This window comes from Micromonospora sp. NBRC 107095 (assembly GCF_030269705.1).
In the GTDB taxonomy this organism is placed as follows: domain Bacteria; phylum Actinomycetota; class Actinomycetes; order Mycobacteriales; family Micromonosporaceae; genus Micromonospora; species Micromonospora parva.
Genome location: NZ_BSTU01000005.1, coordinates 344,033 through 457,188, shown reverse-complemented (window position 1 = coordinate 457,188; position 113,156 = coordinate 344,033). Strand labels below are relative to the sequence as shown.

At 71.5% G+C, this 113,156-nt stretch carries 108 protein-coding genes (2 of these 108 running past the window's edge); 66 read left to right on the top strand and 42 right to left on the bottom strand.

Features of this window, described 5'->3' with window-relative positions:
* The 5 genes in view from QSK15_RS24930 to QSK15_RS24910 are tightly spaced (at most 28 nt apart) and all read right to left on the bottom strand, a layout consistent with a single transcriptional unit that may run on beyond the window.
* On the bottom strand, window positions 1-923 hold the 5' portion of the coding sequence (locus QSK15_RS24930) for a quinone oxidoreductase family protein (RefSeq protein ID WP_285796570.1). 43 nt of this gene lie to the left of the window's left edge; only the first 923 of its 966 coding nucleotides appear in the window; it begins with the start codon at window positions 921-923; the stop codon falls past the left edge of the window.
* Window positions 920-1,282 carry a hypothetical protein gene (locus QSK15_RS24925; protein ID WP_030338325.1) on the bottom strand — a complete coding sequence of 121 codons (363 nt, stop codon included), beginning with the start codon at window positions 1,280-1,282 and terminating at the stop codon, window positions 920-922. Before QSK15_RS24925 ends, QSK15_RS24930 begins: the two co-directional genes overlap by 4 nt.
* Window positions 1,279-2,145, bottom strand: a complete 867-nt coding sequence (locus QSK15_RS24920) for a DODA-type extradiol aromatic ring-opening family dioxygenase (protein WP_285796569.1) — start codon at window positions 2,143-2,145, stop codon at window positions 1,279-1,281. The genes QSK15_RS24925 and QSK15_RS24920 overlap by 4 nt, the downstream gene beginning before the upstream one ends.
* 28 nt (window positions 2,146-2,173) lie before the next feature.
* On the bottom strand, window positions 2,174-2,944 hold the full coding sequence (locus QSK15_RS24915; protein WP_285796568.1) for a citryl-CoA lyase: 771 nt from the start codon (window positions 2,942-2,944) through the stop codon (window positions 2,174-2,176).
* Window positions 2,929-4,065, bottom strand: coding sequence for a CaiB/BaiF CoA transferase family protein (locus tag QSK15_RS24910; RefSeq protein ID WP_285796567.1), 1,137 nt, complete (start codon window positions 4,063-4,065; stop codon window positions 2,929-2,931). The genes QSK15_RS24915 and QSK15_RS24910 overlap by 16 nt, the downstream gene beginning before the upstream one ends.
* A gap of 197 nt (window positions 4,066-4,262) precedes the next feature.
* Between QSK15_RS24910 and QSK15_RS24905 the strand changes: the two genes are divergently transcribed.
* From QSK15_RS24905 to QSK15_RS24885, 5 genes are all read left to right on the top strand, one after another.
* Window positions 4,263-5,699 (top strand): amidohydrolase family protein, encoded by a 1,437-nt coding sequence (locus QSK15_RS24905; RefSeq protein ID WP_285796566.1) that lies wholly within the window; start codon window positions 4,263-4,265, stop codon window positions 5,697-5,699.
* A gap of 3 nt (window positions 5,700-5,702) precedes the next feature.
* Complete coding sequence (locus QSK15_RS24900) at window positions 5,703-6,506, top strand: IclR family transcriptional regulator domain-containing protein (protein WP_285796565.1); 804 nt, start codon at window positions 5,703-5,705, stop codon at window positions 6,504-6,506.
* 72 nt (window positions 6,507-6,578) lie between these two features.
* Window positions 6,579-7,154, top strand: coding sequence for a DinB family protein (locus QSK15_RS24895; RefSeq protein WP_285796564.1), 576 nt, complete (start codon window positions 6,579-6,581; stop codon window positions 7,152-7,154).
* A 75-nt stretch (window positions 7,155-7,229) separates the two neighbouring features.
* Window positions 7,230-7,739, top strand: coding sequence for a pyridoxamine 5'-phosphate oxidase family protein (locus tag QSK15_RS24890; RefSeq protein WP_285796563.1), 510 nt, complete (start codon window positions 7,230-7,232; stop codon window positions 7,737-7,739).
* A gap of 313 nt (window positions 7,740-8,052) precedes the next feature.
* Window positions 8,053-9,633, top strand: coding sequence for a DHA2 family efflux MFS transporter permease subunit (locus QSK15_RS24885; RefSeq protein ID WP_285796562.1), 1,581 nt, complete (start codon window positions 8,053-8,055; stop codon window positions 9,631-9,633).
* Window positions 9,634-9,687: 54 nt separating this feature from the next.
* Here the strand turns inward: QSK15_RS24885 and QSK15_RS24880 are convergent, their stop codons facing one another.
* The 4 genes from QSK15_RS24880 to QSK15_RS24865 all read right to left on the bottom strand — a co-directional run bounded on the left by QSK15_RS24880 (window position 9,688) and on the right by QSK15_RS24865 (window position 13,255).
* Window positions 9,688-10,149 (bottom strand): DUF5709 domain-containing protein, encoded by a 462-nt coding sequence (locus QSK15_RS24880; RefSeq protein WP_081883976.1) that lies wholly within the window; start codon window positions 10,147-10,149, stop codon window positions 9,688-9,690.
* Window positions 10,150-10,270: 121 nt separating this feature from the next.
* Window positions 10,271-11,155, bottom strand: coding sequence for an alpha/beta fold hydrolase (locus QSK15_RS24875; protein WP_285796561.1), 885 nt, complete (start codon window positions 11,153-11,155; stop codon window positions 10,271-10,273).
* A 113-nt stretch (window positions 11,156-11,268) separates the two neighbouring features.
* A complete protein-coding gene (locus QSK15_RS24870) occupies window positions 11,269-12,192 on the bottom strand; it encodes an RNA polymerase sigma factor (RefSeq protein WP_285796560.1) in 924 nt (307 codons plus the stop codon).
* Between the two features lie 94 nt (window positions 12,193-12,286).
* Window positions 12,287-13,255 (bottom strand): helix-turn-helix transcriptional regulator, encoded by a 969-nt coding sequence (locus tag QSK15_RS24865; RefSeq protein ID WP_285796559.1) that lies wholly within the window; start codon window positions 13,253-13,255, stop codon window positions 12,287-12,289.
* A 63-nt stretch (window positions 13,256-13,318) separates the two neighbouring features.
* Between QSK15_RS24865 and QSK15_RS24860 the strand changes: the two genes are divergently transcribed.
* From QSK15_RS24860 to QSK15_RS24850, 3 genes are read left to right on the top strand one after another with little or no spacing between them, the layout of a single operon-like run.
* Entirely contained in the window at window positions 13,319-14,452 is a 1,134-nt protein-coding gene (locus QSK15_RS24860) for an epoxide hydrolase family protein (RefSeq protein WP_285796558.1), read from the top strand.
* Window positions 14,449-15,606, top strand: coding sequence for a winged helix DNA-binding domain-containing protein (locus tag QSK15_RS24855; protein WP_285796557.1), 1,158 nt, complete (start codon window positions 14,449-14,451; stop codon window positions 15,604-15,606). Before QSK15_RS24860 ends, QSK15_RS24855 begins: the two co-directional genes overlap by 4 nt.
* Before the next feature lie 35 nt (window positions 15,607-15,641).
* Entirely contained in the window at window positions 15,642-16,406 is a 765-nt protein-coding gene (locus QSK15_RS24850; RefSeq protein WP_285796556.1) for a YqjF family protein, read from the top strand.
* Here QSK15_RS24850 and QSK15_RS24845 read toward each other — a convergent pair.
* Both QSK15_RS24845 and QSK15_RS24840 read right to left on the bottom strand, forming a co-directional pair.
* A complete protein-coding gene (locus QSK15_RS24845; RefSeq protein ID WP_285796555.1) occupies window positions 16,400-17,377 on the bottom strand; it encodes an aldo/keto reductase in 978 nt (325 codons plus the stop codon). The genes QSK15_RS24850 and QSK15_RS24845 overlap by 7 nt on opposite strands.
* 110 nt (window positions 17,378-17,487) lie before the next feature.
* Complete coding sequence (locus QSK15_RS24840; RefSeq protein WP_285796554.1) at window positions 17,488-17,898, bottom strand: VOC family protein; 411 nt, start codon at window positions 17,896-17,898, stop codon at window positions 17,488-17,490.
* Between the two features lie 151 nt (window positions 17,899-18,049).
* On the opposite strand from QSK15_RS24840, the gene QSK15_RS24835 reads away from it, so the two are divergent.
* From QSK15_RS24835 to QSK15_RS24810, 6 genes are all read left to right on the top strand, one after another.
* A complete protein-coding gene (locus QSK15_RS24835) occupies window positions 18,050-18,409 on the top strand; it encodes a hypothetical protein (protein WP_285796553.1) in 360 nt (119 codons plus the stop codon).
* A gap of 31 nt (window positions 18,410-18,440) precedes the next feature.
* Complete coding sequence (locus tag QSK15_RS24830) at window positions 18,441-19,001, top strand: carboxymuconolactone decarboxylase family protein (protein ID WP_285796552.1); 561 nt, start codon at window positions 18,441-18,443, stop codon at window positions 18,999-19,001.
* 4 nt (window positions 19,002-19,005) lie between these two features.
* The gene (locus QSK15_RS24825) at window positions 19,006-19,572 is read left to right on the top strand and encodes a TetR/AcrR family transcriptional regulator (protein WP_285796551.1); all 567 of its coding nucleotides are present in this window, start codon (window positions 19,006-19,008) and stop codon (window positions 19,570-19,572) included.
* A gap of 59 nt (window positions 19,573-19,631) precedes the next feature.
* On the top strand, window positions 19,632-19,976 hold the full coding sequence (locus tag QSK15_RS24820) for an ArsR/SmtB family transcription factor (protein WP_285796550.1): 345 nt from the start codon (window positions 19,632-19,634) through the stop codon (window positions 19,974-19,976).
* Window positions 19,973-20,455 carry an SRPBCC family protein gene (locus tag QSK15_RS24815; protein ID WP_285796549.1) on the top strand — a complete coding sequence of 161 codons (483 nt, stop codon included), beginning with the start codon at window positions 19,973-19,975 and terminating at the stop codon, window positions 20,453-20,455. The genes QSK15_RS24820 and QSK15_RS24815 overlap by 4 nt, the downstream gene beginning before the upstream one ends.
* A gap of 98 nt (window positions 20,456-20,553) precedes the next feature.
* Window positions 20,554-21,921, top strand: a complete 1,368-nt coding sequence (locus QSK15_RS24810) for a cellulase family glycosylhydrolase (RefSeq protein ID WP_285796548.1) — start codon at window positions 20,554-20,556, stop codon at window positions 21,919-21,921.
* Window positions 21,922-22,023: 102 nt separating this feature from the next.
* On the opposite strand, the gene QSK15_RS24805 is transcribed toward QSK15_RS24810, so the two are convergent.
* Window positions 22,024-22,968: a GlxA family transcriptional regulator gene (locus QSK15_RS24805; protein ID WP_285796547.1), complete on the bottom strand. Its 945-nt coding sequence runs from the start codon at window positions 22,966-22,968 to the stop codon at window positions 22,024-22,026.
* Window positions 22,969-23,021: 53 nt separating this feature from the next.
* Between QSK15_RS24805 and QSK15_RS24800 the strand changes: the two genes are divergently transcribed.
* From QSK15_RS24800 to QSK15_RS24775, 6 genes are all read left to right on the top strand, one after another.
* A complete protein-coding gene (locus QSK15_RS24800) occupies window positions 23,022-23,588 on the top strand; it encodes a DJ-1/PfpI family protein (protein ID WP_285796546.1) in 567 nt (188 codons plus the stop codon).
* A gap of 150 nt (window positions 23,589-23,738) precedes the next feature.
* Complete coding sequence (locus QSK15_RS24795; RefSeq protein ID WP_285796545.1) at window positions 23,739-26,405, top strand: carboxylate--amine ligase/circularly permuted type 2 ATP-grasp protein; 2,667 nt, start codon at window positions 23,739-23,741, stop codon at window positions 26,403-26,405.
* Between the two features lie 97 nt (window positions 26,406-26,502).
* Window positions 26,503-28,281, top strand: a complete 1,779-nt coding sequence (locus QSK15_RS24790; protein WP_285796544.1) for an N-acetylglutaminylglutamine amidotransferase — start codon at window positions 26,503-26,505, stop codon at window positions 28,279-28,281.
* Entirely contained in the window at window positions 28,282-30,114 is a 1,833-nt protein-coding gene (locus QSK15_RS24785) for a S9 family peptidase (protein WP_285796543.1), read from the top strand.
* Window positions 30,115-30,131: 17 nt separating this feature from the next.
* Window positions 30,132-30,698, top strand: coding sequence for a hypothetical protein (locus QSK15_RS24780; RefSeq protein ID WP_285796542.1), 567 nt, complete (start codon window positions 30,132-30,134; stop codon window positions 30,696-30,698).
* Window positions 30,699-30,771: 73 nt separating this feature from the next.
* Entirely contained in the window at window positions 30,772-31,326 is a 555-nt protein-coding gene (locus QSK15_RS24775; protein WP_285796541.1) for a dihydrofolate reductase family protein, read from the top strand.
* Window positions 31,327-31,341: 15 nt separating this feature from the next.
* On the opposite strand, the gene QSK15_RS24770 is transcribed toward QSK15_RS24775, so the two are convergent.
* Window positions 31,342-34,383, bottom strand: coding sequence for an AfsR/SARP family transcriptional regulator (locus tag QSK15_RS24770; protein ID WP_285796540.1), 3,042 nt, complete (start codon window positions 34,381-34,383; stop codon window positions 31,342-31,344).
* 66 nt (window positions 34,384-34,449) lie between these two features.
* Here QSK15_RS24770 and QSK15_RS24765 point away from each other — a divergent pair, with 66 nt between their 5' ends.
* Window positions 34,450-35,217, top strand: coding sequence for an alpha/beta fold hydrolase (locus QSK15_RS24765; protein ID WP_285796539.1), 768 nt, complete (start codon window positions 34,450-34,452; stop codon window positions 35,215-35,217).
* 87 nt (window positions 35,218-35,304) lie between these two features.
* Here the strand turns inward: QSK15_RS24765 and QSK15_RS24760 are convergent, their stop codons facing one another.
* Window positions 35,305-35,766 (bottom strand): hypothetical protein, encoded by a 462-nt coding sequence (locus QSK15_RS24760; protein ID WP_285796538.1) that lies wholly within the window; start codon window positions 35,764-35,766, stop codon window positions 35,305-35,307.
* Window positions 35,767-35,970: 204 nt separating this feature from the next.
* Here QSK15_RS24760 and QSK15_RS24755 point away from each other — a divergent pair, with 204 nt between their 5' ends.
* The 3 genes from QSK15_RS24755 to QSK15_RS24745 all read left to right on the top strand — a co-directional run bounded on the left by QSK15_RS24755 (window position 35,971) and on the right by QSK15_RS24745 (window position 41,640).
* Window positions 35,971-37,824: a pectate lyase-like domain-containing protein gene (locus tag QSK15_RS24755; RefSeq protein ID WP_285796537.1), complete on the top strand. Its 1,854-nt coding sequence runs from the start codon at window positions 35,971-35,973 to the stop codon at window positions 37,822-37,824.
* 262 nt (window positions 37,825-38,086) lie between these two features.
* Window positions 38,087-39,127: a GDP-mannose 4,6-dehydratase gene (locus tag QSK15_RS24750; RefSeq protein ID WP_285796536.1), complete on the top strand. Its 1,041-nt coding sequence runs from the start codon at window positions 38,087-38,089 to the stop codon at window positions 39,125-39,127.
* Window positions 39,128-39,252: 125 nt separating this feature from the next.
* Window positions 39,253-41,640 carry a galactose-binding domain-containing protein gene (locus QSK15_RS24745; RefSeq protein WP_502889650.1) on the top strand — a complete coding sequence of 796 codons (2,388 nt, stop codon included), beginning with the start codon at window positions 39,253-39,255 and terminating at the stop codon, window positions 41,638-41,640.
* A gap of 157 nt (window positions 41,641-41,797) precedes the next feature.
* Here the strand turns inward: QSK15_RS24745 and QSK15_RS24740 are convergent, their stop codons facing one another.
* A complete protein-coding gene (locus tag QSK15_RS24740) occupies window positions 41,798-42,295 on the bottom strand; it encodes an NUDIX domain-containing protein (RefSeq protein WP_285796534.1) in 498 nt (165 codons plus the stop codon).
* Between the two features lie 134 nt (window positions 42,296-42,429).
* Between QSK15_RS24740 and QSK15_RS24735 the strand changes: the two genes are divergently transcribed.
* The 3 genes from QSK15_RS24735 to QSK15_RS24725 all read left to right on the top strand — a co-directional run bounded on the left by QSK15_RS24735 (window position 42,430) and on the right by QSK15_RS24725 (window position 45,415).
* Window positions 42,430-43,869 carry a helix-turn-helix domain-containing protein gene (locus QSK15_RS24735; protein ID WP_285796533.1) on the top strand — a complete coding sequence of 480 codons (1,440 nt, stop codon included), beginning with the start codon at window positions 42,430-42,432 and terminating at the stop codon, window positions 43,867-43,869.
* Window positions 43,870-44,004: 135 nt separating this feature from the next.
* Complete coding sequence (locus QSK15_RS24730) at window positions 44,005-44,184, top strand: hypothetical protein (RefSeq protein WP_285796532.1); 180 nt, start codon at window positions 44,005-44,007, stop codon at window positions 44,182-44,184.
* Window positions 44,171-45,415, top strand: a complete 1,245-nt coding sequence (locus QSK15_RS24725) for a helix-turn-helix domain-containing protein (protein WP_285796531.1) — start codon at window positions 44,171-44,173, stop codon at window positions 45,413-45,415. Before QSK15_RS24730 ends, QSK15_RS24725 begins: the two co-directional genes overlap by 14 nt.
* A gap of 50 nt (window positions 45,416-45,465) precedes the next feature.
* Here the strand turns inward: QSK15_RS24725 and QSK15_RS24720 are convergent, their stop codons facing one another.
* Window positions 45,466-45,915 carry a hypothetical protein gene (locus tag QSK15_RS24720; RefSeq protein WP_285796530.1) on the bottom strand — a complete coding sequence of 150 codons (450 nt, stop codon included), beginning with the start codon at window positions 45,913-45,915 and terminating at the stop codon, window positions 45,466-45,468.
* A gap of 148 nt (window positions 45,916-46,063) precedes the next feature.
* Between QSK15_RS24720 and QSK15_RS24715 the strand changes: the two genes are divergently transcribed.
* Entirely contained in the window at window positions 46,064-47,260 is a 1,197-nt protein-coding gene (locus tag QSK15_RS24715; protein WP_285796529.1) for an epoxide hydrolase family protein, read from the top strand.
* 5 nt (window positions 47,261-47,265) lie between these two features.
* On the opposite strand, the gene QSK15_RS24710 is transcribed toward QSK15_RS24715, so the two are convergent.
* Window positions 47,266-48,132, bottom strand: a complete 867-nt coding sequence (locus tag QSK15_RS24710) for a metallophosphoesterase family protein (RefSeq protein WP_285796528.1) — start codon at window positions 48,130-48,132, stop codon at window positions 47,266-47,268.
* 140 nt (window positions 48,133-48,272) lie between these two features.
* Here QSK15_RS24710 and QSK15_RS24705 point away from each other — a divergent pair, with 140 nt between their 5' ends.
* Window positions 48,273-49,124 (top strand): alpha/beta fold hydrolase, encoded by an 852-nt coding sequence (locus QSK15_RS24705; RefSeq protein ID WP_285796527.1) that lies wholly within the window; start codon window positions 48,273-48,275, stop codon window positions 49,122-49,124.
* 89 nt (window positions 49,125-49,213) lie between these two features.
* On the opposite strand, the gene QSK15_RS24700 is transcribed toward QSK15_RS24705, so the two are convergent.
* Both QSK15_RS24700 and QSK15_RS24695 read right to left on the bottom strand, forming a co-directional pair.
* Window positions 49,214-50,230: a methyltransferase gene (locus tag QSK15_RS24700; RefSeq protein WP_285796526.1), complete on the bottom strand. Its 1,017-nt coding sequence runs from the start codon at window positions 50,228-50,230 to the stop codon at window positions 49,214-49,216.
* A 166-nt stretch (window positions 50,231-50,396) separates the two neighbouring features.
* A complete protein-coding gene (locus QSK15_RS24695) occupies window positions 50,397-50,804 on the bottom strand; it encodes a hypothetical protein (RefSeq protein ID WP_285796525.1) in 408 nt (135 codons plus the stop codon).
* A gap of 311 nt (window positions 50,805-51,115) precedes the next feature.
* Here QSK15_RS24695 and QSK15_RS24690 point away from each other — a divergent pair, with 311 nt between their 5' ends.
* Genes QSK15_RS24690 through QSK15_RS24665 form a run of 6 tightly spaced genes read left to right on the top strand, consistent with a single transcriptional unit; the run spans window position 51,116 to window position 55,675 of the window.
* On the top strand, window positions 51,116-51,418 hold the full coding sequence (locus QSK15_RS24690) for an urease subunit gamma (RefSeq protein WP_285796720.1): 303 nt from the start codon (window positions 51,116-51,118) through the stop codon (window positions 51,416-51,418).
* Window positions 51,415-51,750 carry an urease subunit beta gene (locus QSK15_RS24685; RefSeq protein WP_285796524.1) on the top strand — a complete coding sequence of 112 codons (336 nt, stop codon included), beginning with the start codon at window positions 51,415-51,417 and terminating at the stop codon, window positions 51,748-51,750. The genes QSK15_RS24690 and QSK15_RS24685 overlap by 4 nt, the downstream gene beginning before the upstream one ends.
* The gene (locus tag QSK15_RS24680) at window positions 51,747-53,450 is read left to right on the top strand and encodes an urease subunit alpha (protein ID WP_285796523.1); all 1,704 of its coding nucleotides are present in this window, start codon (window positions 51,747-51,749) and stop codon (window positions 53,448-53,450) included. Before QSK15_RS24685 ends, QSK15_RS24680 begins: the two co-directional genes overlap by 4 nt.
* The gene (locus tag QSK15_RS24675) at window positions 53,450-54,184 is read left to right on the top strand and encodes an urease accessory protein UreF (RefSeq protein WP_285796522.1); all 735 of its coding nucleotides are present in this window, start codon (window positions 53,450-53,452) and stop codon (window positions 54,182-54,184) included. The genes QSK15_RS24680 and QSK15_RS24675 overlap by 1 nt, the downstream gene beginning before the upstream one ends.
* Entirely contained in the window at window positions 54,174-54,959 is a 786-nt protein-coding gene (ureG, locus tag QSK15_RS24670) for an urease accessory protein UreG (protein ID WP_502889647.1), read from the top strand. Before QSK15_RS24675 ends, ureG begins: the two co-directional genes overlap by 11 nt.
* Complete coding sequence (locus QSK15_RS24665; protein ID WP_285796521.1) at window positions 54,959-55,675, top strand: urease accessory protein UreD; 717 nt, start codon at window positions 54,959-54,961, stop codon at window positions 55,673-55,675. Before ureG ends, QSK15_RS24665 begins: the two co-directional genes overlap by 1 nt.
* A gap of 473 nt (window positions 55,676-56,148) precedes the next feature.
* Here QSK15_RS24665 and QSK15_RS24660 read toward each other — a convergent pair whose 3' ends face one another.
* A complete protein-coding gene (locus QSK15_RS24660; RefSeq protein ID WP_285796520.1) occupies window positions 56,149-56,613 on the bottom strand; it encodes a MarR family winged helix-turn-helix transcriptional regulator in 465 nt (154 codons plus the stop codon).
* Window positions 56,614-56,709: 96 nt separating this feature from the next.
* On the opposite strand from QSK15_RS24660, the gene QSK15_RS24655 reads away from it, so the two are divergent.
* The 6 genes from QSK15_RS24655 to urtE all read left to right on the top strand — a co-directional run bounded on the left by QSK15_RS24655 (window position 56,710) and on the right by urtE (window position 63,125).
* Complete coding sequence (locus QSK15_RS24655; RefSeq protein WP_030335459.1) at window positions 56,710-57,792, top strand: substrate-binding domain-containing protein; 1,083 nt, start codon at window positions 56,710-56,712, stop codon at window positions 57,790-57,792.
* Window positions 57,793-58,211: 419 nt separating this feature from the next.
* Window positions 58,212-59,456, top strand: coding sequence for an urea ABC transporter substrate-binding protein (gene urtA, locus QSK15_RS24650; protein WP_285796519.1), 1,245 nt, complete (start codon window positions 58,212-58,214; stop codon window positions 59,454-59,456).
* A 75-nt stretch (window positions 59,457-59,531) separates the two neighbouring features.
* On the top strand, window positions 59,532-60,419 hold the full coding sequence (urtB, locus tag QSK15_RS24645) for an urea ABC transporter permease subunit UrtB (protein WP_238661160.1): 888 nt from the start codon (window positions 59,532-59,534) through the stop codon (window positions 60,417-60,419).
* Window positions 60,416-61,603 carry an urea ABC transporter permease subunit UrtC gene (urtC, locus tag QSK15_RS24640; protein ID WP_285796518.1) on the top strand — a complete coding sequence of 396 codons (1,188 nt, stop codon included), beginning with the start codon at window positions 60,416-60,418 and terminating at the stop codon, window positions 61,601-61,603. The genes urtB and urtC overlap by 4 nt, the downstream gene beginning before the upstream one ends.
* On the top strand, window positions 61,600-62,433 hold the full coding sequence (urtD, locus tag QSK15_RS24635; protein ID WP_285796517.1) for an urea ABC transporter ATP-binding protein UrtD: 834 nt from the start codon (window positions 61,600-61,602) through the stop codon (window positions 62,431-62,433). The genes urtC and urtD overlap by 4 nt, the downstream gene beginning before the upstream one ends.
* Window positions 62,433-63,125, top strand: coding sequence for an urea ABC transporter ATP-binding subunit UrtE (urtE, locus tag QSK15_RS24630; protein ID WP_112625517.1), 693 nt, complete (start codon window positions 62,433-62,435; stop codon window positions 63,123-63,125). Before urtD ends, urtE begins: the two co-directional genes overlap by 1 nt.
* A gap of 15 nt (window positions 63,126-63,140) precedes the next feature.
* On the opposite strand, the gene QSK15_RS24625 is transcribed toward urtE, so the two are convergent.
* Window positions 63,141-64,016 carry an alpha/beta fold hydrolase gene (locus tag QSK15_RS24625; protein ID WP_285796516.1) on the bottom strand — a complete coding sequence of 292 codons (876 nt, stop codon included), beginning with the start codon at window positions 64,014-64,016 and terminating at the stop codon, window positions 63,141-63,143.
* A 76-nt stretch (window positions 64,017-64,092) separates the two neighbouring features.
* A complete protein-coding gene (locus tag QSK15_RS24620; protein WP_285796515.1) occupies window positions 64,093-65,127 on the bottom strand; it encodes a LacI family DNA-binding transcriptional regulator in 1,035 nt (344 codons plus the stop codon).
* A 133-nt stretch (window positions 65,128-65,260) separates the two neighbouring features.
* Between QSK15_RS24620 and QSK15_RS24615 the strand changes: the two genes are divergently transcribed.
* A complete protein-coding gene (locus tag QSK15_RS24615) occupies window positions 65,261-67,396 on the top strand; it encodes a PQQ-dependent sugar dehydrogenase (RefSeq protein ID WP_285796514.1) in 2,136 nt (711 codons plus the stop codon).
* On the opposite strand, the gene QSK15_RS24610 is transcribed toward QSK15_RS24615, so the two are convergent.
* From QSK15_RS24610 to trpB, 3 genes are read right to left on the bottom strand one after another with little or no spacing between them, the layout of a single operon-like run.
* Entirely contained in the window at window positions 67,381-68,112 is a 732-nt protein-coding gene (locus QSK15_RS24610; protein WP_285796513.1) for a GntR family transcriptional regulator, read from the bottom strand. The two genes, QSK15_RS24615 and QSK15_RS24610, sit on opposite strands and share 16 nt — an antisense overlap.
* A gap of 57 nt (window positions 68,113-68,169) precedes the next feature.
* Window positions 68,170-68,892, bottom strand: a complete 723-nt coding sequence (gene trpA / locus QSK15_RS24605) for a tryptophan synthase subunit alpha (protein WP_285796512.1) — start codon at window positions 68,890-68,892, stop codon at window positions 68,170-68,172.
* Window positions 68,889-70,070 (bottom strand): tryptophan synthase subunit beta, encoded by a 1,182-nt coding sequence (gene trpB / locus QSK15_RS24600; protein WP_285796511.1) that lies wholly within the window; start codon window positions 70,068-70,070, stop codon window positions 68,889-68,891. Before trpB ends, trpA begins: the two co-directional genes overlap by 4 nt.
* Window positions 70,071-70,173: 103 nt before the next feature.
* Here trpB and QSK15_RS24595 point away from each other — a divergent pair, with 103 nt between their 5' ends.
* Together QSK15_RS24595 and QSK15_RS24590 are read left to right on the top strand one after the other, a co-directional pair.
* Complete coding sequence (locus tag QSK15_RS24595; RefSeq protein ID WP_030335483.1) at window positions 70,174-70,644, top strand: hypothetical protein; 471 nt, start codon at window positions 70,174-70,176, stop codon at window positions 70,642-70,644.
* Window positions 70,645-70,815: 171 nt separating this feature from the next.
* On the top strand, window positions 70,816-71,343 hold the full coding sequence (locus QSK15_RS24590) for an SUKH-4 family immunity protein (protein ID WP_285796510.1): 528 nt from the start codon (window positions 70,816-70,818) through the stop codon (window positions 71,341-71,343).
* Window position 71,344: 1 nt separating this feature from the next.
* On the opposite strand, the gene QSK15_RS24585 is transcribed toward QSK15_RS24590, so the two are convergent.
* The 3 genes from QSK15_RS24585 to QSK15_RS24575 form a co-directional block, all read right to left on the bottom strand.
* Window positions 71,345-71,722, bottom strand: a complete 378-nt coding sequence (locus QSK15_RS24585; RefSeq protein ID WP_285796509.1) for a nuclear transport factor 2 family protein — start codon at window positions 71,720-71,722, stop codon at window positions 71,345-71,347.
* A 106-nt stretch (window positions 71,723-71,828) separates the two neighbouring features.
* Window positions 71,829-72,248 carry an ATP-binding protein gene (locus QSK15_RS24580; RefSeq protein WP_285796508.1) on the bottom strand — a complete coding sequence of 140 codons (420 nt, stop codon included), beginning with the start codon at window positions 72,246-72,248 and terminating at the stop codon, window positions 71,829-71,831.
* 260 nt (window positions 72,249-72,508) lie between these two features.
* A complete protein-coding gene (locus QSK15_RS24575; RefSeq protein ID WP_285796507.1) occupies window positions 72,509-72,841 on the bottom strand; it encodes a nuclear transport factor 2 family protein in 333 nt (110 codons plus the stop codon).
* A gap of 177 nt (window positions 72,842-73,018) precedes the next feature.
* On the opposite strand from QSK15_RS24575, the gene QSK15_RS24570 reads away from it, so the two are divergent.
* Entirely contained in the window at window positions 73,019-73,405 is a 387-nt protein-coding gene (locus tag QSK15_RS24570) for a DUF2267 domain-containing protein (protein WP_285796506.1), read from the top strand.
* An 86-nt stretch (window positions 73,406-73,491) separates the two neighbouring features.
* On the opposite strand, the gene QSK15_RS24565 is transcribed toward QSK15_RS24570, so the two are convergent.
* Both QSK15_RS24565 and QSK15_RS24560 read right to left on the bottom strand, forming a co-directional pair.
* Window positions 73,492-75,897: an RICIN domain-containing protein gene (locus QSK15_RS24565; RefSeq protein ID WP_285796505.1), complete on the bottom strand. Its 2,406-nt coding sequence runs from the start codon at window positions 75,895-75,897 to the stop codon at window positions 73,492-73,494.
* Between the two features lie 248 nt (window positions 75,898-76,145).
* The gene (locus tag QSK15_RS24560) at window positions 76,146-77,012 is read right to left on the bottom strand and encodes a copper resistance CopC family protein (protein ID WP_285796504.1); all 867 of its coding nucleotides are present in this window, start codon (window positions 77,010-77,012) and stop codon (window positions 76,146-76,148) included.
* Window positions 77,013-77,115: 103 nt separating this feature from the next.
* Here QSK15_RS24560 and QSK15_RS24555 point away from each other — a divergent pair, with 103 nt between their 5' ends.
* The 3 genes from QSK15_RS24555 to QSK15_RS24545 are packed head-to-tail and all read left to right on the top strand — an operon-like array spanning window position 77,116 to window position 79,742.
* On the top strand, window positions 77,116-77,592 hold the full coding sequence (locus QSK15_RS24555; protein WP_285796503.1) for a cupredoxin domain-containing protein: 477 nt from the start codon (window positions 77,116-77,118) through the stop codon (window positions 77,590-77,592).
* Window positions 77,593-77,597: 5 nt separating this feature from the next.
* On the top strand, window positions 77,598-78,938 hold the full coding sequence (locus tag QSK15_RS24550) for a hypothetical protein (RefSeq protein WP_285796502.1): 1,341 nt from the start codon (window positions 77,598-77,600) through the stop codon (window positions 78,936-78,938).
* 36 nt (window positions 78,939-78,974) lie between these two features.
* The gene (locus tag QSK15_RS24545) at window positions 78,975-79,742 is read left to right on the top strand and encodes a nucleotidyltransferase domain-containing protein (protein ID WP_285796501.1); all 768 of its coding nucleotides are present in this window, start codon (window positions 78,975-78,977) and stop codon (window positions 79,740-79,742) included.
* Between the two features lie 23 nt (window positions 79,743-79,765).
* On the opposite strand, the gene QSK15_RS24540 is transcribed toward QSK15_RS24545, so the two are convergent.
* Complete coding sequence (locus QSK15_RS24540; RefSeq protein WP_285796500.1) at window positions 79,766-81,160, bottom strand: dihydrolipoyl dehydrogenase family protein; 1,395 nt, start codon at window positions 81,158-81,160, stop codon at window positions 79,766-79,768.
* A 172-nt stretch (window positions 81,161-81,332) separates the two neighbouring features.
* On the opposite strand from QSK15_RS24540, the gene QSK15_RS24535 reads away from it, so the two are divergent.
* Window positions 81,333-81,797 (top strand): hypothetical protein, encoded by a 465-nt coding sequence (locus tag QSK15_RS24535; protein WP_285796499.1) that lies wholly within the window; start codon window positions 81,333-81,335, stop codon window positions 81,795-81,797.
* An 84-nt stretch (window positions 81,798-81,881) separates the two neighbouring features.
* Here QSK15_RS24535 and QSK15_RS24530 read toward each other — a convergent pair whose 3' ends face one another.
* Window positions 81,882-83,543, bottom strand: coding sequence for a DivIVA domain-containing protein (locus QSK15_RS24530; protein WP_285796498.1), 1,662 nt, complete (start codon window positions 83,541-83,543; stop codon window positions 81,882-81,884).
* A gap of 267 nt (window positions 83,544-83,810) precedes the next feature.
* Complete coding sequence (locus QSK15_RS24525; RefSeq protein ID WP_285796497.1) at window positions 83,811-85,385, bottom strand: bifunctional NAD(P)/FAD-dependent oxidoreductase/class I SAM-dependent methyltransferase; 1,575 nt, start codon at window positions 85,383-85,385, stop codon at window positions 83,811-83,813.
* Window positions 85,386-85,464: 79 nt separating this feature from the next.
* Between QSK15_RS24525 and QSK15_RS24520 the strand changes: the two genes are divergently transcribed.
* The 3 genes from QSK15_RS24520 (at window position 85,465) to QSK15_RS24510 (ending at window position 87,962) form a co-directional block, all read left to right on the top strand.
* The gene (locus QSK15_RS24520) at window positions 85,465-86,061 is read left to right on the top strand and encodes a helix-turn-helix domain-containing protein (protein ID WP_030335512.1); all 597 of its coding nucleotides are present in this window, start codon (window positions 85,465-85,467) and stop codon (window positions 86,059-86,061) included.
* Between the two features lie 113 nt (window positions 86,062-86,174).
* Window positions 86,175-87,038, top strand: a complete 864-nt coding sequence (locus tag QSK15_RS24515; protein WP_285796496.1) for an alpha/beta hydrolase — start codon at window positions 86,175-86,177, stop codon at window positions 87,036-87,038.
* A gap of 9 nt (window positions 87,039-87,047) precedes the next feature.
* A complete protein-coding gene (locus tag QSK15_RS24510) occupies window positions 87,048-87,962 on the top strand; it encodes a hypothetical protein (protein WP_285796495.1) in 915 nt (304 codons plus the stop codon).
* A gap of 66 nt (window positions 87,963-88,028) precedes the next feature.
* On the opposite strand, the gene QSK15_RS24505 is transcribed toward QSK15_RS24510, so the two are convergent.
* The 6 genes from QSK15_RS24505 to QSK15_RS24480 all read right to left on the bottom strand — a co-directional run bounded on the left by QSK15_RS24505 (window position 88,029) and on the right by QSK15_RS24480 (window position 94,762).
* Window positions 88,029-90,020, bottom strand: coding sequence for a discoidin domain-containing protein (locus tag QSK15_RS24505; protein WP_285796494.1), 1,992 nt, complete (start codon window positions 90,018-90,020; stop codon window positions 88,029-88,031).
* Window positions 90,021-90,140: 120 nt separating this feature from the next.
* Entirely contained in the window at window positions 90,141-90,320 is a 180-nt protein-coding gene (locus tag QSK15_RS24500; RefSeq protein ID WP_285796493.1) for a DUF6903 family protein, read from the bottom strand.
* A gap of 19 nt (window positions 90,321-90,339) precedes the next feature.
* The gene (locus QSK15_RS24495; protein WP_285796492.1) at window positions 90,340-91,218 is read right to left on the bottom strand and encodes a carbohydrate ABC transporter permease; all 879 of its coding nucleotides are present in this window, start codon (window positions 91,216-91,218) and stop codon (window positions 90,340-90,342) included.
* Between the two features lie 11 nt (window positions 91,219-91,229).
* Window positions 91,230-92,204 (bottom strand): carbohydrate ABC transporter permease, encoded by a 975-nt coding sequence (locus tag QSK15_RS24490; protein WP_285796491.1) that lies wholly within the window; start codon window positions 92,202-92,204, stop codon window positions 91,230-91,232.
* Between the two features lie 68 nt (window positions 92,205-92,272).
* The gene (locus QSK15_RS24485; RefSeq protein ID WP_285796490.1) at window positions 92,273-93,595 is read right to left on the bottom strand and encodes a carbohydrate ABC transporter substrate-binding protein; all 1,323 of its coding nucleotides are present in this window, start codon (window positions 93,593-93,595) and stop codon (window positions 92,273-92,275) included.
* Between the two features lie 153 nt (window positions 93,596-93,748).
* On the bottom strand, window positions 93,749-94,762 hold the full coding sequence (locus QSK15_RS24480; RefSeq protein ID WP_285796489.1) for a LacI family DNA-binding transcriptional regulator: 1,014 nt from the start codon (window positions 94,760-94,762) through the stop codon (window positions 93,749-93,751).
* 82 nt (window positions 94,763-94,844) lie between these two features.
* Here QSK15_RS24480 and QSK15_RS24475 point away from each other — a divergent pair, with 82 nt between their 5' ends.
* Window positions 94,845-96,668 (top strand): glycoside hydrolase family 35 protein, encoded by a 1,824-nt coding sequence (locus QSK15_RS24475; protein ID WP_285796488.1) that lies wholly within the window; start codon window positions 94,845-94,847, stop codon window positions 96,666-96,668.
* A 53-nt stretch (window positions 96,669-96,721) separates the two neighbouring features.
* Here the strand turns inward: QSK15_RS24475 and QSK15_RS24470 are convergent, their stop codons facing one another.
* Window positions 96,722-98,053 carry a metallopeptidase domain-containing protein gene (locus tag QSK15_RS24470; RefSeq protein ID WP_285796487.1) on the bottom strand — a complete coding sequence of 444 codons (1,332 nt, stop codon included), beginning with the start codon at window positions 98,051-98,053 and terminating at the stop codon, window positions 96,722-96,724.
* 333 nt (window positions 98,054-98,386) lie between these two features.
* On the opposite strand from QSK15_RS24470, the gene QSK15_RS24465 reads away from it, so the two are divergent.
* From QSK15_RS24465 to QSK15_RS24405, 13 genes are all read left to right on the top strand, one after another.
* Window positions 98,387-99,367, top strand: a complete 981-nt coding sequence (locus QSK15_RS24465) for a DUF2804 domain-containing protein (RefSeq protein WP_285796486.1) — start codon at window positions 98,387-98,389, stop codon at window positions 99,365-99,367.
* Window positions 99,368-99,518: 151 nt separating this feature from the next.
* On the top strand, window positions 99,519-100,502 hold the full coding sequence (locus QSK15_RS24460) for a zinc-dependent alcohol dehydrogenase (RefSeq protein ID WP_285796485.1): 984 nt from the start codon (window positions 99,519-99,521) through the stop codon (window positions 100,500-100,502).
* A gap of 2 nt (window positions 100,503-100,504) precedes the next feature.
* Window positions 100,505-100,903 (top strand): 6-pyruvoyl trahydropterin synthase family protein, encoded by a 399-nt coding sequence (locus tag QSK15_RS24455; protein WP_285796484.1) that lies wholly within the window; start codon window positions 100,505-100,507, stop codon window positions 100,901-100,903.
* Entirely contained in the window at window positions 100,900-101,949 is a 1,050-nt protein-coding gene (locus tag QSK15_RS24450) for a glycosyltransferase family 4 protein (RefSeq protein WP_285796483.1), read from the top strand. The genes QSK15_RS24455 and QSK15_RS24450 overlap by 4 nt, the downstream gene beginning before the upstream one ends.
* A complete protein-coding gene (locus tag QSK15_RS24445) occupies window positions 101,946-102,764 on the top strand; it encodes a class I SAM-dependent methyltransferase (protein WP_285796482.1) in 819 nt (272 codons plus the stop codon). The genes QSK15_RS24450 and QSK15_RS24445 overlap by 4 nt, the downstream gene beginning before the upstream one ends.
* Before the next feature lie 66 nt (window positions 102,765-102,830).
* Complete coding sequence (locus QSK15_RS24440) at window positions 102,831-103,769, top strand: lysylphosphatidylglycerol synthase transmembrane domain-containing protein (protein WP_285796481.1); 939 nt, start codon at window positions 102,831-102,833, stop codon at window positions 103,767-103,769.
* Window positions 103,770-103,828: 59 nt separating this feature from the next.
* Window positions 103,829-104,506: a GTP cyclohydrolase II gene (locus tag QSK15_RS24435; protein WP_285796480.1), complete on the top strand. Its 678-nt coding sequence runs from the start codon at window positions 103,829-103,831 to the stop codon at window positions 104,504-104,506.
* On the top strand, window positions 104,503-105,210 hold the full coding sequence (locus QSK15_RS24430; RefSeq protein WP_285796479.1) for a RibD family protein: 708 nt from the start codon (window positions 104,503-104,505) through the stop codon (window positions 105,208-105,210). The genes QSK15_RS24435 and QSK15_RS24430 overlap by 4 nt, the downstream gene beginning before the upstream one ends.
* Window positions 105,211-105,304: 94 nt before the next feature.
* Window positions 105,305-105,865 carry a DinB family protein gene (locus tag QSK15_RS24425; protein ID WP_285796478.1) on the top strand — a complete coding sequence of 187 codons (561 nt, stop codon included), beginning with the start codon at window positions 105,305-105,307 and terminating at the stop codon, window positions 105,863-105,865.
* A gap of 93 nt (window positions 105,866-105,958) precedes the next feature.
* Window positions 105,959-106,411, top strand: coding sequence for a GNAT family N-acetyltransferase (locus tag QSK15_RS24420; protein ID WP_285796477.1), 453 nt, complete (start codon window positions 105,959-105,961; stop codon window positions 106,409-106,411).
* Window positions 106,412-106,564: 153 nt separating this feature from the next.
* Window positions 106,565-108,043, top strand: a complete 1,479-nt coding sequence (locus QSK15_RS24415; protein ID WP_285796476.1) for a right-handed parallel beta-helix repeat-containing protein — start codon at window positions 106,565-106,567, stop codon at window positions 108,041-108,043.
* A gap of 210 nt (window positions 108,044-108,253) precedes the next feature.
* Window positions 108,254-110,971 carry an Hsp70 family protein gene (locus QSK15_RS24410; protein ID WP_285796475.1) on the top strand — a complete coding sequence of 906 codons (2,718 nt, stop codon included), beginning with the start codon at window positions 108,254-108,256 and terminating at the stop codon, window positions 110,969-110,971.
* Between the two features lie 37 nt (window positions 110,972-111,008).
* On the top strand, window positions 111,009-111,581 hold the full coding sequence (locus QSK15_RS24405; protein ID WP_285796474.1) for a nucleosidase: 573 nt from the start codon (window positions 111,009-111,011) through the stop codon (window positions 111,579-111,581).
* A gap of 9 nt (window positions 111,582-111,590) precedes the next feature.
* On the opposite strand, the gene QSK15_RS24400 is transcribed toward QSK15_RS24405, so the two are convergent.
* Together QSK15_RS24400 and QSK15_RS24395 are read right to left on the bottom strand one after the other, a co-directional pair.
* A complete protein-coding gene (locus tag QSK15_RS24400) occupies window positions 111,591-112,769 on the bottom strand; it encodes a low temperature requirement protein A (protein ID WP_285796473.1) in 1,179 nt (392 codons plus the stop codon).
* 167 nt (window positions 112,770-112,936) lie between these two features.
* A protein-coding gene (locus tag QSK15_RS24395; RefSeq protein WP_285796472.1) for a low temperature requirement protein A crosses the window boundary here: on the bottom strand, window positions 112,937-113,156 show its end. It continues 962 nt past the right edge of the window; 220 of the gene's 1,182 nt are visible here — the last part of the coding sequence; the start codon falls outside the window, past its right edge; its stop codon occupies window positions 112,937-112,939.

Below are 113,156 nucleotides of genomic sequence, written 5' to 3'. Positions count from 1 at the left end.
TGCCGGGCCCAGGCGTCCGCCACGGCGTCGAAGGGCACGATCTCATGGTCGACGGTGAGCCGGCCGGTCGCCGCGTGAGCGGCCACCACGGTCAGCGCGGCGGCCCGCGCGGCGGTCGACAACCCGTTGTTGGTGTAACCGACGATCCGCAGTGCCCCGCTGCGCAGCACGGCGGACTCGATGGGGGCGGTGGCACCCGCCGCGCTGCCCAGGTTGACCAGTCGCCCACCGGGGCGCAGCACCCGCAGCGCCGCCGCGGCCGGGACACCGAAGACCGGGTCCAGGACGAGGTCGACCGGCCCGTCGGCGGCATGGCGCAGCCGGTCGGCCATCGACGCGACGTCGTCGTCGGGCAGCAGCGGGAGGGCGACGGCAGCGCCGAACTCCTCGGCCCGGGCCCGGGCCTCCGCCGAGCGGGCCACCGCGATGACGCGGCGGGCGCCGCCGAGCACGGCGAGCTGGACTGCGGCCTGGCCCACCACACCCCCGGCCCCCAGCACGACGACCTGGTCGCCGACCGACAGGCCGCCGGCGTCGGTCAGCGCCGCCTGCGCGGCGACCGCGGAGAGGCCCAGGGCCGCGAGCAGGCTCAGCGGTACGCCGTCGGGCAGCGCCACCACGTCGGCGGTGGGGACCACGACGGTCGTCGCCATGCTGCCGTCCACACCAGGGCGCATCCCGGCCGACGTGCCGAACCAGACCGCGGTGCCGTCGGCCAGCCGACCGACCCCCTGCACACCCGGCACGTACGGGGTGGTCGGCGGGCCGAAGTAGCTGGTGCCGCTGGCGCAGAGCAGGTCCAGCGGGGTGATCGGCACCGCCTCGACGGTGACCGCCACCTCGCCGTCGGCCGGCACGGGTGTCGGCCGCTCGGCGAGCGTCGGGGCGGCACCGCAGCGGGTGAGCACTGCCGCGCGGATCACGTCGCGATGTCCGGGTAGGGCATCGAGAAGTGGGCCAGCCGCGCGCCGTAGGACTTCTGGTACTCCAACGGCTCGGTGTTGTCCCGCTCGAAGAGGGCGATGAAGAGGGTCAGGGTGAGGAACGGGTGCGCGCCCAGCTCGAAGAGCTTCACGTGGTCGTGGGTGGCCAGCGCCTCGCGCTCCACGTCGTCGAAACGCAGCCAGGTGCTGGCCTCGCCGGTGTGGCAGTTCAGCACCGTGTTGGCGCACTCGGCCTCCCACCAGGCGACCAGCTCGCGCGGCTCGCTGCGGTAGCGCTCGACCAGCTCCGGGTCCCGGTCGACAGTGAAGAGGAACTTGTTCAGCAGGTATCTGCTCATGCCGTCGGCGCTCCGTTCGGGTACCAGGTGAAGTACGCCTCCATGGTGTGGAACAGATCGAGGGTGTCGACGTAGTCGGCCTTCACGCCGGCGCCGGCCACGCCCATCATGAGCATGAAGTCCATGAAGCCGTGGGTGGCGTTGCCCGGTGAGTGCAGGCTGTCCAGGGTGACCTCGCGCAGGCACTCGTCCAGGTCGCCGTTGGCGATCCACTCGACGGCCCGCTGATCGAACTCCGGGTCCGGGCCGTGCGGGCCGAACTGCCGGGGGCCGCCCAGCTCCAGCGAGAGGTGACCGGTGCCGATGACGGCCACCCGCAGGTGCGACGGCCACGACTCGACGATGTCGCGGATGCTCTGGCCGAGTTGGACGAAGCGCTTCGGCTGCGGCAGCGGCGGCGCGAAGATGTTCGTGTAGATCGGCACGATTGGCAGGTCGGCCTCGGGCCGCAGCGTGATGATCGGGCAGGTGATGCTGTGGTCGATGCGCAGCTCGTTGCTGAACGCGAGGTCGAACCCGGCGTCGAGCCCGGCCCGCAAAATGTGCGCGGACAGGTCCTCCTGGCCGGTGAGCAGCATCCGGGGCAGCCCGAACTCGCGCTCCTCGTTGTACCAGTTGGCGTCGTAGCGGGGCGCCTTGCCGACCAGGAACTGCGGCATGTTGTCCAGCCAGAGCTGGTGGAAGTGGTCGGAGCCGATCATCACCAGCACGTCGGGTCGGGCCCGGGTCAACGTCTCCCGGAACGCCAGGATCTTGCGGGTCCACTCGTCGGCGAACGGTGGTCGATCCTCGCCGGTGGCGGTGCTGGCCCGGTAGTAGAAGGGGTGGTGGGTGGAGGCGATGACCGCGACGATGGAGGCCATTCCCGCTCCTTTCGGGTGCGAGAGGGGGTCAGGGTTCGTAGACGGCGTTGCTGTCGACGGTGCGATAGATGTCCATGCCGAGCGGTCGTCGTCGCTCCTCGGCGAGATGCCCGAGAAGCCCCGCCGCGCGGGCCAGCAGGGCGAAGCCGCGCAGCATCTCGACGGGGAGCCCCAGGTCGGCCAGGGCCGCGCCGCAGACCCCGGCGCCGTTGAGCGGCAGGGTGCGGCCGAGCACCTGCGGGTGTACGCGTCCGATCGCCTCGAACAGCCGCAGGTGCGGGCCGTGCAGACCCTCCTCGGTGGCGATCCGGATCAGGACGGGGGTACGCGGGTCCTGCTCCTTGTGCACGGGGTGCCCGAGCCCGGGGACCAGCCGGCGTTCCTGCCTGGCCCGGGCGACCGCGTCCAGCGCCACGGCGTCGTAGTCGGTCACCTCACCGGCCTGGGCGAGCGTGTCGGCGAGGAAGCGTCCACAGTCCTCGGTGACGCCGAGGAAGCGGGAGCCGCCGCCGAGCAGACCGGCGGCGAGGGCGCCCTGCAACGACTCGGGCGCGGACAGGTACGTCAGCCGGGCCGCGATCGCCGTCGGGGTGAAGCCGTGGTCGGCGAGTGCCACCAGCACCGCCTCGAAGACCCGTACCTCGCCGGGGGAGGGGCGGTGGCCGGCGACCAGCCAGTACGCCAGCTCGCCAAAGCCCACCGTTCCCATCAGGTCGGCGGCCAGGTCCTGCCCGAGCAGGGAGATGGTGGTCGGGTCGGAGGTGCCGATCCCGGTCGGAAAGCTCAGTTCTTCAGCCACGCGCGGATCTCCTCGCCGTGTTCGTCGAGCCCGGGCGGCGGCAGCTCGTACCGGGCCGGGGTGTCGGAGAAGGTGATGGGGTTGCGCACGCCGGGCACGTCGCCGACGGTGACGACCGGGTCGAGCCCCAACTCCTCGGCGAGCGCCACACCGCCGTCGATGGTGTTGATCGGCGCGCACGGGACCCCGGCAGCCAGCAGGTCCCGGAACCACTCGTCCTTGGTCCGCTTGGCGAGTCGTTGCACCAGCAGTGGCCGCAACTGCTCGCGGTTGGCGGTGCGGTCCTGGTTGCGCCCGAACCGCGGGTCGTCCGGCAGGTCGGGCAGGTCGAGCACCTGGCAGAGCTTGCGGAACTGCCCGTCGTTTCCGGCGATGACGATCAGCTCCCCGTCGGCGGTGGGCAGTGGCTCGTACGGGAAGAGGCTGGGGTGGGCGTTGCCCATCCGGAACGGGACGGTGCCGCCGGCGACGTAGCCGCTGGAGTGGTTGACCAACCCGGACAGCGCCGAGCTGAGCAGGTTGACCTCGATGTGCTGGCCTCGTCCGGTCTCCCCGCGATGGTGCAGCGCGGCGAGGATTCCGATGTTCGCGTGCAGCCCGGCCATCACGTCGAAGACGGAGATCCCGGCCCGGTACGGCGAGCCGTCCGGGTCGCCGGTGAGGCTCATCAGGCCCGAGATGGCCTGCACCATCAGGTCGTAGCCGGGGAAGTCCCGACCGGCACCGGTGCCGAAGCCGCTGATGCTCGCGTACACGACCTTCTCGTTGGTCGCGGTGACCGTGTCGTAGTCGAGGCCGAACCGGGCGAGGCCACCGGGCCGGAAGTTCTCGATCAGCACGTCGGCGCGGCGGGCCAGCTCCTGCGCGGCGGCCAGGTCGTCGGGCTTCTTGAGGTCCAGGGCGATCGACCGCTTGTTGCGGTTGATGCCGAGGTAGTACGTCGAGACACCGTCGCGGGTGGGGGGCATCCAGGTGCGGGTGTCGTCGCCACCGGGGCTCTCCACTTTGATCACCTGTGCGCCGAGGTCGGCCAGGAGCATCGTCGCGTACGGCCCGGCGAGGATCCGGGAGAAGTCCGCGACGAGCAGGCCGGCCAGTGGACCCGTCGAATGCTGCACCATGTTTCCGCCCGTTCTGCGGACACCTGTCCGCCGAGACAGCTTGCGACACCGCAGGATCGCTGTCAACGGCGCGTTCACCGCGCGGAAACATGCCCTTGACACCAATCGTGACCGGGACCACACTTGCGCCACTCGGGCTGGCCGCACAGCGGACATCGGTCCGAATCCCCTCGTACCCCGGAAAGGAATGGGTGGCGATGAGCGCAACCGACCGGCCGGTGGTCTTCCGTAACGGCCTGGTTCTCACCATGGACGACGCGCACACGGTGCTGCCCGGCGCCGACGTGCTGGTCGTCGGCGACCGGATCGCGGAGGTCGGCGTCGGCCTCACCGCGCCCGACGACGCCCTGGAGATCGACGCCAGCGGCGGCATCCTCATGCCCGGCATGGTCGACACCCACCGGCACCTGTGGCAGACCGCGATGCGCGGGTACGGCGCCGACTGGACCCTGACCCAGTACTTCGTCTGGTACTACCTCGAGTCCGGCAAGCTGTTCCGGCCCGAGGACATTCACGCCGGCAACCTGCTCGGGGCGATCGAGGCGATCGACGCGGGCGTCACCACCACTGTCGACTGGTCGCACGGGTTGCAGACACCCGAGCACGCCGACGCCGCCGTGGACGCCCTGGAGGCGGTCGACGGGCGGTTCGTGCTCGCCTACGGCAACATCCAGCAGGGGCCCTGGGAGTGGGCCACCTCTCCGGAGTTCCGCGACTTCCACCGCCGCCGCATCGACGGCGGCAGGCTGGCCGGCTTCCAGATGGCGTTCGACGTCACCGGCGACCCCGCCTTCCCGGAACGCGCCGCGTTCGAGGTGGCCCGGGAACTGGGTGCCGCGGTGACCACCCACGCCGGCGTGTGGGGCGCCACCAACGACGACGGCATCCGACTGATGCACGAGAACGGGTTCATGACCCCGTCGACCGTCTACGTGCACGCGGCGACGCTCACCCACGACTCGTACAACCGGATCGCCGCGACCGGCGGCTCGGTCTCCGTCTCGACGGAGAGTGAACAGAGCGCCGGCCAGGGCTACCCACCCACCTGGCAACTGCGCCACCACGACATCCCGGTGTCACTGTCGATGGACACCAGCGTCTGGTGGAGCGGCGACCTTTTCTCCGCGATGCGGACCACCCTCGGCGCGGATCGCTCCCGCGAGCACCTGGAGGCGCACGCCAAGCAGGAGACCATCACCCACTGCCACCTGCGCGCCGAGCAGGTCGTCGAGTGGGCTACCCGGGGCGGCGCCCGCGCCCTCGGCATGGACTCCACGATCGGCGCCCTCACCCCGGGACGGCAGGCCGACGTCGTCCTGATCAAGAACGACGCCTCGCCGGTGATGTTCCCGATCCTGAACCCGCACGGTCACGTCGTCTTCCAGGCCCAGCGTGCCGACGTGCACACCGTGCTGGTCGGTGGGCGGGTCGTGAAGCGCGACGGCCGCCTCGTCGGCGTCGACCTCGCCGCCGCGCGGGCCCGGGTGGCGGCGACCATCGACCACCTGCGCGAGACGATGGGGGAGCAGGCGTGGCAGCGGGGCATGAACCCGGACATCCCCGAGACCGCGATCCTGGAGAACCCGTACCAGTACACCGAGTGGGACGCCGGGTCGGCGCAATGGAAGCATTAGGACATGAGTGACAACGGAAGGGGCGCCGGGCCCGACTTCATCGAGGCCCTCGCGCGTGGCCTCGACGTCCTGCGCTCCTTCCGTCCCGCCAGCCCGTCGATGACGCTCAGCGAGATCGCCGCCGCCACCGGCCTGGCCCGCCCCACCGTCCGGCGCATCCTCATCACGCTCGAATCGCTGGGCTACGTCCGCGCGGCGGGCCGCGGCCACACCCTCACCCCGCGCGTCCTCGAACTGGGGATGGCGTATGTCAACGCGCTGAACATGTGGGACGTGGCCCGCCCGCACATGGAGAAGCTGGTCGCGCAGACCAACGAGTCGACCTCGATGGCCCAGCTCGACGGCAGCGACATCGTCTACGTCGCCCGGGTGGCCGTCCCCAAGATCGTGACACTGGGCGTCACTATCGGCACCCGCTTCCCGGCGCCCGCGACGTCGATGGGCAAGGTGCTGCTCGCCGCGCTACCGCCGGACACGCTGGCCGCCGTCCTCGCCGAGCCCAGCCGCTCCGGCATCACCCCGCGCTGGCAGCCCACCCGGGGCGAGCTCGACGCCGTGCTGCGCGAGGTCCGGGCGAAGGGCTGGGCGCTCGCCGACCAGGACCTGGCCCCGGGGATCCGGTCCGTCGCCACCGGCGTCCGCGACGGCGACGGGCGGGTCGTCGCCGCCATCAACGTGACGGTGCACGCCGCCGAGACCTCGGTGGAGACCCTGCGCGAGGAGCACCTGCCGAGGCTGCTGCGCGCCGCCGCCGACATCGGGCACGACTGGGCGCTCACCGCCGCCGTGCCGGTGGTCACCGCCTAGGTTCTGCCGGTCACGAGCTTCGTTCATTGTCCGGGGCGGCGCCGACACCAGATCGGATGCCATAGTGCCGCGATGAAGGCAGACCTGCACAGTTACCTGAAGGGCGGCCGCGACACGCTGCTGTGGAAGCTCGACGGGCTCAGCGAATACGATGTTCGGCGTCCGTTGACCCGGACCGCGACCAACCTGCTGGGTCTGGTGAAGCACGCGGCGGCCATGGAGGTCCTCTACTTCGGCGTCGTGTTCGGCCGGCCGTTCCAGGAGGAACTGCCGTACGTCGGCGACGGGGCGGAGCCCAACGCCGACATGTGGGCGAGCGCGGACGAGACCCGCGAGGAAATCGTCGCACTGTACCGTCGCGCGATCGCCCACGCCGACACCACCATCGAAACCCTTGCGCTGGACGAGGTCGGCCGCGTTCCGTGGTGGGGCGATGCGGCGGTCACGTTGCACCACGTCCTGGTCCACGTCGTCGCGGAAACGCAACGGCACGCAGGCCACGCCGACATCGTGCGCGAACTCATCGACGGCGCGGTCGGGCTGCTGTCCCCCAACGACAACCTGCCCCCGGCCGACGAGTCATGGTGGCGGGAACACCGTCAGCGAGTGGAGCAGGCTGCCCTCGACGCCGGCAAACGCGGCAGCTAGGGCGTGTCCTGTCGATCTTGGTGGCCGTCGGGCAGACCGTATGGGTAGGGTGCTCGCCATGATCGAGGCCCCCGCATGCCGTTGACGAATCCCTGGCTGGCCGAGCCCACCCCGGCGAAGCGGCTCGATCGTGAACGACTTGAAGAGCGCATTCTCAACCTGCTGTCGTCGCAGAACATGTGCGTGCTCGCGAGCACGGGTCCGGACGGGCCGCTGGCCACCCCGGTGCGGTACTACCCGCTCGGCTTCACGGTGCTGTTCACGGCTTCGCCGCGTTCGCCGAAGATGCGCAACATCGCTGTCGATCCGCGGGTGTCCGTCGGGATCTTCGCACCGCTGGTCGGGCTGGCCAGCAGCCGCGGGGCCCAGCTGTTCGGAGCTGCCAGGGCGCTTGAACCGGGGCATCCGGACCGTGCGCACTATTGGGAAGCGTTCCGATGGGAGAACGAGCACGCCGAGCGAGGGCGATCGCTGTCCGAGCCGCCCGAGGACACCCTGGTGGTCGTTGAGGCGGAGCGGATTGTCTATACCGAACACTGGCTGCGACGTGAAGGGTTCGCACCCCGTCAGTTCTGGCGTCGCTGAAGTTGGCTCTTCCTGCCAACCAGATCATGCAAGCCGGATGGTGGCGGCGATGAGGCATCGCGGCCTGCGCCGACACGGCCATCTGGGCATTGTCCGAGGATGAGCTGATCGCCACCCCGACGAGTGGCTGAAGATGGACGGCCGTTCGGATACGCGGCCCGGTGGTCACGAAAACCGGGGGCGAATCGTCACAACCGGCAGTTAGTCTTCCTGCGCGCGTCGTCGTCCTGGCACGTCGCGCCCCGCGCCAGGTCGGCGCGGCATCGCCGCCACCGCCCACCATCGGCCGGCTCAATCGATTTCAGGAGAGTTAGTGACACAGCAATCCATCGCGACATCGGACAAACTCGACGGTGCGGTGCTCAAGGTGGCGGGCGTCGTCGTCCTTGGCGCGATCATGTCGATCCTCGACGTGACGGTGGTCAGTGTGGCGCTGCCCACATTCCAGAGCGAGTTCGACGCGTCCTACGCCCGCGTCGCCTGGACCATGACCGCCTACACCCTCGCGCTCGCCACCGTGATCCCGCTCAGCGGATGGGCGGCGGACCGGTTCGGCACCAAACGGCTCTACATGGTGGCGTTGGCTCTGTTCACGATCGGGTCGGGGCTCTGCGCCATGGCCGACACGATCGGCGAGCTGATCGGCTACCGGGTCCTGCAGGGCCTCGGCGGCGGCATGCTCATGCCGCTGGGCATGACCATCATGACCCGGGCGGCCGGGCCGCACCGGATCGGCCGGTTGATGGCCGTCCTCGGCATCCCGATGCTGCTGGGCCCGATCGGCGGCCCGATCCTCGGTGGCTGGCTGATCGACACCGCGAGCTGGCACTGGATCTTCCTGATCAACCTGCCGATCGGCCTGATCGCCCTGATCTACGCGCAGTTCGCGCTGCCGAAGGACGCGCCCGAGCCGTCCGAGTCGTTCGACTTCGTCGGCATGCTCATGCTCTCCCCGGGTCTGGCCCTCTTCCTCTACGGCGTCTCGTCCCTGCCGGAGGTGGGCACCTTCGCCGAGGCCAAGGTGTGGGCCCCGATGCTGGTCGGCGGGGCGCTGGTGGTGGCGTTCGTGCTCTACTCGTTCAGGCCCCGGCACCCGCTGCTCGACCTGCGGCTGTTCCGCAACCGCAGCCTGACCATCGCATCGGTGACGATGTTCGTGTTCATCATCGCGTTCATGGGCGCCGGGCTGCTGTTCCCGAGTTACTTCCTGCAGGTGCGCGGTGAGTCGACGCTGGCCGCCGGCCTGCTGATGGCCCCGCAGGGCATCGGCGCGATGATCACCATGCCGATCGCCGGCACGCTCGCCGACCGGGTGCCGATCGGGCGTACGGTCCCGTTCGCGTTGGGGCTCATCGTCATCGGGTTCTTCGGCTTCACCCAGGTCGACCCGCAGACCTCGTACTGGCTGCTCGGCGCGTCGCTGTTCGTGATGGGTCTGGGCATGGGCGGCACGATGATGCCGATCATGACGTCGGCGCTGCGGACGTTGCAGGCGCAGGAGGTGGCGCGCGGCTCGACGCTCGTCAACATCCTCCAGCAGATCGGCGGGTCGGTCGGTGCCGCCGTCATGTCGGTGATCCTCACCAACGAGCTGAACGGCTCCCGGCCGATCCCCGGCCTGGTGGACGAGAGCGGCAAGCCGGTCACCGAGGCGGGGCTGGCCATCGCCTCCCAGCAGCGGCCGGAGCTGCTTCAGCAGATGCCGGTTGACCCGTCGCTCATCGAGCGCGGGCTCGACTTCGCCGCCAAGTCGTTCGCCACCACGTTCTGGGTCGCGTTCGCGCTGGTCGTGCTCACCTTCATCCCGGCCGCCCTGCTGCCGCGCCGACGGCAGCCGGCGCAGCTCGACGACCCGCAGGGCGAGCAGGTCAAGACGCCCGTCGTCATCCACTGACCGACCCCGCCGCGCCCGGCACCCGGTGAGGTGCCGGGCGCGGCGGGTACGCCGTCAGCGCAACGGACCGTCGCCGGGCCCGTCCGGGTCCTCGACCACGTGGATCGCCGCTTCCTCAGCGCTGGCGGCACCCGCGTCGATGCCGGCGTCCCATGCCACCGCCTCGGCCTCGTCGTCCTCGCGGACGCCGTCGTCGTACGCGACGAGGCGGCCGGCGCGCGCCTCCGCCTCGTACCCCCGGCGGGTCAGCTCGTCCTCGTCGTCGCCACCCTCGGCGTACGGGTCGACATCCGGCACCTCCTGGGCGAGGTGCTGCTCCAGTGACTCGCCCGCCCGCTCCTCGGCGGGCGTGGTGCCGAACCGGTTGGCCGCCGTCCAGTGGTCCTCGGCGACGATGCCGGTGTCGAGGGGGTCGCCGACCAGGTCGTCGTCGAGGGTGTCGGAGGCGTCCAACACCCCGTCGTCCTCGGCTACGTTCCACTCGTCGACGGAATCCATCCGTTCGGTCTGGCTCACGGCGGTCTCCTCTGTGTCACGGTGCGGCAAAGTGCTCAGCCTATGACCGTGCAACGCGCCCGCGCCCCGAGGTCTGCCCGCTGTGACGAACGGACCTCGGGGCGCGCCGCACCGGGGCGAGTCAGCGCTTCAGCAGCTCCGCCACGGCGTCGGTGAACTCGGCCGGCTGCTCGATGTGCGCGAAGTGTCCGCTTCGCTGCAGGGTCACCAGCCGCGAGTCCGGAAGCCCGGCGTGCAACTGCTCGGCCCAGCGCGGGCCGCAGATGAAGTCGTACGCCCCGACGATCACCACGACGGGCACGGTGATCTCACCCAGGTTGTCCCGTACGTCGAAGGGCGTGGGGTCCTGTGCGCCGGCCGGCGTCGACCAGATCCGGACGGCCGCCTGAAACGGGGCGAACTCGTCCTGGCGGCCCCAGAAGTCCGCGAAGTACACCGGCAGGGCGGCGCGCAGCGCGGCCCCCAACGACTCGTCGTCCGTCGCGCCGCCGATCTGCGCGAAGGCGGCCGGGACCGCCGCCGCCTCCGGTCGGTCCGGGTGCCGCTGCGGGTAGGCGGCGAGGCCCGCCATGGCCTCGCCCCAGAACTCGGCGCCGGTGACGGGTGAGGTGTCGTACAGGGCGAGGCCGGCGATCCGGTCGGGGTGGGTGAGCGCGTACCGCTGGGCGACGAAACCGCCGTGCGAGTGCCCGAGCAGGTACACCCGGGGTTCGCCGAGGTGCTCGACGACGGCGTGCAGGAACCGGACATAGGTGTCCAGGCGGTAATCGTCCGGGTTGTCCAGCTGCCCGGACGCGCCGGTGCCCACCGGCTCGACGTAGACCATGGTGAAGTGCGTCTCAAGGCTGGGCGTGCGCAGGTACGCCCACTCGATGCCGGGCCCGCCGGAGTGCGCCACGCAGACCGGGCCGGTGCCGGCGACGTGGTAGACCTGCCGAACGCCGTCGACGGTGAAGGTGTGGGCACCGGGTGCGAGGGCGCTGACGTCGTGGCTGGTGGAACCCATGAACTATCTCCCGATCCGAGACCCGTGCGGCGTCCGCCGGCACGGCGACTGGTGCATGACGCGGACCAGATGCTCGGGTCGGGGGAAAAGTTCGCTCGGCCGGGAGGGGTTTTTCAGGCCAGCGCGGGGACCGGGTGGAAGAGGGTCAGTTGACGTACCCGCCCCTCGCGCAGCACCTGCAACCACAGCGCCGCGGGTGGGCAGTGCTCCGGGTCGTCGGGCGGGCTGATCAGGTCGGTCTCCCAGATCAGCACGTCGCCGCTGGCGGCCACGTTGCGCAGCCGCTGACGTACCCCGGCGGACAGGTCGCGGTTCATGCCGTTGATCGCCAGGTCACGACCGCCGCGCGGGCCGCCCGGCACGATCATTTCGGCGTTCGGCCACCAACTTTCGCGGACCACCCGCTCGAAGTCGCCGCGCATCGCGGTGGCGATCATGTCGTGGCCCTCGCGCCACCGGGCGTCGTTCGCGGCGGCGACGTCGGCGTGCGCCGTGGTCGCGGCCGTGCGCAGACCGCCGGCGAGCGCCCGGCGAGCGTGGTTGAGGCGGCTGCGGACGGTGCCGACCGGCACCCCACACACGGCGGCGATCTGCTCGTACGAGGACGCGTCGCTGAAGTACCGCAGCAGGGTGACCAGGCGGTCAGGCTCGGACAGTTGCCCGATGGAGTGCCACACCCAGTCGCGCATCGCGGCCCGGTCCAGCGCCTCCTCCGGGGTGGGGGTGTCGGCCGGGCCGGTGAACCACTCCGGTTCGGCGACCGGGAGGGCTCGGGGCTTGCGTAACGTCGTGCGGCTGGTGTTGCGGACGATGGCCCGCAACCAGGACCCGACGGCGTTCGGGTCGCGAACCTCGCCGATGCGACGCAGGGCGACGACCATGGTGTCCTGCACCGCGTCTTCGGCGTCCGGACCGTAACCGAGGACGCTCAGCGCGACGGCCCGCATCCCGGCCTCGTGCCGGGCCAGCAGCACACCAAGCGCCGCCGCGTCTCCCGCCTGCGCGAGAACCACCAGCTCCGCGTCGCTCTGCGTCACGTCCATTTCCTCCCGGAAAAGCCGTTCTTGCCGGCTTGTGCTCCATCAAGCGTACGGCGGGCCGGCGCGTCGATGCCCCGAGCGGACGGTCGTCCTACGCTGCGGGAGGGCTCGCGGCGCGGGTGGCCCGGGTGCCGATCTGCCGCAGGTGCGCGATCAACTCCGGCGGCTCGTGCACCTCCAGGTCGCAACCGAGGGTGAGCAGGCGCCACGCCAGCCACTCCAGCGTGTCGGCGTTGCTGCGCAGCCGGCACGAGGTCGCGTCGATCGGCTCCAGCTCGACGCCGGCGCCGCTGAGCGGGCCCGCCATCCGCTCGACCGGCGCGTGCAGCGTCACCACCGCCCGGTAGACGGGGGTCAGCTCAAGCAGCTTCTCCGTCATGAACGTAGCGGCGTCGGACGCCGGCAGTTGCCGGGCGGCGACCCGGTTCCGGGTGGGCCGCAGGTCGGTGATCCGATCGACCCGGAAGATCCGCCAGTCGTCGCGGTCGTTGTCGTAGCCCACCAGATACCAGCGCCGCCCCGCCGACACCAGCTTGTACGGCTCGACGAGCCGTTCGGCGTCCACGCCGTCGCGGCGGCGGTAGGTGAACCGTAGCCGCTCCCGGTTGTTGACGGCGGCGGCCAGCGCGCTCAGGCGCTCCGGGTCGACAGTCGGTTGCTCCCAGGTGAGCATCGGTTCGGTCGCCGCCCCCAGCGCGCTGACCCGGTGCCGCAGCCTCGACGGCAGCACCTGTTCGAGCTTCGCCAGCGCCCGCACCGAGGCCTCCTCGATGCCGGCCACCGCGTGACCGGCGGCGGTGCGCAGACCGACCGCGATCGCCACCGCCTCGTCGTCGTCGAGCAGCAGCGGGGGCATCGCCCTGCCGGCGACCAGACGGTATCCGCCGATCGCGCCCATCGTCGCCTGCACCGGGTAGCCGAGATCGCGCAGCCGCTCCACGTCGCGGCGGATGGTGCGCAGGCTGACCCCGAGCCGGGTGGCCAACTCACTGCCGGGCCACTCGCGGGGCGTCTGTAACAGCGACAGCAGGCTCAGCAGTCGGGCAGGGGTGTCGGACATGATTCCCAGAATGCCAGCGAAGTGTGCCAGAAGCTGTCCTATATGGGCCGTAGCGTTTCCGGCATGACACCCTTTCGCATCGACATCCGCCAGTCGGACCTCGACGACCTGCGTGACCGGCTCTCCCGTACCCGGTGGCCCCGCTCGTTGCCCGGCGCCGGCTGGAGCCGCGGGGTGCCGGTGGACTACCTGCGTGAGCTGACCGGGTACTGGGCGAATGACTACGACTGGCGGGCGCACGAGGCGCGTCTGAACGACTTTCCCCAACTCGTCACCCAGGTCGACGGCTTGGACGTGCACCTGCTGCACGTCCGCTCGCCGGAGCTGGACGCGCTGCCGTTGCTGCTCACGCACGGTTGGCCGAACTCCGTCGTCGAGTTCATCGAGCTGATCGGTCCACTGACCGACCCGCGCGCCCACGGCGGTGATCCCACCGAGGCGTTTCACGTGGTGGTCCCGTCGGTGCCCGGCTACGGTTTCTCGCAGGCGCCACCGGCCGGTTTCACGATCGACCGGCTCGCCCGGATGTGGGCCGAACTGATGGCCCGGCTCGGCTACCACCGCTACGGCACTCAGGGCGGCGACCTGGGCGCGTACGTCGCGCCGCGGGTGGCGGCGGTGGCGCCGGAGCGGGTGGTCGGTGTGCACATCGACGGCGGGTTCGGCTTCCCGACCGCCGCGGACGTGCCGGACATGAGCGTGGCAGAACGCGCCGAGTGGGAGCAGATGCAGCGGTGGATGAGCGGTGGCGTGGACCATCACGCGCTGTTGCGGGCGGCACCGCAGACCTTCTCGTACGCCTGGAACGACTCGCCGGTCGGGCTGCTGGCCTGGATGATGCAGAAGTTCAAGGAGTTCACCATGACGGTGCCCACGCCGGAGCAGGCCATCGACCGGGATCACCTGCTCACCAACGTCAGCCTCTACTGGTTCACCGGCACGTCGGGGACGTCGTCATGGCCGATGTACGAGCGGCTGACCGTTGCCGATGATGGCGCTTTCGCCTGGCCGGCGGGCCAACGGCGAGTGCCGTCCGGTGTGTACGGCGGTGGGTCCGCGTTGATGCGCCGCCTCGCAGAACGGGACAACACCATTGTGCACTGGCCGCAGGGCAACCCGGGCAGCCACTTCGTGGCGATGGACGAGCCGCTGGCGCACGCCGCGGACATCCGCGCGTTCTTCCGAGGGCTGCGATGACCGAGCTGACCTGGGCTCAGGTCTCCGCCCGACGTCTTCAGCGGCACGGGCTGCGCACCCCGGCGGCGGGCGCGGCACCGGACGCCGGGCGGGTCGCCGACGTGGTGTCGACGATGTGCGGCGCGCACGCCCAGATCGCGTCGGCCGCCGAGCTGTCCGTCGGCCTGCGGGTGCCGGGCGCGACCCGCTCCCTGGTACGTCGGGCACTGTGGACGGATCGCACCCTCGTCAAGACCCGGGGACCACGCGGCACCGTGCACCTGCTCGCCGCCGCGGACCTGCCGATGTGGGTCGGCGCGCTGACCTCGGTGCCGGCCCCGTCGTGGGAACGGAGCGTGGTCCTGCTGACGCCCCGGCAGACCGAGCAGGTCCTCGCGGCCATCGCCGACGCGGTCGCCGAGGCCGACCTGACCACCGCCGAGCTGACCGAGGAGATCGTCGCCCGTACCGGCGCGTGGGCGGGCGACCTGGTCATGGAGGCCTTTCAGGACAGATGGCCCCGGTGGGTCGCCGCGATGACCGCCGCCACCCGCAGCGGGGTGATCTGCTTCGGCCCGAACCGCGGTCGGGTCACCACGTACACCAGCCCGACCCGGTGGCTGCCCGACTTCGCGCCGATGCCCGGTCGCGCCGCACTGGCCGCACTCGTGCGCAGCTACCTGTACGCGTACGGCCCGGCCACCCCGGCGCAGTTCGCCAGGTGGCTGGCGGTCCCACCGGCGTGGGGGACATGGCTGTTCGACTCGCTCGACCTGACCGAGGTGACAGTGGAGGGCAGCCCGGCCTGGGTGGCCGCCGACGACACCGCCTTCCCCGACGACCGGCCGTCCGGATTACGGCTGCTGCCCTACTTCGACGCGTACGCGGTCGGCTGCCACCCCCGTGAGCGGCTCTTCCCCGGTGTCGCCGCCACCCGGGCGCTCGCCGGTGGCCAGGCCGGCAACTATCCGGTGCTGCTGGTGGACGGGGTGGTCGCCGGCGTGTGGCACCAACGCCGCTCCGGCCGGTCGATCCGCGTCACCGTCGAGCCGCTGCGCCCGCTCGACGCCGCCCGGCAACGGGCGCTGGCGCAGGAGGTCGACCGGGTCGGCGAGATCCTGGAGGGCCGGGCGTCGCTGACCGTGGGCACCGTCAGTGTCGGACCGCACGCCTGAGCACGCCGGCCGGCCCGCTGGGCGAGGATGAGAGGGTGCTCCCCGAACCGGTCGACCACGCGCCCCGGCAGGCGTTCCCCTGGGCGGTGCTGCGCCAGCGCTGGGAGGACCTCACGTTTCTGCACTGGGCGGTCGATCCGTCGCTCGTCGCGCCGTTGCTTCCCGTCGGGACCCGGCCGGACACGCTCCACGGGGTCAGCTACGTCGGCCTGATCGGTTTCCGGATGGTCGGGCTGGGCTTCGGCCGTGGCCCGGGGGTGCCCTACTTCGGCACCTTCTCAGAAACCAACGTCCGGCTCTACTCCGTCGACGACGACGGCCGACGAGCGGTGGTGTTCCGGTCGCTCGACGCGTCCCGCCTGGTGCCGGTGCTGGTGGCCCGGGCGACGCTGCGCCTGCCGTACCTCTGGTCGTCGATGCGGTTGGACCGCGACGGTGACCGCCGCACCTACCGGTGCCGGCGGCGCTGGCCGGGGCCGGCGGGCGCGACGAGCCGGATGGTGGTGCGGGTCGGCGAGCGGATCGTCGAGCCGACCCCGCTCGACCATTTCCTCACCGCCCGTTGGGGGCTGCACACCCGGGCGTACGGGCGCACGCTGCACCTGCCGAACTGGCATCCGAGCTGGCCGCTGCACCGGTGCGAGCTGCTGCACCTGGATGACGAGCTGGTTGCCGCCGCCGGGTTGCCGGCACCGGTCGGGCCGCCGGTCAGCGTGCTCTACTCGCCCGGTGTCGCGGTCCGGTTCGGCCCGCCGGTGGCGGCCCGGCCCCGTGCCGCCGGGCCGCCGCGGGCTCAGTAGCGGCCACCCTCGGGCGCGGGCAGAGCGTCCAGGTCGGCCAGGTCCTCGGCGCTGAGCCGCACGTCAGCGGCCGCACAGTTGTCCAACAGGTACTTCGGGGTCTTGGTGCCGGGGATCGGGATGACCTGATCGCCCTGGGCCACCACCCAGGCGAGGGCGACCTGCGCGGGGCTGACGCCCGCCCGGTCGGCGATCTCCCGGACCCGGGCGACGATGGCGAGGTTGGCGCGCAGCGCGTCCTGCTGGAAGCGTGGCAGGCCGCGCCGGAAGTCGTCGGCGGGCAGGTCGTCGAACGAGGTGAACCGGCCGGCGAGGAAGCCGCGGCCGAGCGGGGAGAACGGCAGGAAGGCGATGCCCTGCTGGGCGCAGTACGGCAGCACCTCGGTCAACGGGTCGCGGGTCCACAGTGACAGCTCGGACTGCACCGACGCGACCGGGTGCACCGCCTGGGCCCGCACGATCTGGGCGACCGTCACCTCGGAGAGCCCGATCTGCCGGGCCTTGCCGGCCGCCACGACCTCCGCCATCGCGCCCCAGGACTCCTCGATGGGCACCTGCGGGTCGACCCGGTGCAACTGGTAGAGGTCGACGTGGTCGGTGCCGAGTCGGCGCAGGCTCTCGTCGATCGCCGCGCGGATGTGCTCCGGTCGGCCGTTGTTGCCGATCCTCGGCGAGTTGCCGGGGCCGCCGGTGGGGGAGGTGGCCACGAGGCCGACCTTCGTGGCCAGCACGGCCCGCTCCCGCTCGCCGTCGGCAAGCGCCCGCCCGACCAGCTCCTCATTGGTGTACGGCCCGTACACGTCCGACGTGTCGATCAGTGTCGCGCCCAGGTCCAGCGCCTGTCGGATGACGGAGATCGACGTGTCGTCGTCGCGCGGGCCGGTGATGTCGTAGCCATGGCTCATGCCCATGCAGCCGAGGCCGATGACGCCGACCTCGGGGCCGGTGCTGCCCAGCGTGGTGGTTTGCATGCGCCCAGGCTACGACCGACGCGGGCGGCGGGCACCTCGCGCGTCGGGGCGGCCGGGTCGACCGCCCCGATGTTCGGGTGCCCGCGTCGGCCCCCGGGACCCCTCGCCGCTCAGGACGTCAACTGGGTGAAGCGGATGCTGTTGCCGAACGGATCGCGCAGGGCGCAGTCGATCCCGTAGAAGCGTTCGGTGGGTTCCTCGGTGAACTCGACGCCCCGGCTCAGCAGCGTCTCGTACGTCTTGCGGCAGTCGTCGGTGGAGAAGATCAGCGAGCCGCCCATCGCGCCCTTGGTGACCAGGGCGCGCACCTGCTGGGCGGTCTCCTCGGACAGTGCCGGTGGGCCGGGCTTCTCCAACAGGATCTGGCGATCCGGCTCGCCGGGGACGTTGACGGTCAGCCAGCGCATGAAGCCCATGTCGACGTCGGCGTTGACCTCCAGGCCGAGCTTGCCGACGTAGAAGTCGAGGGCCTCGTCCTGGTCGAGGACGTAGATCTGTGAGTGCGTGATCGCGGTGAACATGCACGTCACGCTAGGGGTCCGCGCCGCCGGACGCTTATCCGAAACTGCTGGGTGACGACTCTCACCAGAAACGGACTCGCGAGTCCGGTACGGTGGTCACGAAGCGGACCTGCGAGTCCGGATGTGCCTCACCTCACCACGAGGAGCCCCGATGACCCCGGTACGGATCAGCGACGCCCTGCGCGCGGTGGTCTTCGAACCCACCCGCGACCTGACCGAGGCGCTCGACGAGTTCTACGCCCCGGACTACACCCACCGCAGTGACGGCGAGACCGTCGACCGGGCCGGATTCGTCGAGATGGTGACCCGGGTACGCGGTCAGATCGTCGGCGGCACCGTGCGGGTTCTCGACGAGCTGCGCGACGGTCTCCGCTACGCCGAGCGGCACGTCTACGAGATCACTCTGACCGACGGGTCGACCGCCAGGCGGGAGATCGCCATCTTCGGCTCGTACGCCGAGGACGGCCGGTTCCGCCACCTCAGCGAGACCGGCTTCGACCTGCCCGCCTGACCCACCCCGACAATCAGCACCGGAGAGAGCCATGCCCCGCCTTGCCGACCCCGATCCGAACGCCATTCCGGCTGACGTCCGCGACGTCCTGTCCGCCCTGCCGCCCGACCCGATGGTCAAGATGCTGACCCACTCGGTCGGCACGGTGGCCCTCTTCATCCAGCTCGCGAAGGCGCAGTTCACCTCGCTGGAACTGCCCGCCCGCTCGCGGGAGCTGGTCATCCTGACGGTCGCCGAGTACGCCGGGTGCGAGTTCGTGGCGGCCCAGCACCGCCCGATGTCCGAGGCCGTCGGCGTCGACCAGCGCACCCGCGAGATCATCAGCAGCCGGGACCTCGACAACCCGGGCCTTGCGGCGGACGACCGGACGCTCATCCGGTTCGCCGCCGAGGTGGTGCGCTCACCGCGCGTTCCCGACGACCTCTTCGACGAGGTCCGGGGCAACCTCAGCGAGCGCGAGATCGTCGAGGTGCTCCAGGTGATCGGCTACTACTGGTCGTTCGGACGGGTGGCCACGGTGCTCGACGTCGAACTCACCACCGTGTACGGCGACGAGCCGCTGCTGACCGGCGGGACCGAACGGGCAGACTGACTCCATGACCCCACCGACGCCAAGTGACCCGGATGCACCCCGTCGGCGGCTGGACGCCCGTCGCAACCAGGAGCGGGTCATCGCCGCCGCCCGGGAACTCTTCATCGAGCAGGGTCTCCAGGTGACGGTGCCGCAGGTGGCGGAGCGGGCCGGGGTGGGTCGCGCGACGGTGTACCGCAGCTACCCCAGCAAGGAGGACCTGATCGTCGCTGTCGTCCAGCGGCAGTTTCAGGAGCTGGAGCAGCGCACCCGCGCGGCGCTCGACGGCGCCGACGCGTACCGGGAGTGGTGTTCCTACGTGCCCGACCTGTTCGGACGCCTGGCGCGCGACCGGGTCCTCGCCGACGCGTTCTTCGAGGGCCGACTGGTGCCCGCCGCGCGCATCCTGAGCCTGATCGGGCAGCTGGTGGCGGCGGCCCGGCCGTCCGGCAAGATCCGCCAGGACGCCGGCGAGTTGGACATCCGGGTGCTTCTCTGCGGGGCGGTTCGGCAGCTCATCGTGCTCGACGAGCGTGACCCGGCGGTGTGGCGCCGCTACGCCGACCTGGTCGTCAACGCGCTACGCCGCTGACCATCGGGCTGACACTTAGGGGTTGACCTCAGTGTCAGCCCGATGGAATAGTTAGGCGTATGGCTAAGCATGTGGGGGGCGACGCGCTCGACAGCGTGCTCCACGCGCTGTCCGACCCCACCCGCCGCCAGGTCGTGGAGCGCCTGGCCCAGGGCCCGGCCACGACCAGCGAGCTGGCCCGCCCGTTCGACATGGCGCTGCCGTCGTTCACCCAGCACCTGCACGTCCTCGAGCGCTCCGGCCTGGTGACGTCGGAGAAGCGGGGGCGGGTGCGCACCTACCGGCTCGCGCCTCAGTCGCTCGAACGCCTCGACACCTGGCTCGCCGCGCAACGCGCCCGGTGGACCCGACGCCTCGACCAACTCGACTCGGTTCTCTACGACCTGAAGGAGCAACAGCGATGACCGCCTACCCGGTGAACCCCGACCTCGATCTCGTCCTGGAACGCCGCGTCGACGTGGCCCCCGAGCTGGTCTGGCGAGCCTGGACCACGCCCGAGCTGCTGATGCGGTGGTTCAGCCCGAAACCCTGGTCGACCGTCGCCTGCGAGATCGACCTGCGGCCCGGCGGCCGGTTCGACACCACCATGCGCTCGCCCGAGGGCCAGGAATTTCCGAGCAGCGGCTGCATCCTGGTGGCCGACGAGGGCTCGACGTTGGTCTTCACCTCCGCCATGGGCGCCGGGTTCCGCCCGGTCGTCACCGCCGACGGCTTCCCGTTCACCGCGGTGATCCAGATCGAGCCGGACGGCGACGGCACGAAGTACACCGCCACCGCCATCCACGCCGACGCGTCGGCGAAGAAGTCGCACGAGGAGATGGGCTTTCACGAGGGCTGGGGTGCGGCGCTGGACCAGCTCGTCGAGCTCGCCAGGACCCTCTGAGCAGCGGCTCCGCTTGCCTGCATCGGCGTTGATCGATATTGTCTGCGGAGGCGCCGCCCCGCCTCAGGCCACCATCGTCGATCCGAAGCGGGTTCCGCATGCGCACACTGAGACTTGTCACGACCCTGGCCGTCGCCGGCCTGCTGGCCGGTGGGGCGGCAGTGGTCGCCGCCACGCCGGCCAGCGCGGCGACCGCCGTGTTCTCCGTGACGAACAACTGGGGCAACGGCTACCAGGGGCAGGTCACCGTCACCAACGACACCTCCGCGCCGATCAGCAGTTGGCGGGTCGAGTTCGACCTGCCGTCCTCCTCGACCATCACCCAGTCGTGGAACGCGCAGCAGACCACCTCGGGCAGTCACCACACCTTCGCCAACGTGTCCTGGAACGGCAACCTCGCCGCTGGTGCCTCGACCTCGTTCGGCTTCCTCGTCAACGGCACCGGCACCCCGGTCAACTGCACGGTGAACGGCGCCGGCTGTGCCGGCGGCCCGCCCCCGACCACGCCGCCCCCGACCACGCCACCTCCGACCACGCCGCCTCCGACCACCCCGCCGCCCACCTCCGGCACGCCCGTCGAGCGGCACGGGCAGCTGCGGGTCTGCGGCACCACGATGTGCGACAAGTCCGGCGCCCGGGTGCAGCTGCGCGGCATCAGCAGCATGTGGCTGAACTGGGAGACCGCCCCGTACGCCGAGAACCTCTCCGCGCTGCGCTGGATGCGTGACAACTGGAACCTCCAGGTGATCCGCGCGGCGATGGGTGTGGAGCCGGCGGGGGCGTACCTCAGCGACCCGGCCAAGGCGCGCGCACAGGTGGAGACCATCATCAACAACGCGGTCACCGCCGGGGTGTACGTCATCGTCGACTGGCACGCGCACGAGGCGCAGAACAACCAGTCCCAGGCGGTGGCGTTCTTCGGTGACCTGGCCCGCCGGTACGGCAACCTGCCCAACGTCATCTGGGAGCCCTACAACGAGCCGCTTCAGGTCAGCTGGACCAACGTCATCAAGCCGTACCACCAGGCGGTGGTGTCCGCGATCCGCGTCGCCGACCCGGACAACATCATCGTGCTCGGCACCCCGACCTGGTCACAGGACGTCGACGTCGCGGCGGCCAGCCCGGTCACCGGCACCAACCTGATGTACACGCTGCACTTCTACTCCTGCACGCACGGGGCGTCGCTGCGGGCCAAGGGGGACGCCGCGATCCGCGCGGGTCTGGCGCTGTTCGTCACGGAGTGGGGCGCCAGCAACGCCGACGGCGGCCTCGACGGCCGGGCCTGCCTGCCCGAGGCGCAGTCCTGGATCGACTGGATGAGGGCGAACGGCATCTCCTGGACGGCCTGGAAGCTCGACGTCGGCACCGACACCACCAACCTGCTCAGCCCGGGCGCGCCGGTGACCGGCGGGTGGACCAACTACCTGCACGGCCACGCGCCGTTCGTGGTGGCGAACATGAGGTGACCCCGGCCGCCGCGTGGCCGTGATCGATCGAATCGCGACTGGTGATGTCGGGGTGTCCAGGCCGGCAGGAGGCCCCGACATCACCAGACACTGTCGGACGGGTCAGGGGGTGAAGGCCCGCCGGTACGCGGTGGGGGTGGTGGCGAAGGCCCGTTGGAAGTGCGCCCGAAGGTTGGTCGCCGTGCCCAGGCCGGTGCGCCGCGCGACCTCGTCGACGGTGATGTCGCCGTTCTCGAGCAGCGTGCAGGCGGCGCGCAGCCGTTGCTGGATCAGCCAGGCCCGGGGGCTCATCCGGAACCGGTTCTGGAAGCTGCGGTGCAGCGTACGGCTGGACATCACCCCCTGCCGGGCAAGGTCCGCGACGGTGACCGGACGATGCAGGTTGCTGATCGCCCAAGCGGTGACCGCGGCCAACTCGTCGTCCTCACCCGCGCCGCCGACCGGAATGAACTGTGCCTGGCCGCCGGCCCGGTGCAGTGGGGTGACCATGTGACGGGCCCGGTGGATGGCGACATCCTGCCCGTGGTCGCGGCCGACCAGGTAGAGGCACAGGTCGAGGCCGGCGGCGAGCCCGGCGCTGGTCAGCACCTCGCCCTCGTCGATGTAGAGGGCATTGGCGTCCACCAGCACCCGGGGGTGCTCGTCCGCCAGCGCGTCGGCGTGCGCCCAGTGGGTGGTCGCGCGGCGGCCGTCGAGCAGACCGGCCTGGGCCAACGCGAAGGCGCCGGTGCAGATCGACGCGATGCGGGCGCCCCGGGCGTGCGCCAGCCGCAGCGCTTCGAGGGCGCGCGCCGGTGCCGGGCCACGGCGGAATCCGGGCACGATCACCGTGTCGGCGTCGTCGAGGGCGTCAAGCGGCGCGGCGACGGTCAGCTCCAGGCCGGCGGTGGTGGTGGAGACCGGGCCGCTGTCCAGTGCGCACACCGTCGTCGCGTACCGGCCGTTGCCTTCGTGGCCGAAGACCTGCGTCGCGATGGTCAGGTCGAACGCGACGACTCTGGGCAGGGCGAGGACGGCGACCCGATGCGTGGCGGAACTCTTACGCATGATGGCAAGGATGCCACTCGCCGCCGTGCGGTCGTCCGACGATCCTGGGCGGTATGCGAATCGAGATCGTGATGTTCGACGGCTTCGACGAACTGGACGTCTTCGGGCCGTTCGAGGTGCTGTCGATGGCCGGGTTCGAGGTGCGGCTGGTCGCCGTCGAACGGCCGGGCCCGGTCACCAGCATGCGGGGCGTCCACCTCCAGGTCGCCGAGGTGCTCGGTCAGGCCGACGGCGTGATCGTCCCCGGTGGAGGGTGGTTGAACCGGGCCGCCGAGGGTGCCTGGGCCCAGGCACAGCGCGGCGTGCTCCCGGCCCGGCTGGCCGCGCTGGCGCCGTCGGCGCGTTGGATGGCGTCGGTGTGCACCGGTGCGCTGCTCCTCGCCGCCGCCGGTCTGTTGAGTGGCCGGCGGGCGACCACCAACCGCAACGCGTACGACGAGTTGCGCGCGCGGGACGTCACAGTGCTCGACGAGCGGGTGGTCGACGACGGTGACCGGGTCACCGCCGGCGCGCTCTCGGCCGGGCTCGATCTGGGCCTCTGGCTCACCGAACGGGAACTCGGCGCCGCCACGGCGAAACGGGTCGCCGCGACCATCGAGTACCGGCCCCGGACCCGCTGACGGCGCGCCCCCATCCGCTGCCTGACCACCCGCCCTGAGCGGGCCGGACAGAACGGGCGCGTCACCTTAACGCGCCGGAAACACCCCCGGTACCAACCCTGGGAACGCTCGTCGGACAGTCGACACCACCGCACGCGAACCGGGGTGACCATGGCCGACAACACCACGAACGCGCCGACGTACGACGGGCCGGTGCGGTCCGGCAACGGCCGGACACCGCCCACGCCGCGCACCAACGGGGCCCTGTCGCTCGACGACGGCGACCCGGCTGACCTGGCCACGATCGGGGTGGAGGAGGAGTTCCACGTCGTCGACCTGCACACCCGGGAGTTGGTGCCCCGCGCCGGCGAGCTGCTCGACCGGTTGCCGGCGGCCTCGTTCACCGCCGAGCTGCACCGCAGCGTGGTGGAGACCAACACCGCGGTCTGCCGCACCCTCGACGAGATCCGCGCCGAGCTGACCGGGCTGCGGCACAGCGCCGTCCAGGTCGCCGACCGGGCCGGGCTGGGCATCGTGGCGGCCGGTACGGTGCCGTTGCGCGCCGACGGTGACCCCAGCGTCACACCCACCTCCCGCTACCGGCGGATGCTCGACGAGTACCAGTTGCTCGCCCGGGAGCAGCTGATCTGCGGGGCGCAGGTGCACGTCGGCGTCGCCGACCGGGACCTGGCGGTGGCGGTCACCCGTCGGGTCCAGCCGTGGCTGCCGGCGCTGCTCGCCCTCTCCACCAGCTCGCCGTACTGGATGGGGCAGGACAGCGGGTACGCCAGCGTCCGGTCGCTGGTCTGGCAGCGCTGGCCCACCGCCGGCGACCCGGGCGAGGTGACCAGCGCCGCCGACCACGAGGCGCTGGTCGCCGAACTGATCGCCTCCGAGACCATCACCGACCCCGCGATGATCTATTTCGACGTCCGGCCGTCGGCGCACGTGCCCACAGTGGAACTGCGGATCACCGACGCCAACCCGGACGTGGAGACGATCGTCCTGCTCACCGGTCTGTTCCGGGCGCTCGTCCGGCGGGAGGTCGCCGCCCTGCGCGCCGGGGTGGAGCGGACGGCTGTGCGACCACCGGTGCTGCGGGCGGCCGTGTGGCGGGCGGCCCGCTCCGGGCTGGAAGGTGACCTGCTCGACCTGCCCCGCTCGGCCCGACCGGTGCCGGCCGCCCAGGCGGTCCGCCGCCTGGTGACCGACCTGCGCCCGCAGTTGGCAGCGACCGGGGACTGGGAGCAGGTCACCGAGCTGGCCCGGTACGCATTGGAACGCGGCAGCTCCGCCGCGCGACAGCGGCGGGCGTACCAGCGGCGTGGTCGGTTGGCCGACGTGGTCGACCTGCTGCTCGACGAGACCCGGGGCCGGGCCCGAGGGCCGCTGCCGGGTGCGCCGACACCGCCGGCGCTGCCCACGTACGCCGCCGCCGGCGACGAGGTCTTCGGACCGGCCGGACCACAACCGGCGTACGCCCCGATGCTGGCGGCCCTGCGTCAGCTCGGTGCCGGTGCCCTGCGTCAACGCGAGCACGACCGGGACGAGGAACAGCGGGCCCGCGGGGTGACGTTCAGCGTGGCCGGCGAGGCGAGCACCCGGCTCTTCCCGGTGGACCTGGTGCCCCGGGTGGTGCCCGCCGCCGACTGGCGGACCCTGAGCGCCGGCCTGGTGCAACGCGCCCGCGCCCTCGACGCGTTCCTGCGCGACGTCTACGCCGACCGGTCCGTGGTGGCCGACGGCGTGGTGCCGGCGTGGGTGGTGGAGTCGTCACCCGGGCTGCGCCCGACCGGGGCGCTGATGGGCCGGCGGGGCACCCGCGCCCAGGTGTCCGGCACCGATCTGGTCCGCGACCCCGACGGTGGCTGGTACGTGCTGGAGGACAACCTGCGGGTGCCCTCCGGGATCGGCTACGCGGTGCAGAATCGGCGGCTCACCCGGGCGGTGCTGCCGGAACTGCCGGTGCCGGAGGATCTGCTGCCCGCCGACGAGACGCCCGCGATGCTGTACCGGGCGCTGGTCGCCGCCGCGCCCGCCGCGACCGACGATCCCGCCGTGGTGGTGCTCAGCGGCGGCCCAGGTGATCCGGCGTGGTTCGAGCACCGGCTGCTCGCCGACGAGATGGGTGTGCCGCTGACCGAGACCAGCGACCTGCTGGTGGAGGAGGGCCGGGTCCGGCTGGTCCGGGAGGGCTGCCGCCGCGAGGTGGACGTGATCTACCTGCGGATGGACGAGGAGGCGCTGCTGCACGCCCCGGGCGCGGACGGGGTGCCGTTGGGGTGGCCGCTGCTCGCCGCGGTGCACGCCGGGCGGCTCACGCTGGCCAACGCGCTGGGCAACGGCGTCGCCGACGACAAGGCGTTGTACGCCTACGTTCCCCGGCTGGTCGAGTACTACCTGGGCGAGAAGCCGTTGCTGGCAGACGTGCCCACCTACCTGTGCGGGCTGCCCGAGCAGCGGGCCGAGGTGCTGGGCCGGCTCGACGAGCTGGTGCTCAAGCCGGTCGACGGGTACGGCGGTGACCGGGTGGTGATCGGCCCCCGGGCCGAGGCCGAGGAGTTGGACGCCGTCCGGGAGCAGATCCTCGCGGCCCCGCACCGATGGATCGCCCAGGAGATGATCGCGCTGACCACCCACCCGGTCTTCGACGGCACGGCGCTGGCTCCCCGCCACGTCGACCTGCGGGCGTTCGTGTTCCTCGGTGACACCGCCGAGGTGGCGCCGGTGGCGCTGACCCGGGTGGCACCGGCCGGCAGCATGATCGTCAACTCGTCGCGGGGCGGCGGGTCGAAGGACACCTGGCTGCTCGGTGGAGCCGACGGACCGCCGGTGTAACCCACGCTTGACTGACCCGTCATCGGGACGCAACCCGGTCCGCCAAGCCTGGACCGGGCAGCGGCCCAGCCGATCCAGCCGACGAGAGGTGCGTGCCATGTGCGGTTTCGGCGGCGAACTCCGCCTCGACGGGGCACCAGCGGACCTGGCGGCCGTCGAGCGGATGCTGCCCGCGCTGGCCTCCCGGGGCCCGGACGGCGAGGGGCGGTGGCAGCACGGGCCGGTAGCCCTGGTGCACCGCCGGCTGCGCATCATCGACCTGTCCGACGCGGGCGCGCAGCCGATGATCGACCCCGAGCTGGGTCTGGCCCTGGTCTTCAACGGCTGCATCTACAACTACCGGGAGTTGCGCGACGAGCTGACCGCCGCCGGTTACGCCTTCCGGTCCACCTCGGACACCGAGGTGATCCTCAAGGCGTACCACAGGTGGGGGACCGCCTGCGTCGAACGGTTCTACGGGATGTTCGCGTTCGCCCTGGTCGAGCTGGCCACGAACACGGTGGTGCTGGCCCGGGACCGGCTCGGCATCAAGCCGCTCTACCTGGCCGAGGGGCCGGGCCGGGTGCGCTTCGCCTCGACGCTGCCGGCGTTGCTCGCCGCCGGTGACGTCGACACCGGCCTCGACCCGGTGGCGCTGCACCACTACTTGACCTTCCACTCGGTGGTGCCGCCGCCCCGCACGATCCTCGCCGGGGTCCGCAAGCTGCCGCCGGCCACCGTGCGGTTGATCACCGCGGACGGTCGGAGCACCGACACCACCTACTGGCGACCGGAGTTCAACCGGGCCGCCGCCCCCGCCATGTCCGCCGACGAGTGGCAGGAACGGCTCATGGCCGCGTTGCGCACCGCCGTACGGCGGCGGATGGTCGCCGACGTGCCGGTCGGCGTGCTGCTCTCCGGTGGCCTCGACTCCAGCCTGATCGTCGCCCTGCTGGCCGAGCAGGGCCAGACCGGCCTGGCCACCTTCAGCATCGGCTTCGAAGCGGCGGCGGGGGAGAGCGGCGACGAGTTCCACTACTCCGACCTGGTGGCCCGCCACTTCGACACCGACCACCAGCAGATCCGCATCGGCGCGCAACGGTTCGTCCCCGCCGTGCACCAGGCCATCGCGGCGATGAGCGAGCCGATGGTCAGCCACGACTGCGTGGCGTTCCACCTGCTCTCCGAGGAGGTCTCGCAACGGATCACCGTGGTGCAGTCCGGGCAGGGCGCGGACGAGATCCTGGCCGGCTACGACTGGTACCCGCCGATGGCCAACGTCGCCCGCGCGGACGCCGTCGAGGCGTACGCCCGGGTGTTCTTCGATCGTCGCCACGACGCGCTCGGCGGGCACCTGGCGCCCGAGTGGATGCTCGACCACGACGCCAGCCTGGAGTTCGTCGCCGCGCACTTCGGCGCGCCCGGCGCGGACACCGCGCTGGACGCGGCGCTGCGATTGGACAGCCTGGTGATGCTGGTCGACGACCCGGTGAAGCGGGTCGACAACATGACGATGGCGTGGGGGCTGGAGGCCCGGGTGCCGTTCCTCGACCACGAGGTGGTCGAGCTGGCCGCCGCCTGCCCACCGGCGATGAAGCTCGCGCAGGGCGGCAAGGGTGTGCTGAAGGCGGCGAGCCGCGGCATCGTCCCCGACGAGGTGATCGACCGGCCCAAGGGTTACTTCCCGGTGCCCGCCATCCGGCACCTCGCCGGCCCGCTGCTCGACGACGTGCGGGACGCGCTGACCGCCCAACCGGCGCGCGAGCGGGGCCTGTTCCGCAAGGACTACCTGGAGGAGTTGCTGGACGCGCCGAACGCCCGGCGGACCACGCTGGGCTCCAACGCGCTCTGGCAGCTCGGGCTGCTGGAGCTCTGGTTGCAGCGGATCGGGGTTTAGATGAGCGTACGGACCGAAGTGCCGCGCCGGACCCGCCCCGCGCGGCGCCGTCCGACGGTGACCCTGCCGCCCGGCGAGGACTTCGCGCCCGCGCCGTCGCCGGACGGCCGGCGGGTGGCGTACGTGTCCGACCGGTCCGGCACCCCGACCGTCTGGGTACGCGACGTGGACGCCGCCGAGGCCGTCGCGCTGCCGGAAGGTGACGAGCCGGTCCTGTCGGTGAGCTGGTCACCGGATGGGCAGTGGCTGGCCTGCGTCGTCGCGCCCGGTGGCGCGCCCCGTACCGAGCTGTGGGTGCTGCGCCCGGACGGCACGGAACGCCGTCAGGTCGCCGGCTTCGGCCGCCGCAGCGCGAGCCTGTCCCGGTGGCTGCCCGGCGGCGCGCTGATGGCCGTCACCGAGACCGCCGAGCGGAACGCCGCCGTGCTTGTCGACGCCGGCACCGGGCAGCGGCGGGTGCTCGCCGAGGACGACCTGCTCACCCTCCTGGACGTCACCGACGACGGCGGGTCCGCCCTGCTGCGTCGGGGCCCCCGCAACGCCCGCTGGCTGGAACTGCTCGCGGTGGCCACCGGCGACCGGGTACGCCTGCTGCCGGACACCGGCCGGGGCAGCACCGACCAGGGCTGGTTCGGTCCGGGCGGGACGAGCGTGCTGGCGCGTACCGACGCGTTCTCGGAGCTGGCGGCGCTGGTGCGCGTCGACCTCGCGGCACCCACACCGGCCCCGGCGCGCGTCGCGGCCCGGCCGGACGCGGAGCTGGAGCACATCGCGCTCGACGCCGACCGGCGTCAGGCCGCGCTGCTGTGGAACACCTACGGCGGGCGCAGCGAACTGAGCCTGTACGACCTCGCCAGCGGCGTCCAACGGGCCGTCACCGCCCCCGGGGAGGTGCTCGGCGACGCCGTCTTCGCCGCCGGCGGCGACCTGCTCTGCGTCACCGCACAGGGGCCGGTGCAGCCCCGGGAGGTCTGGCTGGTCGACCCGGCGACCGGTACCCCGCGCCCGCTGCGACCGGACACCGACGACGCGCGCACCGGCGTCGGTGTCGCGCCGCAGTTGCTGGACCTGCGCGCCCACGACGGGTTGCCGCTGTCCGGGTGGCTCTACCGCCCGGCCGGGCCGGGCCCCTGGCCGACGGCGATCAGCCTGCACGGTGGCCCCGAGGCGCAGGAACGGCCCGGCTACAACCCGCTGTTCCAGGCCCTCGTGGCGCAGGGCGTCGCGGTGTTCGCGCCCAACGTGCGCGGCTCGTCCGGCTTCGGCCGCTCCTTCGTCACCGCCGACAACCTCGCCGGCCGGTACGGGGCGATCGCGGACGTGGCGGCGTGCGCCGAGCACCTGATCGACAGCGGAGTCGCGATCCCGGGCCATCTCGGCTGCCTGGGCCGCTCCTACGGCGGCTACCTGGTGCTCGCGGTGCTGGTGAACTTCCCCGGCCTGTTCGCCGCCGGGGTGGCCGAGTGCGGCATCTCCGACTTCCGCACCTTCTACGCCGGCACCGAGCCGTGGATCGCCGCCGCCGCCGTCAGCAAGTACGGCGACCCGGTGCGCGACGCGGAGCTGCTGCGCGACCTGTCGCCGATGACCCGCATCGACCAGCTCGACGTGCCGGTGCTGCTCATCCACGGCGCGAACGACACCAACGTGCCGGCCGGGGAGTCGGCGCAGGTGGCGCAGGCCCTCGCCGCCCGGGACGTGCCGCACGGGCACCTCGTGCTCGCCGGCGAGGGGCACGAGTTCCTGGCCCGCGACAACGCCGAGGCGGCGCGGACCGCCACCACCTCCTGGCTGACCCGGCACCTCGCCACGACCGTGGTCACCCTCGGCTGAGGCGCTATCCTGCGCCAGTGGACGTTCCGGCGCAGGGCGAGCGGCTGGCCGCCGACCTGGGCCGGTCCCTCGCCGAGCTGACCTTCGTCGACCTGGGCACGGACGAGGTCACCGCGCGGGTGATCGACGCGGTGGTGCGGTGGGCCAGGGCGCAGGGCTGGCGGGTCTACCGGCGGGCCCCCAGCGTCCTGCCGTTGCCGCCGCCGATGCAGCAGCGGCACTCGGTCCTCGACGTGGCGTGCGCCCGCCCGGACGGGCCGCCGGTGGTGGTGGAGGTCGACCACACCGACCGGGCCCGTACGGTGCAGAAGCTGACCGCGGAGGCGGACGCCGGACGTATCCCGATCTGGGTGCGCTGGGGTGTCGGCCGGTTCACCGTCCCGCCGCCGCCGGTGGTGATGGTGACCGTCGAGGTGACCCGACGTCCCGGACCGCCGGGGCGTGGACGCCTGCACAGCCGTGTCGGCGACCGGCCCGCGCCGGCGCACTCGGCCAGCAGCGGTACGGCGGCCCCGCAGGCGCTCCCGATCCCGCTGACCGACCCGCTTTCGGGACTGCTTCCGGACCCGCGCAAGGGGACCTGAAGCGAATCGTAAGCGGGGCTCGGCAGAGTTCTGGGTGTCACCGGAGCACACGACAGACACCCAGGAGATTCCGATGCGCAAGATCATCAACTCGACCTACATCACCCTCGACGGCGTCATCGAGAACCCGATGTGGACCGCGCCCTACTTCGACGAGGAGGCCATGGCCTTCGCCGGCGCACAGACCGAGAACGCCGACGCGCTGCTGATGGGCCGGGCCACCTACGACGGCTTCTCGCAGGCCTGGCCGACGATGGACGAGAGCGACCCGACCACCGGCGCCGCGTTCTTCAACAACGTCAAGAAGTACGTCGCCTCGACCACCCTCACCAACCCCACCTGGAAGAACACCGAGGTGCTCCAGGGGGACCTGGTCGAGGCGGTCGCGAAGCTCAAGGCTCAGGACGGCAAGGACATCGTCCAGTACGGCTACGGCTCGGTCACCGCCCAGCTGGTCAAGGCGGGCCTGGTGGACGAGGTCCGGTTCTGGATCCACCCGGTGCTCGAGGGCGCCGCCAGCCTGAGCACCCCGCTCACCGACGTGAAGGCGACGTTCGAGCTGGTCGACACCCGGGTCCACAAGAGCGGCGTGATCATCGCTTCGTACCAGCCGAAGTCGGCGAGCTGAGCGGCTGAACGGCGATCAGAGCTGAGCCCGGGCCTCGCCCGGGCTCAGCTTCGCGCCCTCGGCGAACAGCGCGTCGAACCGCTCCTGGCCGAGCACGGCGAGCACCCGCTCGGTCACCCGGTCGGTGTCGTCGCGCTCGGCCGGCGCGGCCGGAGCGCCGACGGCCTGTCGGGCGGCGGCCGCGGCACCGAGCAGCCGGGCCGCGACCTCGGGTGAACGCACCGCCGACGCCATCCCCTCCAGCGGGCCGAGCACATCGCGCGCGGTGGCCATCGCCTCGGCGACGTCGAACGCCTCGAGGTGCAGGGCCAGCGCGGCGGCGGGGTCGCCGCTCTGCTCGACCGCGTACCCCAGCTCGATGAGGACCATCGGCAGGTAGAGCGCCGGCTGGGCCTCGCTGCGCCCCTGCTCGGCGAGGCGGGTGAGGTGGGTGACGGCCAGGTCGAGCTTGCCGTCGCGGCGGGCGGCGAAGCCGAGGCCCAGCTCGGCGAAGACGATCGCGCTCGGCGAGCCCTGTTCCACCGCCAGCTGGTAGGCGCGCTCGGCCAGCTCCCGGGCCTGCGCGTAGTCGCGGGTCTGCACCGCGAGCCAGGCCAGCCAGGACAGCTTGCCGCCCACGTGCGGCCACAGCCCCAGTTCCTCCGCCCAGCGCAGCCCCTCCCGGTGCAGGGCTGCCGCGCGTTCGTACTCACCGCGAATCTCGGCCAGCCCTCCCACCCAGTCGCTGGCCTGGAGGCGGCCCCACCGGTCACCCACCTCGGCGAACAGCGCGGTGCTGCGCGTCGCTGCGCTCTCCAGCGTGGGCAGGTCACCGCCGGCGTGCGCGATCATGGCCCGGGAGCTGAGCACCGCGGCCTCGGTCCACGGATCGGTGGCGGCGGTGGGCAGCAGCTCCGACGCCAGCGGCAGGTCACTGCTCTCGAGGACCGCGTTCGCCGCGAACCAGGCGGCTCGGGCGTCGGCGACACCGGCCAGGGTGGCGCGCACCTCGGCCGGCGGGATCTGCTCGCCCTGCAACAGCCCGAAACCGATCCGCCACGCCGCCGCGCGGCTCTCCTGCGTCGGGTCGCCGGGCGTCGCGAGGGCTCGCCGTGCCTCGGTGAGCCGGCCCCGCAGGTACCAGTACCAGCTCAGTGCGACAGCCAGCCGCAACCCGTCGCCGTGCGCCAGCACCGCGCGCAGGTTCGCCGTCTCGGCGTCCAGCAGCGCCAGCCACCGTCGCTGGTCGGGCCCGCGCAACTCCGGGTCGGCGCGCTCGGCCAGCTCGGTGTAGTAGGCGGCGTGCCGCGCCCGGACCTCGTCGGCGTCGGCCAGGCGGTCCAGGCAGAACGCGGCGACCGATTCGAGCAGGCGGTAGCGCGGACCCTCGGGGGAGTCGTCCAGCACCACGAGCGACCGGTCCACCAGCCGGGCCAGGGCGTCCAGGTCGGTCCGGCAGACCTGCTCGGCGGCCTCCGGCGTGCAGCCGTCGCGGAACACCGCGAGCGCGGCGAGCACCTGCCGGTCTGCCTCGTCGAGCAGGTCCCAGCTCCAGCCGATCACCGCGGTCAGCGTCCGCTGACGCGGCGGCACGTCGCGCTGCTGCGTGGTGAGCAGCCGGAACCGGTCGTCGAGTCGTTCCACCACGCCCTGCACGCCCAGCGCGCGGACCCGCGTCGCGGCCAGCTCCAACGCCAGCGGCAGGCCGTCCAGGCGACGGCAGAGCTGGGCGACGGCCGGCGCGGTGCGCTCGTCGAGGCGGAACCCGCGCTGCTGGGCGGCGGCGCGAGCGGCGAACAACCGGGCCGCCGCCGAGCGCCGGACCGCGTCCGGGTCACCGTCCGACGGCACCGACAACGGGGGTACGTCCCAGAGCAGTTCCCCGGTCAGGCCGAGCGGTTCCCGGCTGGTGGCGAGCACGTTCACCCCGGGCGCGTCGCGCAGCAGCCGGGCGACCAGCGCGGCGGCCGGCTCGACGACGTGTTCGCAGTTGTCCAGCACCAGCAGCAGTTGCCGTTGCCGCAGCGTCGTGACGAGCCGGTCGGTGGGGGACAGGCTGGCGCCGGCGGCCTCGCGGACGTCCAGCGCGCCGAGCACCTGCTCGACGACGCCCGGGTCACCAGCCGGCAGCGGCGCCAACTCGACCAGCAGGACGCCGTCCGGTGGGGACTGGGTACGGGCGGCCTCGGTGGCCAGCCGGGTCTTGCCGACGCCACCCGGCCCGACCAGCGTGACCAGGCGCTGCCCGGGCAGCAGGGCCCGCAGCTCGGTCAACGCCTCGGCCCGACCGACCAACTCGTCGAGCTGCGCCGGCAGGCTGTTGCGGATGATCGCGGCCTTCGGTGGCGCGCTCAGCCCGGCGTCCTGTTCGAGAATCCGGCGGTGCAGGGCGACCAGTTCGGGGCTCGGGTCGAGGCCCAACTCGTCGGCGAGCCGGTCCCGCAGGTCGGTGTAGCTGTCCAGCGCCTCGGACTGGCGACCGGCCGCGTACAGCGCACGGAGCTGCACCGCGCGCAGCCCCTCGTGCAGGGGGTTGCGGGCCACCAACTCGGCCAGGTCGGCGGCGGCCAGGTCGTGCTCGCCCCGGGCCAGCCGGGCCTCGGCCAGCCGTTCGTGCACGGCGAGCCGCTGTTCGGCGAGGCGGGTCGCCTCGGCGCGGACGAACTCGGCGTCGGCCACGTCGGCGTACGCCTCACCCCGCCACAGCGCGAGGGCCTCGGTCAGCCGGCCGACGTCGGTGTGCCGGGCCAGCTCGGCGAACCGGTCGGCGTCGACCGCGCCGGCCCGCAGCAGGTAGCCGGGCGCGCGGGACTCGACCAGGTCGCGGGCACCCGGCTCGGCGTCGTTGAGTGCCTTGCGCAGCTGCGACACCCGCACCTGAAGGGCACCGGCCGGGTTGGCGGGGGAGTCGTCACCCCACAGGTCGTCGATGAGACGGTCCGCCGAGACCACCTGGTTACGGTTGGCCAGCAGGTCGGCCAGCAACGCCCGTACCTTCGTGCCGGGCACCACCACCGGCTCGCCGGCGTCGGTGGTCACGGCGAGCGGCCCGAGCACCCCGAACTGCACGGCGGTCATCTTAGGGCCTGGCGCCGGTAAGGCGACCTGAAGCGGACCGTAAGCGCGCTGGCGCACCGTGTGGGCATGGACATCTACCACGAGACGCACGGCAATGGTGAGGGTCGCCCGCTGGTGCTGATCCACGGCGCGCTCTCCGGCATCGGTACGTCGTTCGGCACGATCCTGCCGTCGCTGGCGAAGACCCGGCGGGTGATCGCCGTCGAGCTGCAGGCCCACTGCCACACCCCCGACGTGGACCGCCCGCTGACCGTGGAGCACTTCGCCGCCGACGTCGTCGAGTTGCTGGACCGGTTGGGCGTCGGACGGGCGGACGTGTTCGGCTGGAGCATGGGCGCGGCGGTGGCGCTGCGCCTCGGCACCCACCACGCCGACCGGGTGGGCCGCCTCGTGCTCGCCTCGGTGAGCTTCGACGAGGACGGCCTGCACCCCGGGCTGCTCGACGGGATCCAGGACCTGCAACCGGAGCACCTGCACGGCTCGGAGTTCCACGAGGAGTACCTGCGCACCGCACCGGACCCGGCGGGCTGGGCAACCCTGGTCACGAAGATGAAGGTGCTGGACGCGAACCTGCCCCGGTGGACGCCCGAGCAGGTCCGCGCGCTGGCCGCACCCACCATGATCGTGCTGGGCGACGCGGACATCGTCCAACCCGAGCACGCGGTGCACATGTTCCGGCTGCTCGGCGGCGCGGTGCCCGGCGACCTGACCGGCCTGCCGGCCTGCCGGCTGGCCATCCTGCCCGGCACCACCCACACCACGATCCCGCAGCGCGCCGACTGGCTGGCCCCGATGATCGACGAGTTTCTGACCGAGACCAACCCGGACCACTGAGGTGCTGACCAGACCACGACCCCGCTTCGCGATCGTGCACTTTCTGCGGTGACACAGGCCGTGAGCACCGTGCAAGATCGTGGCGGACTACCGGGGGTCCTGCTCGGATCGGCGGCGGACCGCCGCGAGGAGGCGGCGTACGCCGAGCACGTGGCCGCCCGAGGTCAGCAGGATCTGCCGGTACAGTCCGCCGGCCAGGCCGGGAAAGACCGCGCGTGTCTCGGCGCGCAGCCGTGACCGGGTCGGACCGTCGGCGTCGAGGCGGAAGATCAGCGCGTACGTCGAGAACCGGTGGCTGCCCCGCAGGGCCAGCTCCTGACCGGGGATCGCGGTGGCGACGTGGAAGCCGGGCAGCGTCGAGCCTTCGGTGAGGGGGCGGGGCCCGGACGTGACGGGATCGGCGGCACGCACCAGGCGGGCGTACCCAATCGCGCCGAACCGCGAGAAGGACCTCTCCACGACGTCGATCAGGTGGGGCCAGACCCGGTCGGGCCCAGCGTTGATGATCGTGGTGTGTTCGTCCAGGCGGGGCAGTGGGTCGATCGGCATCGGCACCTCCCAGGTCGTCCCTGATCCTCCTCCGCCCGGCGCGAAGTTCGCCGTCCCGGTCATGGCGGCCGGCCGAATTAACGGGTAGAAACATGTCGACCCCTTCGCCGCGACCCGTTCTCGGCCGTCGTGGTCAGAGAGCGCTCTCACGCCGCCCCAGCTGTGCCGGACGAGACCGTCCGGTCAGCGGAGAGGACGAACCACATGACAAGCCCGTCCCGACGTACCCTCACCCTTGCCCTGCTGGTGACCGCCGCCGTCACCATGTCCAGCACCGCCGCCACCGCCGGCCGCCCGACGCACGGCGCACCCGACTTCGGCCCGAACGTGACGATCTTCGACCCGTCCATGCCGGTCGGCCAGATCCAGCAGACCCTCGACGCCGCGCACGCCCGGCAGGTCGACAACGAGATGGGCACCGAGCGGCACGCCTACCTGTTCAAGCCGGGCACGTACGGCACCGCCGCGCAGCCGTTGCAGGCCGAGGTCGGCTACTACACCGAGGTGTCCGGCCTCGGGGCGTCGCCCACCGACGTGGCCATCAACGGCAAACTCGAGGTCTACAACCGCTGCCTCGCCGACGGCGGCACCGGCAACTGCCTGGCGCTGGTCAACTTCTGGCGCACCCTGTCCAACCTCTCGCTCACCATCAACGCGGCCGGCCAGGACGACTGCCGGTCGTCGGCGAACTTCTGGGCGGTGTCCCAGGCGGTGTCGATGCGCCGGCTGAACATCGGCGGTGGTGGTCTGTCGCTGATGGACTACTGCACAGCCGGCCCGCAGTACGCCAGCGGCGGCTTCATCGCCGACTCGCGGCTGCCCGCCACCACCAACGGCTCACAGCAGCAGTGGCTGACCCGCAACAGCGAGGTCGCGGGCTGGTCCAACGCGGTGTGGAACCAGGTGTTCGCCGGGGTCGAGGGCGCGCCGGACGACGCCAGCTTCCCCGACCCGCCGTACACCACCCTCGACACCACGCCGCTGAGCCGGGAGAAGCCCTACCTGTACGTCGACGGCAAGGGTCGCTACCAGGTGCGGGTGCCCGCCGCCCAACGGGACAGCCGGGGCGTCTCCTGGGCCGACGGCATGACGCCGGGTCGCAGCATCCCCATCGGGGACTTCTTCATCGCCAAGCCCTCCGACCCGGTACGGCTCATCAACAGCCAGCTCGCCCGCGGCAAGCACCTGCTGCTCACCCCCGGCACGTACGACATCGCGCGCAGCATCGAGGTCCGGCGTCCGGACACCGTGGTGCTCGGGATCGGGCACGCCACGCTCACCGCCGTGAACGGCGCGATCCCGCTGGACGTGGCCGGTGTGCCCGGGGTGATCGTCGCCGGCGTCACGATCGACGCCGGCACCGTCGAGTCGCCGGTCCTGCTACGGGTCGGACGCCAGCACGGCCACAACGCGAGCAGCCCGAACAACCCGACCACGCTCTCCGACGTGTACTTCCGGGTCGGCGGTCCGCACATCGGACGGACGAACACCGCGCTGGAGGTCAACAGCGACAACGTGCTCATCGACCACACCTGGGTCTGGCGCGGCGATCACGGCGTCGAGGGCTTCGCCGAGGGCGTCAACGGTGACACCGACCGCTGGCGTACCAACACCGGTCGCTACGGGGCCGTCATCAACGGCGACCGCGTGACCGCGACCGGGCTGTTCGTCGAGCACTTCCAGCGGTACAACACGGTCTGGAACGGCGAGCACGGCACCACGATCCTCTACCAGAACGAGCTGCCGTACGACCCGCCGACGCAGGCCGACTGGATGAACGGCCCGGTCGAGGGCTGGGCCGGGTACAAGGTCGCCGACCGGGTGCGGCACCACACCCTGTACGGCGGTGGGGTGTACGTCTTCAACCAGAACAACCCGTCGATCCACACCGAGAACGGCTTCGAGGTCCCGAACCGGCCGGGGGTGCGGCTGCACCACATCATGACCGTCAACCTCAGCGCCGGCACGATCGACCACGTGGTCAACGGCGTCGGCGACGCGGCCGACATGACCAAGGTCGGCGCCCCGGTCTACCTGAGCCGGTACCCGACCCCGTAGCGGGGATCGGGCGTAGCGACGGTGCCGGAGCCGGTCTCGGCTCCGGCACTGTTGCGGCAGCCAGCCGGCGAGGACCGGCGCGCAAATTACTCGCGACACCGTCGACGTGCGGTCGAATGGGTTAAATCTGACCTCAAGGGACCAAATCCCGGGTATCCGCTCGGGGCATTGGGCTAAGTGTCCGTTTGGTAGCAGTTGGGTGGGTTACGGTCGGCCGGTTGCAGCTGCGGGCCGACCGTTCCGTCGTTCCAAGGAGTTCCTCATGGACCTGCCCGTCACCGCCGTCGGTGTCGATCCGCCGACGGGCCTGGTGCCCCGGCGCGTGCTGGTCACCGGAGGCGCCGGCTTCATCGGCAGCCACGTGGTCGCCCGGCTGATGCTGATGGGCAGCCAGGTCCGGGTGCTCGACAACTTCTCCACCGGCCGGATCGAGAACCTGGCCGACGCCGTGTGCGGCGGGTTGACCGAGGCGGACGTCATCTCCGGTGACATCCGTGCGTCGGAGGGTGTCGAGGTCATCCACGAGTGGCAGCCGGACGTGGTGGTGCACCTCGCCGCGCAGCCGAGCCTTCCCACGGCCCGTCGTGCACCGCTGTACGACGCCGACGTGAACGTGTTCGGCACCGTCAACGTGCTGGACGCCTGCGCCCGCAGCGGCGTACGGCTGATCGTCAACGCGACCAGCAGCGACATCTTCGGCAGCGTCGCCGCGGACGAGTTGCCGGTGCGCGAGGACCATCCGATCGCGCCGGTGAGCCCGTACGGCGTCAGCAAGGCCGTGGGCGTGCACTACCTCGACTGGTACGGACGTCAGCACGGCCTGTCGTACACCTCGATGGTGTTGGGGAATGTCTACGGGCCCCGGCAGGAGGGCGGCGACTGCGGGGTGGTGTCCCTGATGGTCGATGCGCTTCTCGGGGGCCGGCAGGCGGTCATCCACGGCGACGGTACGCAGACCCGGGACTTCGTCTACGTCAGCGATGTCGCCGAGGCGATAGCGATCGCCTGTCACCACAACGGGGTGGGGACGGTCAATATCGCCTCGGGGCGGCAGACCAGCGTCAACGAGGTGTACGACACGGTCCGCGAGGCGTTCGGCGTCGACGATGTGGCCCGTTACGAGCCGTTGCCCTGGTCGGGCGAGGTCCGCGACATGGCGCTGGACACCCGCCGGGCACGCGAGCTGCTCGGCTGGTACCCCACTGTCGGCTTCACCGAGGGTGTCCGGATGACGGTTCGCGAAGCCCGCCGCCGGCAGACCGGCAGCCAGATCCTGTCCCCGGCGTGGGCGCTCAGTCGCTGACAGCCCAGCGCATATTTCCCGTCATCTGATCGGGAATTTCATCAAACAGTCTCACTCTTGCGGTATAGCATCCACTGCTGCCACGATGGCCGTCAATGCCTTCCGTCGAAGAAGGAGTGGTCGTCATGGCGGTGTCCCGCCGCAGGTTCGTCACATCGGTACTGGCCGGGTCCGCCCTCGCCACCGCCTCCACCACCGAGCTGCTCACCACAGTGGCCGGCCCCGCGCACGCCGCCAGTCCCCCCGGGGACGTGGTCGGCAAGGTGACCGTCGGATACCAGGGCTGGTTCAGCGCCCCCGGCGACGGCGCGCCGATCGGCGGGTGGTGGCACTGGAGCCGCGACCGGTTCCAGCCGCCCTCGCCCGCCAACACCACCATCGTGTCCTGGCCGGACCTGCGCGAGTACACCCGCACCTACCCCACCGCCTACCCCAACCTGGGCAACGGTCAGCCGGCCACCCTCTTCTCCTCGTACGACCAGCAGACGGTGGACACGCACTTCCGCTGGATGCAGGAGTACGGCTGCGACACCGCCGCCCTGCAACGGTTCAACCCGATGGGCGACGAGGGCCCGACCCGCGACGCGATGGCACAGAAGGTGCGCTCCGCCGCCGAGCGGTACACCCGCAAGTTCTACATCATGTACGACGTCACCGACTGGTTGAGCTTCCAGTCGGAGATCAAGACCGACTGGACGACGAAGATGGCGGCGCACACCGCGTCGTCCGCGTACGCCCGGCAGAACGGCAAGCCGGTCGTCTGCATCTGGGGCTTCGGCTTCAGCGAGCCCAGCCGACCCTTCACCCCCGGGCCCTGCCTGGAGGTCATCAACTGGTTCAAGGCCCAGGGCTGCTACGTCATCGGCGGTGTGCCCACCTGGTGGCGGCAGGGCATCGAGGACTCCCGCCCCGGCTTCCTCGACGTCTACCACGCCTTCCACGCGATCTCGCCGTGGATGGTCTACCGGGCCCGGACCGTGGAGGAACTGGACTCGTACTACAACAACGTCAACGTCGGCGACATGGCCGACTGCGCGGCACGTGGCATCGACTACCTGCCCTGCGTGATGCCCGGTGACCTGGCCGGCGGGCACCGCAAGCACGGCGACTTCTACTGGCGGCACATCTACAACATGATCCGGCTCGGCTCCCAGGGCCTGTACGTGTCCATGTTCGACGAGTACAACGAGGGCAACCAGATCGCCAAGACCTCCGAAACCCAGGCCACCACCCCGGCCGGCGCGAACATCCGCGCCCTCGACGAGGACGGCGTCGCCTGCTCCGCCGACTACTACCTGCGGATCACCGCCGACGGCGGCCGGATGCTCAAGGGCCAACTCGCCCTCACCGCCGTCCGCCCCACAGTGCCGATGGTCGGCACCCCGCCCCCGACCGGTGGGGACCTCGCAGCCGGCCGGTCCACCTCGGCCAGCAGCCAGAACGGCCCGTTCCCGGCGTCGAACGCCGTCGACTCCGACGCCGGCAGCTACTGGGAGAGCGGCGGCGGATCCTTTCCGCACTGGTGGCAGGTCGACCTCGGCGCCAACCACCAGGTCAACAAGCTCGTCGTGCGGCTGCCCGCCGGCTGGGGCGCACGTACCCAGACCATCACCGTGCAGGGCAGCGTCGACGGCAGCTCCTTCTCGACCATCGCCGCGGCCTCCGCGTTCACCTTCGACCCGGCCACCGGCAACACCGTGACGCGCACGCTGACGACCACCACGGCCCGCCACATCCGGCTGAGCATCGCCGGCAACACCGGCTGGCCGGCGGGCCAGCTCGCCAAGGTCGAGGTGTACGCCGGCAGCACCGTCCCGGACAACCCGCCGACCGCCCCGAGCGGCCTCACCGTCACCGGCAAGACGTCGACGAGCGTGTCAGTGTCCTGGACGGCCGCCACCGACGACACCGGAGTGACCGGTTACCAGGTACGCCAGGGCGGCACCGTCGTCGCCACCGTCACCGGCACCACGGCGACGGTGAGCGGGCTCAGCCCGTCCACCGCGTACACGTTCACGGTCACCGCCCGCGACGCCGCCGGCAACACCTCCAGTGCATCCAACGCGGTCACCGTCACCACTGACGCCCCGGCGAACGCGGACCTCGCCCGGGGTCGGCCCACGTCGGAGAGCAGCCATGTCCAGAGCTACGGGTCGGGCAACGTCGTCGACGGTGACCCGAACAGCTACTGGGAGAGCGCCAACAACGCGTTCCCGCAGTGGGTCCAAGTCGACCTGGGCGCGACGCGCACTGTCGGACGGGTGGTGCTGAAGCTGCCACCGTCGTCGGCGTGGGGCGCTCGGACGCAGACGCTCTCCGTGCAGGGGAGCGTCGACGGGGGCAGCTTCGGCACGCTGGTCGGCTCGGCGGGGCGGACGTTCGACCCGGGCAGCGGCAACCAGGTGACGCTGACGTTCAGCGCTGCGCAGGCCCGCTACGTGCGGATTTCCGTCACCGGCAACACCGGCTGGCCGGCGGGGCAACTGTCGGCCCTGGAGGTCTACGCCAGCTGACCGAGACGTGGGCGGCCGCCGAGGGGGCGGCGGCCGCCCACCTCATCGAACGGGCGCAAGCCGCACCCAGCGAAGGTCAACGTCAAGCAGGTCCTCTCCGCGCGTGACACCCTGCTCAGGGGCACGGTCGCGATGGTCCGTCAGGCCCGAGGCCCTGCTACTTGTTCTGCATCCGTGACACGACCGAGCCGCCGGCAAGGTACATCGGGGCGTGTTGCTTGCGCGCGCTGATCGCCGCATGAACTCGTGCGGCGACGTTGTCGGGAAGACGCTGCTCGGCCTCTCGGAGCGTAAAGAAGGCGGCGTCCTCCAACTCATGTCCCGGCAGGGCGAGACCATCGAGGCTGGCCATGGTCCCGCAGTCGAACGTGAAGCTGACAATCGCGCGTGGCCGCTGCCCGGCGGGCGGTGCCCAGTCCACTACGAGAAGGTCACCCACCACCACGGAGAGCCCCAACTCCTCACGGATCTCGCGGGCGCAGGCATCATGCGGGTATTCGCCCTCGTCGACATAGCCACCGGGGAAGGCCCAATGATCGCGGTACGTGGGTTTGACGAGCAGCACGTTGCCGGCCGAGTTGGTGATGAAAGCCGCGGCGGCGGCGTAGAAGGAAGCCAGGTTGGCGTACCAGGTGGCGGGCTCCGTCCAGGTCACCTCGTTGACGCTAGTGCCCAGAGGTGCATCGAGCAGCATGGTCGTCGGTGATCCGAGCAGTTACTGGCAGAGCTGCCGCCGGGAGTCGGGATGGCCGAAAACCGCCTATCTGGTGCTCCAAGCTTCGTCTCAGAGTGCAGGGGCGCCTGCCCGAGGCGCCGCCGGGCGTACGCATCGTGCCGATCGATGTACTGTCCGAAGTGGTGGCGGCTGTACGGCCGTCGCCGGACCGAACGCTACTCCCGGGAGCCGTGATGCCCGCGTCTGCCGCACTCTTCGCCGAACAGCTCAGGGCTCTGATGAGGAAGCGCGGCGTCAGCTATCGAACACTCGCCACGCAGACCTTCTACAGCAAGAGCTATCTTCACGATCTCGCGAGTGGTCGGAAAGCGCCGACCACGAAGACCGCTCAACGTCTGGACGCGGCGTTGAAGGCTGGCGGGGAGTTGGCTGTGCTCGTCGTCGAGCCGGGCATCGGCGAGCCATGGGCGGTCAGCGAGGGAGCGCAGTGGTCGCGGCGTGATGCGGAGCGTCTCGCCGACCTACTGACAGCGCAGACTCCGAATCCGGACAACGCTGCCGCGCTAGCCCATCAGTGGCTGATCGCAGACCCGCCGCAGCGGTATGAGTTGAGTGCTGGCCGACGGGTCGGCGCGAGCACGGTGACCCGAATCGAGAGCCGAATTCGTCAACTGCGGCGGCTGGACGACCACGTCGGCGGTGCGGAGACGTATGCGCTGGTAGCCGTAGAGTTGGCCGCCACCGCCGAACTGCTTCGGGCGGGCAGCTATTCCGAGGCGGTCAGCCACAGGCTGCTTCACGTCGTCGCGGACCTGTGTCAGCTGGCCGGCTTCGTTGCCGAAGACTCCGGCAAGATCACCGAGGCGCGCCAGCATTACTTGTCCGGAATGCGGGCCGCGCACGCCGGGGGAGACACTGCTAGCGCAGCAAATTGCCTGAGCAGTCTGTCCTACCTTGAGGCGAGCACCGGCGATCGGCGAGGTGCTGTCACCTTGGCCCGGTCGGCGTACGTCGGTGGTCGGCACGCAGCCGAGGCTACGGGTCAGGCTCTGTTGCTGGAACGGGTCGCCTGGGCGCATGCCCGCCTGGGTGAAGTGAGCTTTGCCGAAAGGGCGCTCGGGCAGGTCGAGGAGATCTATCCACGCTGTGACCTTGATCAAGCCCCGTCCTGGGCGTACTGGCTGACGCAGGACGAGGTGGAGGTCATGGCGGGGCGAGTGTGGACCGAGCTGCGTCGACCACTGCGGGCAGTGCCCATCCTGGAAAGCGCCACCGCTCGCTATGGCGACGACTCTCCGCGAGAAACATCGCTGTACCTGAGCTGGCTCGCCGAAGCCCTCCTTCAGGCGGGAGAGTTCGAGCGGGTGGCGGTCGCGGCCGGACGATCTCTGGAGCTGGCTCGCCAGGCGCAGTCGCCCAGGGCTGTCGAACGCGTCGCTGAGCTCAGTCGGATGGTGGCAGCCGCTGCGGGCGAGACCGATGCGGTCGCCGAGTTTTTGGAGCTGTCCGCCGATCTGTCCGTTGTCGGTGGCGGACACCTCGGCGGACAGTAGCGGACGCGATCCGTCTGGATTGCGCACTTTGACCGTCACAAGCTGTCACCTAGGTATCGCTGCGCTGGTACATCGGCGCGGTGAGCTGGGCGCCCGGCTCCTTCCTGACGTCGCGCCCCGGCCGAAGGGTGAGGGATGAGCAGTAAAAAAGGCAGGCAGGGTGACGACTCGGAAGACAAGGGCGAGCAGGTCGACGCGGTCGAGCGGGAGGCTGCCAAACAGCGCCTCTTGGCGCAGGCCGAGTCGGAGCGCGTACCCGTGGAGGACACGACCCGTGCGGTGCCGGACCGGCGGTGGCGGCGTGACCAGCGATGACGTCCCGATCGGTCGTCGGGTGGCCCGGTGGCGGGTGCGGCGGTCGATGACGCAGCAGATGCTCGCGGATCGCCTGCGCAGGTCGAAGAGTTGGGTGGACAAGATCGAGCGCGGTGCCCGCACCCTGGACCGGTACTCGGTGATCCAGGAACTGGCCCACGTCCTGCGAGTCGACCCGGAGGTGCTGCTCGGCCAGCCGCGCAGCACCCCGGCTGGCCCACCGGACGGGGTCGACGACATCCGGGCCGCGCTCGCCCGCTACGACACCCCGCAGGCTCCACCACAGACGGACGAGCTGAGAAGACAGGTCGGGTACGCCTGGTTGAGCTACCAGCACGCGCACTACGGGCAACTGGTGCGGGTGGTGCCGGGTCTGCTCGACGCCGCTCAGGGTGCGCGGTCGGCGGAGGTGCTGGTGCAGGCGTACCGGATCACCTCGTCGCTGCTGGTCAAGCTCGGCGAGTCCGACCTCGCCTGGCTGGCCGCCGACCGGGCGATGTCCGCAGCCGGCGACGACCCGGTTCTCGCGGCGACAACAGCCATCTCGGTAGGCCAAGCGCTCCGCGCCCAAGACCGAAACCGACTGGCCCTGGCCGCGCTGCTCCCCGCCGCCAACCGCGTCCTTCCACCCTCATCCCACTATGGTGATCAAGAGGTTTGCGTCACTTTTGGAGATCAAACCGCCCCCAATTCTCTTGATCACCAAGGTCAGGGCAATCGCCGGGTTCGGGGCGAGCGCCGGGAGTGGGCCGTAGGCGGGACGTTGCTGCTCCAAGCGGCTCTCGCCGCCGCTGGCTGCGGCGAGCACCGCCGCGCCGATGAGCTGACCGACCGGGCGGCAGGGGTCGCCGCCAGGCTGCGGGGGTACGACGACACGCACCGCACCAGCTTCGGGCCGGTTGCTGTTGAGCTGGCGCGGGTGCTGGTGGCGGCGCAGCGCGGTGACGCCGACGAGGCGTTACAGCGGCACTCGACTGTGGTGCGGCGGGAGGGGTGGCGGCGGTTGCCGGCTGAGTATCGGGGCGCGTACCTGGTGGACGTCGCTCGGGCGTACCTCCAGATGGGTGACCTGCGCGGGGCGGCTCGCGCGCTTGTCGACGCGGACAGTGTCGCGCCGGCTGAGGTTCGGTGTCGGCCGTTGGCGCGTACCGTGATCGCCGCTGTCGCCTGCGCGCAGCCGGCGCCGGCCGGCGTGGCGCGACTGGCCACGGTGGTCGGCCTCACCCGCTGACGGACGAGCGCAGGTGCAGATCGTAGGCCGGATGGTGCGTGACGGGGGCGTCAGTGCTCCCAGAGGTTCTCGGTGCGGAAGTACCTGGCGGTGAACTGCTCTTCCACGGCTCCGGTGTCCGTCTCGGCTGTCCACCAGCCTGGCCAGACGTCGACGCCGGAGGGCGCGCTGATGGCCGTCAGGACGGTGGAGCACAGGTGGCAGCGCCGGGGTGCCGAGTCCCGGAACCGCCCGCCGCACTCGCAGGGCCGCAGCCGTGCCTCAAGTGCCGCCATCAGCGTGGGGTAGGTGTCGTCCCGGGGCGGCAGCGCGTCCGCGATGGCCGTACACGTGCTGTCGTAGTAGCTGATGTCCACCCGCATCGGGCAGCTGTCGCAGTAGAGGAAATAGCAGTCCAGAAGCGGCGAGTGGTCGAGGCGGTAGAGCCGCTCGTGGCACTCCGGACAGGTGATGTCCTCACCGTTCAGCCAGTTGTCGTCGACGTCGTCCACCTGGCCCATCGGCTGATCATTTCATGGGTCCGACGCCGGGGCGCGTCGGCGATTCGCGTTTCGGCCCGGACGGCGTCGGTCCGCTGTGAGACTGGGCGAGTGCCGACACCGTCGACGCGTCGGCGCTGTCCGATTCGACGTGACGAGGTGGGGGAAGATGTCCAACAACAACGAGATTCGTCCCTTCCGGCTCGACACACCGGAGGACACGATCGCCGACCTGCGCCGCCGGATCGCCGCCACCCGCTGGCCCACCCGCGAGTTGGTCACCGATCGCTCCCAGGGGGTACAGCTGGCGACCATCCAGGAGCTGGCCCGCTACTGGATGACCGACTACGACTGGCGTCCGTGCGAGACGACGCTGAATTCGCTGCCGCAGTACACCACGACCATCGACGGCGTCGAGATTCACTTCATCCACGTACGGTCGCCGCACGAGAACGCCCTGCCGTTGATCATGACGCACGGCTGGCCGGGTTCCGTCGTCGAGTTGCTCGGCGTCGTCGGCCCGCTGACCGACCCGACGGCGCACGGCGGCACGCCCGAGGACGCGTTCCACCTGGTGCTGCCGTCGTTGCCGGGCTACGGGTTCTCCGGTGAGCCGACCGAGCCTGGGTGGAACTCCGCGCGGATGGCACAGGCGTGGGCGAAACTCATGGACCGCCTCGGTTACCCGCGCTACGTCGCGCAGGGTGGCGACGTCGGCGCCGCCGTCACCGACGCCATGGGCCGGCAGGGACCCGAAGGGCTGCTCGGCATCCACGTCAACCTGCTCGCCGGGGCGGTCGGCATCAAGGACAAGTTGCCGGCGAACTCCGAGCAGGAGCGCGCCGCGCTCGACGCGCTCAAGCTGTTCTCGACGGACGGTTTCGGCTACTTCCTGGAGCAGTCCACCCGGCCGCAGACGATCGGCTACTCGCTGCTGGACTCACCTGTCGGGTTGGCGGCCTGGATGCTCGACCACGACACGGACAGCTACTACAAGATCTCCCGCGTGTTCCTCGACGGTGAGCCGGCCGGCGGCCTCACCCGGGACAGCATCCTCGACAACATCACCCTGTACTGGTTGACGGGCACCGGGGCCTCGTCCGCCCGGTGGTACTGGGAGCAGGGGCGGTTTCAGGCAGCGGCCCAGGCGGCCGGTCAGGCTCCGCCACCGGTCACGGTGCCGGTCGGCTTCACCACGTTCCCCGGCGAGATCTGGGCCGCTCCGCGGAGCTGGGCCGAGGCTGTCTACCCCGGCATCGCGTACTTCAACGAGGCTGACCGTGGCGGGCACTTCGCGGCGTGGGAGGAGCCGGAACTCTTCTCCGCCGAGGTGCGTGCCGCGTTCCGGCCGCTGCGGAACCCCTGACAACCTCACCCGCTGACGGATGAGCGCCGGCGCAGGTCGTCGGCCGGGTGGATGGTGCGCACCGGGTCGGGCACCGGCCCTCGGCGTTGCCACTCCCGGGGGTAGCCGAGCGAGACCTCCTCGAAACGCACCCCGTCGTGGAAGGTGGTGCGGGGGATGTGCAGGTGCCCGTAGACGGCGGTGGCCGCGTCGAAGCGCAGGTGCCAGTCGCTGGTGTGGACGGTGCCGCACCACTGGGCGAACAGCGGGTAGCGCAGGATGTCGGTGGGTTCCCGCACCAGCGGGTAATGGTTGACCAGCACGGTCGGCAGCGCCGGGTCGCGTTCGGCCAGCCGGCGTTCGGTCTCGGCGATCCGGGCCGCGCACCACGCCTCCCGGCTGGGGTGCGGGTCGGGGTGCAGCAGCATCTCGTCGGTGCAGACCACTCCGGCCGCGTACGCCAGTGCCAGCGACTCCTGCTGGGTACGGGCCTGCGGCACCCGGAACGTGTAGTCGTAGAGCACGAACAGCGGCGCGACGGTGGCCGGGCCGCCGTCGCCGTCCCACACCGGGTACGGGTCCTCCGGCGTGAGCACCCCCAGCCGTCGACACATCCGGACCAGCTCGCGGTAGCGCTCCTCGCCGCGCAGGGTGACCGGGTCACCCGGGGGCGTCCACAGCTCGTGGTTGCCGGGCGCCCAGACGACGCGCGCGAACCGGCTGCTCAGCAGCCCGAGCGCCCACTCGATGTCGGCGAACCGGTCGGCGACGTCACCGGCGACCAGCAGCCAGTCGCCGTCGTTGTCGGGGCGTAGCTGCTGTACGAACGCCCGGTTCAGTGGGTGCCCGACGTGCAGGTCGCTGACAGCCCGCAGCCGGGGCGGAAGGCTCACCACCCGAGGCTAGGCCGTCGCGCCCCGATCAGAACACCCCTGTTCGGGGCTTCTGGGCGTGTCCGGTGGCCCGCATATCCGTCGACCCGACGGGAAAGCGCGGGGCGTCCGACAGCCCGAAACCGGAGCAGGAGAAAAACATGCCTTTCATTACCGTGGGAACGGAAAACTCCGCGCCCATCGACCTGTACTACGAGGATCACGGTTCCGGTAAGCCGGTGGTGCTGATCCACGGCTTCCCGTTCAACGGCGCAACCTGGGAGAAGGAGACCACCGCGCTGCTCAACGCCGGATACCGGACGATCACCTACGACCGGCGCGGTAACGGCAACTCCGCCCAACCGGCGTTCGGGTACGACTACAACACGTTCGCCGCGGACCTGGACGTGCTGATGACCGAGTTGGACCTGAACGAGGTGACCCTGATCGGCCACTCGATGGGCACCGGCGAAGTGGTCCGCTACCTCGGCAACTACGGCTCGCAACGGGTGAGCCGGGCGGTGCTGATCAGCCCGCTGCAACCGATGCTGGCCAAGGCCAACGACAACCCGGAGGGTGTCGAGAGAAGCCTCTTCAAGGGTTTCCAGGACGCCATCATCAAGGACCGCTTCGCCTACCTGACGTCCTTCTGCGACGCGTTCTTCAACCCGGACCAGAACATGGGCAAGCGGGTCAGCGAGGAGGCGTACCGGGCGCACTGGCAGATCGGCGCGATGGCCTCCGGTAAGGCCACCCACGACAGTGTGGACGCCTGGCAGGAAGACTTCCGCCCCGATCTGCCGAAGATCAACATTCCGGTGTTGATCGTGCAGGGTGACCAGGACCGGGTGCTGCCCTACCCGGTGACCGGTCAGCGGCTCGGGCCGATGATGCCGACCGCCCAGCTCATCACGCTCAAGGGCGCGCCGCACGGCATCCCGTGGACCCACGCCGACGAGATCAACAAGGCGGTCCTGGACTTCATGAAGCAGCCGGCCAAGGCGCGCGCCTGACCCGTATCGGTAGCCGATCGGACGCCAGCGCCGTGAGGCGCCGCGACACCCGGCCCACGGTTCGCACCGGGGCCGGGTGTCGTCGTCGGTCAGGCCCGGCGGGCCACCACCGCGCCGTTCGCCCCCGGCGCGTCGAACGGCACCGTACGCACGTCGACGAAACCGGCGTCGGTCAGCCAGGCCGCGTACTCGGCGCCCGAGTAGTTGCGCCCACCCTCGGTCTCGACAAGCATGTTCATCCCCATCAGCGCCGCCTCGGGTGGCCCGGTGCGTTCGTCGTTGAGCAGCAGTTCGCAGACGACGATCGCCCCGCCGGGCGGCAACGCCTCGTGGCAGCGGGCCAGCAACGCCCGGTTCGTCGGCTCGTCCCAGTCGTGCAGGATCATGCTGAGCAGGATGACGTCGTGGCCCGTCGGCAGCGCCGGGTCGGCGAGGAAATCACCGGCCACCGCGTCGATCCGTCCGGTCAGGCCGGCCTCCGCTATCCGCTCCCGGGCCCGCACGCAGACGTGCGGCAGATCCAGGACGGTCGCCCGCAGCTCGGGCAGGCGGCGGCAGAACTCGATCGGGAACGCGCCGGCCCCGCCGCCGACGTCGAGCAGCCGGCGGTGCGCCGAGAAGTCGTACGCGTCGGCCAACGCACTGGCGGTGAAGCTGGACGTGGAGAACATCGCGTCCCAGAACTGCGCCAGCATCTCCGGGTCGGCCGTGTCGAACATGGACTGTTGGGCCTCCGGGTCCCAGGTCAACGGCCGATCCGTGCGCAGTGCCTCGCCGATGCGGTGCCACGGCAGGTAGGTGCGCAGGTCGGAGTAGCGGATCTGCGCACCGAAGTAGTACGGGCGACCCTCGACCAGGAACTGCTCGGCCAACTCGGTGTTGCGGTACGCGTCGCCGGCCTTCTCCAACAGCCCGAGCGAGGCACTCGCGGCCAGCAACAGGTCCGCCGGCCGGTCCGGCAACCCGAACTCGGCGGCGGCCTCCTCGACGGTCATCGTCCGCCCACCGGCCAACCTGGTGAACAGGCCCAGCTCGACGCCGGCCGCGAGGGTCTTGAACCCCCACACACCGGCCACCAGACGCATGAGGGGAGTGGGAGTGATCATGCCGACATGAGATCACAGATCGGCGCTTTCCACGATGGACGGTCACGCCCGCAGCAAGGCGTAGATCGTTGGCGGCTGAGCGGTTCGACACTCCGGGCGGGGCGCCGCTGAGCTGCCAGCGATCGTCGAGAACACCCGCAATGTGGCCAGGACAGCGCATCGGCTCCTAGCCGGGTCGGCCCCCCAGCCTTCGCCGGCTCAGCCGCCGCGCCGCGAGGCTCACCAGCGTGCTGCCGGCCGCCATCCCGACCAGCACCAGGATCCCCCCGACCACCCACAACCCGCTGTCGTCGGTCGACGCGGCCCGCCATGACCAGACCGTCGTGAACGCCACGGTCATCACCGGTGCCACCAGCCACGGGCTGAGCCGCGCCCCCGCCAGCGCGGCCAGCAGGACGAGCGTCAGCACACAGCCGATCACCTGCCACGGGTCGTACGGGCCGCTCGTCGCACCGGTCTGCGAGTCGACCGTGTACTCGTCGTCCCAACCCAGCCAGAGCAGCCAGGCTCCGACAGTGGCCGCCGCCAGGAACAGGACACCGAGCAGTGCTCGGGTACCCCTCGTCGCCGTCATCGGACGATCATGCCTGGCCCGCCGTGGAAGCGGAATGAGTACCGGTACCCGGCCCGGCCCGCATTCCGGACGGACTGTTGCCCGGCCGGTGGTGATCCTCTACGGTCGGCTCAGCGGTGGGCGGTGCGGTCCGCATCCGACCCGACACCGCCGGTTGCCCGTCGCGCGGGCCGGGATGGTGGAGTCCCGGGTCGCCCCGGCGGCGGTGCCCCGGCGGTCGTGTGACTCCCAGCTCGTCCCCGGGTCCGCCCGGAGGGCTCCGCGTGGAGCCGACGGCGAGCCGGGGCACGCCGACCCACCGGGAGAGCCCTGTGTTCCTCAGCCCGCACGAGCAGGACCGCCTGCTCGTCCACGTGGCGGCCGACGTCGCCCGCGCCCGCCGCGAACGCGGCCTGCGCCTCAACTACCCCGAAGCCGTCGCGATCATCACCGCGTTCCTGCTCGAAGGGGCACGCGACGGCCGGTCCGTTGTCGACCTGATGACAGCCGGTCGCAGCGTGCTCGGCCGCGACGACGTCCAGGACGGCATCCCCGAGTTGCTGAGGGAGGTGCAGGTGGAGGCGACGTTCCCGGACGGCACCAAGTTGGTGACGGTGCACCACCCCATCCCGTGATCCCCGGGGAGATCCTGCCGGCGGCCGACCCGGTCGAGATCAACGTGGGTCGCCCGGTGACCACGCTGCTCGTGGTCAACACCGCCGACCGCCCGGTGCAGGTCGGCTCGCACTACCACTTCGCCGAGGCCAACCCGGCGCTCTCCTTCGACCGGGGCGGCGCCTGGGGGCAGCGCCTCGCCGTACCGGCCGGCACCTCGGTCCGGTTCGAGCCGGGCGTCAGCCGCAGCGTCGACCTCGTCCCGCTGGGAGGCGCGCGCGTCGTACCCGGCCTGCGGGGCGAGTGCGGCGGACCGCTCGACACCCCGACGGCCGCCGGGCCGCCGCAATGAGCGCCGTGCGGCGGGACCGCTACATCGACCTGTACGGGCCGACGACCGGTGACCGGATCCGGCTGGCCGACACCAACCTGCTCATCGAGGTGGAGACCGATCACTGCGTCGGCGGCGACGAGGCGGTCTTCGGCGGCGGGAAGGTGATCCGCGAGTCGATGGGGCAGTCCCGGGCCACCCGGGCCGAGGGGGCCCTGGACACCGTCATCACCGGCGCTGTGGTGCTCGACCACTGGGGTGTGGTCAAGGCCGACGTCGGGCTGCGCGACGGGCGCATCGTGGCGCTCGGTCGCGCCGGCAACCCGGACACCATGCCCGGAGTGCACCCCGACCTGGTCATCGGTCCGTCGACAGAGGTGATCGCTGGCAACGGGCGGATCCTCACCGCCGGCGCTGTCGACACCCACGTGCACTTCATCTGCCCGCAGATCGTCACCGAGGCGCTGTCCAGCGGCGTCACCACGCTGGTCGGCGGTGGCACCGGGCCGGCCGAGGGGACCCGCGCGACCACTGTCACCCCGAACGCCTGGCACCTGGCCCGGATGCACGAGGCGCTGGACACCATGCCGGTCAACGTGCTGCTGCTCGGCAAGGGCAACACCGTCTCCGACGAGGCGCTGTGGGAACAGTTGCGGGCCGGCGCGGGCGGTTTCAAGCTGCACGAGGACTGGGGCACCACACCGGCGGCGATCGACGCGTGCCTGCGAGTTGCGGACGCGTCCGGGGTGCAGGTGTCGATCCACACCGACACGCTCAACGAGGCCGGTTTCGTCGCCGACACCCTCCGGGCGATCGGTGGGCGGGCCATCCACTCGTACCACACCGAGGGCGCCGGCGGCGGGCACGCGCCGGACATCATCACGGTGGCCAGCGAGCCGAACGTGCTGCCGTCGTCGACCAACCCGACCCGGCCGTACACCGCCAACACCCTCGCCGAGCACCTGGACATGTTGATGGTCTGCCACCATCTCAACCCGTCCGTGCCGGAGGACCTGGCGTTCGCCGAGAGCCGGATCCGACCGTCCACCATGGCCGCCGAGGACCTGCTGCACGACCTCGGCGCGATCTCGATCATCGGTTCCGACGCGCAGGCGATGGGCCGGGTCGGCGAGGTCATCACGCGGACCTGGCAGAGCGCCCACGTGATGAAGGACCGGGTCGGCGCGCTGCCGGGTGACGGGGCCGCCGACAATCACCGGGCCCGGCGGTACGTGGCGAAGTACACCATCTGCGCGGCGATGGCCAACGGGCTGGAACGGGAGATCGGCTCGGTCGAGCCGGGCAAGCTCGCCGACTTGGTGCTCTGGGATCCGGCGTTCTTTGGCGTCCGACCGCACCTGGTGCTCAAGGGCGGCATGATCGCGTACGCCCAGATGGGTGACGCGAACGCCTCGATCCCGACACCCCAGCCGATGCTGCCGAGGCCGATGTTCGGGGCGTACGGCGCGGCGGCGGCGGCCACCAGCCTGGCCTTCGTGGCCCCGGCGGCAGTGGACGCCGGGCTCCGCCTGGACGTGCGCCGCCGGGTGGTACCGGTGAGCGACGTGCGGTCGCGGGGCAAGGCCGACCTGCCGGAGAACAACGCGATGCCGCGCATCGAGGTGGACCCGGACAGCTTCACCGTGCGGATCGACGGGCAGGTGGTGGAGCCGGACCCGGTGACCCGGCTGCCCATGGCCCAGCGGTACTTCCTGTTCTGATGGCGACGCCGAGCCTGCTGTTGCTGCTGGCCGACGGGCGCTTTCCGGCGGGGGCGCACGCGCACTCCGGTGGTCTGGAGGCGGCGGTCGCCGCCGGCCGGGTCACCGACCTGGTCACGTTGGAGGCGTTCCTGGCCGGACGGTTGGCCACCGCCGGTCTGGTCGGTGCGGCGTTCGCGGCGGCCGCGCACCGGACGGCGGCGCCCGGGGCCGTCGGCTCGGCGCACCCGGCCCGGTCGGGTGTGCTGGCTGACCCTGCCGTCAGGTCGCAGGCGCTGGCCCGGCTCGACGCGGAGTTGGACGCGCGTACCGCCGCACCGGCGCTGCGGGCGGTCTCGCGTCGACAGGGCCGGGCGCTGCTGCGGGCCGGCCGGGCCATCTTCCCGGACGCCCCGTTCGCGGACCTGCCCGCGACGCCCGGTGGCGCACACCAACCGCTGGTGCTGGGGCTGCTCTGCGCCGCGGCCGGGCTGTCCCGCGTCGAGACCGCCACGATCGCCGCGTACGGGACGGTCACCGGGGCGGCCAGCGCCGGCGTACGTCTGCTCGGTCTCGACCCGTACCGGGTCCAGGCCCTGCTGGTCGGCCTGGCCGACGCCTGCGACGGCACCGCTGCCGACGCGGCACGGGCCGCCGACGGTCCACCGGAGCGGCTGCCGGCCGCTGCCGCTCCACTCGCCGACATCCATGCCGAAATCCATGCCACCTGGGAGGTGCGTCTCTTTGCGTCCTGACACCGTTGTGCCGAGCGCTGTGCCCGCCGTCGACCCGACCACGCCGCCGCCGGCCGCCCCACCCCACGACGAGACCGTTCCGCACAGCCACCCGGAGCCGGGGGTGGACCCCCACCCGCCGTTGGCGCGCGCCGGCCGTGCCCTGCGGGTCGGCATCGGCGGCCCGGTCGGTTCCGGCAAGACGGCCCTGGTGGCCGCCCTCTGCCGGGCCTTCGCCGACGAGTTGCGGCTCGGCGTGGTGACGAACGACATCTACACGACCGAGGACGCCGACTTCCTCAGGCGGGCCGGGGTGCTGGACCCCGCCCGGATCCGGGCGGTGGAGACCGGCTGCTGCCCGCACACGGCCATCCGGGACGACATCGGCGCCAACCTGGACGCCGTCGACGAACTGGCCGAGACGGTCGGTCCGTTGGACCTGGTCCTCGTGGAGAGCGGCGGGGACAATCTGACCGCGACCTTCAGTCGGGGGCTTGTCGACCGGCAGATCTTCGTGGTCGACGTGGCGGGCGGGGACAAGGTGCCCCGCAAGGGTGGGCCGGGGGTCACCGCCGCCGACCTCCTCGTGATCAACAAGACCGACCTGGCACCGCTGGTGGGTGCCGATCTCGCCGTCATGGACCGTGACGCGCGAGCCCGACGTGGCGACCTCCCCACCCTCTTCCTGTCCATTGTGGGAGATCCGACGGCGTCAGCGGTCGCAGAGTGGATCCGGCACGAGTTGGCCCACCACGCCGACCTGCACCCGTTCACCGCGCCGGTCGGCCCGGCCTGATGCGAGCGCTCGCCCGGCTTGTCGCCCGGGCCGACGGTCGGGGCGGCACAGCACTGGTCGAGCTGCACGGCGAAACGCCGTTGCTGCTGCGCCAGACCCCGACCGACGGTGGTGTCGCCACTGTGTACCTCGTCGGCGGGGCGGCCGGACCACTCGCCGGCGACGATCTGCGCCTGGAGATCGAGGTGGGCCCGGGCGCGGCCGTCCGGGTGCACAGCGTCGCCGCCTCCATCGCCCTGCCGGGTCGCTCGGGTGCCGTCTCCCGGATGGCGGTGCGGGCGATGGTGCACGCCGGTGCCACGCTGCACTGGCTTCCGGAACAGTTGGTCGCGGCGGCCGGCTGCGCGCATCTCGCCGAATCCCGCGTCGAACTGGCCGCCGGTGCGAGCCTGCGCTGGCGCGACGAGCTGATCTGCGGTCGGTACGGCGAGACGCCCGGCGGTGCCGTGGTGCACACCCACGTCGACTACGCGGGTCGACCACTGCTGCGCCAGTCCCTCGCGGTGGGACCGCACGCGCCGGGCTGGGCCGGCCCGGCGGTGCTCGGCGGGGCCCCGGCCACCGGGTCGCTGCTGGTGGTCGACCCGTCGCGCCCCGCCGGACCCGCGGCGGTCGAGGCCGGTGTCGCCCGGCTGCCGCTGGCCGGCGGCCCGGCGACACTGTGGACCGCCACCGCCCCCGACGCGCACACCCTGCGCGCCCACCTCACCAGCTAGCGCGCCCATCTCACCGGCTAGGAAGCCCTGTCGGTTCGCCTGGTGCCCCGGCCGTTCTGGACGCGGACGCTGCGGAGAGCGTGATGTCTGTGAGTCATCACGATGACTCACAGACATCACGCTCGAGGCCGGGTGACGCTCGAGGCCGGGTGACGCTCGAGGCCGGGTGACGCTCGAGGCCGGGTGACGCTCGAGGCCGGGTGACGCTCGAGGCCGGGTGACGCTCGAGGCCGGGTGACGCTCGAGGCCGGGTGGCGTTCGCGGCCGGGTGGCGTTCGCGGTCGGGCGGTGCTCGCGGGTGGGTGCCGTGTGTGGCTGGGTGGCGCTCGTGGCTGGGTGCCGTGTGTGGTCGGGGGGCGTTCGCGGTCGGGTGGTGCTTGCGGCCGGGGCGCGCTCAAGGCCAGCCCGCGTCGCGATCCTTGCCGCGTCGGGGGCAGGGCGGGACGAGGGTTGGTCGGCGCGCCGGGCAGAGGTCAGCGGTGAGGGCCGGACGCGTCGGCGTGCTCCCGCTGCCGGGCCGGGTCGAGGCGGCCGATCAGGTCGTCGAGGTGGCTGATCAAATCGAACGCCTGCTCCACGCCCAGCTCGGCGAGGCTGGCGCGGACCCGCTCGTCCAGGCGGGCATATTCGCGGCGGCCCCGGGCGCTCAGGTACGCCCGGATCCGACGGCGGTCGATCGGATCGATCCTGCGGAAGACGAGGTTGCGGTCGACGAGCTGGTCGACCAGCTTGGTGAGGGTGCCCGGCGGCAGCGACGCCTCGGCGGACACCTCGCTCATCGGGTGACCCTGGCCGTCGGAGAGCAGGCAGAGCACCCGCCAGGCCTCGATGCTCAGCCCGTCGTCGGCCAGCACCGCGCCCAGTCGGCGGGAGAGCAAACGTTCGGCGCGGGTGAGCGAGCGCAGCAGGTCGGCTGGCGCCCCGGGCACGTCTGACATGAAACTCCCTGGTCCGGTGGCAGTGTCATGGTAGCGAGTCGTCCCGGCCAGTGGTGAGCGCTGGTCTTCCGTCGTGGGCCGGGCAATCATGTGCTCATGTCCGCGCCGGCACCGCCGTGGCTGACCGTCGACCGTGCCGTGGTCAGCATCGCGCTGGTCTACCCGATGCGCGGGCCGGCCGGCATGTTCGGCCCCACCTGCGAGCTCTGCGCGCAACTCGCGGTGGAGGAGATCAATCGGTGCGGTGGGGTGTTGGGCCGGGAGGTGCGGCTGGTGCCCGTCGACGGTGGCGCACCGCCGGCAGAGGTGGCCGCCGAGGTCGAGGCGTTGGTGTCGGTGGGAGCCGTGCAGGGGGTGACCGGGTGGCACATCTCCTCGGTGCGCCAGGCGTTGGCGCCCCGCGTCGCGCATCGGGTGCCGTACGTCTACACCGCACTCTACGAGGGCGGTGAGCGTACCGAAGGGGTCTTCCTGACCAGCGAGACACCGGATGCCCAACTGTGGCCCGCGATGCGGCTGCTCGCCGGGGAGCAGGGGGTGCGTCGCTGGTTCGTGGTGGGAAACGACTACGTGTGGCCGCGTCGTACCTCGCGGGCAGCCCAGCGGTACGCGCTGCGCGGCGGTGGGCAGGTGGTGGGCCGGCACTTCCTGCCGTTGGACGCGCACGACTTCACCGAGGTGTTGCGCCGCATCGAGCACAGTGACGCGGACGCGGTGTTGATGCTGCTGGTCGGTGCCGACGCGGTGCGGTTCAACCGCGCGTTCGCCCGATCCGGCCTGGATCAGCGCTGCCTGCGGCTGAGCACCCTGATGGACGAGAACATGCTGCTGGCCAGCGGTGCCGGCGCGACCCGGAGGCTGTACAGCACGGCGGGCTTCTTCGCCGGGCTGGTGACCCCGGAGAACCTCGACTTCCACGGCGAGTTCGCCCGGCGTTTCGGGGTGGAGGCACCACCGCTGGGCAGCCTGGGGGAGTCCTGTTACGAGGGTGTCATGCTGCTCGCCGCGCTGATCGGTCAGGCCCGCACCCTCGACGTGCGGGCCATCGAGACGGCCGCCGACACGGTCGCCTACCACGGGCCGCGTGGACGGTTGCGGCTGCGTCAGCGGCACGTGCGTCAGCGCATCTACCTGGCCGAGGCGGACGGGTTGGACTTCACAGTGCTCGCCCAACTCTGAACCGGGCGCCGGGAGTCGGCCCACCGGGCCCTTGACAGCGCCACCCGATCCCGTCCTAAGATGCTTCCTGCGTGAAGTATCTGGCCGGGCGGTCAGCTGTCACCATTGTGCGCCCGCCGTCGGCGGATTCTTTCGCCCACCATTGTGGTGGCACTTATCTCGCGTCTTTCCCAACGGCCGACACCGTTTCCTCCCCACGGTGTCGGCCGTTTTTCGTGCGCGCCTGACAGGGCCTCGGAAACAGTCAATTAAGGACCGGGAAACACCCGCGCAATCATGTCGGTCGACGCTTTCCCTGCCCATATCCGATCCGGTGCCCCGCGCGGCGTCCACCCGTCGACCCCGGCACCGCCCACGTCAGCTCCATCGGACCGCACCGACCGTCCTTTCGTCACCTGAGTGCACCGCAGGGAGAGTAGATGTCATTATTCCGGGGCCGCCGCATCCTGGCGGGTGCCATCACAGTGGTCGCCGCGGCCGCGATGACCGCGTGCGGCAGCAAGACCACCGACTCCGGCGGCGCGACCGGCGTCAGCGCCGACGTCTCCGGCGACACCGTCAAGGTGGGCCTGCTCAACTCGCTCTCCGGGACCATGGCGATCAGCGAGGTCACCGTTCGCGACGCCATCATGCTCGCCGTCGAGGAGATCAACGCGGCCGGCGGCGTCCTCGGCAAGAAGATCCAACCGGTCGGTGAGGACGGCGCCTCCGACTGGCCCACCTTCGCCGAGAAGGCCGAGAAGCTCATCTCCGAGGACCGGGTGGCCGCCGTCTTCGGCTGTTGGACCTCCGCCAGCCGCAAGGCGGTCAAACCGGTGTTCGAGAAGAACAAGGCGTTGCTGTTCTACCCCGTGCAGTACGAGGGTCTGGAGCAGTCGCCCTACATCTTCTACACCGGAGCGACGACCAACCAGCAGATCGTTCCAGGGCTCGACTACCTCAAGTCGCAGGGCGCGAAGTCGGTCTATCTGGTCGGTAGCGACTACGTCTTTCCCCGTACGGCTAACAAAATCATCAAGGCGTACGCGGCCGCGAACGGGATGTCCGTGCTGGGCGAGGATTACGCGCCGCTGGGCTCCACCGAGTTCGGCACCATCGTCAACAAGGTCAAATCGTCCGGCGCGGACGCGGTGTTCAACACGCTCAACGGTGACAGCAATGTGGCCTTCTTCAAGGAATACAAGTCCGCGGGGCTGACCGCCGCCGCCATGCCGGTGGTGTCGGTGTCGATCGCCGAGGAGGAGGTCAAGAGCATCGGCACCCAGTACCTGGAGGGCCAACTGACGGCCTGGAACTACTACCAGACCACCCCCGGTGCGGCGAACTCGAAGTTCGTGGCCGCGTACAAGGCGAAGTATGGCGCGGACAAACCGACCAGTGACCCGATGGAGGCCGCGTACGTCGGGGTCCACCTGTGGAAGGCGATGGTCGAGAAGGCCGGCGCCTTCGACGTGGAGAAGGTCCGCTCCGCCTCGGACGGGATCACCTTCGACGCGCCGGAGGGTCTGGTCACCGTCGACGGCAAGACCCAGCACATCGCCAAGACCGCCCGGATCGGCAAGATCGGCGCGGACGGTCTGATCACCGAGGTGTGGAACTCCGGCAAGCCGGTCGCGCCGGACCCGTACCTCAAGACCTACCCGTGGGCGAGCGGGCTGAGCTGACGACGCCGGCCCGGGCGGGCCACGCGGCGACGCGCCCCGCCCGGGCCACCCGACCAGCAGTACGGAGTACCCACCGTGACAGTCCTCTTCGGTCAACTCTTCACCGGCATCAGCATCGGCGCGGTGCTGCTGCTCATCGCGCTCGGCCTCGCGCTGACCTTCGGCCAGATGAACGTGATCAACATGGCGCACGGTGAGTTCATCATGGCCGGCGCGTACACCACCTACGTCCTGCAGCAGAGCATCACCGGCGCCGGCCTGTCGCTGGTGGTCGCGCTGCCGGTGGCGTTCGTGGTCGCCGGCACCATGGGTGTCCTGCTGGAGGTGCTGCTCATCCGCCGGCTCTACGCCCGACCACTGGACACCCTGCTGGTCACCTGGGGGGTGTCACTGATGCTGCAGCAACTGGCCCGCGACGTCTTCGGCAGTCCGAACGTGCAGACCCGCGCGCCCGAACTGCTCACCGGCAACGTGGCGCTGCCCGGCGGGCTGACCATCGCCAACAATCGGCTGTTCATCCTGGCTCTGGCGCTGGCCGCCGTCGCGGCGCTCACACTGGCGCTGCGACTCACCCCGCTCGGGCGTCGGATCCGCGCGGTGGTGCAGAACCGCGACCTGGCCGCCGTATCCGGCATCGCCACGTCCCGGGTCGACCGGACCACCTTCTTCCTCGGCTCCGGCCTGGCCGGGCTGGCCGGAGTGGCGCTCACCCTGCTCGGGCCGATCGGCCCGACCATGGGCACCAACCTGATCATCGACGCCTTCCTGGTCGTCGTGGTCGGGGGGATCGGCCAGCTCAAGGGGAGTGTGATAGTCGCCTTCGCCCTCGGCGTGCTCCAGGCCACCGGGGAGTACCTGACCACCCTCAGCGTCGCCAAGGTGATCGTGTTCGTGGCGATCGTCGCGTTCCTCCAGTGGCGACCACAGGGCCTGTTCACGTTGCGGACCAGGAGCCTCGCATGACCGCCGTCACCCCCGCGCCGCCCAGTACCGCCGTCGCACCGGCCCCCGCCGGCGCCGCACCACCGAACCCGCCGGGACGACGCTCACGGCTGCGCACGGCGGCCGGGTTCGCCTTCGGCGCGGCGCTGCTCTTCGCCGTCGCCCCGCTGGTGTTGTCGGACTTCCGGTTGGCGCTGCTCGCCAAGTACCTCTGCGTCGCCATGGTCGCGGTCGGCATCGGGATCGCCTGGGGCCGGGGTGGGATGCTCACCCTGGGCCAGGGCGTCTTCTTCGGTCTCGGCGGCTACGCGATGGCCATGCACCTCAAGCTCGCCGACGCGGGCCCGGGTGGGATGCCCGACTTCATGCAGCTGTACGGGCAGCTCGACGAGCTGCCCCTGTGGTGGCGGCCGTTCGCCAGCCCGTGGTTCGCGCTGCCCGCCACGGTGCTGCTGCCGATGGCGGTCGCCTTCGGGCTCGGCTCGCTGGTGTTCCGCCGCCGGGTGCGCGGCGCGTACTTCGCCATCCTCAGCCAGGCGCTCGCCGCCGCGATGGTGATTCTGCTGATCGGTCAGCAGGGCACCACCGGCGGCACCAACGGGCTCACCGACATCAAGGGCTTCTTCGGTTACGACCTGGACGACCCGGTCAACCAGCGGATGGTGTACTTCATCATCGCCGGCACGTTGCTGGCGTTGCTCGCGCTGACCCGGCAGCTCATCCACAGCCGCTACGGCGAGCTGCTGGTGGCGGTCCGCGACGGTGAGGAACGGGTCCGCTTCCTGGGCTACGACCCGGCGTCGGTCAAGCTGGTGGCGTACGTGGTCGCGGCCGGCATGGCCGGGTTGGCCGGTGCGCTGTTCGTGCCGGCGGTGGGCATCATCTCGCCCGCGCTGATCGGCATCGTCCCGTCGATCGAGTTCGTCATCGGCGTCGCGGTGGGTGGCCGGGCCACACTGCTCGGGCCGGTGCTCGGCGCGGTGGCGGTGGCCTGGGCGCGGACCGCCCTGTCCGAGCGGTTCCCGGGTACCTGGACGTACCTGCAGGGGTTGCTCTTCGTGGTGGTGGTGGCGTTCCTTCCCGGCGGCCTGGCGTCGCTGTGGGCGCTGGCTCGCCGCCGTGACGTCGGCGGGCAGCCGGCGCGGCGTGGGTGGTTGTCGCCAGCCCGACGACGTGCCGAACAGACGGAGGTGCCGGCGGCATGAGCGAACGCACCGAGCGCAGCGAGGGCCGTGAGGGCATGCCCAGCCAGGACGGCATGAGCGGTCAACGGTTGGACGGGTTGTCCGTCCGCGACGTGCGGGTCAGCTTCGACGGCTTCACCGCCGTCGACGGGGTCAGCCTGGAGGTGCCCGCCGGGGACATCCGGTTCCTGATCGGACCGAACGGGGCCGGCAAGACCACACTTGTCGACGCGATCACCGGCCTGGTCCGGGCCACCGGCTCGGTCCGCTTCGGTGCCGAGGAGCTGCTGGGTCGCCCGGTGCACAAGATCAGCCGCCTCGGCATCGGGCGGACGTTCCAGACCTCGACGGTCTTCGAGGAGCTGTCGGTGTTGCAGAACCTCGACATCGCCGCCGGGGCCCGGCGCAGCTGGGCGACCCTGGCCCGGCGTCGCCGTGGTGTCCCCGACGAGGTGGCCGCGGCGCTGGAGACCATCGGGCTGGCCGAGCGCGCCGGGCACCTCGCCGGGACCCTCGCGCATGGCCAGAAGCAGTGGCTGGAGATCGGCATGCTGCTGGTGCAGGACGCCCGGCTGCTGCTGCTGGACGAACCGGTCGCCGGCATGAGCCACGAGGAACGCGACGCCACCGGCGCCCTGTTGGAGACGGTGAGCCGGGACCGCACCGTCGTCGTGATCGAGCACGACATGGACTTCCTGCGCCGGTTCGCGCGCAGTGTCACGGTGCTGCACGCCGGGCGGGTGCTCAGCGAGGGCACCGTGGCGCAGGTGCAGGCGGACCCGCGCGTGCAGGAGGTCTACCTTGGCCACCCGGTCGACGCCGGGTCGGCCCGCACTGGCCGGGAGGCATGATGCTGACGCTGCGTGGGGTGCACGCCGGGTACGGGCGCTCCCGGGTGCTGCACGGGGTCGACCTGGCCGTCCCGCCCGACGGGGTGGCCGCAGTGCTCGGGCACAACGGCGCCGGCAAGAGCACACTGTTGCGGGTCGCGGCCGGCCTGCTGCGTCCGAGCGCCGGCACCGTCGAGTTGGACGGTGAGGACGTCACCCGCGCCGGGCCGCACGAGCGGGTGGCGCGGGGGATGGCGTACGTCCCGCAGGGTCAGCAGTGCTTCCCGCACCTGACCGCCGCGGAGAACCTGCGGCTGGTCGCCGACGGCCGGCGCGACGGGGCGGTGGCCACGGCGGAGGTGCTGGATCTGTTCCCGGCGCTGCGCCCGCTGCTGCGGCGTCGGGCCGGGCTGCTCTCCGGCGGTCAGCGCCAGCAGTTGGCCATCGCCCGTGCCCTGATCACCCGGCCCCGGCTGTTGATGCTCGACGAGCCGACCGAGGGCATCCAGCCGTCGGTGGTCGCCGAGATCCAGGAGCGGATCGTCGAGTTGACCCGGCAGTCCGGGTTCAGTGTGCTCCTCGTCGAGCAACACCTGGGTTTCGCGTTGCGGGTGGCGGACCGTTACCACGTGCTGGAGTCCGGCCGGGTCACCTCGCACGGCGACGGGGGTGTCACAGCGGAGCGGGAGGTCCGGGCGGCCCTGGCGGTCTGATCGGCGGGGCGTCTGTCACGGCTGGACGCGGTTGAGGAAGTCGCGGACCAGCCGGACGACCTCGTCGAGGTGCGTCTCCAGCAGCCAGTGCCCGCCGTCGAGCAGGTGCAGCTCGGCGTCGGGCAGGTCCCGCAGGTAGGCGCAGGCGGCGCCCTCCGGCATGTAGCCGTCGTGCGGTCCCCACACGATCAGCGTGGGCGGCCGGTGGGTCCGCAGGTACTCCTGCTGGCGGGGGAACCAGGCGACGGTGCTGCCCTGGTCGGCGAGGAGCCGCAGCCAGGCGTCCCGCCGCCGCGGATCGGTGACCAGCGCGCCGGAGAGCCGCCACAGATCCGGGCTGACCAGGTCGGTCAGCCGGTCCGGTAGCTCGCCCAGGAACTCACCCCGGAAGCCCTCCTCGCTGATCGCGGCGGCCAACTCCTCCCGGCCCTCGTCAGTCGGGTCGCGCCAGAACCGTTTCAGCGGCTCGTACTTGGGCCCGTGCTGGTCGGGGTAGATGTCGCCGTTCTGGATGACCAGGCCGGCGACCCGCTGCGGGGCGGCCATCGCCAGGCGCAGCCCGAACTGGCTGCCGTAGTCCTGCAGGTAGATCACGTAGCGGGTCAGCCCCAGTGTGTCGACGAAGCGCTGGAGCAGGTGAGCGTGCGCGTCGAAGGTGTACGCGAACCGGTCGGGGTCGGGCAGCGCGCTGTAACCGAAACCCGGGTAGTCGGGCGCGATGACGTGCCACCGGTCGGCCAGTGCGGGCAGCAGGTGGCGGAACTGGAACGACGACGACGGGTACCCGTGCGGCAGCAGCACCACCGGCGCGTCGACGGGACCGGCCTCGCGGTAGAAGATCGCGATGCCGTCGACGTCGACGGTCCGGTGGCGTACGGCGTTCTCGGCCATTGACTCTCCTGACCCGGTCACGGGGTGGACCCCTCGACCGTGCCAGACGTCCGGCCGTCGCGGTGCGGCATTGCGGTCAGCTCGTCGGTGCGGGCCCGGTCGAGTCGCGGACGACCAGCAGGTGCCCGGTGGGGCGGCGGCGGGGGCGGGTCGTTCGGGGCTTGAGTGCGAGGGTCAGTGCCGTGCGGCCCATCTCGGTCATCGGCAGCCGGATGGTGGTGAGGCTGGGTGCGAGGTCGGCGGCCACGGAGACGTCGTCGAAGCCGACCACTGACATCCGCGCGGGCACCGGCACCCGGCGGGACCGCAGCGTGGACAGCACGCCCATGGCCATCACGTCGTTGAGCGCGATGATCGCTGTTGTCTCCGGATGCTCGTTGAGGATCCGCTCGGCGGCGGCGCGCCCACCGTCGCGGGTGAAGGCGCTGTGCACGACGGCGAGGTCGGCGGGGGATCGGCCGCGCTGGCGCACTGCCGCCGAGACCCCGGCCAGCCGGTCGGCGACGGTGGTGAGGCCGGCGCTGCCCGCGGCGACCGCGATCCGGCGGTGGCCGAGATCCATCAGGTGCTGGGCGAGCGCGTGGCCCCCGGCCTCGTTGTCCGGCAGGACGGCGTCGACGCCGAGCGCGTGCCGGCCGATGGCCGCGGCCCGGCCACCGTGGTCCTGGAACGCGGCCAGCTCGGCGCGGGCCGCGCTCTCCATCCGTGGGTCGTCGTAGCCGGAACCGCTGATCAGGACGATGCCGACCCGTTGGGCGATCAGGTGGCGCAGCTGGTGCAGCTCGTATCCGGGGTCGCGGCCGGACTGGCAGATCTGCACCAGCAGCCCCTGCTCAGCGGCGAGCTGGATGACCCCGGCGGCGATCTCGGCGAAGTACGGGTCGTCGACCTGGTGGACGATCAGACCCACGGTGGAGGTGGCTCCGCCGGCCAGGGTGCGGGCGTACGGGTTGGCCACGTAGCCCAGCTCGCGGGCGATCTGCCGGATCCGGTCGGCCACCTCGGCGCTGACCCCCGCGCGGCCGGTGAGGGCTCGGGAGGCGGTCGCCAGCGAGACGGCGGCGTGTTCGGCGACGTCCACGAGGCGCGGCCGCCGGCTGGCCCTGGACATCCGCAACCCTCCGGAAACATTCATGTCACCCGATTTATTGCGAGTGACATTGATCGCAGCCTAGGGTACGTAAGCGCTTACGTAACCGCCCGCTGACCACCCTCGGCACCGTCCCACCGAGAAGGAGACACGCGTGCGCACAGTGCACCGCCGCGCCGGCGCCGTCCGCCGGCCCAGAGTGAGGGCCGGCCTCACCGCCCTCGTGCTGATCGTGTCCACACTGGTCGCCACACCCGCGCGCGCCGCCGACGCGGTCGACGACCCGATCCCCGAGATGCCGACCCAGTCCCGCCTCGGGCTGGTGCTCAGCGAGTACGCCAGTTTCCCGCAGTCGTACCCCACGCCGGCGCCGACCGACGCGCGGCTCATGCGTACCGCGCGGATCAACACCATCATGGAGGTGCCCGACGGCTCCGGCCGACGGGCGGTGCCCGACCTCAACGGCAGCCTCTACCTCGTCGAGGGGGGCGTGCCACACGTCTACCTCGACGTGGCCGCGACGTTCGCGCCGCGGTTCTTCTCCGGTCGTGGGCTCGGCCAGGGCTTCGGGTACGTCGCGTTCCACCCGGAGTTCGGGGTGAACGGCCGGTTCTACACCATCCACACCGAGTTGGCGTCGACGACGACCGCCGTACCGGACTACGCCCAGCCCAACACGCTCTTCCACGGCGTCATCACCGAGTGGACGGCGACCGAACCGGCCGCCGCCACCTTCGTCGGTACGCACCGCGAGGTGCTGCGCATCGGCTTCGGCGGCCAGGTGCACGGCATCCAGGAAATCAACTTCAACCCCACGGCCAAGCGCCACGACCGCGACTACGGCCTGCTGTACCTCGCCGTCGGCGACGGCGGGCAGGGCGCGCGCAACACCGACCCGCAGAACCTGGCGGTGCCGCACGGCAAGCTGCTGCGGATCGACCCCCGGGGCACCAACGCCGCGAACGGGCGCTACGGCATCCCACCGGCGAACCCGTTCGTCGGGCGGGCTGGCGCGCTCGGCGAGCTCTACGCGGTGGGTTTCCGGGACCCGCACCGGTTCAGCTGGGACCGGGCGACCGGTCGGATGTACCTCGGGCACATCGGTGAACACGCCGTCGAGGCGATCTACGAGGTCCGTGCCGGGGACAACTTCGGCTGGAGCGAGCGCGAAGGCTCATTCGTCTTCGACAAGACGGCCACCAATCCCTGCGACCGGCTGCTTCCGCTGCCCGCCGACGACGACAGCTACGGCTACACCTACCCGGTCGCCGCGTACGACCACGACCCCGCCGCCGGCTGGAACTGCACCGACGACGTCGGTGTCGCGGTGGCCGGTGGTTTCGTCTACCGGGGACGGACGCTGCCCGCGCTGCGCGGCAAGTACGTCTTCGGTGACCTGGTCGACGGCCGGGTGTTCTACACCGAGGCCGCCGAGATGCGGCGGGGCCGCGAGCTGGCGACCATCCACCAGCTCGCGCTCTTCGACACGGCGGGCACCCCGGTCCGGATGCGCGACCTGTCCGCGCCGGGCGCGCCCGGCGATCCCAACCGGGTCGACCTGCGCTTCGGCACCGACGCCGCCGGTGAGCTCTACGTCGTCGCGAAGGCCAACGGGAAGGTCTGGAAGGTGACCGGCACCACCGAGTACGCCAGCGGCGACGTCGGGGACGTCACGCTGCGCCGCACCGCCGGTGCGGCCAACTGGGCGCCGGTGACGCCGGAGAAGTGGCGGTTCGCAGGCGACCAGGTCATCCTGGCCGAGGCCGGGGAGAGCCGGCCGGGTCCGCGCCGGCCCTTCGAGTACGCCGTGCTGACCGCCGGCCCGGCGTGGTCGTCGGTGCGGGTGGATGCTCAGGTACGGCTCGACACACCGGTGGAGGTCAGCAATCGGGACGTGATCATTGTCTTCGGCTGGCGCTCGGACACCGAGTTCTACTACGCCCACCTCTCCACCGACAACACGATCTATCCGCACAACGGCATCTTCAAGGTGGACAACGCCGATCGGGAGCGCATCGACCACCAGTGGAACGGCCGGTCCCGGGGCGCGAACCCGGCGGTCACCGATGCCCGGTGGCACCGGGTGCGGGTGGTGCACCTGCCGGCCACCGGCGAGATCGCCGTCTACGTCGACGGAGACCGGGACCCGCTGCTGACCGCGAAGGACACCACGTTCGGCGCGGGGCGGGTCGGCTTCGGCTCGTTCGACAACGTGGGCCGACTGCGCGACCTGACCGTCACCGGCACGCCGGCCAGTTCCGGCTCGCTGTCGGGTCAGACCGCGCCGTAGTGCAGGGACAGCCCGGTGGTGGCCCGGTCGGCGGTGATCTGCATCATGCTGCCCAGCATCGTCGCCCGGTCCGTCACCAGGGCCGTCCCGTCGGGCGCGTAGGTGATCCGGTCGCTGACCAGCACCGGCGCTCCCTCGGCCTCGTCCAGATGCCGGGCCACGTCGGCGCTCAACACCTCCGGCCGGATCGTCTCCGCCGCCCGGGCCACCGTTACACCGAGGTCGGCCAGGGCCGCGTACAGCGACGTGCCGGTGAAGTCCACGTCGTGCAACAGGCTCGCGTGCGGCTCGCGTACCCAGGAAACCTGGTGGATGGCGCGGCGACCGGCGAACGCGCGGACCCGCTCGAGGCGCAGGCCCGTCTCGGCCTCGCGGACCCGCAGCCGGGCCGCGACGCGTGCGGGCACCCGGCGCTGCGCGCGGGAGAGCACCGTCGTGTGGACCTCGTGGCCCTGCTCGCGCAGGTCGTCGCCGAAGCTCCGCAAGGACCCCAGCTGGTACGCCGCGGGCGACGGTGCGACGTAGGTGCCCTTGCCGGGCCGCTGCACGATCAGCCCTTCGACGCTCAGGTCGCGCAGGGCCTGCCGCAGTGTCATCACCGTGACGCCGTACGCCGCGCTCAGCTCGCGTTGCGCGGGCAGCGCGTCGCCCGGCCGGTAGTGGCCGTCGCGGATCTTGGCGGCGAGGTCGGCGGCGATGGCCCGGTAGCGTGCCACTGGTCTGCCTCCCGATGCGTCGACTGTCCGCCCCCCGTCACCGACGGCCACCGCCGATCATCGCACGGGGGCCACCGGCGGCAGCGCGGCCCGCAGCGACGCCACGAAGGCCCCGACCTCGGCGGGGTTCGCCCCGTCGAGGATGCGCCGCACGACGGCCGCGCCGACGATGACCCCATCGGCCGCCGCCGCCGCCTCGGCGGCCTGCTGCGGGGTCGAGATGCCGAAGCCCACCAGCACGGGCAGTTCGGTGACCTGCTTGAGTCGAGCGGCCAGCGTGACGGCCGACGGTGCGAGCCGGTCGCGTTCGCCGGTCGTGCCCATGACCGAGACGGCGTACACGAAACCCTGACTGCGCCGGCCGATCTCGGCGAGCCGGTCGTCGGGCGTGGCGGGCGAGGCGAGCAGACTCACCTGGACGCCCGGCACGGCCAACCCGGCCAGTTCGTCGAGGGGCAGGTCGGGCACGATCAGCCCGGTCACCCCGGCCGCCGTGAGCGCGTCGCCGAACCCCGGCCGCAACGCGATGTTGGCGTACGTGCTGGCGACCAGGGGGATGCCCACCCGCGTTCCGGCGAGGTCCGCCAGGACCGAGGCGGGCGTGGCGCCCCGGGCGAGCGCGGCGTCCGAGGCTTCCTGGATGGTGGGACCGTCCACGGTGGGATCGGAGAACGGCAGCCCGACCTCGATCATGTCGGCCCCGGCGTGCGCGAAGGCGCTCAGGAAGGCCGTCCAACCGGGCACGATCCCGCCGGTGATGTAGGGCATCAACAGCTTCATCCGAGGTCCGCCTCCGCGATCAGGGTGGTCACGTCCTTGTCGCCGCGCCCCGAGAGGGTGACGAGTACCGTCGACCCGCTGGGCAGCTCCGGTGTGCCGGCGGCGCGAACGACCCAGGCGAGCGCGTGGGCCGACTCGATGGCGGGCAGCACGCCCTCGGCCCGCGCGAGCCGGACCGCTGCCGCGACCGCCTCCCCGTCGGTGGCGGTGACGTACCGGGCGCGCCCCAGATCGCGCAGGTACGCGTGCTCGGGGCCGACGCCCGGGTAGTCCAGTCCGGCCGCGATCGAGTGCGCCTCCCTGATCTGCCCGTGCTCGTCCTGCAGGAACAGCGACCGGAAGCCGTGCAGGACGCCGACCTCCCCGTTCGCCGCGCCGGAGCCGCCTTCGGCCTCGACCCCGACGAGCTTCGCCGACGTCTCGACGAACCCGGCGAACGTGCCGGCCGCGTTGCTGCCGCCGCCGACGCAGGCGACCACGTAGTCGGGGGTGCCGGCGGGCAACTCGGCCGCGCACTGCTGTCGGGCCTCGTCACCGATGACGCGCTGGAATTCGCGGACCATCATCGGATAGGGGTGCGGACCGATGACCGAGCCCACGCAGTAGTACGCCTCGTCGGCGTCGGTCACCCAGTGGCGCATGGCCTCGCTGGTGGCGTCCTTCAGTGTGCGGCTGCCGGTGGTCACCGCAACGACCTCGGCGCCCAGCAGCCGCATCCGGAAGACGTTGTGCGCCTGGCGCTCCACGTCGCGTTCGCCCATGAACACCGTCACCGGTAGACCGAGCAGGGCGCCGGCCGTCGCCGTCGCGACACCGTGCATGCCCGCTCCGGTCTCGGCGATCAGACGGGTACGCCCCATGCGCCGGGCCAGCAACGCCTGCCCGAGGACATTGTTGATCTTGTGGGATCCGGTGTGCGTCAGGTCCTCCCGCTTGAGCAGCACCGTCACCCCGAGTTCGGCCGACAGGCGCACGGCCGGCGTCAGCGGCGTCGGCCGTCCCACGTGAGCCGACAGCAGCGCGGTGAGACTGCCGCGGAACCGGGGATCGGCCCACGCCTCGGAGAAGGCCTCGGCGACCGCCTCGCAGGCGGGGATCAGGGATTCCGGCACGTACCGCCCGCCATAGCTTCCGTACCGTCCGAGGACCGCCGTCGCGCGCGCTGTTATAGAACTCATGTCACAGTTATAGAACAGTGCGATCGCCCTGGCAACAGCAGACCCGCCTCGTCATCCGTCGACCTGCGCCGCGCCACCCCGTCCGCTTCGTAGACTTCCTGTCATGCCGGAGATCGTCGAGTTGCTGGCCTCGCCCGTGCACCGCTTCCTGGGCCGGCCCGCCGACGGTCCGGCACCCGCCCCACCCGGCGAACTGGTCGACGCCGTCCGGATCCGGGCCGGCCTCGGCATCGTCGGCGACCGGTACTTCGGTCAGCAGGCACACCGCGACGCCAGCGTCACCGTCATCGCCCGGGAATCGCTGCCGGACGGCATCGGCCTGGCCGAGGTGCGGCGCAACATCCTCACCACCGGGATCGCCGTCGACGAGCTGATCGGCAGAGTGCTGGTGCTGGACTCCGGCGACGGCCCGGTCAGCCTGCGGGTCAACCGGGCGGCCCGACCGTGCGCCTGGATGGACGTGACCGTCGGCCCGGGGGCGTGGAAGGCGCTGCGCACCACCGGCGGCATCCGCTGCACCCCCCTCAACGACGGCACCCTGCGCGTCGGCCCGATCGACGCCGTCGTGACCTGAGGAAAGGGCTCGACGTCAGCCCCAGCATCAGATCCTGGGCAGTTTCCGTTCCGTTGGTCTGGCGGAATCGGCGAGGTGACGCCCCGGTGGGCCGACGCGTGGTAGAACCAAACCGCGCATCGGCTCGCCGGTAACCGCGCAGTCGGGCCTCATCCGAACAGAGGTGGTGCGGTGAACGCCGAGCTGCGGCAGCTCATCGAGGAGCTGCGGGCCGACCTGGCCGATCTGCCGGAGAGCCTGGCGTACGCCGAGTTCGGCGAGGGGGCGGCCATCGACGCCGTGCCGGCGGGGCTCCCGGCCGACCTGCGGGATCTCCTGCTGGTGACCGACGGGATACGGGCGGGTCGGGTCGAGCTGGCGTCCACGTCGGCCCTGCCCGGGATCCAGTACCACCTGGACTACGCGCCCGACTTCTCGTCCATTCCGCAGGACCGGGCCGGCTGGCTGGTGATCGGCACCCGCAGCGACGAACCGGTCTTCATGGACCGTGGCACCGGCGCGATCTGGTACTTCCCACCGACCGGCACCGAGTGGTTCATGTCCGACGCGTTCGAGGAGCTCGCCCCCGACGTGGAATCCTTCGTGGACTACTACCTGCTCGGGCCGGGTTACGCCGACCTGACCCCCGCCGACGACCGGTGGTTCGCGTTCCTCGACGAGCAGGGCCTGCTCGACGAGGACGACGAGGACCCGAGCTGAGTCAGACCGGGCTGATGTGCGCGGCCAGGACCCGCCAGCCGTGTGGGTCGTCATGGACCCAGGTCCGGGTGTAGCGCAGCCGCGCCGCGAACGGCACCCCGTCGAGGACTCCGGATACCCGACCCAGGAAGAACGTGACCCCCGTTCTACCGACGACGAGCAGGTCCAGCTCCTCCTCGACCAACTCCTCGACGACCGCGCGGCGGTCCCGGTGGGCGGCCAGGTCATCCTGCTTGGTGAGCGCACGCCCGTCCGGGCCGATGGCGATCAGCTGGTCGACCAGCAGCTGGTCCAGGGCGGCGACGTCGCCGGCTCGTTGGGCGGCCTGCAGGGTGCGCTCGGCGTCGAGCAGCTCCGCCTCGCGTGCGCTGTCCGGCATCGTGGCGTCCTCCTGTTCGGGGCTGACCCGGGGCCACCGTCGGCCCGGGCTGTCCGCATTGTGACAGCCGGCGTGGCCCCGCGCGGACGGGGATCGCCGCCGACGTTCACAGACTCAGGCGAATCCGTACGACGGTCTCCCCGGGGCCGGTGAGCACCGCCACCTCGTCACAGATCTGCTCGACGATGGCCAGCCCACGACCGCGTACCGAGTCGGCGGCCGGCATGCTCCGCCCGAACGCCCGCGTCGGCCCGTGGTCGACCACGTCGCAGAACAGCTGACCCGACTCCGCCCAGAGCCGGACCCAGCCGCCGCCGGTGGTGTGCTGCAACGTGTTGCTGGCCAGCTCGCTGACCGCCAGCGTCAACAACTCCACCCGCTCGGCCGGCAGGCCGCGGGCCAGCGCCCCGGCGCTGACGAACGCGCGCAACGCTCGCACATCGGTCGCGACCTGGTACGCCATGGTGTCCGTGGCGTGGGTCGGGACATTCTGCTCGGCCACGGCCTCCCGTCGCTCTCCCGGCATCAGCCCGCCCGACGCGGCTGCCCGGCCGGCGGCACCGCGAGCCACGCGGGTGTCGTCGGCGTGCGAGCCTCGAAGTGCGCCATCGGGCAGCCGGAACCCTTCTCCTAGCGACAGCTGTTCTTCACATCATGTCATCCACCGACCCGTTGGCCGTCTCGTCCGTTCGGCGGTTGATCACCTGCGGGCCGGATCGCCCGGCTGGGCTCGCCGGCCGGACGCGGTCGCCGCGCGGCCGGGTCGGATCTCGCGGCACGGTGCCGTCAGGGCCGGATGTCCAGGGCGCCGATCAGCCCGTCGCGCAGCGTGAACCGGTACCGCAGCTCGACCGGGCTGCCGGGGAAGTCGCCGGACACCCGGGTGAGGGCCAGGTACGAATCGCCCGCCTGCGCTGTGAGGCGGACCGGCTCGGCGGTGTACGAGTAGGCCTCCATGGTCTTCTGCCGCCAGGAGCGGATCGAGGCCCGCCCGTCGTACAGCCGGTCCTCGTCGGCGACGCTCGCGGTGTCGGCGAAGCAGGCGACGAAGGCGTCCAGATCCCGGTCGTTGACGGCCCGGAAGTACCGGTCGATCACGTCGGGCAGGTCGAGGGCCATCTGCTCCTCCTGCGGCACGGGCCGCCGTCGGGCAGCCGTCGGGTTCCCGGTCCGACCTCACCGTACGAGAAGCCGACGGCGTTGCGCGGGGCAACCAGCAGAACCATCGCGCCGGCCGTCGGGTTTGCCGCCGCGTGGCCGGGGTAGCCACGCGTCTCCGAGGCGAAGGGCGGGGACATGGCCGAGCTGGCGTTCGTCGACAAGGTTGCGGCACGCGCGAATGTTCCGCCGGAGCAGGCGCGCCCGCTCACCGAGGCGGTCCTGCGGACCCTCACCGAGCGGCTCAGCGGCGGGGAGGCGGGCGCGCTGGCCCCCCACCTGGCCGACGAGCTGAGCCCGCTGCTGGTCAAGGCGGCCGAGCCGGCCGAGACGTTCGACTACGACGAGTTCCTGCGCCGGGTGGCCGACCGCGCCGGGATCGACCGCCCGGCCGCCGAGCGGGGCACCCGCGCGGTGCTGCAGACGATGCACCGGGTGGTCGGGCACCGGGAGTTCGAGGACGCGCTGGCCCAGCTGCCGGCGGACCTGCGGGCGCTGGCGCAGCCGCTGCCGCATGGCCCCTGACCGACGCCTCGGAGCGCCTCCACAGCATCCCGGGCGGGGGCCGGGGCGCGGCCTGATCCGCCGATCAGACCGCGCCCCGTCGTAGGTCAGCCGGTTACTCCGCTGCTGACCACCCACTTCTGGTGTGCGCCGCCCGCGTACGTGCCGAGCTGGATCTGGGTGCCCTCGGCGGTGTTACCGCCGGCGGCTTCCATGATCTTGCCGGACTGCGGGTTGCGGATCGACCCGTCGCTCTGCGGTTGCCAGACCTGCGCGCCGGTGCCGTTGCAGGTCCAGAGCTGGATCTTCGTGCCGTTCGTGGTGCCCCCGTTGTCCACGTCGAGGCACTTGCCGAGCACCCGGTAGGTGTCGCCGACCCGCGTCCACGACTGCGCGGCGGTGTTGTTGCAGGTCCAGAGCTGGATCTTCGTACCGTCGGCGGTGCCCGCGTTGTCGACGTCCAGGCACCTGCCGCCGACGCCGGTGATGGTGCCGCCGGGCGGCGGTGGCGGACTGCCCGGGATGGAGTTGAGCGTGTACCACGCCTCGGTGCTCCACAGTGACTGGCCGGTGGTGGAGGTGAACGGGCGCGGTGAGCGCAGGTGCACCACCCGACCGGCCTTGCGACCGGGCACCACCAGGGTGACCTTCTTTCCGTCGGAGGAGAGGGTGGCCGAGGTGACGGTCAGCGTCTCCTCGTCGATCTTCGGCCCGCCGTAGGCCGACGTCGCCACGTACCGCCATTGCTTGATCTTGTAGCGGGCGGCCAGTTCGGCGGCGGTCCCCGCCGAGACGGGCTGGGTGTACTCCACCTCGAAGCCGGTGGTGGTGGCGCGCATCGCGAGCATCTCGAACGTGGTGGCACTGTTCGGGGTGAGCTTCTGCAGGCCGTACGACAGCTTGCCGCTCTGGCCCCAGTTGCCGCCCGCGCCGAGCCCGCCGACGTAGATCGCGCCGTCCGGGCCGATGTTGACCTCGGAGACGCCCGCCTCCAGGCCCTGGGTGAGCCGGAACAGGGCGCCCTGGTACTCGCCGTTGACCTTCTCCACGTTCGCCCGTTGCAGGCCGCCGTAGGTCACGTCGCCGATCACGAACTGGCCGGCGTACCGGCCGCTCGTCAGGTAGAGCGGTGTGCTGGGCGAGTTGGCGATCTCGTTCTGCGGCATCCAGAGCACCGGCGGGGTGACCGGGGCGGTGTCGAACGGCCCCGCCGGGTTCGTGTAGTGGTTGAAGAACCGGCCCTGCTTGACGTGCACCAGCTTCGACGAGGGCAGCCAGCCGCCCTGGTTGTCGGTGACGAAGAGGCCGCCCTCCGGGCCCCAGCCGATGCCGTGCGGCGTCCGCAGGCCACCGGCGACGTAACTGACCGCGCCGGTGTTCTTGTTGACCTTGATGGTGGTGCCCCGGTTGGTGGCGGGTTGGGGGTTGGTGGTGGCGCCGCCGGAGTTGATCGACACCGACAGGTTCAGGTAGAAGAACCCGTCGGCGTAGAGCAGGCCGAAGGCGAACTCGTGGAAGTTGCCGCCGTAGGGCCAGGTGGCAACGGTTTCCAGGCGCTCGGCCGCCTCGTCACCGCCGGTGTTCACCAGCCGGGTCAACCGCTGCTTCTCGGTCACGTAGACCACCCCGTCGACGACCTTGAGCCCCATCGGTTCCTTCAGGCCGCCGGCGATCTTCTTGGTGGTCACGGTGCCCGGGCCGGTCGACCCGCCGGTGTTGCCGAGGATCCAGACCTCGCCGTCCTGGGAGGTGCCGGACTGGTCGCTGCCACCCCAGGTGCTGATGACGAGCCGGCCGTCGGCCAGCCAGTCCATGCCGGTGACCTTCGGTTGGAAGCCGCTGGGCCGCAGGTTGGTCAGCGTGTAGCCGGGGTGCACGCCGGTCAGCGGCAACCCGTCGCCGGGGGAGTCGAAGACCCCTTCGCACTCCTTGCGCCCGGGCGCGGTCACCCGGACCACGCCGGCGTCGGTGCTCAGCGCCGAGTTCGGTACGACCACGAAGGTCGACGAGCCGGGCGTCTTCCACTCCAGGGTGATCTGCTGCCCACCGCCGCGCTCGAAGTGGTCGATGCGCAGCGGGTGCAGGCCGGCAGTGAGGGTGACGGTGCCTTCCTTGGGTGGGGTCGCGCCGTGCAGACCGTCGTGGTTGATCACCACGGCGTTGTCGATGGACAGCTTGGATCCGTCGTCGCTGCTGAGCCGGAACGTGTAGCTGCCGGCCTGGGTGGTGGTGATGTTGCCGAGTACCTGCGAGACGAAGTTGTCCTCGAAGCCGAAGTCGGCCGCCGAGGTCCAGTTGATGGTGGACATCAGCTTGTCCACGTTCGGGGTCTGGGCGGGCTTGAGGGTGCACAGCTCGGAGAGGGGGACCTGCACGTCGAAGACGCGCAGTGTGACGCCCGGTTCCTGCGCGGGGGCGGCGGTGGCGGGGACGGCCCAGAGGCCGGCGGCGAGGACGAGCGCCAGCGCACCGAGGACGGGGTGGTGGAGTCGGCGTAGCAGGGGTGTGCCCATCGTTCCTCCAGGAGGCAGTGGAGTGCCCGACGGCCGGCGTGGATCAGTGGTGAGGATGACCGTCGGCCCCGGCTCCGTAACGTCCTCGACGCCGACGAGTGACAGTGCGGAAACACCGGGTTGATGGGTCGAGACATTAAGGTGTTTCGATTGCACTGTCCATGGCTTCGCCTCGATACATCAAAAGTTTCCTATGTCCGTGCGAAAGTTCGAGGCAGTACGCGAAGAATGCCGGGTGTTGTGACGGCCTAGCGCCGTCCGCGCCGCGCCGGACCACCCGTCCGGGCGCCGGTCTTCCGGGTCGGACCCGCGGCCTTGCGGGTGACGCCGCCGCCCCGACCCGCTGCGCCGGCCGGCCGGCGGCCCGCCGTGGAGGCGCCCCGCGTCGCCGGTCGACGGCGGGCCGCCAGGAGCACCACCGCCGAGACCACCACGACGATCAGGGCCGGGACCAGCCAGGCCGGGAAACCACCGCCGCGCTGCTCCGGCGTGGCGTTGGCCGGGTCGTCCGCCGGCGCGCCGGTGGGGGCGACCGGGCTGCCGGTGGCCCCGGGGGTGGTCGAGCCCTCACCCTCGGCCTGGGCGAGCAGCGCTGGATCCGGCCCCGCCGTGGGCGGCGACCAACCGGCCGGGGCAGGCGTGCCGGGGCCCTGGTAGTCGAAGCTCACCTCGCCCCGCACCGCCTCACCGTCGGAGGCCACGGAGAGATAGCTGGCGGTGTAACGGCCCTTCGCCGGCCAGTGGGCGACGGCCACCATGGCCGGGAAGCCGGTGTGGTACAGCCGTGGCTCGAACACACCGTTGACCATGAAGTACTCGGTGACCGGCTTGTCCAGTCGCTTCGGCTCACCGTGCGACCAGCCACTGTCCACCCGCGACCCGCCCGGCCCGGTGACGGCGAAGTGCGCGTTCGAGGCCGGCTTCTCGGTGAAGTACAACGCCAACTGCGTCAGCGGCTCGCGTACCACGGTGCCGGTCAGCGGGGTGGAGGTCGCCAACTGGCCGTGCGCGTACGCCGGGGCGACCGGCAGGAGCAGCGACACCGCCAGGGTCGCCGTCAGCGCCGCCACGGTACGGCTCAGGACCTTACCTACAGTGACCAGCTTCGATCGCATCCGTTCATCATGGTCATTTCCCCGGCACCGAACAAGACGTAGAGTTCTCCTCCCCGACGATCAAACCGACACCCGTCCCCCTCGCGTCGTTCGGAGTCCACCCGTGTTCGTCCGCACCCCCGCCGCCCGCGCCGCCGCCACCGTCACCGCCGTCGCCCTCGCCGCCCTGCTCCTCGCCGGTTGCGGACAGGACGACGATCCCTCGGTGGGCACCCCCACGACGGCGCCGACGTCCGCCGGCCCGTCGGGCGCCACCCCCACCGCACCGGCTCCGACGCCCACCGGCACACCCGGCGCCTCCGCCAGCACCCCGGCGGTGGACCGACAGGTCACCGTGACGATCGCGAAGCGGCGGGTCGATCCGCCGACCGGACGGGTCACCGTCAGTAAGGGGGAGCTGGTCCGGATCACTGTCACCTCCGACGTGTCCGACGAACTGCACGTGCACGGCTACGACCTGGGTGCCCGGCTGCCGGCCGGCACGCCCGGCTCGGTCGAGTTCCGCGCCGACCAGACCGGACTGTTCGAGGTGGAGACGCACGACTCCGAGCTGGTGCTCTTCCAGCTCGTCGTCCGCTGAGCGGCATGACGGCCGCGCCCGCGCTGCTGGCCCACGGCGTCGGCGGCCGCCAGGACCTGCCGATCACGCTGCCGCAACTCGTCGTCGCCGCCGCGCTGACCCTCGTCGTCACGTTCGTGGCACTGGGTCTGCTGTGGCGCGAACCCCGGCTCGACCGGGACGCCACCGGCGGACGCCCCGTGCCGCGCTGGCTCGCTCGACTCGTCGACGCGCCGGCCGTCCGGTGGGCGCTGCGCGGGCTCGGCCTGCTCGCCGCCGCCTGGTTCTGCCTCGGCCTGCTGGGCGGGCCGGACACCGCGGACAACCCGACGGCCGGCACGCTCTACGTCCTGCTCTGGGTCGGGCTGGCACCGCTGTCGCTGCTGCTCGGCCCGGTCTGGCGGGCGGTCAACCCACTGCGCACCGTGCACCTGCTCGCCGCGCTGGCCGCGCGGCGCGACCCGTACCGTGGGCTGCGTGAACTGCCCGACGGCGTCGGATGGTGGCCCGCCGCCGCCACCCTGTTCGGGTTCGTCTGGCTGGAACTCGTCGCCCCCGACCGGGCCACCCTGCCGGTCATCACCGCCTGGCTGGCCGGGTACGCCGTGCTCCTGCTGGTCGGCGCGGTGGTGTTCGGCGCCGGCTGGTTCGACCACGCCGACCCGTTCGAGGCGTACAGCACCCTGATCGGTCAGCTCGCCCCGCTCGGCCGGGCCGCCGACGGCGTCCTGGTGTGGCACAACCCGCTCGACGGGATCGCCGGTCTGCGTCCCCGCCCCGGGCTGGTCGCCGTGGTGGTCGTGCTGCTCGGCTCGACCATGTACGACAGCCTCTCCAACGCGCCGGGCTGGTTGCGCTTCAGCCAGGAGAACGGCCTGCACCCGGCGGTCACCGGCAGCGCCGGCCTGAGCCTCGTCATCGCGGCCGTCGCGGTGGCGTACCTCGCCGCCACCGGCGCCGCGGCGCGCATCGGTCGCGCCGACCCGGCCGAGGCCCGTGCCGTGCCGGGCGAGATCGCCCACTCCATCGTGCCGATCGCGGTCGGGTACGTGGTGGCGCACTACTACTCGTTGCTGATCCTGGAGGGTCAGCGCACCGTCGCGTTGCTCTCCGACCCGCTGGGCGCCGGCGCCAACTGGCTCGGCACCGCCGGCTGGGAGCCGCACACCGCGCTGATCACACCCTCCGGGGTGGCCACCCTCCAGATCACCGTCATCGTCGTCGGGCACCTGCTCGGCACCCTGCTCGCCCACGACCGCGCCCTGCACCTGTTCCCCCGCGCCCGGGCGGTGGCCGGCCAACTGCCCCTGCTCGCGCTGATGGTCGCCTACACCGTCGCCGGTCTGCTGCTGCTCTACGCGGGGTAGTGCCGCCCGGTTCCGGACCGTGCGCCATGATGGCCCGTGCACTCCGATCTTCAGCGCTACCTCGACGACCTGGTCACCGCCGCCCGGGAGGTGCTCGGCACCGACCTGGTCGGCGCGTACGCCGCCGGCTCGGTCGGGCTCGGGGCATACCAGCCCGGCCGCAGTGACGTGGACGTGGCGCTGCTCAGCGCCGGGCCGCTCACCACCGACGCCAAGGAGGCGTTGGTCGCCCGGCTGCGGCACGAGGCCCTGCCCTGCCCGGCGCGCGGGCTCGAACTTGTCTGCTACGACCGGGCGGTGGCCGCCTCCGGCACCCCCGAACCCGGCTTCGAGGTCGAACTGAACACCGGGGCCGGCATGCCGTTCCGCCGCACCCTCGACCCCACCGACCGCCCGGTCGCCGACGGCCGGTTCTGGTACGGCCTCGACCGCAGCATCCTGCACCAGAGCGGACTCGCGCTGCTCGGGCCGCCAGCGGGGCAGGTCTTCGCCGACCTCGCCCCGGGCGACCTGCGCCGGCTACTCATCGAGGCGCTGACCTGGTGGCTCGCCCTACCCACACCGCCCGCCGACCAACCCGCACCCGGCGCCGAGGACGCCGTGCTCGGGGCCTGCCGATCGCTGGTCCGCCACCGCGACGGCATCTGGCTCGCCAAGACGGCGGCCGGTCAGCGGCTGATCGACGCCGGCGACCCGGCCGAGGTCATCCGGCAGGCGGTCGCCGCGCGGCACGGCGGGCCGTCGCCCACCGGCGCTCAGGCCCGCGCCTTTCAGCAACGGGTACGCGACGAGATCGCCGGGTAGCCGGTGTCCGGTTGTCGCGCCGCTCAGCGGACCGGGCGGGACTCCAGCGAGGCGAACAGCAGGTTGAGGCCCTCGGTCATGGTCGGGTGGGTGATGACCGCGTCCCGCAGGGCGGTCCACGGCATGGCGGCGAGCATGGCCAGCTGCACGGAGGTGATCACCTCGCCGGCCTCGGCGCCGAGCAGCGCCGCGCCGAGGATCCGGTCGGTGCCGGTGTCGATGACCGCCTTCCACATGCCCCGGGTCTGACGCAGGGTGCGGGCCCGGGGGATGGCGGCGACCGGCAGGTGGGCGACCTGGACGTCGTACCCGGCGCGGCGCGCCTCGGTCTCGGTCAGCCCGACCCGGGCCAGCTCCGGGGTGGTGAAGACGGTGTACGGGATCAGCCGGTCGGTGGTGCTGCGCTGGCCGCCCGCGAGGTTCGCCCTGATGATCCGGTAGTCGTCCAACGAGACGTGGGTGAACTGTGGGCTGCCGGCGACGTCTCCGGCCGCCCAGGTGTGCTCGGCGGTGGTGCGCAGGTGTTCGTCGACCTCCACGAAGCCCCGTTCGGTGAGCCGTACGCCGGCCACGTCCAGGCCGAGCCCGTCGGTGACCGGTTCCCGGCCGGCCGCCACCAGCACGTCGTCCCCGATCACCATGCCGCCGTCGTCCAGCGTCACCCGCAACGCGCCGTCGGGATTGCGGTCGACCCGCGCGACCGCCACACCCACCCGTACGTCGATGCCGTCGTCGAGGAAGACGCGCATCACCGCGTCGCTCACGTCGGGATCCTCCCGGGTGAGCAGCCGTGGACCGCCCTCGACCAGCGTCACCGCGCTGCCGAACGACGCGAACATCTGCGCGAACTCCACCCCGACGGTGCCGCCGCCGAGCACCGCCAGCCGGGCCGGCAGCCGATCCAGGCGCAGCAGCTCGTCGCTGGTGAGCACCCCGGCCTCGGCCATCCCGGGCACCGACGGCAGATGGGGGCGGGTCCCCGTGTTGATCACGACGTCGGTGCCGCGCAGCAGCCGCTCGCCGCCGTCGGCGAGGGCCACCCGGACGGTCCGTGGGCCGACGAACCGGGCCGCACCGATCACCAGGTGCAGGCCGGAGTCGAGGAACTGCTGCCGGTTGGCGGCGACCATCCCCTCGACCACGTCCTGCTTGTGCGCGCGCAACAGATCCACGTCGACCCGGCCGCCGTCGACAGTGAGGCCGAGCGCCGACGCGTCGCCCAGTTGGCGGGCGGCCCGCGCGCTGGTCACCAACGCCTTGGTCGGGATGCAGGCGACGTTGATGCAGCTGCCGCCGATCATGCCCCGCTCGACCATGGCGACCCGCTGCCCGGATCGGGCGACGTCCATGCTCAACGTCTTCCCGGCCTTGCCGCCACCGACGACGAGCAGGTCGAACTCCTCCGGTTGGTCGGTCACCCGGCGCTCCTCTCGGTCACCGGTCAGGCCGGCGGCCACCGCTGGTGCACGTCGGCCAGCCCAGCCTGCCAGCTCCGTCGGGCGCCGCGATCCGGTTCCGCGCAGAATCCACCCCGACCCTGATCAGGTGCCGAGGACCCACGCGGCGCGGCAGGTGAGGGATCATCGGTGGATGCCTGACGTCCCGCCGCAGTTCCGTGCCCGGGTCCGCCATGAGCCGGATCGGTCGTACGCGGTGCTGGTCGAAGGACCTGACGGGGAGGTGTTGGCCGGCGCCACCGGTAGCCTGCGGGACGTGCGCACGGTGGCACGCCAGGGTGCGGCCCGCCTGTTCGGCGTACCGGTGGATCAGATCGCCGAGGCCCGCCTGGACGTGGTGATCCCTCAGCCGCCGTACGGGCGCGACGGGCAGTGGGTGCGCATCGTCTCCACTGGCGACGACCCCAGCGGAGTCGACCTCGGTCGGGCCGGCCAGGCGCACTGGTTCGGCCACGGGGGCGCCTGGTTCGTCACGGTGGCCGGTTCCGGCACCGCCGTCCACCCCGGTGAGCACCTCGACTTCGCCCCCGTCCTCAGCGACGAGGAGGCCGCCGAGTTGCGGAGGTACCTCGCTCGGTCAGCTCAGCCTCCTGCGTGAGCGGCCCTTAGCGGTGAACGACCGGACGGTTGCACCCGGGCCTCTGCGGAGGTGCTCCGGGCCCGGGTGCAACCGCTGCTGGGATCAGTGCCGGGCGGCGCCGTTCTCACTGACCGGCTGCCCGAAGGCCAGGAACGGCACGGGCGTCGGCGCGTCAGTGCCGATGTGCCGGGGGAAGATCGGCTCGGCGTCGGCGCTCACCTCACGGGCAGCCGTAGCGTCCGGCGCCGCCGGCTCGTCCGCCACCACCGCCGCGCCGCTCACCTGCTCGGCCGGGTCGCCGTCCACCTGCTCGGCCGGGGCCCCGTCGGCGGGGCCACTGTCGACAGGGGAGCGGTCGGACGTGGCGCGATCGGCGTCGGCGTCAGCCGCCGGCGCTTGCTCCGTGGCGTGCCGGTCGACGCCGACGCGGTCGACGGTGAGCTGCTCGACGCCGGTCCGCTCGGGGGCGGGTCGATCGGCGCTGGAGCGGGAACCCACCATCGGATACTCCGCGGTCTCCGTACCGCCGGCTGCCGCGGCCATCACCGCGGCGGCGGCGAGGTCGGCCACCCGCTTGGCCTCCCGCTGGACGCGGGCGCGGACCTCCTTGGCGTGCCGCTCGGCGGAGTCCCCGGCCCGGCGGGCCTCGTCCAGTCGGGCGTTCTCGGCGGTGAGGTCCCGGCGGACCTCACTGAGCCGCTGCTGCATCCGGGACAGCTCGTTCTCCAGCGCCTCGCCCTCCTGGCGGATCTCGGCGAGCTGCTGGCGGCCGGTGTCCAGCTCGGCGTGCAGCTCCGCGGCCTCCTGCCGGCGCTCGTCAAGCTCCTTCTGCAGGGCGGCGAGCTGCTGCTGCTGGCTGGCGGCCTGCTCGTCGGCGCGGTTGCGCAGCTCGGTCACGTGCTGCTGCGCCTCGGCCAGCAGCGCGGCGATCTGCTGCTCGGTCGCGCTGCGCTGCTCGGCCAGCTCCTGCTCAGCGGCGGCCTGCTGTTCGGCGATGTCCTGCTCGGCGGCGGTGCGCCGTTCGTTGACCTCTCGCTCCACGTTGGCCTGCCACTGGGCCATCTCCTGCTGGTTCTTGGCGCGGGCGGACTGGAGTTCCTGCTGGATCTGGGTACGGGCCGACTTCATCAGCGCGTCGGCGGCCACCCGGGTCTGGTTGAGCTGTTGCGCGCTCTGCTCGGTGATCCGCTTGGCCTCGTGCTGGGCGCGCTCGTGCGCGGCCTCACCGTCGGCCCGCAACTGCTCGGCGTGCTCACGGATCGCCGTCAACTCGGCCTCGGCCAGGGTGCGCCGCTCCTCGTACGCCTGCTCCTGCTCGGCCCGCCGGGCGGCCAGCTCCTCGGCCAGGTCCTGACGTGCCTGCGCGGACCGCTCACGGGTGTCGGCGAGGATCCGCTCAGCTTCGCTGCGCAGCTCGTTCGCCCGGTCGGTGGCCGACTCGGTGATGATCCCGGCCTGCTTCTCGGCGAGTGCCATGATCTCGCCGACCATCGGGCCGAGGTCGTGGAACGAGGCGCGGTCCACCTGCACGGGCTGCTCCTGAAGCTCGGCCAGTTCGGCACGCAGCCGCTGCACCTCGGCGGTCAACTCACGGACGCGGACGGCGGACTGTCCATGCTCGCGGCTCAACATCGCGATCTGACTGTCGAGTTGCTCCAGGTGCCGGTCCACCTGGCGTTTGTCGTATCCGCGCAGGGCGAGCTCGAAGCTCGGCCGGGAGGCCGCATCGTCGCGTGCTGCGTGCGGCTCAGCGCCGATGGACATGCACCATCCTCCGTACGATCGGGGCGTCAGGGTCGGCGGTCGCCTGCCCCACGGGCCGTCAGTGTGGCGCAACGCTACCGCCGAGCCGACCTCATGCGAAGTCCTGCCCCACCCCCTCTCACGTTGTCGCCCCGCGTCCCCCCGTTCCCGCGCCGATCACGGACTCATGATGCCGGAAAGGTGCTGCTCCACCACCTTTGTCATCCGGGAAGAGTCCATGATCGACGCGGGTCGACGTGCGGACGCGGGGCGACGGGTCGGTGCGGGTCAGCGTCGGCGGGCGACCAGGACCGCGTCGTGGTGGGTGACGTCCTCGCCGTCGGGGTTGGTGGCGAGACGGGCGCGTTCCTCCGCCGTCAGCACCTCCCAGTGGGCCGGGTCCAGATCGGCGGCCACGTCCTGCGCGGTGTACATCGCGTCCGGCATGTGCATCCGGTGCGCCGCCCCCCACAGGTCGGACGGGTGGTGGCCGACGATCAGCAGGACGCCGCCCGGTGCCACCGCGGCGGCCAACCCGGCGAACAACTCCCGCCGCTGCTCCGCGGGTAGGTGCATGAACTGCGCGGACACCAGGTCGTACGCCTGCTCGGCGGGCGGCTTGTCCCGCAGGTCGGCGTGGATGAATTCGATCCGGTCACCGACCCCGGCGGTCTCGGCGTTCGCGGCGGCCCGGCCCAGTGCCGTGCTGGAGATGTCCACCGCCGTCACCTGCCAACCACGCGCGGCCAGCCACACCGCGTCGGCGCCCTCGCCGCTGCCCACGTCCAGCGCGCGCCCCGGGGTCAGGTCGGTGACCTCGGCGACCAACTGCGGATTCGGCCGGCCACTCCACACCGAGGGACGGGACTGGTAGCGCTCCTCCCACGCCGGCTCCTCGAACGTGGTGGCCACCAACTGGCGGTACGCGGCCACCGCGTCGCGGGTCTCCTCGGCGATGAGATCGGCGTTGATCGCCGCCGCGGCGGTCAACCCGGCCCCGGCGGACGTGATCACCTGTCCCCGGAGGTCGGCCACGTTGCCCGCCACCCAGACACCGGGGACGGTGGTCGCGCCGGTGGGGTCGGCCGGGATCTGGGCACCGATGACATGTTCACCCATCGTCACCTCTTCGGGGGCCAGGCCCAGCCCCACCAGCAGGTCGGCGCGGGGGGTCAGTCGCGTCGCCACCACGATCGCGTCGAGCGCCACCACCCGGCCGTCGGCGAGCCGCACCCCGGTCAGCGCGTCGTCGGTCACCTCCACCGCGGCGACCGGGCCCGGCACCACCGTGATGCTGCGGGCGGCGAGCCGTTCGGCCGTCTCCGCGTCCGGCGCCGGGGTGTCGTGCAGCAGGAGCAGCACGGAGGAGCTCCACTGTCGCCACATCTCCGCCTGGTGCACGGCCAGTGGCCCGGTCGCCAGGATGCCGATGCGACGGTCCCGGACCTCCCAGCCGTGGCAGTACGGGCAGTGCAGCACGTCGCGCCCCCACCGCTGCGCCAGGCCGGGCACGTCGGGCAGTTCGTCGGTCAGCCCGGTGGTCACCAGCAGCCGCCGGGCGCGCACCGGCTCGCCGTCGTCGAGGCTGAGCTGGAACCCGTCGTCGTCCCGGGTGGCGGTGCGCACCCGCCCGGTGCGGAACTGACCGCCGTACCCGGCCACCTCGGCCCGTCCGACAGCGAGCAGCTCACCGGGCGGCGTACCCTCCCGGCCCAGGTAGTTGTGTATCCGGTCGGCGGGCGCGTTCCGCGGCTCACCGGAGTCGATCACCAGCACCGACCGTCGGGCCCGGCTCAGCGCCAGGGCGCCGCTGAGCCCGGCAGCGCCGCCACCCACCACCACCACGTCGTATGTCTCGTCCACCGGATTGTCCCCCTCGTTGTTCTGTCGGCTGTCCCCACCATCCGCCGCCGCCAGCCCGGTGGCAACTATCCTTGCCGTTATGGCAAACGAGGACAGTGCCGCGCTGGCGGCCGTCGGCCCCCGGCTGCGTGCCCTCCGTCACCAACGCGGCACCACGCTCACCCAGCTCGCCGACCTGACCGGCATCTCGGTGAGCACCCTGTCCCGGCTGGAGTCCGGGAGCCGTCGACCGACCCTGGAGCTGCTGCTCCCGCTGGCCAGGGCCTATCAGGTGGCGCTGGACGAGCTGGTCGACGCTCCGGCCACCGGGGACCCCCGGGTGCGCCCCAAACCGATCGTCCGGCACGGCGTGACGTACCTGCCGCTGACCCGCCGACCGGGCGGTGTGCAGGCGTTCAAGCAGATATTCCCGCCGGACCCGTCCGCCGGAGGCCGGATCCCGCAGGCCCACGAGGGGTACGAGTGGCTCTACGTGCTCTCCGGCCGGATCCGACTGCTGCTCGGTGACCGTGATCTGACGCTCACCCCCGGCGAGGTGGCCGAGTTCGACACCCGCATCCCGCACCTCTTCTACAACCCCGGCCCGGGCACCGCCGAAGCCCTCAGTCTCTTCGGACCACAGGGGGAGCGGCTGCACGTCCGCGCCCGTCCCGCCAGTCCGGACAAGCAGCAGTGATCAACGCGGGGTTTGGTGTCATCGGGCATCCCCGCCACCACCCCGACAGCGCTGACCTCGTGTCGAGCGAGGTCGAACCTGTCCGGGCACGCCGTCGGTGCGAAGATGGCACGATGATCGATGCGGCATTCCGCGGCTGGACCGACCGGGTCGAGCATCGTGACATCGTCGTCAACGAGGTCCCGGGCTTCCGCCCGCTGACGTTGGACCTTGCCGTGCCGGCTGGAGCGTCCGCGCCGGCCCCGGTCCTGGTGTGGATCCACGGTGGCGCGTGGCTGTACGGCTCGCCCAAGCAGCCACCGGAGTGGCTCATGGAGGTGGATCCCTTCACCGCCGCCATCCGGGCCGGTTTCGCGGTCGCCTCCGCGCAGTACCGGCTCAGCGGCGAGGCGCACTTCCCCGCCCAACTCGACGACGTCACGGCGGCGGTGCGATGGCTGCGCCGACACGGTGACACGGTGGGCGTGGACCGCGAACGGATCGGGGTGTGGGGCGAGTCGGCCGGCGGACATCTGGCGTCGATGCTCGCGCTGACCGGGGACGACCAGGACGACACCCGCGTTCAGGCGGCGGTCTGCTGGTACGCGCCGTCCAACCTGCTGACCATTCAGTCGCAGGCCCACCCGGCCGGGACGATCGACCACGATGCCGCCGACTCGCCCGAGTCGCTGCTGATCGGCGCCCCGTTGGCCGGCAACCCCGAGCTGGGCCGGGCAGCCAGTCCGATCACCTACGTCACCGACCAGGCCCCGCCCATGCTGCTGATGCACGGCGAGGAGGACCTGGTCGTACCGGTGGGGCAGAGCGAGGAGCTCGCCGCGGCGTTGACCGCGGCGGGTGCCGAGGTCGAGTTGTCGGTGGTGCGGGGAGCCGACCACTGTTTCGCCGGAGTGCCGCTGGAGCCGCTGATCCGCGACACACTGGCGTTCTTCACCCGGGTCCTCACCCCCGACACCGGGGCACTGCCGCCTCAATAGGGTGACCCGGTGACCGCCTACGACGTCGCCGACGGCGCCTTCGGCTACCCCATCGTCGGCGCCGGGATGGTCGAGGTCGGCCCGCACGGCGCGTTCTCGGTGAACGGCGTGGGGTTGAACGCGGCGCCCTTCCCGTTGAGCTTCAGCGTTCGCGAGGTAGAGGGCTCCTGGCTGGTCCATGCGACCGCGGCGCAGGCCGCGGAGCTGGCCGATGTGCTCATGACCGCCGTGAACGACACCATCATGGTTGCCGGCCTGTGGACCAACAGCTTCCTGGACGAAGGGTTCGCGGAATGGCCTCCGTCGCGGATCGCGGCGGAGCAGGGCGTCAGCTTCGAGGCACATCAAGTCGGCAGCCTGACATCCGGCGTCGTCGGCCTCAGCGAAGAGGCCCTGCTGATACGCCGGGAGCAGCTGCCCCGGTTCCTGGCCGGTTGGTACCCCTACGAGCTGACCTTTGTCGACGTGCCGGGTACGCCTTCCGCCGAGCGCGTCGACGAAATGATCGTCACCATCGGAACGGCCACGTTCGACGAGCCGGTCCTACCCGCTCTGGCAGGCTCACGCCTGTTGTTCTCCGGGCATGACGACTGCTACGTGTCTGTCGAAACGACGGACCCCGCGGTGCCTGCGGCGGTCCTGGGCCGGCTCCTGGCCCTGCTGGTCGGCTCGGCGCTCGCCGACACCACAGCGGTGGAGGTGACGGCGCCCGACGTCGAGACCGTGCAGCGGCTGATCGAAGAGAGCCGGCACTGGGTCGGCGAGCTGGGCCCACCGACGCGGGGCTCGGTGACTGTCGAACTGCACGCCATGCCGTGGCGGCTCGGTCAGTCGGTTCCGAAGCAGGGCGATCGCAGGATGGTCTACGACGTCGCGAGCAGGGTCTGGCGGTTGACCGGGGCGGTTGCGCCACCCGCGAGGTGATGAGCCCAACCGGGGGTACGCCAAGGAGCCTCCGGCACGATGCCGGAGGCTCCTCGGTATGCCCGGTCAGTTGAGGGCGTAGATCTCCGCGGCGGTGGTCCACGGGTTGCCGTTGACCTCGCTCAGGGCGCGCAGCCGCAGGTACTGCCCGGTCTTCGCGGTGAACCGGACCTCCTTCTGGCTGGCGTTGTTGGCGAACGTGCCGGTGGCCACAGCCGTACCCCAGTTGGTGCCGTCAGTGCTGACGTAGACCTCGTACTGGCCGATGCGCCCGTTGGCGGCCCCGGAGCCGCTGTCCTGCCGGGGCAGGTAGCGGATTCCGGATACGGAGTAGCTCGCACCCAGGTTGATCTGGATCTCGTGGGGCATCGGGGCGTTGCCGCCGGTGTACTTGGTGTGCCAGATGGTGCTGACGTTGCCGTCGAAGGCGTTGGTCGCCGCGCCGTTCTCGGCGGCCGTCTCCTGGCTGTCCGCGTACTTCAGGGACCAACCGGCACGTGAGATGATGCCGGCGTTGGGTACGCAGACCGTGCTCAGCTGGTGTGCGCCCCGGTCCGGACGGCAACCCTGGGTGACGGTGCCGCCGAAGAAGTCACGGCTGCCCGGGGTGGTCATGACCTGGCCACTGGCCAGCGCCGGGGAGCCGGCGCGGAGCCGGTAACCACCGGCGTTGCTGATCGAGGTGGCGGTGCCCGGCGCGACGAACAGCGGATCAGCCGTGATCTTGTTCGAGTCGGCGGGCTCGCCGGCGGGGTGCTGGCCGTAGAACACGTTGGAGTCGAACAGCAGCGCGCCGGCGTTGTAGCTGGCCTGGGTCGAGGTCACGTAGAAGATGTTGTTGTAGAACTCCACATTGGCGCCGGCCGAGCCGTTGCCGTTGTTAATGATCTGGGCTGCCTCGCCCACGTAGAAGACATTGTTGTAGATCTTCGTGTTGGTGAGTTTCGCGCAGACCAGGTCGAAGATCTGGCCGCGGTCGTTCTGGCTGATGTTGTAGCGCACGATGTTGTCCCGGGTGGTCGAGCCTCCACCGTTGCAGAGCAGGATGAAGCCGCCCTCGTTGTCGTGGCTGTAGTTGTACTGGTAGATGGTGCGGATGTTGCCCTCGTCCAGGTCGAAGCCCTGCCCGTCACAGGTGCTCCGGCCGCCGCTGACCTCGTTGAACTGGAACAGGGCGTCGTTGATGTTCCAGCCCCAGATGCCGGCGGCGCACTGCGCGGGCTCGCGTACCCGGAAGCCGTCCACCCGGTTGTTCTCGACCAGGGCGCTCTGGGTGTGGTGCACGTCGATGGCGTCGCCGCCGATGTCGGTTACCGTGTTGCCGCGTACGACGACACGGGTCTGCGGAAGCCAGGTGCCGCAGGTGGAACCGCAGTTGGGGTTGGCCAGCTCGGGCCGGACCATCCACCGGGTCCAGAAGTGGATGCCGTAGCGGTCGACTGTGGTGATCGTGTTGTTGCTGATCAGCACGTCGTCGAACTTCGTTTGCGTGGTGTAGCCGAGGACCTCGAAGAAGATGCCGGCGCTGGCGTCGTCGTCCTTCTTGGTCTGGTTGCCGTTGATGTCGTGGACGTCGACCCCGGTCACCCGGTAGTAGGTGCCGGTGCCGGAGTTCTCACGGATGATGTGCACGCCGCGACGGGTGGCGATCGCCGACCCCCTGTTGGAGATGTCCAGGTTGCGGATCTCCCAGTACTGCTGGTTGTAGAGCTTCACCACGTCGACGACCGCGCCGTTGCCGGCCAGCACCGGCTTGGCGCCGCTGCCGTACGCGTCGATGACGATCGGTGCGCCGGCAGCGCCGGAACCCTTGGGGAAGAGTTGCTGGTTGGCGCAGGTGGTGCCGCGCCGGATCAGGATCTGATCTCCGGCGGCGAACGTCCTGGAGTTCACCGGCGTGAAGCTGTTCCAGGGGCTGGCCTGGGTGCCGCTGCCGGACGTGCTCGCGGAGCAGTCGACGTAGTAGTTCGTGGCGGCTGCCGCGGCGGGGGGCGCGGCGACCAGTACTGCGGTGGCTAGCGTGGTCACAGCCACCAACGAGGACCTGAACAGGCGCATCGAGAGTCCTAACCGTGGGGGTGGTCGGGGTGGGGGAGTCTTTCAATTTTTTGCGCTGTCTCGTTCGTACGCTGGGAGGGAACGCCCCCGGTGGAGCTCGGGCCCGCCGCACGCCGCGGCTCACCGGAACTTTTTGTTGTAGTCCGCGAGAAGACCGATCAGGACGGCGAGCGCAACGAGCATGATCGCGAGATGGCCCCAGCCGACAGTGGGTCGGACGACCACCACGGCGACGACACAGGCGAGCGCGATCAGCAGCCGGGCGACGACGATCAGCACGGCACGCGTCGGTTCCTTCATGACATCCCTTTCTCGGGCCTCAGCCCTTGACGCCGCCGGCGGCCATGCCCTGGATCAGTCGGCGCTGGATCAACGCGTACAGGAGCAGCACCGGCACGATGACCATGACCATGCCGGCGTAGAGCCGCCCCGGGTCAGCGGCCGCCTTCTGCGCGGCCATCAGGTTGAGCAGGCCGACCTGCAACGTCTTGCCCTCACCGGGCAGCAGCGTCAGCGCGATGATGAAGTCGTTCCAGTACGCCAGGAAGTTGAACAGGATCACCGTGGTGACCGCCGGTCGGGCCATCGGCAGCATCACCCGCGTCATGATCCGGAACCGGGATGCCCCGTCCAGCAGCGCGGCCTCCTCGAAGTCCCCCGGAATCGACCGGAAGTACGCGGTCAGTAGGTAGATCGTGAACGGGATCGAGGTCGCCGCGTAGACCAGCGAGAGCATCGCCGGGTTGTCGAGGAAGAACCCGTCGGGGAACACGTCGACCAGCGCGCGGTCCCAGTCGACGAGCATCAGGAAGATCGGCACCACGATGTAGTTGACGTTGACGAACAGCCCGGCCAGCAGCGCCACCTCGACGATGCCCTTGCCGCGGAACTCGTACCGGGCGACGACGTACGCCGCCGGCACCGAGACCGCCAGCACGAGGACCAGGCCGAGGAGCGTGACCAGTACCGAGGTGGCGAAGTAGCGGCCCATCTGCGCGCCGCCGAACGCGTCGACGTAGTTCTGCAGGTGCAGGCCCTCGGGCAGGGTCCACGGGCTGCCGAAGAACTCGCTCTTGCGCTTCAGCGAGGCCACCAGCACCCAGCCGACCGGGATCACGATGAGCAGGGTGATCGCACCGACGAGCAGGTGGGTGAGGCCACGGCCGGGCCGTGGACCGGATTTGTTGATCGTGGTCATGGGAGTGTCCTCTAGAACTGGAGGGGCTCACGCCGGGTCGCGCGGCTCACCAGGAGCGACACGAGGAACGAGAAAGCGAAGATCACCACGCCGATGGCCATGCCGTAGCCGTAGGCCGAGTTCGTGTACGCCTGCTTGTACATGTAGCTGAGCAGCACCTCGGAGGCGCCGTCCGGGCCGCCACCGGTCATCGCCCGCACCAGCACGAAGCTGAGGTTGACCGCGCTGAGGATGAAGAAGGTCAGCGTGGTGCGCAGGTTCTGCCAGATCAGCGGCAGCGTGACGGCGAAGAACTGCCGACCTGCCGAGGCACCGTCGAGCGCCGAGGCCTCGTACAACTCCTCCGGGATGCTGGCCATGCTCGACATGTAGATGACCATGTAGTAGCCGAGCGACTGCCACAGCATCGCTGTCGCGACCGAGTAGAGCACCAGCTTCTGGTCGCCCAGCCAGACCTGTTGCAGGCCGTCCAGCGAGAGCAGCCGGAGCGTGCCGTTGAGCAAGCCGTTCTCCTGGTCGTAGACGGCCGAGAAGATGGCCGCGATGACCACGACGGAGAGCACGTTGGGGATGTAGAGCACGAACCGGTAGAGGGTGTGGCCGCGCAGCTTCTGCCGGGTCATGACGGCCGCGAGGAACAGACCCATCCCCATCGTCACCACGGTCACGACCACGAGCAGCGCGACGGTGTTCTGGAACGCGCGGAGGAACTGCTCGTCGTCGACGAGCTTGGTGAAGTTGTCCAGGCCGACGAACCGCATCTGCGCTGAGAAGCCGCTCCAGCTGTAGAGCGACATCCGGAACACGCTGACGGTCGGCCAGATCATGAACAGCGCGAACAGAGCCAGCGCCGGGAGCAGACAGGCGGCGACGAAACGGCCGTCGCCGGGCCGGCCGCGTACGGCGCTGCCACGCGCTGACACCGGGGGTCGGCTGGGCGCACGCTTGCTGGCGCCCCTGGGTGGTGGAGTGAGGGTCGTCGTCACCGTGACCAGTCCTTGGGTCTCGCGGGGAAGGGGCGGCGGCAGCCCGGTTCCGGGCTGCCGCCGGGGCGTCACTTGCCCGCTTGCCGCAGCTTCTCGCTGGCGTCGTTCAGCGCGGTCTGCCACTGGTCGACAGTCTTGTCGCCGCTGATGATGCTGTTCGCGGTGTCGAAGAGCGTGCCCTTGATGTTCACGCCCTCGACCGGCGCGGCGCTCGCGAAGCCACCGACCAGGGCGGAGATGCTCGGGTCCTCGTAGAGCTGGTAGAACGGGCTGATTTCGGTGGGCAGCGTCGAGGCGATGCCCTTGATCGGCTGGATCGCGTTGGCCTTGGCGAAGATGCCGGCGGCCTCGTCGGAGTAGAGGTAGGCGACGAAGTCCTTCGCGGCGTCCTTGTTCTGGGCGCCGCTCGGGACCCAGGCCGACTCGACGATGGTGGTCAGGTAGCGCTTGCCACCGGCGTTGACCGCCGGCAGCGGGGCCATCGCCCACTCGAAGCCCGGGGAGCGCGGCGCGTCCTTCATCTCGCCGACGACCCACGTGCCGTTCGGCATGAACAGGGCCTTGTTGTCGAGCAGGGACTGCTGGTTCTTGGTGAAGTCCTGCTCGTTCGCGTACCCCACGGTGGTCTTCGCCGCGTAGCTCAGCAGCCTGGCGGTGATGTCCAGGACCTGGCGCGCCTGGGCGGTCTTCCAGACACCGTCGGAATACGTCATGGCGTCCTTGTAGAACTGCTCACCGCCGACGTCGGCGAGCAGCGCGAAGAAGAACGAGTCCAGGTAGCCCGCGGTCGGGTACGTGAACAGCGCGATGCCCTCGGCCTTGGCGGCGTCGCCGAGCTTGAACATGTCGTCCCAGGTGGTCGGGACCTGCCAACCCTTCTGCGCGAAGAGGCCCTTGTTGTAGACCAGGCCGGTCGGCGCGTAGTACATCGGCATCAGGTAGGTCTTGTCGTCGTTGTACGGGTTGGTGCTGAGGTTGCCCACGATCCCGTCGGCGAGCTTGGACCGCACGGTGACCTGTTCACCAGGCACCGTCATGTCCAGGACTCCGGTGAGGTCCTCCAGTGCCTTGTCCTTGACCAGCGTCTCGGCGAGCGCTGCCTTGCGGCCCTGGGGCAGCACCACGACGTCCGGGAACTTGCCGGCCTTCATGTTGGGGCTGATCTCGTCCTCAAGGGTCTTCGAGAGCTGCAGCTGAACGTCCACATCGGGGTGCTTCGCCTTGTAGGCCTCGACGACCTGGAGGTACATGTCCCGGCCGTAGCCGCCTTCGAAGGCCGCGACCTTCAGGCTCTTCTTGCCGTCGGCGTTGTCGCCGCCTCCGGAACAACCTGTGAGCAGGCTGAGCGCCGTCGCCGCGGCGACGGCTAGGACGATGGGTTTTCTCAACATGGGGGTGGTCCTCCGTGGGCGGTGCGCACAACGGTGCGGAAGTGACAGGCGAGCACGAGGCACGGTCCGCCTGGATCACTGGGCGGGCCGCGTGTTGTTACTGTGGCACCCGTAACATGACCCGTCAAGAATGATCTGCCCGCAGCAGGACGGTCAGCGTGGCCGCGGCGCCGCGGTGGACTCCCGGACGATCAGGGTGGCCGGCGTGAGCGATTCGCCCTCCGACTGGGTGTCGAGCAGGAGTGCGACAGCAGCCGCGCCGGAGCGGTAGAAGTCCTGCCGAACGGTGGTGAGCGGCGGGTGGCAGTAGGCGGCCAGCTCGATGTCGTCGACGCTCACGATCGAGACGTCCTGCGGCACCGAGCGCCCGCGCTCCCGCAGCGCCTTGATCAGCCCGAAGGCCATCTCGTCGCTGGCCACGAAGACGGCGGTGACCTCGGGAATCATCGCGAGGATCTGCCCCAGCCGGTAGCCCGACTCGGGCGACCAGTCGCCCTCCAGGGCTGGTGGCGCGTCGATCCCGGCGGCGGCCAGGCACTCCTGCCAGCCCTGCCGGCGCTGCCGCGCCTCGATCCACTCGTCCGGCCCGGCCACGTGCCACACCTGGCGGTGCCCCAGGTCCAGCAGGTGTTGGGTGGCCACGCGCCCCGCCTCGTGCTGGTCGATGCCCAGCACCCGCGCCCCGGTCGTGCGCGAGCCATCCACCGTGACGGTGGGGATGTCCCGGGTGATGTCCTCCATCCGCTGGGTCACGGAGATCAACGGGACCGCGATGATGATGCCGTCGACGCCCTGGTCAGAGAGCTTGAGCAGGGACTTCTCCATTAGTGCGGTGTCCAGCTCGGCGATGGTCGCGATGCTCACCGAGTAACCCGCCTGGCCCGCCGCCGCTTCCACCCCGGCGGTGACCCCCGAGCGCGAGTAGTAGCCGCCGGCCTGTAGCAGGACCAGGCCGAGGGTGAAACTTCGTCCCGAGGAGAGCAGCCGGGGGGCGCCGTTGTACCGGTATTTGAGCTGCTCGACCGCGTTGAGTACGCGACGTCGGGTCTCCGCGTTGACGTTCGGCGAGTTGCGCAGCGTACGCGAGACCGTCTGTGCCGACACGCCAGCGGCGCGTGCCACGTCGGTCATGCTCGGTTGCTTGTCGCGCATTGTCGCCTCGGTCATCCGCCCCGCCCTCCTGAGAACCCGGTACGGCGGCATCCTAGCGCCATTGTTACAAATGGCACGGGTAACATAAGCTTCTGCCATGATCGAGACGACCCGGCCGAGCAGTGCGCTGCCACCGTCGCCCAGGCCATCACCCGCGCTCGGTTGGAGCGGCAGTCAACTTCACCGGCACGGCGTCCCCCACCGTGTCCTCTCCGGCGCCCTGCATTACTTCCGGGTCCACCCACAGCTGTGGCGCGACCGGATCCGGCGGCTGGCCGACCTCGGTCTCAACACCCTTGACACGTACGTGCCGTGGAACTTCCACCAGCCGCACGCCGAGCGCGCGCCCCGCTTCGACGGCTGGCGTGACCTCGAGGCGTTCATCGCGCTCGCCGGCGAAGAAGGCCTCGACGTCGTCGTGCGGCCCGGCCCGTACATCTGCGCGGAGTGGTCCAACGGCGGCCTGCCAGCCTGGCTGACAGCGCGTGACGTGGTCCTGCGCAGCTCCGACCCGGCGTTCATCCGGCCGGTCGAGCGTTGGTTCGACGAGCTGATCCCCCGTATCGCGCGGCAGCAGACGCATGCCGGCGGACCGGTGGTGGCGGTACAGGTCGAGAACGAGTACGGCAGCTACGGCGACGACGAGGCGTACCTGCACTGGATTCGCTCAGCCCTGCTCGAGCGCGGCATCACCGAGCTGCTGTTCACAGCGGACGGCCCGACCGAGTTGATGCACGACGCGGGCACGGTGCCGGGCACCCTCGCCGCGGCCACCCTCGGCTCGAAGCCCGAGGCCGCCCGCGCCCTGTTCGCCACGCGCCGGCCCGACGAACCGTTCGTGGTCGCCGAGTACTGGAACGGCTGGTTCGACCACTGGGGCGAGCGGCACCACGTCCGCACGGTGGACAGCGCCGTGCGCACCCTCGACGCCATCCTCGGCGAGGGCGGAAGCGTCAGCCTCTACATGGCGCACGGCGGCACCAACTTCGGCCTGTGGGCCGGTGCCAACGCGGACCGGGGTCGGCTTCAGCCCACCATCACCAGCTACGACTCCGATGCGCCCATCGCCGAGGACGGAACGCTCACCGCCAAGTTCCACGCCATGCGTGCGGCGCTCGGCGTGACCGGGCCGCTGCGGGTGCCCGAGCGGATGCCGGTGCTGCCGCCGACGCGCGTGCCGCTGACCCACCGCGCCGACCTGATCGCCGGCCTGCGCGCCGTGCCCGCGCCGGAGTCGACCGGTCCGCGGCCGGCCACCTTCGAACAACTCGGCCTGGACGCCGGGATGGTGCTGTTCACCGCCCACCCGAAGATCCCGACGGGCGAGCACACCATCATCCTCAGCGACGTGCGCGACCGTGCGATCGTCCTCGCCGACGGCGTGCCGATCGGTGTCGCCGACGCCGATCATCCGGAGATACCGATTCACGGCACCGGCGCGACCGTGCGCCTGGAGATCCTGGTGGAGAACCTCGGCCGGATCAACTACGGCCCACTGGTCGGTCAGCACAAGGGCCTGCTCGGACCGGTGCTCGTCGACCGCCGGATCGTGCACGGCTGGGCCAGCTCGCCGATCGGCCTGACCGAGTGGACGCCTGACGACCTGCGTCACGCCACCACCGCCGGACCGGCCAGCACCGGTGCCGGGTTCGCGGTCGCGACAGTGCCCGTCGAGCAGCCGGCCGACACCTTCCTTGCCCTGCCCGGCTCGGTCCACGGCGTGGTCTGGGTCAACGGATTCCTGCTCGGTCGCTACTGGGACATCGGTCCGCAGGTGACGCTCTACTGCCCCGCGCCCCTGCTGCGCACCGGCGAGAACACGATCGTCGTACTGGACACCGACTGGCTCGGCCCGGTCCTGGAGCTGCGCGATCGGCCCGAGCTGGGCCCCACCGAGGAGTACGTGGAGGAGTTCGAATGACCGTCTGACCGCCCCGCTCGCCCGCCGTGCGGGCGGGCGACCCGAGAGGCCGGTCAGGCGCGCCTGCGGCGACGCTTCAGCAGGAGGACTCCCACGCCGGCCGCCAGCAGGACGGCACCGCCGGCGGCGGCGAGCGGCAGGGTGGTCGAGCGGCCGCCGGCGGCGGTGAGCTCTGCGGAGCCGAGCTCACTGACCGGCTCGGAGCCGTAGGTCTCGGCCTCCGTGCCGGTGCTCGCGCTCGCACTCGGGGTGGGAGTGGGGGTGGGGGTGGCGCTGGGGGTCGGCGACGGGGACGGGGACTTCGAGGGGGCCGCGTCGATGGCGGCGAGCGAATCGCCGTTGAGCGCGACCTTGACCGTGGCCTGACCACCGCCGGAGGACACGACGGCGACTGACAGCTTGCTCGCCCTGTCCGTCAGTTTGGTGATGGCGTCCGCGTTCGGCGGTTCGTTGTTGGTGGCCGTCTTGTCCGCCGTCGTGGTGTCGATGAGTGACGAGGCACCGTAGGAGCCCTTGGGGACACGGTAGGCGTGGACGCCCTCGAGCTTCGCGTCGAAGTTGCCGGCCGCGTGGCGGTACTCGATGACGAGCCGGTCGCCGCCCAGGGCGATGTCCAGGGCCCGGACTCCGCTGCCCTTGCCGTGCAGGGAGCGCAGCGTGTAGACCCCCGACTTGGTGACCTTGAGAGAGGCCCCGCCGTTGAGCCATCCGGCACGGATCATCTCCGGTGCGGAGAAGCCGGCCGGCCGGTACCCACCGGCCATGATGGTCGTGTGGCTGGCGCCCCCTGACGTGCACGCGCCCAGGTTGCCGCCGGTGCACTTGACGCGACCCTGGTGCCCGAAGCCCAGGTTGTGTCCGAGTTCGTGGCCGACCACGTCGATGCCACTGGCGGTGCCGTACAGGTTGATCCAGGTGGTCGGGCCGGGGAGGGTGGCGAGGCCGGCCCAGGGGCAGTTCGTCTTCTGTGCCGGGAAGACGATCGACAGGCTCTCGTAGTCCTTGCCCGCGACCAGGCCGCGCTTGGTCAGCTCCTCCCGGGTCAACTGGTTGATCTTGCCCTGCGGGCAGCCGGCGGCGCTGAGGTCCAGCTTGATCGGGCCGAGGAACTGCTCCGGTACGGCGGGCACCAGCGTGTACTGCCCACGCGACAACTCCGACAGGTACGACGCGGCCGAGTCGCTCTTCGCGCCGAAGTAGGTGTCCGGCGTGGACGCCTTCACCTTGTCCGGGAACTGGAAGGAGGCGTCGCTGAACTCCACCAGGACGGGGAGCATCTTCCTCTTCACCGGTGCGGCGGCCGCGGGGCTTGCGGGGAGCGTGGCGGTGGCCAGTGCGGCGATGCCTGTGGCCAGAGCGATGCGGCCGAGGGCAGACAGCTTCATGGGGTCCTGTTCCTTGAGGGGGTGCCGGACGGCCAGGGACGCCGATGTCCGTGGCCGCCCGGCAGCGTCGGGCCGCGTGGGGCTGAAGCGGCCGATGTCGAGGGGTTCCTGCCGGTCTCGTGCGGTTCGTGGTCGCAGGCGGGGGCCGGGCCACAGCGCATCGGCGGGATGGGCGGTGCAACTACCGGGACGACGGGAAAGAGAGAGTCAGGAGCGGCCGGGGCCGCCGCGTGCACCACATCCTCTGACATCCTATGTCCGATGTCGTATGACCGTAGGGCGCATCGATGTGTCAGTCAAGCCGACGGGGCGACGGCGGCTATCGTGCAGCTCGTGACGCATGAACGTGAGCTGGTCTCGCCTGTCGATCTGTGCCAACGGGACGGGCGACTCAACCCCGCGGCGGTGGGCTGGACCCGGCGTCCCCTGCACACCGCGAACCTGCGCGGCTGGGGTCGGACCAAACGGTGGGAGTACTGGGGCATCGTGACCCCACGGCACATCATCGGGCTGGTCGCCTCATCGCTGGACTACGCCGGTGTGCACAGCGTCTACGTGCTCGACCGGGACAGCGGCACCGAGACGAAGGCCGACGTGGTGGTGCCGCTGGCGCGGGGCGCGGTGCTACCGCCGCACTGCGGCGTGGGGGAGGCGGGCGCACGCGGCGGTGGCCTCGCGATCCGGATCGTTCAGCGCCCGGACGGCACCGCGATCTCGGCGAGCGCCCCTGGCGTACGGCTGGAGGTGGACGTGCCGTTGCCGGCCGATCACGAGTCACTCGGGGTCGTCGTGCCGTGGAACACCAGGCGATTCCAGTACACGGTCAAGGACGTCGGCCGCCCGGTGCTCGGCACGCTGGAACTGCACGGCCAGACGTACGAGATCGGTGGACCGGACGCGTTCGCCGTGCTGGACCACGGTCGCGGCAGATGGCCGTACTCGGTCAGGTGGAACTGGGCCGCCGGTGCGGCGCCCGGGCGAGCGATCCAGCTCGGCGGTCGGTGGACCGACGGCACCGGGGTCACCGAGAACGGGCTCTTCGTCGACGGCCGCCTACACAAGATCGGCGAGGAGCTGCGCTGGACCTACGACCGGGCGGACTGGCTGCGCCAGTGGCAGATCAGCGGCGACCGGGTCGAGGTCGAGTTCCAGCCGTTCCACGAGAAGGTGTCCCGCACCAACCTGGGTGTCGTCGCGAACGAGACGCACCAGTGTTTCGGGCACTTCTCCGGCTGGGCGAAAACGGACGACGGAACGACGGTGAGCCTCGACGGGCTCGTCGGTTGGGCCGAGGAGGCACGCAACCGCTGGTAGCGGGTCGCCGCCACCACGCGCACACCCGCGGTCAGCGCACGGCAGCACTTCGAACTGTGGACACCTCGCCTCCGTGTTTATGATCGACGACCCCGACCGGGGCACGGAAGCCTGGCCGTTCGGCCCAGAACACGAGGTGAGGTGCGCGACGGTGATCCGCGAGGCGTACGCCTGCTGGGTGCGTGAGCCCGGCGCGGCCGAGATCCGGCCGGTGTCGCTGACCGCCCCCGGCCCCGACGAGGTGCTGGTCCGGGCCCGGTACTCCGGGGTCAGTCGGGGCACCGAGACACTGGTCTTCACCGGTCGGGTGCCCGCCGACCAGCACGCCGCGATGCGCGCGCCCTTTCAGGAGGGTGACTTTCCCGGCCCGGTGAAGTACGGCTACCTCAGCGTCGGCGTGGTCGAACAGGGCCCACCGGAGCTGCTCGGGCGGACGGTCTTCTGCCTGCACCCGCACCAGAGCGCGTACGTCGTGCCCGTCACCGCCGTGGTGCCCGTGCCGGAGGGGGTGCCGGCCGCCCGCGCGGTGCTCGCCGGCACCGTGGAGACCGCCGTCAACGCGCTGTGGGACGCCGCGCCGCTGGTCGGTGACCGGGTCACCGTGATCGGTGCCGGCATGGTGGGCTGTTGTGTCGCGGCGCTGCTCGCCCGGTTCCCGGGCGTGCAGGTCGAACTGGTTGACACCGACGCGCGCCGGGCCGGCGTGGCCGGGGCGCTCGGCGTCGACTTCGCCAACCCGGCCGACGCCCGCGGTGACCGCGACCTGGTCGTGCACGCCAGCGCCACCGCCGCCGGCCTGCAACAGTCGCTGGACCTGCTCGCACCGGAGGGCACGGTCATCGAGTTGAGCTGGTACGGCGACCGACCCGTGCAGGTGTCGCTGGGCGGCGCGTTCCACTCCGGCCGACTCACCGTCCGCAGCAGCCAGGTCGGCATGGTGGCACCCGCCCGACGGGGGCGGCGCAGTTACGCCGACCGCCTGGCGCTCGCCCTGGACCTGCTCGACGACCCGGCCTTCGACGCGTTGATCACCGGCGCGTCCCGGTTCGCGGAACTGCCCGACGTGCTCGCCCGACTCAGCTCGGGTGACCTGCCCGCCCTCTGCCACCTCATCACCTACGACGACGGGGAGTGACCGTGTTCAGCGTGACCGTTCGGGACCACATGATGATCGCCCACAGTTTCCGGGGCGAGGTCTTCGGGCCCGCCCAACGCCTGCACGGCGCGACGTTCGTGGTGGACGCGACGTTCCGTCGGCCCGACCTGGACGCCGACGGGATCGTGGTGGACATCGGCCTGGCCACCGAGCAGCTGCGGGCCGTGCTGAGCGAGCTGACCTACCGCAACCTCGACGACGAGGCGGCCTTCGCCGGGGTGAACACCACCACGGAGGTGCTGGCCCGTACTGTCGCGGACCGACTGGTCGAGCGGGTGTACGCCGGTCAGCTGGGCGCGGGAGCGCGCGACCTGGCCGGCATCACGGTCACCCTGCACGAGTCGCACATCGCCTGGGCGAGCTACGAGCGGTCACTGTGACCGATGCGGGCCGGGCGGTGCACGTCGTCCTGCCCGGTGACATCGACGACCCGGCCACGCCCAGCGGCGGCAACACCTACGACCGGCGGATCTGCGCGGGGCTCGGCGAGCGGGGCTGGGCGGTCCACGAGTACCCGGTGCCCGGCGCGTGGCCGCACCCCGAGCCGGCCGACCGGGCGACGCTGGCCGGGCTGCTCGCCGCCACGCCCGACGACGCCGTGGTGCTGCTCGACGGTCTGATCGCCTCGACGGTGCCGGATCTGCTCGCTCCGCACGCCCACCGGCTGCGCCTCGTCGTCCTCGTGCACATGCCGCTGGACGACGAGACCGAAGGGCGGGCGCTGGCCACCGCGCGGGCCGTCGTCACCACCAGCGAATGGACCCGCCGCCGTCTGCTGGCCCGCCATCCGCTGCCCGCCGACCGGGTCCGGGTCGCGCCGCCGGGGGTGACGCCCGCGCCGCCAGCGCTCCCGGGCTCGGCCACCGGCGGCCGGCTGCTCTGCGTGGCCGCGGTCAGCCACCACAAGGGCCACGACGTGCTGGTAGACGCCCTGTCCGTGGTGGCCGAGGGGTCCTGGACGCTGGTCTGTGCCGGCACGCTGACCCGGGAGCCCGAGCTGGTGCACCGGCTGCGTGACCAGCTTGCCAGCGCAGGTCTCGCCGACCGGGTCCGACTGGCCGGCCCGCTGACCGGTGCGGCGCTCGACGCCGCGTACGCCAGCGCCGACCTGCTCGTGCTGCCGTCGCGAAGCGAGACGTACGGCATGGTCGTCACCGAGGCGCTGGCCCGTGGCCTACCGGTGCTGGGCACCCGGGCGGGCGGAGTGCCGGAGGCGCTGGGTCGTACCCCCGACGGCGACCTGCCGGGGCTGCTGGTTCCGCCGGACGACCCGGCCGCGCTGGCTGGCGCGTTGAGCTGGTGGTTGGGCGACGACGCGCTGCGCGCCCGGCTACGGCATGCCGCGCTCGCCCGGCGCGACACCCTGACCGACTGGCCGGTGACCGCCGCGCTGCTGGCCGGCGTACTGAAGGAGGTGGCGGAATGACCGCCGAGGAGACCCTGCCGTTCGCCGACTGGCTGCGGTTGCGGGAGCCGGCCGACGCGGCGGCGCGCGCCGAGGACCTGCTCGACGCCGTCCGCGCCCGGCTGACCGGGAACGCCCCGACGGTGATCCACGACCTGGGCAGCGGCACCGGCTCGATGAGTCGTTGGCTGGCCGCCCGGCTGCCCGGGCCGCAGCACTGGGTGCTGCACGACCGGGACGCCGACCTGCTGGCCCGCGCCGCCGAGGGCATGACCGGGGTGCGAGCCGCCGACGGTGCGCCGGTGACAGTGCGGACGAGCTGCGGTGACCTCACCCGGCTGACCGCCGCCGACCTGTCCGAGGCGTCACTGGTCACCGCGTCCGCGCTGCTGGACATGCTCACCGCGGACGACGTCGAACGGGTGGTGGCCGCCTGCGTCGGCCGGCCCGCGCTGTTCGCCATCTCGGTGACCGGGCGGGTCCGGCTCAGCCCTGCCGACCCGCTGGACGAGGAGGTCGAAGCCGCGTTCAACGACCACCAGCGGCGTACCGTCGAGGGCCGGCGGCTGCTCGGCCCGGATGCCGCCGCCGCCACCGTCGCCGCGTTCGCCCGCCACGGCGTCGACGTGCGGGAACGACCCAGCCCGTGGCGGCTCGGCCCCGAGCAGGCCGACCTGGCCGCCGAGTGGTTCCGAGGTTGGCTCGGGGCCGCCTGCGAGCAGCGCCCCGACCTGGCCGGCCCCGCCCAGGCGTACGCCCGCCGTCGGCTGGCGGACGCGGCGGCCGGCCGACTCACCGTGCTTGTCGATCACACCGACCTGCTCGCCGGGGGATGAACCGATCACGCCCTGGGTACGTGGACTAGGGCAAGTGGACGATCTTCAAGGGGAGGGCCGGCGCGGATGTTCTGGGCCTGGGCACGAGTGGTCGGCGGGGTGGGTCTGCTCGCCGTCCTGCTGTGGCAGGTGGGCAGTGGCCCGTTCCTCGCCGGGGTACGACTGATCGACGCGCCGGCGTTGGCAGCGGCGCTGGTCATCGGGGTGCTCACCACTGTCTGCGCGGCGTGGCGGTGGAGCCTGGTCGCCGGCGGCCTCGGCGTCCGCCTGCCACTGGCGACGGCGGTGGCGCACTGCTACCGGGCCGTGTTCCTCAACGCCACCCTGCCCGGCGGGGTGCTGGGCGACGTGCACCGGGCGGTGCGCCACGGCCGCGACGCCGGTGACGTCAGCCGGGGCATCCGCGCGGTGGTCTGGGAACGCACCGCCGGGCAGGTGGTCCTGGTCGGCGTCGCGCTGGTGGTGCTCGCGGCCTTCCCGTCCCCGGTGCGGCCGTACCTGCCGGTCGCCGCCGCGCTCCTCGTCGCCGGCGGGCTGGTCGTCGTGCTGGCGGCCCGGGTCCTGCCCAACGGCGGCGGGTCCCGCTGGGCCACCGCGCTGCGTACCGCCGTGGCGGACGTGCGGTCGGGGCTGCTGGCGCGGCGCACCTGGTTCGGTGTGCTGGTCGCGTCGGCGCTGATGGTCGCCGGTCACCTGGCCACCTTCCTGGTGGCGGCGCGCACCGCCGGATCCGACGCCCCGCTGTCCCGACTGTTGCCGTTGACGCTGCTCGCCCTGCTCGCCATGGGCCTACCGTTGAATGTGGCCGGCTTCGGGCCACGGGAGGGGGTGGCGGCGTGGGTGTTCGGCGCGGCCGGTCTCAGCGCGGCCGAGGGTGTCGCCACCGCCACCGTCTACGGTGCACTGGTGCTGGTGGCCAGCCTGCCCGGTGCCGCTGTGCTGCTGGCCCGTCGGCGTCGAACTCCGGTCGCCGCCCGGGAAGCCACCTCCGGCGGCGGCTGTTGAAGTCGGTGGTGAGACGGTACGCGTCGCCGGACGGCGGTGGCGCCGGACAAAGGAGTCCCATGCCCGAAGCATTGCCGGTCGCCACGATCCGCACGCAGGTCACGGTGCCGCTGGCGTTTCCCGACGGCTACACCACGACCGCCCGTGTGTTCACCTTCAAGGGCCTGGTGGACGGTAGGGAGCACCTGGCCCTCGGCCTCGGCGACTGGGCCGGTGCCCTGGACCGGCTCGCCGTCGGGGGAGAGGCCCCGCTGGTCCGTCCGCACAGCGAGTGCCTGACCGGCGACGTGTTCGGCAGCGAACGCTGCGACTGCGGCCCGCAACTGCGCGAGGCGGTGCAGCGGATCGCCGAGACCGGCGGGTTCCTGCTCTATCTGCGGCAGGAGGGCCGTGGCATCGGCCTGTACGCCAAGCTGGACGCGTACGCGTTGCAGGACGCCGGGTTGGACACCTACCAGGCCAACGTCGCGCTGGGCCGGGGCGAGGACGAGCGGGACTACACGGCCGCCGCGCAGATGCTGGCCACGTTGGGCGTGCCACGGGTCCGACTGCTCAGCAGCAACCCGGACAAGGAAGACCAGTTGACCCGGCTGGGCGTGGACGTGGTCGAACGGATCCTCACCAGCGTCTTCCTGTCGCCGGCCAACGCCGACTACCTGGCGGCGAAGGCGGCCAAGGCGGCGGAGATCGAGGCGGCGGACGCGCTCGCGGGTCGCACTCCTGAGCAGCCCCGATGAGGTGCCGGCCGGAGCCGACGCGGCCGTACGTGCTGCTGAGTTGCGCCGCCTCCATCGACGGGTACATCGACGACGCCACCGAGCAGCGGTTACTGCTGTCCAACGACGAGGACCTGGACCGCGTCGACGCGGTCCGGGCCAGCTGTGACGCCATCCTGGTCGGTGCCGGCACCGTCCGGCGCGACGACCCGCGGCTACTGGTGCGCTCCCCGAGCCGTCGGGCCGAGCGGGTCGCGGCCGGTCGGCAGGCCTCGCCCACCAAGGTCACCCTGACCGCCCAGGGTGACCTCGACCCGACCGCCCGCTTCTTCACCGCCGGTGATCCGGTGCGGCTCGTCTACTGCACCACCGGCGCGCTGGAGAAGACCCGGGAGCGGGTCGGTCGACTGGCCACCGTGATCGACGCGGGTGAGCCCGTCGACCCGGGGTGGCTGCTGTCCGATCTGGCCGCGCGGGGCGTGCGGCGGTTGATGGTGGAGGGCGGCGGGACGGTGCACGCCCAGTTCCTCGCCGCCGGTCTCGCCGACGAACTGCACCTGGTGGTGGCCCCGTTCTTCGTCGGCGACGGCCGGGCGCCCCGGTTCGTGGGCGAGGGTCGCTTCCCCTGGCATCCGGGTCGCCGCGCCCGCCTGGCCGAGGCTCGGCAGATCGGCGACGTGGTCCTGCTCCGCTACGCCCTCTCCGAGCGCTGCCCCGCCGACTGATCAGGGCCCGCGCGTCGAGCCGCCGGGCCCTGTCGCGAACCGTCGAATGGTTATTCTGTCGACGGCGGTGCCGGCGCCCGGACAGAATTCCCGGATGTCCGTTTCGCCGCTGGCCCTTCTGCGCTGGCAGTTCGACCTGACCTGGTCGCTGTTCGAGTACCACCTTGAGCGACTCGCGCCCGAGGACTTCCTCTGGGAGCCGGCCGCGCACTGCTGGTCGGTGCGGCAGGGCGTCGACGGCACCTGGATTCCGGACTGGGCCGACACCGAACCCGACCCGGTCCCGGTGCCGACGATCGGCTGGCTCACCTGGCACGTCGGCTGGTGGTGGACCGTGACGATGGACCATCTCCGGGGGGTGCCAGCGCGGGACCGCACGGCCGTCGCCTGGCCGGGTCCGGGCGAGCAGAGTGTCGCCTGGCTGCGTGGCCTGCGCACCGAGTGGCTGGGTCTGCTCGACCAGCTCGGCGAGCGTGACCTCGACCGCGCCGCGACGTTCCCCTGGCCGGACGGGACCGACCACACCGTCACGCACACGATCGGTTGGGTCAACTCGGAGCTGATGAAGAACGTCGCGGAGATCGGTCAGCTGCGGCTGATGCGCGCGGCACTGCCGGTCTCTGACCATCAGGTGCCTGGCCGATGGTCGGGCTAGGGGCGGACCAGGACTGTGTCGTGCTGGGCGCTCGGATGGTGGGTCGGGCCACTCGACGGCTGCGGACGGTCTCCGCTCGATAAGGTGGCGGGCGTGCCCGGACTGGTGAAGATCACTGAACACAACGTGGAAGCCGCGTGTCGGTTGCAGGTGCGACCCGACCAGGAGAAGTACTCGTCCCCGGTCGCCTGGTCCCTCGCCGAGGCGTACGCGCAGCCCGAGATCGCCTGGCCACGTCTGATCGTGGAGGGTGATGAGATCGTCGGCTTCCTGATGGGCTTCTTCGACATCGAGTGGGATCGACCGGACGACAGGCGCTCGGGCCTGTGGCGGCTCAACATCGCCGCCGAGGAACAGGGCCGGGGGTACGGCCGCTTCGCGGTGGACGCCGTCCGTGCGGAGGCCCGCAGCCGAGGGCACGACCAGATCTTCACGACCTGGGAATCGGGGGAGGACGGCCCGGATGGGTTCTATCTCAGGCTTGGATTCCGTCCGACCGGGGAGACCAGCGGAGGTCAGATCGTCGCCGTCCGGTCCGTCCACTGACCAGGCCGTTTCACCCCGGTTGTTCGACGGCCTGAGGTGCGGTCGGCGGGCGCGACGGTGGTGCTTGCCGCCCCATTCCGAGGGGCACCGCGTCGGATCTGCCTTGCGTAGGCTCCCAGCGGTGTGAAGCCTATCTACGGGGGATCGGTCGACATGACGAAGAACAGCCTTAGCCGCCGCGCTCTGCTCTACGGCACGCCGGTGCTGGCGGGAGTTGCGGCGCTGACCGCCGCTGAGCCGGCGACGGCGGCGGGTTCCGACACCTCGGTGGTGTCGCCGAAGGACTATGGCGCGGTTGGTGACGGTGTCACGGACGACACGGCGGCGGTGCAGCGGTGCCTGTCGCAGGGCCGGGCCGTGGACTTCGGCGGGCCGGGCAACGTCTACCTGATCACGAACACGCTCACGGTCTACGGGAGCGCACCGCAGATATTGCAAGGCCACGGTGCCACGATCAAGGCGGGTGCGGCAGTCAACCTGATGCGTCTGGGCAGGGCGCGCCACGCGCTCGACGGCCTCAACTTCGACGGAACAAGCCAGCCGGGTGGCGTCGGTGTGATCGTCGAGGGCGACGCTCAGTACAGCTCCATTGTCAACTGTCGGTTCACGAACATCGGCGCCTCAGGCGTGTCCGTCTCCTCCGGCGCGCACCATGTCTCAGTCACCGGCTGCTTCTTCGACCACTGCGGGCACGGCTCCACGGTGGCCGACAACAACTATCGCAGCTCGATCTACGTTGCCGACGCCGACTTCTGCGCTGTCACCGACAACCGCGTCCTCAACTGCAACTGGGGCATCATCTTCCGCGGTGATTCGGCTGCGGTTGGCATCAACTTCTATACCTGTCATTCCAACGTCATCACCGCGGTCAGTCCGCCCGTCGCGATTTCGCAGGGCATCTCGAACCGCTACGGCCGCAACGGCAAGATCGCCGGCAACACGGTCATCGGCTTCGACGACAACAGCATCGACTGCTGGGGTTGTAACACGATGACCATCGCCGGCAACAGCACCAAGGGTGGCAAGGACGGCGTCTTCGTCGGCGATCCGTCCAGCTCCAACATCGTCGTCAACGGCAACACCTTCAACGGGCCCCAGCGCGGGGTGCGAGTTCTCAGCCAGGAGACGGTGACCCCGGCCCTGGTCATCGGTGTCACCATCGTCGGCAACACCATCACCGAGCCCACCGACGGCGGCGTCCTGATCGCCCGGAACAACCTCTCGCAGGTCACCGGGATCACAGTGTCCGACAACGACATCCACGTGGCGGGTGCCGGCAGCTACGGAGTGAAGGTGGTCAACGCCGAGTTGGTGCGCGTGCTGGGTAACCGAATCTACCGATCACTCCAGCAGGGCATCCACCTGAGCGGCGTCGACATCACCGAGGTCGCGCACAACACGGTTTCCGACGCCGGTTACCGGACGCCCAACACCTACAGCGCCATCGACATCGTCGGCTCGAACCGGGTCACCGCCCGCGACAACGTCGCCTACGGCAACGCGAAGCATGCGGTCGCGATCAACAGCGGGGTGGGTATGACAGTCACCGGCACACGATGGCGCTCGCTGGGTGCCGGTGGCATCAGCAACGGCGCGACCGGCACCGTGCTCGCCGACAACGTCCAGCTTTGACGTGACGCCGCAGCCCGAGCGCGGCGACGCGCTCCGGCGGTGTCGACCGCTGCGCTGACCCGTTCGGCCTGTCGCGCCGATCTCCGCCGTCCCGCGAACGCCAGTCGTCCTGACGGCGGCGAGTGTGACTGACCGAGTGATCAGCACCGCTGCGGGGCCTGCGTACGATGCGGGGTCGAGTTCCCCTCGTCGCGGCGGAGGTATCGGGCAATGGCAGGCCAGCACGAGGGTTTCGCACTCGGCGTCGACCTCGGTACGTCCAACACGGTCGCGGTGCTGCGCTGGCCGGACGGGCGGACCCGTCCGCTGCTGATGGACGGTCAACCGCTCAGTCCGTCCGCCGTCTACGCCGACCAGGACGGCACCCTGCACAGTGGCTGGGACGCCCGCCGGTTGGCGCAGACCGACCCGGCCCGCTTCGAGGCGAACCCGAAGCGTCGGGTGGACGAGCCGACCGTGCGGCTCGGCGACCACGCGTACCCGCCGGCCGAGCTGCTCGCCGCGGTGCTGGCGGCGGTCGCGCGGGCCGCGGTGGGCGCAGTGGGTTTCCTGCCCCCGGCCGTGGTCACCTGCCCGGCCGCGTGGGACGCGACGCGGCGGCAGGTGCTCGCCGACGCGCTGCTGCGGGCGGGTTGGCCGCAGGCGGCCGAGCACACCCTGGCCGGGCCGACTCCGCCGGGCACCCGGCTGCTGCGGGAGCCGGTGGCCGCCGCCCGCTACTACACGCAGGTGCTGCACCGTCCGGTGCCGGTCGGCGGGGCCATCGCGGTGTTCGACTTCGGTGGCGGGACGCTCGACGTCGCGGTGCTGCGCAACGAGGGGGCGGACCCGTGGGGTGACTCCGGCTTCAGCGTGGTCGCCGACGGTGGCCTGCCCGACCTGGGCGGCCTGGACCTCGACGCCGCGCTGGTACGGCGGGTCGGTGAGCTGGTCGGTGAGCGGCACGCCGCGCAGTGGGCCCGGCTCACCCGACCGGCGGATCCGGCGCAGCGCCGCGACCAGGTCCGGCTCTGGGACGAGGTACGGGGCGCGAAGGAGACCCTGTCCCGGTCCGTTGTCGCGCCGGTCGCGGTGCCGGGAGTGGCCGAGGCGATCCAGCTGACCCGGGCGGACGTCGAGCGGGTGGCCACGCCGCTGCTGCGGCGCGCGGTGCAGCGGGCCCGGGAGGTGATCGCCGCCGCCGGCCTGCGCCCCGACCAGCTCGCCGGGTTGTTCCTCGTGGGCGGGTCGTCGCGGATTCCGCTGGTGGCCCGGATGCTGCACGCCGAGCTGGGGATCGCGCCGACGGTGCTGGACCAGCCGGAGTTGCCGGTGGCCGAGGGTGCCCTGACCGACCTGCCACTGCGCAGGCCGCTAGCCGCCCCGGCCCACGCGGGACCCCCGCACGCGCCCAGCCCCGCACACCCGCTCCCGCCGAACCCCGCCGGCGGGTATGCCCCGCGCCCTGGAGGCGAGCATGCGCCGGCCGGAGCCGCCCCGCCGGTCGTAGCGCCGCAGCCCTGGCCGCTGTCGACCCCGCCGGCGGGGCCCGGCTCTGGCGGCGTCGCACCGCCCCCGGCGGTGTCCGCGAGCCGCTGGCGTCGGGCCCGTTGGGTGCTGCTCGGGGCGGTGGTGGCGCTGGTCGGGGTCGGCGCAGCCGCGACGCTCTACCTGACCCGCGACCGCTATCCCGATCTGGAGTTCACGTCGCTGCGGGAGCTGTCCCGGCCGCCGGCCGGCGCTCAGCGGCCGGTCGGCATGTGGACGGCGATCCTCGGCGACCGGGCCTACCTGGGGTTCCCGCTGCCGGACGACCGGTTGGAGGTGGTGGCCGTCGACGCCACCACCGGCGACGAGGTGTGGCGCGAGCAGACCGACGTCCGGGCCGACGACTGGGAGGCGATCATCGCCGTACCGGGAGGGGTCGCCGTGCTCGCCGACGCGCCGGGCGACAGCACGCCCCGCCCGCTGGCGGTCCTCGACGCCCGTACCGGCGCGCAGCGGTGGCAGCGCGCGGTGCGCGGTGACGACGACGTCTTCTTCGCCGACGACACGGCGGTGCTCGTGGACCGGGCCGCCGCCCGACTCGTCGGCCTCCGCCTCGGCGACGGCGCGCAGAAGTGGGTCCAGGCCAACCCCACCGACCAGTACAGCGGCAGTCGCACAGTGGTCCGGCCGGTGGGCACCGACGCGGCGGCGGGCGGGCCGGCCTTCCTCGACGGCACGCCCCGCGACCCGTGGGCGGGCAAGGGGCGGCGACTCGTCCAGGTCGGTGCGGACCGGTCGGTGCGGCTGCTCGACATGGCGTCCGGCGCGGTGCTGCGCCAGTGGGGCAGCGTCGCCGACCTCGACGACCTGGTGGTCGCCCACGGGGACCGCCTGTACGTGGCCGCCAACGAGGGCGGTTACCAGCTGCTGGCGTACGACCTGGGCTCCGACGCGAAGCCGGTGGTGCTGCACCGGGCCGGCGACGACGCGTACCGCCCGAAGGAGCTGGTGGCCTGCGGCGAGCGGCGAGCCTGCCTGGTGCAACTGCCGAACGGTGACGCCAAGCGCACCGAGGTGGTGGCGGCGACCGAGGGGAAGGACACGATCCGCTGGCCGGCACCGGGGGTGACCAGCCTGGTCGCGGTGGGTGAGCAGGTACTCGCCCAGCGGGAGTACCCGGAACCGGCGGTCACCCTCTTCGGCTCCGACGGCAAGCCGGTGCTGCGGGACCGCAGTGGTGTGGGGGTACGACTGGATGCCGGCAACCTGCTGGTGTTCGCCAAGGCACCCAGCACCGCCGCTGACAACCGGGTGCTGGCCGGCGTGTGGGCCGAGTCCGGGAAGGTCGACGAGTTGGGTGAGCTGAAGGACGTGCGCAGCTCGTCCTGCTCGTGGAACACCCAGCTGATCGCCTGCGGTGCGGAGCAGGACTTCGTGCTGTACCGCTTCACCGCCGACTGACGTCAGCGCCCCACCGCCGGGCTCGTACGATGCTCCGGTGAATCTTCGAGGTACGGTCCGCGCCGATCGTCCGTTGGTGGTGCTCGCCGTCGGGGAGGAGGCCCGCTACCTGCCGCGCGAGCTGCCGGTCCTGCTCACCGGCATGGGCAAGGTGAACGCCGCCAGCGCGGTGGCCGCGGTGCTGGCCGCCGGGCCGCGCCCGGCCCTGCTGCTCAACCTGGGTACGGCCGGGGCGTTGCGTCCCGGGCTGGCCGGCATCCACGAGATCGCCACCGTCCTCCAGCACGACCTGGACACCGAGCTGCTGCGCACGCTCACCGGCGAGACGTACGGGGCGCCGCTGTCGCTGGCCACCGAGGGCGCGGTGCTGGCCACCGGTGACACCTTCGTGGCCGACGACGAGCAACGGGACCGGTTGGCGCAGCGCGCCGACCTGGTCGACATGGAGGGGTACGCGGTGGCCTGGGCCGCGGCGCAGGCCGGTGTGCCGTGCCGGCTGGTCAAGCAGGTCAGCGACGAGGCGGGGGAGGGCGCGGCCCGGACCTGGCAGGAGTCGGTGGACGCGTGCGCCCGCGACCTCGCCGAGTGGGCCGCTCGACACGTCGGCTGAGTGTGCGGGTCAGTCGTCGGGTTGGCGCACCCGCAGGCCCGGCGTGGTCTCCCGGGCGGCTCCGGGCAGCAGGATGTGCACCGTCAGCCCGAGCGCCACGCTCGTGGTGACCAGCAGCGGTGGCCAGCGGCCCGCCCACGGCAGCGTCAGCAGCGGCAGGGTGAGACAGAGCATTCGCCGCCACGGCACGAGCATGGACACCAGCAGGGTGAACAGGACCCGGCCGATCACGAACAGGGCCGGGCCGCCCATGATCAGTAACAGCCATCCCACCGGCGTCGTACCGGTTGGCCGGGCGACGACCAGGTCGAACGAGGCCGCCGTGCCGACCACTCCGGCCAGCATCACCAGATGGGTGTACGGCGCCACCCGCGCCGGGCGGCCGGCCCTCGCCCCGGCCTCCAGCAGTTCGCCGGCGCGAAAGACGTAGATCTGCCAGAGGAGCAGCATGACCGCGAACGCGCAGAACAGCGCGGCGACCCGGAGCCCGGCGAACTCCCCCCGACTCACCTGCAGTGTGGGCACCAGGATGATGTCGCCGAGGGCCAGGATGACGAACTGCTGGTACCGCTCGCCCAGGTGAGCGGTGGTCCGCTCGTACTGGTCGAAGGGCACCCGGCCCAGCCAGGGCGTGGGGTAACGGGCCGCCGCGGAGACCAGGTCGATCGCGATGGCGATGCTCCAGAGGGTCCAGTTCACCGGGTCGAACAGCGCGCCGGTGATCCAGAAGACGCCGGACACCAGGAACCAGAAGAGGAACCGGGCAGCGCGGATCATGGCCAGCCGGTGCCGTTGTTGGTGCAGGCTGGTGATCAGGATGATGCCGCGGATCACGTGCGTGCCGACGTACGCGACGGCGAAGACCAGCGCGTGCCCGCTGGCGATCTTGGGCAGCGACGCACCCATCCCCACCGACCCGATCATGGCGACCATCAGGATGGCCTGGATGGGACGCTGCTGTGGGTCGTAGAACTCGGTGGTGGTGGCGGTGACCGACCAGGTCCACCAGATCGCGGTCAGCATCAGCAGGACCATCGCCGCGGCGGACCAGGTGTGGCGTTCCGCGAGCAGGGTCGAGGTCAGGGCGAGCGACGCCACGAAGACCACGTCGAAGAGCAGCTCCAGCAGCGTGGCCCGGGTCGACCCGTCCGGCCGGCGTACCAGCGCCCCGGTGCCTCCGGTGGTCATGCCGGACCTCCCGCCGCGTCTCCCGAAATTGTCGGCGGTGTCGACGCGGCTCGTCCCCGGATCGGCGATTCCCGCAGGTCACCGAGGGAGGCCCGGAGGCTGGCACGGCGGACGCCCGCGCGGGACCTCGCCGAGGGGCGGTCGGCCCGTCGGACGACGGCATGGGGTCACGCGTCGGGCTTGCGCATCCGCAGGCCCGGTGTGGTCTCCCGGGCCGCTCCGGGAATCAGGATGTGACCGGCCAACCCGAGCGCCACGATCGAGGCCACCAGCAACGGCGGCCAGCCGCCGGCCCACGGCAGCACCAGCAGCGGCAGGAGTTGCCAGGCGACGCGCCGCCACGGCATGACCCACGACACCGCCATGGTGAACAACACGCGACCGACC

Coding starts and splice junctions, on each gene's coding strand:
- QSK15_RS24415 (WP_285796476.1), top strand. CDS start 106,565: ATGACGAAGAACAGCCTTAGCCGCCGCGCTCTGCTCTACGGCACGCCG.
- QSK15_RS24820 (WP_285796550.1), top strand. CDS start 19,632: ATGGCTAAGCATGTGGGGGGCGACGCGCTCGACAGCGTGCTCCACGCG.
- urtC (WP_285796518.1), top strand. CDS start 60,416: ATGACCGCCGTCACCCCCGCGCCGCCCAGTACCGCCGTCGCACCGGCC.
- QSK15_RS24675 (WP_285796522.1), top strand. CDS start 53,450: ATGGCGACGCCGAGCCTGCTGTTGCTGCTGGCCGACGGGCGCTTTCCG.
- QSK15_RS24550 (WP_285796502.1), top strand. CDS start 77,598: ATGACGGCCGCGCCCGCGCTGCTGGCCCACGGCGTCGGCGGCCGCCAG.
- QSK15_RS24755 (WP_285796537.1), top strand. CDS start 35,971: ATGACAAGCCCGTCCCGACGTACCCTCACCCTTGCCCTGCTGGTGACC.
- QSK15_RS24480 (WP_285796489.1), bottom strand. CDS start 94,762: ATGACCGAGGCGACAATGCGCGACAAGCAACCGAGCATGACCGACGTG.
- QSK15_RS24825 (WP_285796551.1), top strand. CDS start 19,006: ATGACCCCACCGACGCCAAGTGACCCGGATGCACCCCGTCGGCGGCTG.
- trpA (WP_285796512.1), bottom strand. CDS start 68,892: ATGAAGCTGTTGATGCCCTACATCACCGGCGGGATCGTGCCCGGTTGG.
- QSK15_RS24745 (WP_502889650.1), top strand. CDS start 39,253: ATGGCGGTGTCCCGCCGCAGGTTCGTCACATCGGTACTGGCCGGGTCC.
- QSK15_RS24760 (WP_285796538.1), bottom strand. CDS start 35,766: ATGCCGATCGACCCACTGCCCCGCCTGGACGAACACACCACGATCATC.
- QSK15_RS24720 (WP_285796530.1), bottom strand. CDS start 45,915: ATGGGCCAGGTGGACGACGTCGACGACAACTGGCTGAACGGTGAGGAC.
- QSK15_RS24575 (WP_285796507.1), bottom strand. CDS start 72,841: ATGGCCCTCGACCTGCCCGACGTGATCGACCGGTACTTCCGGGCCGTC.
- QSK15_RS24895 (WP_285796564.1), top strand. CDS start 6,579: ATGAAGGCAGACCTGCACAGTTACCTGAAGGGCGGCCGCGACACGCTG.
- QSK15_RS24785 (WP_285796543.1), top strand. CDS start 28,282: ATGAGCGTACGGACCGAAGTGCCGCGCCGGACCCGCCCCGCGCGGCGC.
- QSK15_RS24900 (WP_285796565.1), top strand. CDS start 5,703: ATGAGTGACAACGGAAGGGGCGCCGGGCCCGACTTCATCGAGGCCCTC.
- QSK15_RS24875 (WP_285796561.1), bottom strand. CDS start 11,155: ATGGGTTCCACCAGCCACGACGTCAGCGCCCTCGCACCCGGTGCCCAC.
- QSK15_RS24425 (WP_285796478.1), top strand. CDS start 105,305: ATGTCCGTTTCGCCGCTGGCCCTTCTGCGCTGGCAGTTCGACCTGACC.
- QSK15_RS24805 (WP_285796547.1), bottom strand. CDS start 22,968: ATGCGTAAGAGTTCCGCCACGCATCGGGTCGCCGTCCTCGCCCTGCCC.
- QSK15_RS24800 (WP_285796546.1), top strand. CDS start 23,022: ATGCGAATCGAGATCGTGATGTTCGACGGCTTCGACGAACTGGACGTC.
- QSK15_RS24860 (WP_285796558.1), top strand. CDS start 13,319: ATGACACCCTTTCGCATCGACATCCGCCAGTCGGACCTCGACGACCTG.
- trpB (WP_285796511.1), bottom strand. CDS start 70,070: ATGAGTTCTATAACAGCGCGCGCGACGGCGGTCCTCGGACGGTACGGA.
- QSK15_RS24660 (WP_285796520.1), bottom strand. CDS start 56,613: ATGTCAGACGTGCCCGGGGCGCCAGCCGACCTGCTGCGCTCGCTCACC.
- QSK15_RS24655 (WP_030335459.1), top strand. CDS start 56,710: ATGTCCGCGCCGGCACCGCCGTGGCTGACCGTCGACCGTGCCGTGGTC.
- QSK15_RS24790 (WP_285796544.1), top strand. CDS start 26,503: ATGTGCGGTTTCGGCGGCGAACTCCGCCTCGACGGGGCACCAGCGGAC.
- QSK15_RS24795 (WP_285796545.1), top strand. CDS start 23,739: ATGGCCGACAACACCACGAACGCGCCGACGTACGACGGGCCGGTGCGG.
- QSK15_RS24865 (WP_285796559.1), bottom strand. CDS start 13,255: ATGTCCGACACCCCTGCCCGACTGCTGAGCCTGCTGTCGCTGTTACAG.
- QSK15_RS24520 (WP_030335512.1), top strand. CDS start 85,465: ATGGCAAACGAGGACAGTGCCGCGCTGGCGGCCGTCGGCCCCCGGCTG.
- QSK15_RS24765 (WP_285796539.1), top strand. CDS start 34,450: ATGGACATCTACCACGAGACGCACGGCAATGGTGAGGGTCGCCCGCTG.
- QSK15_RS24530 (WP_285796498.1), bottom strand. CDS start 83,543: ATGTCCATCGGCGCTGAGCCGCACGCAGCACGCGACGATGCGGCCTCC.
- QSK15_RS24750 (WP_285796536.1), top strand. CDS start 38,087: ATGGACCTGCCCGTCACCGCCGTCGGTGTCGATCCGCCGACGGGCCTG.
- QSK15_RS24700 (WP_285796526.1), bottom strand. CDS start 50,230: ATGATCACTCCCACTCCCCTCATGCGTCTGGTGGCCGGTGTGTGGGGG.
- QSK15_RS24570 (WP_285796506.1), top strand. CDS start 73,019: ATGGCCGAGCTGGCGTTCGTCGACAAGGTTGCGGCACGCGCGAATGTT.
- QSK15_RS24515 (WP_285796496.1), top strand. CDS start 86,175: ATGATCGATGCGGCATTCCGCGGCTGGACCGACCGGGTCGAGCATCGT.
- QSK15_RS24535 (WP_285796499.1), top strand. CDS start 81,333: ATGCCTGACGTCCCGCCGCAGTTCCGTGCCCGGGTCCGCCATGAGCCG.
- QSK15_RS24665 (WP_285796521.1), top strand. CDS start 54,959: ATGCGAGCGCTCGCCCGGCTTGTCGCCCGGGCCGACGGTCGGGGCGGC.
- QSK15_RS24905 (WP_285796566.1), top strand. CDS start 4,263: ATGAGCGCAACCGACCGGCCGGTGGTCTTCCGTAACGGCCTGGTTCTC.
- urtD (WP_285796517.1), top strand. CDS start 61,600: ATGAGCGAACGCACCGAGCGCAGCGAGGGCCGTGAGGGCATGCCCAGC.
- QSK15_RS24620 (WP_285796515.1), bottom strand. CDS start 65,127: ATGTCCAGGGCCAGCCGGCGGCCGCGCCTCGTGGACGTCGCCGAACAC.
- QSK15_RS24495 (WP_285796492.1), bottom strand. CDS start 91,218: ATGACCACGATCAACAAATCCGGTCCACGGCCCGGCCGTGGCCTCACC.
- QSK15_RS24625 (WP_285796516.1), bottom strand. CDS start 64,016: ATGGCCGAGAACGCCGTACGCCACCGGACCGTCGACGTCGACGGCATC.
- QSK15_RS24830 (WP_285796552.1), top strand. CDS start 18,441: ATGCCCCGCCTTGCCGACCCCGATCCGAACGCCATTCCGGCTGACGTC.
- QSK15_RS24845 (WP_285796555.1), bottom strand. CDS start 17,377: ATGCAAACCACCACGCTGGGCAGCACCGGCCCCGAGGTCGGCGTCATC.
- QSK15_RS24920 (WP_285796569.1), bottom strand. CDS start 2,145: ATGGCCTCCATCGTCGCGGTCATCGCCTCCACCCACCACCCCTTCTAC.
- QSK15_RS24715 (WP_285796529.1), top strand. CDS start 46,064: ATGTCCAACAACAACGAGATTCGTCCCTTCCGGCTCGACACACCGGAG.
- QSK15_RS24855 (WP_285796557.1), top strand. CDS start 14,449: ATGACCGAGCTGACCTGGGCTCAGGTCTCCGCCCGACGTCTTCAGCGG.
- QSK15_RS24435 (WP_285796480.1), top strand. CDS start 103,829: ATGCCCGAAGCATTGCCGGTCGCCACGATCCGCACGCAGGTCACGGTG.
- QSK15_RS24560 (WP_285796504.1), bottom strand. CDS start 77,012: ATGCGATCGAAGCTGGTCACTGTAGGTAAGGTCCTGAGCCGTACCGTG.
- QSK15_RS24770 (WP_285796540.1), bottom strand. CDS start 34,383: ATGACCGCCGTGCAGTTCGGGGTGCTCGGGCCGCTCGCCGTGACCACC.
- QSK15_RS24475 (WP_285796488.1), top strand. CDS start 94,845: ATGATCGAGACGACCCGGCCGAGCAGTGCGCTGCCACCGTCGCCCAGG.
- QSK15_RS24815 (WP_285796549.1), top strand. CDS start 19,973: ATGACCGCCTACCCGGTGAACCCCGACCTCGATCTCGTCCTGGAACGC.
- QSK15_RS24595 (WP_030335483.1), top strand. CDS start 70,174: ATGCCGGAGATCGTCGAGTTGCTGGCCTCGCCCGTGCACCGCTTCCTG.
- QSK15_RS24400 (WP_285796473.1), bottom strand. CDS start 112,769: ATGACCACCGGAGGCACCGGGGCGCTGGTACGCCGGCCGGACGGGTCG.
- QSK15_RS24485 (WP_285796490.1), bottom strand. CDS start 93,595: ATGTTGAGAAAACCCATCGTCCTAGCCGTCGCCGCGGCGACGGCGCTC.
- QSK15_RS24500 (WP_285796493.1), bottom strand. CDS start 90,320: ATGAAGGAACCGACGCGTGCCGTGCTGATCGTCGTCGCCCGGCTGCTG.
- QSK15_RS24680 (WP_285796523.1), top strand. CDS start 51,747: ATGAGCGCCGTGCGGCGGGACCGCTACATCGACCTGTACGGGCCGACG.
- QSK15_RS24445 (WP_285796482.1), top strand. CDS start 101,946: ATGACCGCCGAGGAGACCCTGCCGTTCGCCGACTGGCTGCGGTTGCGG.
- QSK15_RS24505 (WP_285796494.1), bottom strand. CDS start 90,020: ATGCGCCTGTTCAGGTCCTCGTTGGTGGCTGTGACCACGCTAGCCACC.
- QSK15_RS24890 (WP_285796563.1), top strand. CDS start 7,230: ATGCCGTTGACGAATCCCTGGCTGGCCGAGCCCACCCCGGCGAAGCGG.
- QSK15_RS24410 (WP_285796475.1), top strand. CDS start 108,254: ATGGCAGGCCAGCACGAGGGTTTCGCACTCGGCGTCGACCTCGGTACG.
- QSK15_RS24695 (WP_285796525.1), bottom strand. CDS start 50,804: ATGACGGCGACGAGGGGTACCCGAGCACTGCTCGGTGTCCTGTTCCTG.
- QSK15_RS24440 (WP_285796481.1), top strand. CDS start 102,831: ATGTTCTGGGCCTGGGCACGAGTGGTCGGCGGGGTGGGTCTGCTCGCC.
- QSK15_RS24730 (WP_285796532.1), top strand. CDS start 44,005: ATGAGCAGTAAAAAAGGCAGGCAGGGTGACGACTCGGAAGACAAGGGC.
- QSK15_RS24565 (WP_285796505.1), bottom strand. CDS start 75,897: ATGGGCACACCCCTGCTACGCCGACTCCACCACCCCGTCCTCGGTGCG.
- QSK15_RS24470 (WP_285796487.1), bottom strand. CDS start 98,053: ATGAAGCTGTCTGCCCTCGGCCGCATCGCTCTGGCCACAGGCATCGCC.
- QSK15_RS24925 (WP_030338325.1), bottom strand. CDS start 1,282: ATGAGCAGATACCTGCTGAACAAGTTCCTCTTCACTGTCGACCGGGAC.
- QSK15_RS24840 (WP_285796554.1), bottom strand. CDS start 17,898: ATGTTCACCGCGATCACGCACTCACAGATCTACGTCCTCGACCAGGAC.
- QSK15_RS24835 (WP_285796553.1), top strand. CDS start 18,050: ATGACCCCGGTACGGATCAGCGACGCCCTGCGCGCGGTGGTCTTCGAA.
- QSK15_RS24910 (WP_285796567.1), bottom strand. CDS start 4,065: ATGGTGCAGCATTCGACGGGTCCACTGGCCGGCCTGCTCGTCGCGGAC.
- QSK15_RS24705 (WP_285796527.1), top strand. CDS start 48,273: ATGCCTTTCATTACCGTGGGAACGGAAAACTCCGCGCCCATCGACCTG.
- QSK15_RS24580 (WP_285796508.1), bottom strand. CDS start 72,248: ATGCCGGGAGAGCGACGGGAGGCCGTGGCCGAGCAGAATGTCCCGACC.
- urtE (WP_112625517.1), top strand. CDS start 62,433: ATGCTGACGCTGCGTGGGGTGCACGCCGGGTACGGGCGCTCCCGGGTG.
- QSK15_RS24775 (WP_285796541.1), top strand. CDS start 30,772: ATGCGCAAGATCATCAACTCGACCTACATCACCCTCGACGGCGTCATC.
- QSK15_RS24430 (WP_285796479.1), top strand. CDS start 104,503: ATGAGGTGCCGGCCGGAGCCGACGCGGCCGTACGTGCTGCTGAGTTGC.
- QSK15_RS24810 (WP_285796548.1), top strand. CDS start 20,554: ATGCGCACACTGAGACTTGTCACGACCCTGGCCGTCGCCGGCCTGCTG.
- QSK15_RS24585 (WP_285796509.1), bottom strand. CDS start 71,722: ATGCCGGACAGCGCACGCGAGGCGGAGCTGCTCGACGCCGAGCGCACC.
- urtA (WP_285796519.1), top strand. CDS start 58,212: ATGTCATTATTCCGGGGCCGCCGCATCCTGGCGGGTGCCATCACAGTG.